Source organism: Arthrobacter sp. K4-10C, assembly GCF_059090085.1.
Window position 1 is genome coordinate 57672 of sequence record NZ_JBNHFI010000012.1, and the last position, 91125, is coordinate 148796.

Sequence of the window (91125 nt, forward strand, 5' to 3'; positions counted from 1 at the left end):
AAGAGCGCTACGACATGGCCGATGAGTACATGGATGTGGTCTACAAGCTCTGGGAGAGCTCCTTCGAAGAAGACGCTGTCATCCACGACGCCAAGGCAGGGGCCTACGTCGACCCCGCCAAGGTCCACCCGATCAACCATGTTGGTACGCACTTCAACGTTCCGGGGTTCCACCTGTGCGAGCCCTCCCCGCAGCGCACGCCCGTGCTGTTCCAGGCCGGCTCATCTTCCCGGGGTATGGCTTTCGGCGGGAAGCACGCCGAAGCAATCTTCATCCAGAGCACCTCGGTGGAAGGTGCCAAGCGCACGGTCGCGAAGGTCCGCCAATCCGTAGCAGACGCAGGCCGGGATCCCCGCGACATCAAGGTCGTTGTCCTGCTGACCGTCGTTGTGGCCCCCACCGACGAAGAAGCCCAGGCCAAATACGACCAGGCCGTAGCCAACGCACCCATTGAAGGATGCCTGGCGCGGTTCAGTGGTTGGACCGGCATCGACATGTCCACCTACGACCTGGACGCTCCGCTGAAATCCGTGGGGACAAAGGCTGCCCAGTCAATGGTGGACATGTTCTCCAAGGCCGACCCTGACCGTGACTGGACCCCGCGCCAGATCGCTGAGTTCCTCGCTGTCGGCGGCAGCGGCTGCACCATTATCGGCTCACCGCAGACGGTGGCCGCTGAACTGCGCCGGTGGCGCGACGAGGCTGACGTCGACGGAATCAACCTCAGCTACACCACCAAGCCCGGGAGCTGGGAAGACTTTATCGAACTGGCCCTGCCTGAACTCCGTAACCAGGGCATTGTTTCCCCGGCACGCGCACAGGACCAGGAACCCACCACCCTCCGCGAAAAGCTCTTCCCGGGCCATCGGTACACCTTGGATGGTCACCCCGCTACCAAGCTCCGCACGGAGCGGCTGACCGGCGCCAAGCACTGATTGTTCCCCGCTGCACCACTGCACGAAAAGAGGAGAGTTGCACATGGCTGAACACGCTGACGTGGTCGTCATTGGGGCCGGTCTGGCCGGCCTTATCACTGCCCGGGAGCTGAGCAACCGCGGACACGGCGTGGTTGTCCTGGAAGCCAGGGACCGTCTTGGTGGCCGCGTGTACACCGAGCAGCGCCTCGGCAGGACACTGGAGCTCGGCGGGAACTGGCTGCACTGGACCCAGCCCCACGTCTGGGCCGAGGTTACCCGCTACGGTCTGGAGGTCTCCCGCGGTCCGCGCTCGGAGGAAACGTACTGGCTGGCCGGAAACGAGGTGCGCCGCGGCAACCTGGATGACTTCATGAAGCTGATCGACCCGGGCATGACCCGGCTGCTCGAAGACACCATGAAGTGGTTGCCCCGCCCCGACGCACCGCTGACGGTGGAGAACCTGGCCGAGGTGGACCAGTACAACCTGCAGGAGATGCTGGACAAGCTTGACCTCTCCGAAGACGAGCGGAACGCGAACGAGGCTGCCTGGGTGGGCCACTTCAACGCTCCGCTGGATCAGTGCGCCTACGTCAATGCCCTGCGCTGGACCGCCGGGTCATCCGGGCACTGGCACCTGATGCACGAGGCCTCGGCGATTTACCGCCTGAAAAACGGCAACGACTCCTTGGTGAATGCGATCGCCGGGGACGCGAATGCGGACATCCGCCTCGACGCCCCTGTCACCGCCATCCGCCACGACAGCGACGGCGCCACCATCACTTATGGCAACGGCCAGGAAGTCCGTGCCAGGAAGGTGGTCATTACGCTGCCGCAGAACGTGCTGCACAAGCTGGACGTCCAGCCCGCCTTGTCCGAGGGCAAGCTCGCCCCCAGCCGGGAAAAGACGGCGTCCCAGGGTGTCAAGGCCTGGATCCGGGTCAAGGGCCCGATCAAGCCGTTCTTTGCCTACTCGGCCCAGGACAAGCCGCTCTCGGTGATCCGCACCGAGTTCGTCGGGGAGACCGACGCTGTCCTGGTGGGCTTCGGCGCCGACGCGAACCGCATCGACGTCGCCGATCCCGTGCAGGTCCAGGAGGCCATCAAGGTATGGCGCGACGACCTGGAAGTCCTCGAGGTCACCGGGCACAAGTGGGGTGAAGACCCGTACGCCGAGGAAACCTGGCAGATCCAGCGCCCCGGCCAGCTCACCAAGTATCACGCGGCCCAGCAGGCCAGCGAAGGCGTCCTGCACTTTGCCAGCAGCGACACCGCCAACATCTGGGCCGGCTTCTTCGACGGCGCCATCGAGTCCGGCCTGCGTGCCGGCCGGAACGTCCATGCAGAACTCAAGGAACAGCCATGACCGCGCCCTTACTGGAAGCCCGCCGGATCGATTCCGACACGTACCGTTCTGTCATGCGTCACCTGCCTACCGGGGTCGCAGCGATCTGTGCCACGAACCCCGTCACGGGCGCAGAGAACGGGATGATTGTTGGCACCTTCGCCTCGTTGTCGATGGACCCGCCCCTGGTGACCTTCAGCGTTACGCATACTTCTACGAGCTGGCCGAAGATCTCCGAGGCGGACATATTCGGTGTGAGTCTGCTTGCCGAGGACCAGCAGCAGGTCTGCCGTGCGCTGTCCGCCAAGGGGGACAACAAGTTCAGCAGCATCTCGTGGTCCGAGTCCCTGTGGGGAACGCCGCATATCCGCGGCTCGCTTGCCTGGTTTGACTGCCGCATCGAACAGCAGTTCACCGCCGGGGACCATATCGTCGTCATTGCCAGCGTTCTGGAAATGACCTCAGGTGAGGGCGCACCCCTCATCTTCCACGGCGGCACCTTCGGGACCTTCTCCGAAAGCCGCCCCACCCCCCACTCATAGACGGGCAAAGCCGCCCACACCAGAGCCAATGAAAGAACCCTGATATGGATATCACGCCAGCAACAGAAAAAACCCCGGACACGGACATTACACCCGCCTACTACCGGCAGGTTCTCGGCAAGCTGCCCACCGGCGTCACAGCCATCACCGGAGTCAACGACGACAAAGAGAAACTCGGCCTCGTGGTCGGAACCTTCCAGTCGCTGTCACTGGAGCCCCCTCTGGTCATGTTCTGCGTGGACAAGTCCTCCTCGAGCTGGCCGAAGCTTCGCAAGCTCAAAAACTTCACGGCCAACATCCTTGCCGACGATCAAATCCCCATCTGCCGTTCTCTTTCGCGCAAGGGGCCCGAAAAGTTTGAAGGCCTGCCCTGCACGGACGGCCCGCTTGGAACTCCTCATCTTGACGGCGCCATTGCTTACATCGACTGCGTCGTCACAGCTGAAATCGTCGTCGGCGACCACTACATGGTGGTCGGCGCCGTCACCCACATGTCCGAAGGCAGCGGCGATGCCCTGCTGTTCAGGGGCGGCAAGTTCGGCCAATACCAGCCCATTCAGATCCCCACAGAAGCAACAAGGAGCGCATCATGAGCACCAGGCAGGAAACCATCCTCAAGGCCTGGAACGGCGCATGGGGGACCGGTGATCTGTCCTCCTTCGAGCGGATCCTTGCCCCCAACTACATCCGCCGGTCCAAGTCAGGAACCGAGGATTTCGCCAGCCTCCAGAACACCATCAAGGACATGCACACCGCATTTCCGGACTCCACCGTCGAGATCCTGCAGATGGTCGAAGACGGCGATCGGGTAGCGATCCACTGGCAGACAAAAGGCACGCACAAGGGCCCGTTCATGGACGTTCCCGCCACCGGCAGGGACGTTACCGTATCGGGCGCGTCATTCCTCCGCTTTGAAAACGACAAGCTCGCCGAAGAGTGGGTCGTCTGGGATCCCCGCGAACTTCTGTCAGCCCTCGGCATATGGCACTTGGGCAACTGAGCAAGAAGCCCTCACAACTTTTGACACTTCAACACGCGCTGGCCGGGAACATTGCCGTACCGGCCAGCAACGGGAACTGACCCGAAAGGAACTCCATGTCCACTATTTCACTTGAGGACATCGCGGGCACTCTCCGCGCAGCCAGACTCCAAGGCGAATCCATCGCTGCCCCCACCGAATCCTGGCCAGCACTGGACGTGAATGCTGCATTCGAGGTCCAGAAGATCAACGTTGAGCACGCCATTGCGAACGGCGACCGCCTGGTCGGCTACAAGCTCGGTAACATCGCCAAAGTCATGCAGGACGCGTTTGGCCTCGACCAGCCGGACTACGGGCACCTGCTTGCCAGCACCTTCGCCTACGAAGGTACCGCGCTCGAACTGAACAAATTCATCGAGCCCTTTGTCGAACTCGAGCCGGCGTTCCTGCTGCGTAAGCCCCTCCGCGGGCCGAACACCACCGTTGCAGATGTCATCGATGCCATCGAATACGTCTTGCCGGCCATCGAAATCATTGACTCCCGCGTCAAGGACTGGGCAATCAGCCTTCCGGACACCCTGGCCGACAACGGCTCAACCGGTGCCATCCTCCTGGGAGGCACACCAAGGCGCGTGAACGAAGTGAACCTCAGCAACACCCGCGGTGTCCTGAACTTCAACGACCGGGAGATCATCTCCGGAAACACCCGCAACATCCTGGGTAATCCGTTTGCCGCTACAGCCTGGCTCGTAAACCGCCTGGCCGAGTACGACGTTGAGTTCCAACCCGGACAGATCATCCTGCCCGGCAGCTGCCTCAAGGCAGTGCCGATGCGGGAAGCCGGCCACTGGTCCGGCACCTTCGAAGGCTGGGGCACCATCGAATTCGATGTAACCCCCTGACTTTTGACACCAATAGCCGTGGCCGGTCCGAAAGGACTGGCCACGGCCATTTCATTTCGGTGCCGCTGCAGCCGACACCTACCACCAATCAAGGGACAGCCATGCGCCTTGCCAACATCACCAACCGGTTGATGCTCATCACCCCGGATGACCGGGTCATAGACGTCTCAGCCGCCACGGAGGGAACATTCAGCCCGGCCATCCAGGAATCATACGAACGCTGGGACGAACTCAGGGAAGCCGCCAGCAACCTGGAGGGCGTCACCGGAAGGCCTCTGGCCGAGTTCACACCAAAAGATTTCTTCAGTCCGGCACCCCAGCCGCGCCAGGTCTTTGCCATCGGCCTGAACTACGCCGCCCACGCCGCAGAAGCATCTTTGGCTGTGCCGGAAGACATCACGGTATTCACCAAATTCCCCGGTTCCCTGGCTGGCCCCTACGGGACCATCACACTGCCACCAGGAACCGTGGACTGGGAAGTCGAACTCGTCGTGGTCATCGGCCGCGGCGGCCAGGAGATTCCTACTGGCAGCGCATGGGACCACGTCGCCGGGCTGACTGGCGGACAGGACCTGTCCGAACGCACACTGCAGGCTTCCGGGCCAGCACCCCAGTACAGTCTTGCCAAATCTTTTCCTGGATTCGGCCCGCTGGGCCCCATGCTTGTCACCCCTGACGAATTCGATAACCCTGACGCTATCGATTTGGGGTGCACGATCAACGGCGAACAGGTCCAGGCCGGCAACACCTCCGACATGGTCTTTTCCGTTCCCGAAATCATCGAGCGGCTGTCCAAAGTCACCCGGCTCTTTCCGGGGGACATCATTTTCACCGGCACCCCACCGGGAGTGGGTGTAGGACGCGTCCCCCAGCGGTTCCTGCAGGCGGGCGACGAACTGGTCACCTACGTGCAGGGGGTCGGTGAAATGCGCCACCTACTGGCGGCCCGGGGCTAGGCACCCGGCACCTGTGCCCGAACTGGCAAAGGGAGCAGCGGATGTATCCGCTGCTCCCTTTGCTTCCCGGAAAGACGTCGTCAATCCGTTACCCGTTAGGCGTTAGACGCTGGCTTCTGCCTTCTCAATCAGCCCGTCGATCAGCCGGTTCAGGTGCCAGGGGTTTTCGTCCTGCAGGGGTGCGGGGAGGAGTTCCTGGGGGATGTTCTGGTAGGCGACGGGGCGCAGGAAGCGGTTGATGGCGAGGGTGCCGACGGAGGTGGTGCGGGAGTCGGAGGTGGCGGGGAAGGGGCCGCCGTGGACCATGGCGTGGCCTACTTCGACGCCGGTGGGCCAGCCGTTGATGATGATGCGGCCTACTTTCTGTTCGAGGGCCGGGATCAGGGGCGCCGCGGTGGGGTAGTCCTCTTCGGTGAGCTGCAGTGATGCGGTGAGCTGGCCTTCGAGCCTGTTGATGGCCTCGATCAGGTCCTCAGAGCTGGTGTAGCGGATGACCAGGGACGCAGCGCCGAAGATCTCCTCGTGCAGGACGTGGTTGGTGACGAAGTCCCTGACCTGGGTCCCGAAGATCGTAGGTGCCGGGGCGTTCTTGGTCGCACCTTCCAGTCCCTTCCCAATAAGGTCTACGCCTTCAGCGCTGCCGAGGGCTTCGGTACCGGCGTTCCAGGAGCCGGCGATGCCTTCGGTGAGCATGGTCTGGCCGGAGCAGGCGGAAACAGCGCGGCCGACGGCGGCAGCGAGTTTGTCCCCTGCCTCACCTTCAGGGGCAAAGAGCAGGCCGGGGGAGGTGCAGAGCTGGCCGGAGCTTCCGGTGACGGCGGTGACGTACTGCTGCGCCAGGGCATCGATTTCGCCTTTGAGGGCGCCTTCGAACACGAAGACCGGGTTCAGGGAGGACATTTCGGCGTAGACCGGGATGGGCTCGCGGCGGGCGGCCGCGGTCTTCATCAGGGCGATGCCGGCGGCCTGGGAACCGGTGAAGCCGACCGCCTTGATGGCGGGGTCGGCGACGAGAGCCTGGCCGATGCTGGCGCCGGGCCCGTAGACCAGGGAGAACACGCCGGGGTGCAGGCCGAAGTCCTTGACAGCCTTGACCACTGCCTGACCGACGAGTTCACCGGTACCGGGGTGGGCATTGTGGGCTTTGAAAACCACGGGGCAGCCTGCGGCGAGGGCTGAAGCTGTGTCACCGCCCGCCGTCGAGAAGGCGAACGGAAAGTTGCTGGCGCCGAACACGGCGACGGGGCCCAGCGGGATCTGGCGCTGCCGGATGTCCGCCCGGGGAAGCGGGGTGCGGTCCGGGATGGCAGGGTCGATGCGGACGCCGCGGAAGTCGCCCTGGCGCACCACCCTTGCGAAGAGGCGCAACTGGCCGGTGGTCCGGGCACGTTCGCCCTGCAGGCGGGCGGAGGGAAGCCCGGTTTCCTGGCCGGCCCGGGCGATGAGTTCCTCGCCGATGGCCTCGATGTTGTCCGCAATGGCTTCGAGGAATCCGGCGTGGATTTCCGGATCCAGCGTGCTGAAAGACGGATAAGCCTCAGCAGCCGCGGCGGTAGCCAGCTTGAGCTGGTCCCCGGTGATCAGCGAATACGCGGGATCGAGAGCCTGATTCGTGGCGGGGTTGAAACCGGATGCGGTCCCGTTGTCGCCGACGACCTGCTCTCCAGCAATCAGTGAATGTCCATTAAGTGGCATTGTGGTTCTTTCTTACGATAGCGGTTGATTTTCTGCGAGCCGGTGGCAACCAGTCGTCAGACTGTTGATCCGCGCCGGTGTTGGAGCTCTTTGGCTTGGGATGTGCGGCGGTAGACGGCAATATTGTCTGTTTTGTGGATCATCGCTCGGCCGCCGCCGTCTCTGTGGATCCAGAAGACACTTCCGTTGTGGCTCCGAATATCGACGTTTCCGGAGGCCGTCACTGTGCCTGCGCGGTAGAGGAGCACTTTGTCTCCTGGTTCAAGGACCGTCCAGTTGCCGACCAACTCAAGGGCGGGCGTGGGCTGGTGGCTTACCTTGTGGCTGACTGGCCGTCGCATTCCTGTCCTTTACTGGTGGGTATCGTCGCTGCCGCTGTCGGCATCTGAGGGCCTCTTCCGCCTGCGCAGTGGCAGGGGGCGGGGCTGAGGCAGGCGTAGTTTTCTAGGTTCGGCGGGCGGCCGGAAGAATGCGGTGACAGCTTTGTCAGCAGTCCGTGCAACTGGCCGAACGGGAGAGGCAGTATTCATTTATTGAACATCGTATTCAATTTTACGTGTTACCCCTGTCACTGTCAAAGGTTGAGTCGACCTATCATCTGGCCGGATGACGGTGTCCGTTACCGCTTGGGCCCCGTTTCCGCAGACCCCGTTTCCATCGCACGGCGTTGGGAGATGCGGTTGGTTGTGCAGTGGCAAAAGGCCCGTAACACGCGGCCGATGCGTATTACGGGCCTTTCATTGAGCCGTCAGCCAGTAGGGGATGGCTTGAGACGGGTTACTTCAGCCATTCGTCGGCTGCTTCCCGGTTTTCCGGGGTTTCGAGCCACTTTTTTGCCCCCTCGACAGGGTCCTTGGCTTCGCTGACGGCCAGCATCAGTGAGGCGTACTGCTCGTCAGTGAGCTTGGATTTCTCCATCCAGCCGCGAACTTCTCCGTGCTTTTCAGCGAATTCCTTGGAGAGGACTACGTGCGAGCCATCGGCGGCCGGCCAGCCCTGGCGGTCGTCCTCGAGAGCTTTGACCTTCATGGCTGCGAAGGCCCAGTGCGGCTTCCAAAGAGCTACGACTACCGGCTTGTTCTCATCTACTCCGCTCTTGAGCGCGGCGAGGGCGGCCGGGGTGCTGCCTTCGACGATGGCGAGCTTATCGGTGGCTTCGTATTTCGCCAGGACGTCCGGGAGAATCTTCATTTCGCCGGATCCTGCTTCGATCCCGATGATTTTGGATTCATACTTTGCCGCGTTTTGAGCGACCTCGCTAATGGTGTTTTCCTCGACGAATTCCGGCACAGCCAGTACGAGTTCGTCATTGTCGAAGTAGGGCTTGTCGAGGATGACAAGGTCGTCCTTGTACTTGTCGATGTAAGCCTGGTGCGTTGATGGCAGCCAGGCGTTGAGGTAACCGTCCAGGTCTCCCCGCGCGATGCCTGAGAATCCGGCGGCGAGATCCACGCTCGTGGTCTTGACGGAATACCCCTTTTCTTCCAGGAGTACGGACCACAGGCCAGTCACGGACACGGTGTCGTCAAATCCGGGAACGGTGGCGAAGTTGACGGTCTTGTCGCCGTCGCCGCCTTGCCCTGCGGGGGCTACTCCGGAGCAGGCACTGACGCTGACGGCGATGGCTGCAACAGCAAGGGTGGTTTTGAGCAGGTTTTTCAAAGTTGGCTCCTCTTGGGTTGTGATGGTTGTTTACTGAACCGCTGGGGTTGCATCAGCGCTGATGCGTGGGGTGGCAGCTTTGGCGGCGGCGCGTTCCTTCCGAAGCCGGCTGCTCTTGCGCAGCACGCCGGCCAGCGAGCTGGCGCCGCCTGTGACGCGGTCCAGGTACACGGCGAGGATGACGACGGCGAGGCCGCCTTCGAAGCCGCGGGCTGTGTCGAGCTGGGCGACGCCCTGTACGACGACGCCGCCCAGTCCGCCTGCTCCGACTAGTCCGGCGACGACAACCATGGACAGGGCCAGCATGATGACCTGGTTGACGCCGACCATGATGGACGGGAAAGCCAAGGGGAGCTGGACGTCACGGAGGATCAGGCTCTTCTTTGCGCCGAAGGCCTGTGCCGCTTCCAGCAGTTCGGAGTCGAGCTGGCGGATACCAAGCTCGGTGAGGCGCACGGCGGGTGGGATGGAGAAAACGATGGTGGCCGCGATGCCGGGTACCGTTCCCACGCCGAAGAAGAACACAGCCGGTATGAGGTAGACGAAAACGGGCATGGCCTGCATGAGGTCCAGCACCGGTCGCATGACGGCGCTGACGGAATTGCTCAGCGCCGCCCAGATCCCAAGCGGGATTCCGATGAGCAGGGCAACGGCCACCGAAACAAGGACGATGGAAAGGCTGGCCATGGTTTCCAGCCACAACCCCATGGAGAGGATGAGCAGGAAGGCGACTGCGGAAAAGATCGTGATACCGAGGCTGCGGGTCATGAAAGCGGCCAGGGCGGTCAGCAGGGCGATAATGACCAGCGGATGCAGGGCTACCAGTCCGAACTCGACTCCGCCGACGATTTGGCTGGTCAGCCACGCGACGCCGTCGAAGAACCAACCAAGGTTCGCGAGGAACCAATCGATGAGGGATTCAAACCACCCTCCGACATCAAGATTCATTTGACGGACTCCTTCGGGGAGAGTGCGGCGAAGACTTTGTTCGCGGTGAGTTGGCCGATGACCAGGCCTTGTTGATCGGTGACGTGGAGGCGATCGCATCCGGCAGCGAAGATTGGGAGCAGATCGGCGACGACGGTGTTTTCGGTGACGTGTTCCACCCGTGATGAATTGTTGGTGGTGACGGGCCGGGCGCCGGTGCTGCAGTTGTCTTCGTGGTCGGTTCCGGCGAACGGCTCGGTGAGCATACCGGCGTGCAGGACTTTGCTGCGGTTCACCTCCGCGACGAATTTTTCGATGTAGGGATCAGCGGGGGTTTCCAGAAGATCCAGGGCGGTTCCGCGCTGGATCTGCCGGCCTTCCTTCATCACCATGATCTGGTCCCCGAGGTACATTGCCTCGTCCAGATCGTGGGTGACGAACACGATGGTCTTTTTGAAGTTGCGCTGCAGTTCGATCAGGAGCTGCTGCATGTCTTGGCGGATCAGGGGGTCGAGGGCACTGAAGGGCTCGTCCATGAGCAGGATTTCCGCGTCGGTGGCCAGCGCGCGGGCCAGCCCGACGCGCTGCCGCATGCCGCCGCTGAGCTGGTCGGGCATGGCGTGTGTCCGGTCACCGAGACCCACGAGCTTCAGGGCTTCGGTGGCTTTTGCTTCACGCGACTGTTTGTTGACGCCGCGCACTTTCAGCCCGAACGCCACATTGTCCAGCAACGATTGGTGGGGGAACAATCCGAAGTGCTGGAAGACCATATTGATGGTCTCGTTCCTGAAGGACCGGAGTTTCGCGGGATCCAGCGCTCCGACGTCTTTTCCATCGATGACGATGGAACCTTCGGTGGTGTCGATGAGCCGGTTCAGCATCCGGATGATTGTGGATTTTCCGGAACCCGACAGCCCCATGATGACGAAGATCTCGCCTCGCTTGACCTCAAAGGAGACGTCGTTGACGGCCTTGAAGCCGGCGTGCTGCGGGGGCTTCCTGCGCAGCCAGGACGTGCTCTTGGCTGGATAAAAGATCTTGGTGAGGTGCTCCACCTTGATGAAGGGGACTTCGGAATTCATAGCTTCCTTGCGATGATCGTGTGTCGGTGCCTCGAGGTGCATGGCGTTCACGGATTGCTCCTGACTTCGTTGTCTGGGCTGGAGATGTTCATGGCTTAGGTATGTGCGGCCGGGGGTGTGGGCCACTGGTTGTAGTCTCCGAACTTTCCACCCCGGAACAGAAGGGCGTCGCCTGCGGCCGGCCTCCATGACCTTTACGGCTCCGACGATCATGAAGTGGTCACCGGCGACCACCTCGGAGAGCACTTCGCAATCGATCCAGGCCGTCGAGCCCTGGATCCGGGGGGTACCAAGGACGCTCCCCTCGTAGTCAATGCCCTGGAACTTGTCCTCGCCCTTGCGGGACAGTGCCTTGCAGACACCGAGCTGTTCCGTGGAGAGGATGTTGGCCGTGAATCGTCCCAGGGACCGAAGGGCAGGCCAGGTGCTGGAGGACTTATCCACGCAGAAGGTGACAAGTGGGGGCTCCAGGGACAGCGACTGGAAGGTTCCGACGACGAAGCCCAGGGGTTTGCCGTCGCCGGTTAGGCCGGTGATCGCGACGACCCCTGTGGGGAGGAGGCCGAAGACCTGGCGGTAGTCGCCCGGGGTGATGGTCGCCGGCAGGGTTGTTGAAGTCATGATTGGTCTCCGGGGAGGGATTTGGCGGTGAAGGAATCGCGGTAGACAGCTCCCGGGTGGTCGGCAGCAAGACGCGCCTGGCCCGAACCGAAAAGGTTTTCGCGCAACGTGGACCCCTCGTAAGCGGTGCGCATGACACCCCGTCGCTGAAGTTCGGGGACGACGTACTCGGTGAAGTCCTTGATGTCCTGGTACTTGACCGCGTGGGCTACGTTGAAACCATCGATTCCAGTTCCTTCCATCCAGGACATCAGCTCCTCGGCCACCGTTTCTGGTCCGCCGACAATCACCGGCGCTGTTCCTCCGATGCCGATGTACTCTGCGATGTCCCGGGGCGTCCATTCCTTCTCCGGATCCATCTTTGAGAAGATGTCCACCATCGTCTGGCCGGCGTTGGTTTTGACGTGGCGCAGGGGGACGTCCGGGTCAACGGTGGACATGTCCAAGCCGCTCCAGCCGCTGTAACGGGCCATGGCGCCTTCGTAGGAGACCAGTTTGCGGTACTCCTCGTACTTCTGCTGCGCTTCGGCATCTGTGGGGGCGCTGATGACAGTGATCATCTGCAGTACTGCAATGTGGGCTGGGTTTCGTCCTGCTTCAACGGCCTGCCGGCGCAAGGCGTCGACCTGTTTCTTGAGCCCCGGCTTTGAGGTGGCGTTCATGAAAACCGCTTCCGCAGTGGCAGCGGCCAGGGCGACACCGCGGCTGGAGCCGCCCGCCTGGAAGATCACCGGGGTGCGCTGGGGTGACGGTTCGCAGAGAAATATGCCGGGTACCGTGAAGTGCTTGCCGGAGTGCTCGATGGGGTGGACCTTCTCAGGGTCGATATAGGTGGAGGAATCCGGGTCCACCACTGCTGAGCGCTCTTCCCATGATGCTTCCCAAAGTTTCAGGGCGACGTCGATGAATTCCTCGGCCACCTCGTACCGGTCGTCATGGGCGCGCTGGGCGCCCGTGCCGAGGTTCCTCGCGGCACTGTCCGCGTAGGAGGTTACGACGTTCCATCCAATACGCCCCTCGGTGAGGTGGTCCAGGGTCGCGAACTTCCGGGCCAGCGAGTAGGGGTGGTCGTAGGCAGTGGTGGACGTGACGCCGAACCCCAGGTGTTTGGTGGCTGCGGCCATGGCGGGAATAGCGAAGGCGGGATCGTTGGCCGGGATCTGGGCCGCATCTTTCAGCGCAGCGTCCACGTTGCCGCGGTAGACATCGTGGTAACCAACGTTGTCGGCAAAGAATATGCCGTCGAAGCAGGCCTGTTCCAACATGCGCGCATAGTCAATCCAGTACTGCACCGACTTGTACTGGCTGCCACGATCCTGGGGGTGCCTCCACAGCCCGGCTGAAAGGTGCGCCGGTCCGGCGAAGTCGAAAGCGAAGAGTCTCATTTGGGTCATAAGGTGACTTTCTATATGTTCACAAACTGAACAGATTGATTAAGGACTGAACAAAAGAATAGAGTGGTCGAGGTCACATCGTCAATAGGCGCTTACCGGCTGTGAAACAAGGTCAAAATCAGGAGACAAAGAGATGGCACAGCAACGGTGCACGGGAGAGCTGGCATATGGGGCTGTGGGCTGAACTGGCCGGATGGTGCGGGGCCGTGGTTGTCCTCGCGGGCTATGCCGCCTTTTCCCTCGGATGGATAGGCAATGGACGGATCTTTCAGTTGTGCAACCTTGGCGGCTCGGCGGCCCTTTTGGTGAACGGCAGCTATCACGGTGCGTGGCCTTCAGTGGCCTTGAACCTCGCGTGGGGAGGCATTGCTGCCGTAGCGTTTATTCGCCTTCAGAGAACGTCCGGAAGAAGCGCACACGGCCGGCGCAGCGAAGGGGCACCGGGCCCTGTCGAGTCAGCGGTGTCCCCCGAACGCCTCCATCAATGGAAGGAAACGATGTGACCCTGGCGAAGACCATGGCCGCGGCCGTGCTCACCGGCCACGGCGGGTTGGAAAGATTGAGTATCGGACCGACGTAGCGGTACCCAGGCCCCGCCCCGGCGAGGTGCTCATTAGAGTGGCCGCCGCCGCCCTCAACAACACAGATATCAACACACGGATTGGTTGGTATTCCAAGACCGTGGCATCGGCTACCAGCGCCGGAGGCAGGGCCGGCTTTCCTGGCATCAGCGCTTCCGACGCAGCATGGTCGGGCGAACCGCTGACATTTCCACGGATCCAGGGCGCTGACGTCTGCGGGATTGTCGTTGCTGTTGGTGAGACTGTGCCGGAGAAACGGATCGGTGAACGCGTCATCGTTCGGAACATGTTGCGCAGCTACGTGGGCTACCGCCCCTTCGAATGCTGGACTCTTGGCAGTGAATGCGACGGAGGCTTCGCCCAGTTCACAGTGGCACCGGCGAGGGAAACCCATGCCGTGAACTGTGACTGGACCGACGCGGAGTTGGCCGCCATTCCCTGCGCCTATTCCACCGCCGAAAACATGCTGCACCGCGCCGGCGTCGGTGCAGAGCGCGTGCTCATCACCGGCGCCTCCGGAGGAGTTGGCCTTGCCGCCGTCCAGCTGGCCAAGCGCCGGGGAGCCACCGTCATCGCCGTCTGCTCCCCGGCAAAAGCTGACCTTATCCTTGCCCAGGGGGCCAACCGTACCCTCAACCGTGGAGGCGACCTGGTCGGCGCGCTTGGCAAGGGCTCTGTTGATGTCGTGCTCGACGTGGTGGGAGGGTCGCAGACGGCGGACCTTTTGGAACTGCTCCGCCCCGGGGGTCGTTACGCAATTGCCGGCGCCATCGGTGGCCCTCGCGCCGAAATCGATCTAAGAACCGTGTATTTGAAAGACCTTCGCCTTCTGGGATGCACCCTTTCAGGATGACGAGGTATTCGAACACCTCGTGCGCTACATCGAACGCAATGAGATCCGCCCCGTAGTCTCAGGCATCTATCCGCTGGTCGACATTGCCCGGGCGCAGACAGAGTTTCTCGCCAAACAGCATGTCGGCAAGCTGGTCCTTATCCCTCCGCCTGTCCCCGGAAGGTAACCAAGTTGAAAGGAAGCATGATGCAACTCGAAGGCAAAATCGCCATTGTCACCGGCGGAGGACAGGGGATCGGCCGCGGCATCGTAGACCGCTACCTTGAAGAAGGTGCGAAGGTTGCGATCGTTCAGCGGCGCCCCTTGGAGCCCGCGCTGCAGGGCCACCCACGGGTTTTCGGCGTTCAGGCTGACCTGAGCGCAGCTTCTGCATTGGCGGGAGCAGTGGAGAGCAGCGTCGCCCACTTCGGAGGCATCGACATCCTCGTCAACAATGCGGGCATCATGTTTGAACGCAGTGTCCCCGCAATCCGCCCCGAGGAGTGGGATCTGATGATGGCGCTCAACCTCAGGGCACCGCTTTTTCTGGCTCAGGCAGCAGTGCCACACATGCGTCGACGCGGAGGAGGAAGCATCATTAATATCGGCTCCATCGAGGGGCTGGCGGCTAACCCGGGCCACACCGCCTACTGCGCGACAAAAGCCGGGATTCACGGGATGACCCGTGCCATGGCGGTGGACCTTGGAGAAGACAACATCCGCTGCAATGCGATTGCTCCGGGATGGATCGACTCCGAACTCAGTGAAACCTATCTGAAGACCCTTCCGGATCCTGCTGCCGCACGCGACGCCCTGGATCGGTTACACCCAGTGGGGCGGACGGGGCGCCCGGAAGATGTCGGGGACCTGGCAGTTTATTTGGCAGGTGACAGGTCCAGCTTTCTGACAGGTGAAGTAATTGTGGTGGATGGAGGCCGCACAGCTAAGCTGCCCCTGCCTTCCTGACGGTGCTGGGCGCCTGGCGTCGGACTGTGCTGCCAAGTTGGTCCCCACAAAACGCCTGGAGGTTTCAGGGCGGACTGGCGCGTGACCAGCCACTGCTGTTGGTACCGGAGCCCTCCGCGTTGCGAAACGGAGGGCCCGGGGTCTCATTGGGCGTCAGTCGGTTTCAGGACCTGGCAAAAGAAGCAATCGCTGGTCTCATCGCCGACCTGACAGCTGCGGTCGCTCACACTGGGCCCTCCTTGCGGACGCTATCCACCGCGCCTGAGGTTGACCAGGAGATGCTCCGTTCACTTATGGGGAACCGGAGCATCCTTCAACAACTCAACTTCCGGCTCGTGGACGTACAGACCCTCCCAAGGCTCACAGGTCATGCCGGAAGAAACCGCGCGCTGCAGCGGTTTATAGGCAGGGCGGATCCATGTCTCCGCCAAACGCCGCTGGCTGTGGCGGCCGAATGACAGCGACAAAACGCTTTGGGCGATAGTAGCCATGGTGGCTTCCTCTCTGAAGCAATCCACTAGTCAAGGACTGGCCGCTCAACGAAGCAAGTCGGAAAAATTTGAACGTTGCGTTCAGGTAGTGAACGTATGACGATTATGCCATCCGTCACAGGTGCATGCAAGACCCGCTCTGCGGAATCGCTGGGGCACGCACCGTTGCCCCAGGGCAGGGGCGGGCCCATGGAGTGCGCCGCGCTTGCGGCGAGCAACCTCTTCCCACACCCGAATCGACGGAGGGCAGGCCTACTAAAAAGTTCGCCCCCTTGTAGCGAAGCCATAGAACGGCATGGCTCGGCAAGGTCTTCACACTCTCAGCAGGGCTTGACCTCGGGTGTGATTGCTGTCATATTTTTGATCATGACGTTCGTACTATGAACGTACGAGGTCCGTTGCTTTAGCTGGCGGATGTACTCAAGCGAAGCCGCAAGAGAATAGTCCGGCAGGCGGAGCGCGACAAAGAGACCGATGTGTGCCCGTTGTGATTGAGGCACCGAGGTAACCGAATAGACAACTTACGAGTCGCATTGAGCGGTTATATGAGCCGGGGACGCGGTATGTCCGTGGATGTGCACACGCGCCGCTGTGTTCATGGCCCGCCCAGTGCCTTCATTGACCAGGGATTCAGAGCATGCTCCAGCGACAACCTCTCGGTACCGCGAAAAAGGCGGAACCCATGTCATGCACGGCAATTGAGGGAATGACCAATGTCAGCGATTAATAATTCAACTACCCATCGTGGCGATGCCTCGGCTGCAGGCAAACGACGCTTCATGATCAGAATGGTCACCGTCCTGATTGGCGGCATGTTCCTCGACGGCTATGTCCTAGGCATACTCGGACCGGTAACCGGGGTTATGGCCGAGGACTTGCAGCTCACGGTGCTGTGGCAGGGACTGATAGCGGCGGCCGCACTGATCGGCATTCTGGTCGGCTCACCCCTGGGTGGCTGGGCCGCCGACAAGTGGGGCCGAAAGTCAATATTCATGTTCGATATTGGTCTTTTCGCGGTTGCGTCGGGCATGCAGTTCTTCATTGACTCACCAGTGTGGCTGGTCGTAGTGCGGCTGCTGATGGGGATTGCGATCGGCGCTGAGTACGCGGTGGGATGGCCTCTGATGAGCGAGTTCTCTCCCACCCATTTGCGGGGCCGCCTGATGGCCTCAATGCAGATCGCCTGGTACGCCGGCTTCATGCTCGCCTTCCTGATCGGCCACCTGCTCAACGAGTACACCGACCTGAGCTGGCACTTCATCCTGGGTACGAGCACGTTCATCGCGGTTGCCCTGTTCCTCGGCCGCCTCGGCATGCCGGAGTCCCCACGCTGGCTGTGGAGTGTAGGCCGCAAGGATGAGGCCCGGGCCCTGGCGAGCAAATACCTGCCGGACGACGCGCTCGACGACGTCCAGCACGAGGACGTCCGCAAGGGCAGCTTCGGAATGCTCTTCTCCAAGCAGTACTGGCGCTCCACCCTGTTCATCTCCGGGTTCTGGTTCTGCGCAGTGACACCGTACTTTGCAATCGCCACCTTCGCGGACAGCGTGCTCAACCAGTACGGACTCGCCGGCGGTCTCGCCGGTGGAGTCGGACTCTCCGCCGTCGCTTTGGCAGGAGTCGTCGTCGCCTTCCTGCTGATCGACAAGTCCGGTCGACGCGTACTTACGGTCCCGCCGCAGTGGCTGTGCGCCGTCGTCCTCGGAATTATCGGTCTATGGGCCGGCGCGCCCGCCGTCATTATCCTGATCCTGTTCCTGATCTTCTCGTTCTTCAACGCCATGTACACGTCCTTGACGGGCGTCTACCCGAGTGAAGTCCTCCCCACCGAAATCCGGGGACTCGGAACAGGTTTCGCCGCAGCTGTCAGCCGTGTCGGAGCCGGCATCGGCATCTTCCTGCTGCCACTGTCGATGGAGAGCCTGGGATCCGGCCCCACCATGCTGATTGCCGCCGCCGTCGCCCTCGCCGGCGCCGGACTATCCCAGTGGCTTGCTCCCGAAACCAAGGGCAAGACCCTGACCGAGGCAGCAGCAGGCTACACCCACTAGGGCACCGAATTATTAGCCACGCGTGGCCCCTGCTGGACCGCTTTTCGCCCAGCAGGGGCCATTACCCTCCTGCCCTTTGCCGACCCGTCTTTGTGCCATTTCGCTGATTCGAGTTCAGTCGAAGCAGACCTGACCGCGGAACGCTCCGAGGATCGGCGCCCTGCACTTTTCAGCTTTGTTTCGGCGATATTTCCGGGACGTACCAGTTTGCAGCGGACGTCTACTTATTCGAAAAAACCCTTGCCTGCCCCCTCTTGCTGAGCAATACTTGATCAACACGTTCAGTAAATGAACGCTTCGTGAATCTCTTCGGTAGGCGCGCTCAGCGTCCGCCCACACCAAGAATCACCCGCAGCACTCTTTATCGACCCAGTCCGTCCCATCATCAGCAGACAGGAAGCGTCATGTCTTCACAGCTTCACGGTGTACTTACCGCCCTTGCCACCCCTTTCACAGCCGACGGCGAAATAGACGCAGCACGGCTTCGGCTCCTTGTCGATCGATCCATTGATGGGGGAGTGGATGGGGTGGTGGCTTGTGGATCCACCGGTGAGTTCGCCGCACTGAGCATCGAGGAACGGCGGCTGGTTGTGGAGACGGTGGTAGAGCACACTGCCGGACGGGTTCCGGTGGTGGCGCAGACCGGGGCGACCAGCACGGCGGAGGCCATCCGCCTCTCCAACCACGCGCAGGACTGCGGGGCCGACGTCCTCATGCTGGTCGCTCCGTACTATGAGCAGCTCACCCTGGGGGAGACCGCCGGGTATTTCAGGACCGTGGCTGAATCGGTGGAACTGCCGGTGATGCTCTACAACTACCCGGCGGCCACAGGAGTTAATCTCGACCCGGAAACGGTGGGCACGCTGGCCCGCGACGTTGAGAACATCCGATACATCAAGGACTCCAGCGGCAACATGGATCAAGCTGTGCAGCTGATCCACGAGCTTGGAGAAGACATCACCGCCATCATCGGAGCGGACACCCTGGTTTTGGCCGCGCTGAGCGAAGGGGCAACTGCTGTGATGGCCGGCACCGCCAACCTTGTGCCGCGCGAGATCGTTGCAGTCCACCGGGCCGTCGCAGCCGGCGATTTCGCTGCAGCCCGAGCCGAGTGGAACCGCATCTACCCGTTGATCAACGCCATCTCCTCCGCACCCTACGTGCCCGCGGTTAAGGCCGCTCTGGGAGTACTCGGTCTTCCTATCGGTTCTCCGCGACGGCCCACCGCAGATCTCCACCCTGCGCTTCTGGCCCGAATTGAGAAACTCACAGCCGAACTGCAGCTCGAGACGGCCTACGCCTAAACGGCGGATGCGCCATGCAACCCATACTCATCGACTCATCAAACGCCCTTTCCCGTCCCAACAACAATCAGGAGTGACAATGACAACTACGGCAATAACCGCCTCCGGCACCGTTCGACGCAGCACGGACCCCGCCCCCATTTTCGCCACCGATGGGCTGCCTCCGGGCCAGCATTTCATTGGCGGTGAATTCCGGCCTGGAATCACCGACGAAAAACAGGCCGTGATCGACCCCTGCACCGAAACCACTATCTGTGAGGTTGCCCAGGGCACCGCCGCCGACGCCGACGCCGCCGTCCTCGCAGCCCTGCAGGCGAAGGACGCCTGGGGCCGGACCTTGCCCAAGAAGCGGGCAGAGATCCTGCTTGCGATTGCCAACCGCCTGGAGGAGAACGCAGATCTGCTGGCGCGGCTGGAGTCGCTGAACACCGGAAAGCCCTTGATGGTTTCGGAGGATGATGTTGCCTCCTCCATTGACTCATTCCGCTTCATGGCCGGCGCAGCCCGGGCCACAACCTCACTTGCCGCCGGCGAATACGCCGAGGACCACCTTTCCGTGATTCTCCGGGAACCGCTTGGAGTCGTTGGAGTCGTCACGCCGTGGAACTACCCCTTGCTGATGGCTGTCTGGAAAATCGCCCCCATTCTGGCCGCGGGCAACACGATTGTCCTCAAACCCTCCGAGCAGACCCCGCTCACCACTTTGAAGTTCGCCGAGTTGACTGCAGATCTGCTGCCGGCAGGCGTGCTCAACATCGTCACCGGACTGGGTCCGGTCATTGGTGAACGCTTGGCCGGACACCCCAATGTCGACATGATCGCACTGACGGGCTCTGTCAACAGCGGACGTGCCGTCGCCCGGACCGCCGCGGAAACCGTGAAACGCGTCCACCTGGAGCTCGGCGGCAAGGCGCCGGTGGTCGTTTTCGCAGACGCAGACCTGGCCGCGGCCGCCGAATCCCTTCGTGCGGCAGGCTACTGGAACTCCGGGCAGGAGTGCGGCGCCGGATGCCGCGTACTCGTCCACGAATCGGTCGCAGAACAGTTCGCCCAGCTTTTGGTTGAACAGGTGCGAACCCTCGTCGTCGGTGAGCCCACGGCCGGTGCGGACGTCGAAATCGGCCCGATGATCTCGAAAGCCCACTTTGACCGCGTCCTCGGCCACCTCGAACGGGCGAAGGCAGCCGGGGCGAAGGCAGTCCTCGGCGGAGGCGCCCTGGAAGGAAAAGGCTACTTCGTAGCACCCACTGTCCTAGTCGACGTACCCGAAGGTGCTGCTTGCACCCTAGAAGAAATTTTCGGACCCGTCGTTACCATCGAGACGTTCTCCACCGAGGACGAGGCAGTCAGCCGTGCCAACCAGGTGCCCTACGGGCTCGCAGCCTCGGTATGGACACTCAACCCCCAGCTGGGCCACGACATGGCCTCCAAGCTCGAGGCCGGCACCGTGTGGGTCAACTCACACCTGGTTCTCGCCAACGAGATGCCGTGGAGCGGATTCAAAAGTTCCGGATACGGACGGGACCTGTCAGCCTACGCATTGGACGACTACTCCCGCACCAAACACGTCATGCACAACAAGACCCGATAGGCGCTCTTCCAACGGCTGCCGCTGATGCGCTCAAACGTGCCTCACAAGCCAACCCCCGGGCGGCGCGCCACCCATATTAGCGTCAGGGCCTTGAGGGCAGGTTGGGGCGCTTCGCGCAGCGACAAACTGTCTCGCCGGCTAAACCCGGTGACCAGTATGAACGGGAACGCCGGCGGCACCCGCCTGCTCTTTGCGGGCTTGTGCCGCCGGCATTTCAGTATTCAGGGCGCAGGAACGACATATTTCGTTTGCAATGCGCAGGGAGGAACCACGGGGAAGAAGTTTCCTGTACCGTGCCACGGCTTTCCCACTGACATGCCCTGCGAAGCAGGCGCGCCGCCTTAACTGACTGCTCCTAAGCGGCATGTCCTTCGGGCAAAAAGGCGGAGAAGCGGTGTCCGACGCAGCCCCTCTTCGGGCCACTCCCCCTCCCATTGGCCAACGCCGATAATGGATATTCCGTCAAGTTGGCCAGGTTTCCCGTGACGCGTAACTCCGTGAATAGGCTTCGAGCAGCTAGTTCCAGAGTGTCAACGCGGACCATTGGGACGGGGCCCCAATATGCGAGATGGGCAGTAGCTGTACATCCGGGTATGAGCGAAGAACCGCCGGAAGAAGTTGGTGCCGCCCGACATCGAGGGTCCTGAGCATGTGCTGGATGAGAGTCAGTTGCCCGAAAGTTCGGTTCATCTCCTGGCGGGCTTGGTCGAGCTCAGGAAGTTGGCCAACATCTGGAAGTTTGGGCTTTATCGCGTGGACCTTGTTAAAGAGCCTTCCGTGGTGGGCGCAGATGTTTCTCACGACGTTGAGCGATTTCATCCAGGACTCCAGCTGTGGGGCGGTCAGGCCGAACTTGTCAGCGATGCCGTTTTGAGTCTGCCGCGGCGAGAACCCGTATAGGTACGTGAGCGCACCCCAGTCGAGGATTTCTACCGCTGCCCAAACGGGAAGAGTTCCGCCGTACTTTGCATGGTGGTGCTTGACGAAGTCTTCCTTCGAATCGGCGAGGCCCTTTTGGTAGCGCTGCAGCCATGTGGCATAGGAGGCACCTTGGACCGCCCGCGGACCCAGAAGCGCTGGCTTCAGGTGGGCACATTCGTCGATCGTGCCGAGGGCATGCCCGAGAAGGGCTCGCAATGCTAGCTCGATCGGCGTCAGAGAGGCGAAAGTTGCTGTTCGGAGACTCGCATCAAAGCTGTAAAGCCTGATGACATCGTTGAAGGTAGTTCCGGCGTAAAAGCTATCTTCACGGTCTGAGGGTCCCTGGCGCCTAAATGAATACCAGTAGCCGCTTAGACGGTAGTAGTTGATGTGCTGCAGCTGTTTGATGGCAGCATCCCGGTCCCCGATGTCCATCCCTCGGGAGGCTAGGAGGTCGACCTGCTCGTCGTAGGTCTTATAGGCCTTGACGGATGCAGGCAACTGAGCCTCCTGCCCAGAGAAAGTGAAGACCGGCCCTGGACCTACCGAAGTAGGCGGAACCGGTCGTAGTGCCTCAACTCTACCGGATTTTCGAATGCAGCTCCAGCCGACGCGGAGCCTGAGCTTCCGGTGCGCTCACGAGAGCTTGCAGAGAAATCTACGCCACAACGTCAGGTTGGGGTGTAACCCAAGCTGCCTTCGCGTCCCTGGTTACGTTAGCTAGAGCAAGGATCGAAGTCGTTCCGGTTTGTTAAGACGTCGGGCCGAGGCTCGTTGGACGACTGACGCAGCCGCTAATGAATTCGATGAGTTCCATTCCGGTTCCGAGGACCCCGTCCTCATGCAGAATCTGCACACGTTCCGCTCAGTCGTCACTCCCGGCACGCGCGGTCGATCACGGCATCAACGGGCGCCCGGATTCACCAGCAGGCCGGTGACCGTTGTTTTGGCACCGGCAGCGACAGGTCCAGCAGCAGTTCCGCCGCCAGGCTTTCTTAGCCCATGGCGTCGACAGCACGTTCACCGTGTACCCGTCTTTTAGCCATCTCGGGAAGCCGCGCGGCGGTTCCACGTGCAGATGTAGTTCCCGCTACCGTCCAGATGTAGGGCTGGAGGGTGCGGGGACGGTCACTGTTACACTCTGCTCATGGTCGGGCTTCCGTTCGCGGGAGACGGGCTAGTGCACGCCGGCCTGTCAGGGCTGGGAATCGTCGCAGCCTTACTGTTTTACGCTTATGAGACGCGCCGGCGCGGCCTGTCCGACCCACGGCTATGGCCCATTGCGGGTTTCGCTATCGCCTTCGGGGCCATCGGCTCCAGGGTCTTTACATGGGATGTTTCCCGGCAGGTCTCCTTGGCGGACTGGTGGGGCAACGGGGACCGCAGCATCCTGGCGGGCCTTGTGGGCGCGTGGCTCGGTGTCCATCTGGGTAAACGGTTGACAGGATACCGGGAGTCCACGGGCGATTTGCTTGCGCCCGCGGTGGCCCTGGCGCTGGTCATCGGTCGGGTGGGCTGCCTCCTCACAGAACTGCCCGGCACCCCGACCGGCGGAGGGTGGGGAATATCGCTCACGCCCGGGCAGGCTGCGATGCTGGGCGGACCGACCGGGGTAGGACTGCACCCGTCCTTTGCCTATGAAATCGTGTTCCATGTTGCAGCATTAGCGCTCATGTGGCGCTATCGCGACCGCCTGCCCCATCCTGGCGACCTCTTCGTCTGCTACGTGACCGCTTACGCGTTGTTCCGGTTCGGCGTCGAATTCGTCCGCGGCAACGAGGTGCTCTGGCTGGGGCTGAGCCGTCCCCAATGGTTCCTCCTGGTGATTCTCCCCCTGCTGTTCTGGCGGATGCTGCGGGTATTCGGGGAAACCACTCCGCCGAAGCTGGAGGAAGGAGCAGCATGAGCGAGGACAACCTGTCGTCTCAGGAAGAGGAGGAGCGACCTGGACCAGGGTTCGGCTCCATGGTGCTCGGAATCCTGCTCGGAGCTGCTGCCCTTTATGCCCTTTATTTCGGGACCACAGCTGGTATCGCTCCAGATGAAGGCTACAAGACCGACCTCGCCGGGCCTGCAGCCTTTATACCGATTGGCGTGTACCTGGCGGTAGCCGGTGCCCTGGCAATCTGGACACGCACGTCCCGGTTGGGTGCGGGGCTGTTGATTGGCCTGGGGGTCTTCATCCTGGTGGGCGGCGGGGTCTGCGTCATGGCCCTCTCCCAGATGAGTAGCCGGATATGAATCCGACACCGTTCTCTTCCGGGCAGGCGCTGCCCGGGCCCGGCCAGCCGCTGCGCGGAGACCGCATCCACCGGTACGTCACAGCCTTCTGTCCCCACTGCCATGAGACGAACCCCCCGCTCGCGCAGGTCCGGCGCCTCTCCGGCGCGCTGCTGATCCGCGATGACAGGGTCTGGCTCGAGCGCGGCTGCCCGGACCACGGCCTCGTCAGCACCTTGTACGACGAGTCACCGGAAATCCTGCGCTACCTGGAGAAGTGGCAGGCACCCACCAAGCAACACATCCCGGACCAGGCCGGCAACTACCGCCAGGTCCCGGAGGCCTACGCGTTCGGGCTGCCGGCCATGCAGACGCAGCACACGTGCATTCTCCTGCAGGACATCATCGAGCACTGTAACCTGCGCTGCCCCACTTGCTTCACGGCCTCCGGCCCTCAACTGCAGGGAGTGGCACCGCTCAGCGAGGTACTCGCGAACATCGACACGCGGCTTGCCCGCGAAAACGGGCGGCTGGACGTGCTGATGCTCTCCGGCGGCGAGCCGACGCTTTATCCCCATCTGGGGGAACTTCTGGATGAGCTCGTCGCCCGGCCGATCGTCCGGATCATGGTGAACAGCAACGGCATGCTCATAGCCAGCGACGATGAACTCCTCGGTCTGCTGGCCAGGCACCGGGACCGCGTGGAGGTGTACCTCCAATACGACGGCCCGTCCAAGGAGGCATCCATTCACCACCGCGGGGGAGACCTGACCCGGTTCAAGGACATCGCCATCGCGCGCCTGTCCGAGGCAGGTGTTTTCACCACCCTGACGATGACAGCGACACTCGGCGTCAACGACGGTGAGGTCGGCGCCGTCGTCATGAGGGCTTTGGAAACCCCGTTCGTCGGTGGGGTTGCGCTTCAGCCGGTGTTCGGTTCAGGGCGCGGCCACGGCGTCGACCCCACGGACAGGCTCACCCACACAGGCGTGCTGGAACGGCTCGCGGAGCAAACCGGAGGAGTGGTCTCATGGCACGACCTGACAGCCCTGCCGTGCTCACATCCGCACTGCGCATCCGTGGGCTACATGCTGAAGGACGACTCCGGAGTCTGGCGCTCGCTGACAGCCCTCATCGGGCACGATCAGCTGCTCGCCTGGCTGGAACTCAATCCCGACAGCGTCGCCAGCCGCATCGCCGACAGCGCGATCCCGCTTGAGCTGCGGAACCTCATGAAGTCCTCCCTGCTGGACCTGCTCAGCGAGCAGTCCTCGCTGTCCCATCCGCGGACAATGGATCTTTGGAAGAACATCTGCACCCAGTGCGACCTCGGCATCGGCACCCTCACTACTCTGGCTGCCGGCAAGCTTCCCGGGCAGCAACAGCGGTTGCGCCAGCTCCTGGGCGAACGGATTACGCGCATCATGGTCAAGCCCTTCATGGACATCTCCACCATGATCGAAGAACGGCTCACGCAATGCTGCATCCACGTGGGCACAAAGAGCGACGCCGGAGATCACCAGTGCGCCCCCTTCTGTGCCGTCCAGGCATGGCCAGCCCTGGCCAGGCAACGAATAAGCACAGCAACGGGCCGGGAGCTCCTCCCGGTCCGCCAGGTCTAAGACAGCCATATAGGGAGGAATGATGAGTTCCGATTTTGATGCCCGGCGTATTGCAGCCGGACCACCGCCCTCGCAGCTGGTGCGCGCCAAGCACGCAGGCCGGCACGGGCACAGCCCTGACCCTGAAACAAATCCGCAGTCCCTGCCGCCCTTCGACCCCCTGCGGCTCTGCATCTTCGCAACTGTTGCTTTATTGGGTTGGCTGGCGGGCCCGGTGGCGCTGGCCGTGTTCGCTGCCGTCGGATTCGCAGGCTATTGGAAAGCACGACGCAGCGGACTGACAAGGGCGAACTGCTACCTCCGTGACACCAGGCTGATCCTCGCTTACCTTGGCATCCTGCTAGCGGCAGGATTGTGGGGGATATACGCGATGGCAGCGCGACTGGTCGGCGCCTAAGCGCCTCAGACTATGGGCAAAGCCAGAACTGGTTGATCCTCCTGCCACGCAAACGTTTTGGCGTCAGGGCACCCACCTCGTCGTCGAGAAAGCCGAGCCGGATCTCGTAGGCCACTAAAAATTCGGCCGGCATTTGGGATGCTCGCGGGTGGACAGTAGATAGATCCTTGCCGTCGCTGGCATCTGTCTTCAGCAGTCCTTCCCTCGATCCCTTCGGACCCCGTGTGGTCACCGACTAACCAGCCGGCCACCATAGCGCCTTCCGGTCCGCACTCGGCCAGGACGTCTTCCGTCCTGCCCAACGCCTCGGTGCTTAGGGAAGGCTGCCGACAAAGTGCGCGGAAAACAGCAATTTGGTGTTAGTTTCCATTGACACGAAGTCCTATTTTGGCGTTAATTGTAGTTACCATGAAAAGCACCAGACCATACGTACTGAAGGCCAGGGCTCAGGGCGTGCACGAGACTAGGGAACGCATTATGGAAGCAGTCCTCGCATTGGCAAATGAAGCGCCCCTGTCAGCGCTTGTATTGCCGGAGGTAGCTGCCCGCTCGGGTGTTTCGGTGCAGACCGTGCTGCGTCAGTTTGGGACCCGGGAAGGTTTGCTCGACGCAACCCAGGAACTTGCCTCGGCCCGGGTTCGCGCAGAGCGGGAGGTTGTCCCCGGTGACGTCCCAGCAGCCATCACGAATTTGTTCGACCACTACGAGTTGCGCGGTGACGGGGTCCTCCTGCTGCTGGGTCAGGAAAGCTGGGAACCCCGCGCGGCCAAAATCACCTCCGAAGGCCGCAACATCCACCGGAACTGGGTGGAACGCGCCTTCGCACCCTTGCTTGCCGACACAGCTGAGCCCGGCAGAGGAGAAATTCTCGACCTGCTCGTAGTCGCCTGCGATGTCTATACCTGGAAGCTGTTGCGCCGGGACCGGAAATTGGACCGGACGGACGCGGAGTCGCGCGTGCTCCGGCTAGTCACCTCAATTCTGCAAGGAGCTTGAAATGTCCACCTTTCTGTTCGTGACCATCGACGCCGGCGGAAACGTTCCTCCAGCAATAGAAGTTGGCCGGGATCTGCTCGCCCGCGGCCATAGGGTCCGGTTCCTCGGTCACGAACGGCAGCGTGCCGCGCTGACTGCGGCCGGCTTCGAATTCAGCGCATTCGCGAGGATGCCCCACTGGGACCCGGCCGAGGTCCGGCCGGTGCACCGGGACCTCCCCGGCTTCCTGACCATGTGCACCCACGCGGGACCCGGCCAGGACCTTGTTGATCTGCTCAACGCTGACCCGGCCGACCTGGTCATTATCGATTGCATGCTGCTGTCCGTCCTGCAGGCGGCGCACAGAAACGCACAGGTCTACGCCGTCCTGTTCCACAGCTTCTATCGGTTCTGGGACGGCAACTTCGCGAACGGACCGATAGGAATGCTCGCCCGGGTCAAAGGCCTCAATGCCCGCACCCTATGGGCGGAGGCTTCACTGGAATTGGTAGTGAGCGATCCGGAACTGGACCCGGCCGGGAACCGCGCAAGCCAGACCCGCGTCTGGTGCGGGGTCACCGAACAGGCCGCACAAGAGATTCGTAGGACCGCCGAAAAACCGACGGTTCTGGTCAGCTTAAGCACCCTCGGGGTCCCTGGACAGGAGGACGCCTACCGGAGGATCCTCCAGGCATTAAAAGACCTGCCCCTCAATGCAATCGTGACGACGGGTCCGGCAGTAGATCCATCACGGCTGCCCATCCCGCCCAACGCTGAGGTATTCGCGTACACACCGCATGCCCAGATCATGCCGCGTGTCACCGCAGTCGTTGGTCACGGAGGCCACTCGACAACCATGAACGCACTCATCCACGGACTCCCGATGCTGCTGATGCCCATGCATCCGTTTATTGACCAGTCCATGGTTTCGCAAGCCGTTGTCGATGCTGGAGCCGGAATCAAACTCAGCAAGAAGGCATCGCCCGCAACAATCCGGCGAGCGATCCAGGACATCACCGGCACCGAAGGCTTCACCACGTCCGCCCGCACCCTCGGTACCCGGCTCCGGCAAACGCCCGGAGCATCAGTAGCCGCCGACCGGCTGCTCGCCGTACTGGAGCACCCCCGCGCCCTCAACTAGGACGACGACGACCCACAAAAGCGCCGTACTTCGGCCGTCAGCTTCCCCTCCAGGCCCAACCGCGAACTGCGCGCAGACCTGTTCCACCGTTACCCCGACCCCCGCACCCCTGCGCGCGGGACGTAACCGTGGGGAACAGAAATGCAATTGAACTTTTCGGCAGCAGTACCCATTCGTCGTGGACTTCCCCGAAAGACCAGACGTACCCGATCCCAGAACGCACTGGTCTTGGTCATGGCGTCCATCCTGGCCGGCGGTACCGCAACCTTCGTCCTGATCAATCAAGCGGAGACATCCCGTTGGGTCTTGGATTACAGCTCCTCACCGGGTTCCTCGCTCTGGACGGATCGCCTCCCCGAGCCCAGCCCCCGGCCAGGACCAAGCCCGGTACCCGACTCAGGCAAAAAACACTGAAGTGCGGTGGTAACAACCATGTGGAGCATTTGGAGTGCAGGGCTGATAACCGGCCTCGCCTTGATTGTGGCAATCGGTGCACAGAACGCTTTCGTGCTGCGCCAAGGAATTCGGCGCGAGCACATGGGCGTGGTGGTGACGCTCTGTGTCGCCAGCGACGCAGTACTGATTTTCGGGGGTACTTTAGGAGTCGGTGCGGCGGTGGCGGGGTTCCCCACAGGATTGATCGTGCTGAAGTGGACCGGCGCGGCTTACCTTGCCTGGTGGGCTGCGCGGTCTTTCGCGGCCGCTCTGAAGCCTTCGTCCCTAATGACCGAGGCACCGCGATCCCTGGGATCAGTGGTAACCACCACTCTGGCCGTGACCTACCTGAACCCGCACGTCTACCTCGACACAGTGGTGCTGCTCGGCGCACTGGCTAACCAGCACGGCTCCGACTACCGGTGGGCCTTTGCGGCCGGGGCACTAGCGGGCAGCGTGCTGTGGTTCCCCGCTCTCGGCTACGGGGCCCGGGCAATGTCCAATCTGCTGGCCAGGCCTACCGTCTGGCGAATCATCGACCTGACTACCGGCGTTGTCATGATCCTCCTCACAGTAAATCTGATGCTGCACCAATCTGCCGCGTGACGAGGGCCAGCCAGTGACACGGATGAGCCATTCCCAAAAAGCGACAACAGCCGCACCCACAAGGCGCAGGCTCGCAAGGCGGGACAGGTCTTGAGTCGCTCCGGGTACAGTGGAGCGTCCAGGAGGGAGGCGGGTACCTGTTGGTTGACCGAAGACGGGTGAAGCGTGCGACAGTCCCGCAAGCGGCTGAGCAGACACCGAAGACAGTGGCACGCGATGAGCGGCGACTGCAGCTTCTGCAGGCAGCCCAGGAAGTTTTTGTAGCCAGTGGTTACCAGGGTGCCAACATGGAGGATATTGCCCAAGCGGCCTATGTGAGCAAACCGGTTCTGTACGAGTACTTCCCATCCAAGCGTGAGCTGTACCTCGAGCTGCTGGACATTAACCTCAGGGCACTCGGCGATGTATTGCAGGAGTCCGTCCGTTCCACGAAGCTCGATAAAGAACGGGTGCATGATACCATCCGGGCTTATTTTGGCTACATTGCCCGGGACGATGGTGCATATCGCCTCGCGTTCGAATCCGGTTTGAGCAACGATCCTGACGTCCGCGTGCGGCGGGAGGCATTCAGAAGGGGATTCGCCGGCGCTATCGCCCGAATCATCAGCGAGGACGCTCAATTGCCGCTTGTCGAAGCGGAACTGCTGGGCAGGGCTTTGATGGGCTTGGCTCAAGCAAGCGCACGTTATTCGGTAGAGGACACTGCTGAACAAGGCAGCGCTGCCCTTAGCCTGGACGCGGCCTGCGAGCTTGTTTACCGCCTGGCGTGGCGGGGTATTTCACGCTTTCCCAAGGAGACCTAGAAATGACTGAGGTGTCACCCGGGGCTCTGCCAGGGATAGCTCTTGACCCCGCTGCTATCTCTCCCACTGTACTGTCGCGGTTCAACACGCGCCGCCCACGCACCTTCCTGGTTCTTCAGTCTTTGCTCGCCCGCTTAGAATGCTCCTGTGAAGAGGACCAACGACTCGGGTTCCACGGGAAAGCCTGCTGGCCTGCAGCGCAACAACGATCCAAACCAGCGACCCAGTAACAAAAGCCTCCGCTTCTGGTCTGGATACTGGACCGTCTTTTGGACGCTCTTCTGTGGGGCTGGGTTTACGGTTGGATACGTTTTCCTGAGCAACCTGATCATCGGGCGCCCATACGGCATCCTGTCGATTCTATTTTTCGTGCTCGGATGCGCCATTGGACTGGGTTTGTACCTGCCCCAGCATTTCAAAGCCGCCCGTAAGAAGCGTGCCGAGTTTCTGAGGGCTGGCGGTGATCCTACCGGCATCACTCCCTGGATGTTCGGTGCCATGAGAGGACGTATCAACGAGGACGGCGTGTGGGCCTGGTACACCTCCTCAGGCTCCAGCGGAGAGTCAAGCGCGATATAGCAGCCTCCCATATCTGGCCTGGCGTCGAGGCCCGGATTCCCGGACGTGGATAATGGCCGGCATAACCGGTTCCGATCCGCCTTTTGACCCGCCCTTCCTGGACACCCCCGCCGTAAACCGGGCGCTGGCTGAGCAGTTCTGACCCCCGGTACTCCGGGGGAAAAACGCCAAGAACTACGGGCGGAAACAGCCCTTTTGCAGGCACTCCCCCCACCCGTTTTCAAACGCCGATAACGGATCTTCTGTCAAGCTATGGCCGCAACAGGCTAATGCACGCCGACGGCGTAGGCAGGGGAGCGGCTTACCCCAGCTTGGCCTGGCGCAGGTACTGGTAGACGGTTTCCCGGCTGATCCCGTAGTCACGGGCAAGGAGGGCTTTTGGAACACCGGTGCCGGCGCGCTGAACGAGTTCGGCGGCCCGTTCCGGGGTGAGCGTCTTTTTCCGTCCTTTGTAGGCGCCGCGCTGCTTGGCCAGGGCGATCCCTTCCCTTTGGCGTTCCCGGATGAGGGAGCGTTCGAATTCGGCAAAGGCACCCATGACGGAGAGCATGAGGTTGGCCAAGGGGGAGTCCTCGCCGGTGAAGACCAGGCTTTCTTTGACGAACTCCACCCGCACACCTTTGCGGGTGCGACCCTGGACCAGAGCACGCAGGTCATCAAGGTTCCGGGCGAGCCTGTCCATGCTATGCACAACAACGGTGTCCCCATCTCGGGCAAACCGCAGGAGCTCGGTGAGCTGCGGTCTCGTGATGTCCCTTCCGGAGGCCTTCTCCGTGAAGACCCGGTCCAGAACCTGGCCTTCGAGCTGGCGCTTCTCGTTCTGGTCCAGCGTGCTCACGCGCACATACCCAATCCGCTGACCAGCCACGCCTGCCTCCAACCCTCACGTCAGATTGAGTTCTAGGGCCTTCCCGTGAGTGAGTCAAGACTTTGGAGGGCAGGACAATCCTCGCCCCTGCTTTCCGGCCTCATCTAGCAGCGATCCGGCCAACCCCGAAGCTAAATACGCCTCCGCCATCGCCCTCTAATCAGGGCGATGAAATTTTGCCGCTCGGCATCACTCTTGGCTCTGCTGAACGGCTCCGGTAGGGGGACATCGCGGTCACGCTTTGTTGGTCGTGCTTTCCAGGCGGTTGTCATTTGTGGGCCGGCTTCCGAACGTGCAGCCTTAACCAGATTGTCGTAGGCCGAGCTCACTTTCTTCGGTGCATGAATCTGCATGAGGGCTGAATAGTAGGCGATCCGCGATTGAATGCTGCTGATGTGCATCGTCAGCGCAGTGCGGGTAGTAGTTGAGCCGTCGCGCCGGCGAAGAAGATAGGGGGCCTCGAGGTAGTCCTCCACAGCTCGGAGCGCCTCGCTGTAAATGCCGGCGATGCGTTCGCGCCGCGCCAGCCTCTGTTGAATGCTGTACCCCAAAATGGCTATGCCTGCGGCGAGTACGCCGGCGATCAGGGTGGCTGTTCCATCCCAGGTAATGGACTCCATGGCCCATCCAGCAGCAGTTCCTTGGGTGGACGGCGGTGGAGAACTGGATACCTCCCTCATGCAGACCTTCTAGTGAACCCGTGGGCGGCCTCCGGGCCGAGCCATTGACCGCCAGCGGCTCCGCCGGTGTGGCGCCAGTAGGTTTCAAAGTACAAGTGGTCCGAAGACAGATCCAAGAGTGCCAGAAGTCCTCGATCGGCTGTCCAGCGTCGTTCCTTGGGATCACCGGGGTAGAAAAGGCACAGGCTTCCGTCGGGCATTCGGTGTGGAGAATCTTTGCCAGGGTCTGCAAAGACCCTCGGGTAGTCCTCGGGCTCCAGTCCATAGGTGTTGTACCTTGGTTGCGCCTCGAACCTGATGAGCACCGGCACGGACGAAGATCTTCCTCGTATTTCTATACCTTCATGACGGAACGTCAGCGCACCTTTCACAAGTTCCGCCCTTAAGGCATTGCCGTACCGACGTTTGGCGTCCCGCTGAAACGGTACTCTCCAGGCCGCTGACGTGCCGTACCAAGCTGGGACGTGTCCGTCTTGATGCAGATCCCGTTGGTACTCCGCGCTGCAGATGTCTGTGCGGCTCTTCTGAAGGGAGTCTAGGGACGCCATGATCGGGCATTGATGCGGTCGCGGTTGGCTGCGGACCCGGTTCCAGTCATCAAAGCGGGCGCCCCATAGGCTTTGCTGTCCTTGGCTTTGATGGCCGCTACCCGGCGGGCCTCCTCCTCAAGTACTAGCGTTGGGTTGGGGCGTGGGAGCATCTCTTTGTCCTTAAAGAGCTTTGCGAGTTCGTCCCGTGCAAGTATCAGATAGCCGTCTCGTTCAAGTGCAAGGGCCAGCTCAAGGGTTTCGAGCGCTCCCCGCAGAGAACGGACCACCTCGGATCGCGGCTTATTTGTCCGGATTGGGTGGGACGAGACTCCTGCCGGGTCTGGAGTTTCTTCTTGGGCGAGTTGCTCAACTGCATACTGCAGGCACGCGTGGATTCCCACCATCAGCCCGAGTGGATCGCGTATGGAGGCAAGTGCCAAAGCCTTGATGTTCCAGGAGCAGAGCGGCTTATCGTGTGTTCGGTTCCAATGCTTGATGAGTCGGACGACTCGCGCGTAAGAAGCTTTGGAGCTTTCATTGGCATCCTGAATCAGCTGCGTGTGACGTTCGGGGTGGGACCTGTCCCAGCCATCATGGCGGGGAATATAGAGCCCGCCTGCCCGCTTGTTGTCCACCGCGACGATGACATCAGCAGTGAAGTCGGGCAGGCCCGCCGCGACCGGATCTCGGAATCTGACCAGTATGGACCGCTTTCGGCCCTCAACTTCGACGGCCAAGTCGCCGTAGGCCTCCTTCAACCCCGAGCGGATGGCGTCAGCTGCTCGTGCCTTCAAGTCCTTCGGGCCCTTTAGCCCAGGCCCGTACAAGTTGTCTGGGTCTGGCACAACTACGCCTAGATCGACGTCCGTCAGTGGAGTTAAGGCATCTCCGTGGGCGATGCTGCCGTTGACGTAGGTCCTCGAACCAGGAAACTCGGCGCGAAGGACGGATGCTAGCGCGGCCCGACGCTTCCTCGCCTCCGCCAGTTCCTCGTCGGAGACCTGAATCCGGATTCTGGCCGCATTTAGGGTGTTTTCGAGTGTTTGCGTTGCTTCGGCTGTCAGCACTGGAAGAACCCTTCTCGCCGTGGGGGTCAAAGAACTCCCTCCGGCGACGAGAGCTCGCGAGCGATGGTTACGCTCGTTGGGGCATCGAACCCCGTTCCGCCTCGTCACTGTGGCTACTGCTACTACATAGTGTAGGTAATCGTGCATCGCGGCACAATATGTTGTGTTACATCACTGTGATTCAATACATTTAGTATTGCAACCCATTCTCAACGACACCGCAGAATTGGCTCAAGAATGTGCCAAAAAGGGTCAATCGTGAACCCAAGGAAAGGTATCTGCCCGAAGCGGGCGTCAGGAGCCGGAGGCTATTCGGCTTGGCGCAATGCAATTGCCTGCCCGAGTGTCAGCAATGCCAGGCTGCAACAGCGGAGTAGTTGGGCTCCCAGCCTCGGTATTCACGTGACGTCAGCTTAGCCCCGACCCGGTGCGGCCTCACAGGGAATCCTCAGGTTGGCCGGCACATAATGGACCGAAGCTCCGGTCAACCGCTATTTGACTGGAGCTTCGCCAATTTCAAGCGCCGGGGCATGGTTGAAGCCGCACCCGGACACGCGTGAATCACCACTGTACGTGCTCCTGAAGGGCCATCCGAGGGTGTGGCCAGAAGCCTTCGGGGAGCCCCTCTCAGGCGTAGCTTTACATAACGCCGGCTATCAGTGAACGATGTCGGGACTGGGGGACTGGGGGAGTGTCAGAGCGCCAGATCTTCGACTGCGTGATCAGCTCCGTCGGCGGGCCTTCATCGCGGTCGTGCTGGGCATGTCTATGGCAAGGGGCATTTGTGGCAACAAAAAAGCTGACCGGCTTCTGCCGGTCAGCTTTTTGATAACCGCTTTAGAGAGGCTGGATGTTCTCCGCCTGCGGACCCTTAGGACCCTGGGTGACGTCGAACTGAACCTTCTGGTTCTCGTCGAGGGAGCGGTAACCGCTGGATGCGATTGCCGAAAAGTGTGCGAACACGTCAGCGCTTCCGTCGTCGGGGGCGATGAAACCGAAGCCCTTTTCGGCGTTGAACCACTTGACTGTACCTGTTGCCATGCTTGTTTCCTTCACGGGTTGCGGGCCGGATCCGCTTTTCGGACTGCCGTCCCCGCCACTCACACCATGAGCCTATGTGGCAGCAGTGGGGGCGGGCAAGAGATTGGCCGAAGGCTGGACTCCCGGAGGACTGCCACGCGAGGTTGCGGCAGCCTGACTTCGAGTACCTAACCGGCGCGCAGTGTGCCCTCCGCGAGGCGACACGACGGGCCTCTCGCCCCGTTGCGATACCACCGGTGTGAGTGCGTCGTTGCCTCACCGGAGTGGCGGTCGTGGGCCTGGGGTTGCCAGCCTCCCAGCGGTTGCTCAGGTTGCGTAGTCATAATGGATCGAAGCTCCGGTCAACCGCTATTTGACCGGAGCTTCGCCAGGCTGAGCGCCAGCGTGCTTCTGAGGCGTGTAGCACCTGATTCGTCTTGACGAATTTATTGATCGGGCGGCGCGAAGCGTTGCCACGCGCTTACTAGACGCCTCGATATCGCTGGCATGCGTTCTGAGGAACAACCGCGCAACCGCGTACGTTAGAGTCTCGTCCGACAAAAGCATCAGACAGACGGTAGAAGGAAGAAGGACCTAAGTGGCAGCCCGACTATGACGAAGTCCGTTCCGACGTCAAGGAATCTCAGGACCGTTCTTTGGAGGATTTGCAGTCCGCGAACGCCCCTGATGCCCGCAGCGTAGTCACTGAGCTGGACGAGGCTGATGCCCTCGATGAAGGACTGACACCAGGCGGCGAAATCATCTCCGATGAGCTCATCGTGCAGGTGATTCCCCAGGCTGCCGACGAGTTCACCTGCTATTCCTGTTTCCTCGTCCGGCACCGGTCCCAGCTGGCACGTGAGAGCAGCGGCCATTCCTACTGCGTCGAGTGCGAAGGCTAGAAACTCCTTTGTTGCGCCCGCCAATTCCGTATTGAAGACCCCTTGCGGCCCGGCCCCGCCTTAGCTTGACATAACGTCGGCCTGGTCACGGCCTTCCTCGGAATGTCATCAAATCGGCTCACGCCCTTGTGCCGCCCCGCCTGCAGGCCTGTCGAAGGTCCTGGGTAGGAGCATTCGAGGGCCTGCACCGAAGGCTCCGTCAGGGTCTGCGGGTTCTCAGTCAGGCTGCCCGCAATGACGGCGAATGATAAGCTGAAAAGCGGTTTACTTGAAGCTTCAACTGACTAGCTTTACATAATCTTCATTATCGGCGATCCTCCAAGGCCGGCCACGTAAGACTGTCTTCGAGCGCATCGTTGTGGGGGAGCGTCACGTGACCGCCTGCGTCGTAGCACACTGACATACGAAGCAATGTTTCGGCGTGTCGCCCGTAACCTGTTTAGATGCCTCGTTTTGCGCTTGATATTGAGTCCGTGCCCCGTCCTGCCCGTTCGCAGGAGCTTCTGGACGCCGTGAACCACCGCGTCGTCATTGCCGACGGCGCGATGGGCACCATGCTGCAGGGCCGGGACCTGTCACTCGAAACAGACTTCCAGAACCTCGAAGGCTGCAACGAGATCCTCAACGACACCCGCCCGGACGTCATCGCGGACATCCACGACGCCTACTTCGCCACGGGCATCGACGCCGTGGAAACCAACACCTTCGGCGCCAACTGGTCCAACCTCTCCGACTACGGCATCGACGACCGGATCGCCGAACTCGCCCTCAAGGGCGCCAAGATCGCCCGCGAGCGAGCTGAAGCGGCAGAAGAAACAGACGGCCGCATGCGCTGGGTCCTCGGCTCAATGGGGCCGGGCACCAAGCTCCCCAGCCTCGGCCACACCAGCTACGACTACCTCAAGCAGACCTTCGCCCTCCAGGCAGAGGGCCTCATCGACGGGGGAGCGGACGCCTTCCTCATCGAAACCAGCCAGGACCTCCTGCAGACCAAGGCCGCGGTCAACGGCTGCAAGCAGGCCATCATGTCCCGCGGCATTCGGCTCCCCATCTTCGTCGAGGTGACCGTCGAGACCACCGGAACCATGCTGATGGGCTCCGAAATCGGCGCCGCACTCACCGCCCTCGAACCGCTCGGCGTCGACGCCATCGGCCTGAACTGCGCCACCGGCCCGGACGAGATGAGCGAGCACCTGCGCCACCTCTCCAAGCAGTCCTCCGTGGCCATCGCCTGCATGCCCAACGCCGGCCTGCCCATCCTCGGCGCCAACGGCGCGCACTACCCGCTCACCCCCACCGAACTCGCCACCGCGCACGAGCAGTTCGTGCGCGAATTCGGCCTGGGCCTGGTGGGCGGCTGCTGCGGTACGACGCCGGAACACATGGCCGCCGTCGTCGAACGCCTTGCGCCTTTCCGCAACGCAGCCAAAGGCGCCAACACGGTCGCCACCGGGGACGGCAAGACACAGCCCGCCCGCGTCCCCACCGAACGCGAAGCCGGCGTCGCCTCCCTCTACCAGCACGTGAATTTCGACCAGGACGCCTCCTACCTCGCCATCGGTGAGCGCACCAACGCGAACGGCTCGAAGGCGTTCCGCCAGGCGATGCTCGAAGAGCGCTGGGACGACTGCGTGGACATCGCCCGCGAGCAGATCCGCGTCGGCGCCCACCTGCTGGACGTCTGCATTGACTACGTGGGCCGCGACGGCGTCGCCGACATCAAGGAAGTCGTCTCCCGCTTCGCGTCGGCCTCCACCCTTCCGCTGGTCATCGACTCCACCGAGCCTCCCGTGCTGCAGGCCGGCCTGGAACTCATCGGCGGCCGCCCGGTGGTCAACTCCGTCAACTACGAGGACGGCGACGGCCCGGACAGCCGCTTCGCGCGCATCATGCCGCTCGTGAAGGAACACGGCACCGCCGTGATCGCCCTGACCATCGACGAACAGGGCCAGGCCCGCACCACCGAGGGCAAGGTGGCTATCGCCTCGCGCCTCGTCGACGCCCTGGTGGGCGAATGGGGGATGCGCGTCGAGGACATCATCGTGGACGCCCTGACTTTCCCGGTCGCCACCGGCCAGGAGGAGACCCGCCGGGACGGCATCGAAACCATCGAAGCCATCCGCCAGATCACCGCGAAGTACCCCGGCATCAACACCACCCTCGGCGTCTCCAACGTGTCCTTCGGTCTGAACCCGGCAGCGCGCATCGTCCTGAATTCCGTGTTCCTGCACGAGGCCGTGCAGGCTGGCCTGACCAGCGGCATCATCGACGCCGCCAAGATCGTGCCGCTCGCCTCCCTGCCGGACGAGCAGCGCAAGGTGGCCCTGGATCTCGTCTGGGACCGCCGCGAATACGACGCTGACGGCAACACCACCTACGACCCCCTGGCCATCATGCTGGACATGTTCGCCGGCGTCGACACCGCTGCACTGAAGGACCAGCGCGCGGCGGAACTCGCCGCGCTGCCTACCGGCGCACGCCTGGAGCGCCGCATCATCGACGGCGAAGGCAAGGGCCTCGAAGAGGACTTGGACCTGGCCCGCAGCGAGGGCATGACCCCGCTCGGCATCATCAACGACCACCTGCTCGAGGGCATGAAGGTGGTGGGTGAGCGCTTCGGCGCCGGCGAGATGCAGCTGCCGTTCGTGCTCCAGTCCGCCGAGGTGATGAAGAACGCCGTCGCGCTGCTCGAGCCGCACATGGAGAAGTCGGATTCCTCCGGCAAGGGCACCATGGTGATCGCCACCGTGCGCGGCGACGTGCACGATATCGGCAAGAACCTGGTGGACATCATCCTCACAAACAACGGCTACAAAGTGGTCAACATCGGCATCAAGCAGGGCATAGCCGAGATCATCGCCGCCGCGGAGGAACACGACGCCGACGTCATCGGCATGTCCGGGCTGCTCGTGAAATCCACCGTGGTGATGAAGGAAAACCTCGCCGAGCTGCAGTCCCGCGGCCTGGCCAAGAAGTGGCCGGTAATCCTGGGCGGGGCAGCCCTGACCCGCGCCTACGTGGAGCAGGACCTGGCGGAGCAGTTTGACGGAACGGTCCGCTACGCCAAGGACGCCTTCGAGGGCCTTTCCCTCATGGAACCGCTGGTTCGCGTGGCCCGCGGCGAATCGCCGGACGACGTCGGCCTGCCGCCGCTGAAGAAGCGCATCCACAAGGGCGGCGCGAAGTTCACGGTGACTGAGCCGGAGGCCATGCCCGGCCGGTCCGACGTCGCCGCCGACAACCCCGTGCCCGCGCCGCCGTTCTGGGGTACCCGCATTGTGCGCGGTGTGGCACTCCACGACTTCGCCGCGTTCCTCGACGAGCGCGCCACCTTCATGGGCCAGTGGGGCCTCAAGCCCGGCCGCGGCGAGGACGGCGCCTCCTACGAGGAACTGGTGGAACGCGAGGGCCGGCCGCGGCTGCGCTACTGGCTGGACCGCATCCTCGCCGAGGGCATGCTCGACGCGTCCGTCGCCTACGGCTACTTCCCCGTCGTTTCCGAGGGGGAACAGGTGGTGGTGCTGCACCACGGCGAAGACCGCGACGGCGTCCTCGGCACCGCGGGCCTGCTCGCCCCCGACGGCGGTTCAGGCGGCCCCATCGGCACCGACCGGCTGCGCTTCGACTTCCCGCGCCAGCGCCGCGACCGGCACCTGTGCCTGGCCGACTTCGTGAAGTCCCGTGAATCGGGGCAGATCGACGTGCTGCCCGTGCAGCTGGTCACCGCCGGCTCGAAGATCGATGAGTTCACCGCCGAAATGTTCGCCGGCAACCACTACCGCGACTACTACGAGCTCAACGGCCTGGTCATGCAGCTCACCGAGGCGCTGGCCGAGTTCTGGCACGCCCGCATCCGCAAGGAACTCGGTTTCGCCGCCGAGGAGCCCAAGGACACGGCAGGCTACTTCAAGCTGGACTACCGTGGTGCCCGGTTCTCGCTCGGCTACCCCGCGTGCCCGGACATGGAGGACCGCCGCAAGGTGACGGAGCTCTTGAAGCCGGAGCGCATGGGCGTGATCCTCAGCGACGAGCTGATGCTGCACCCCGAACAGTCCACGGACGCGTTCGTGTTCCACCACCCGGAGGCGAAGTACTTCAAGGTGTGAGGTGTGGCGGAACAATCAGCTTTAGCCTATTCGTCCCCGATTAGGTCCGCTCAGCAATCTCTTTTAGTCGCTGCAAGCCAACCTGCCACATTTTTTCAAACTCAGCCGCCTGTTCTTCATCGGTATCGCTGTCAACGACGAGCTCAGTCATGCCATCTTTTTCTGTAAACGTGTAATTTTCATACGCTGGCGCCCATTTTCGGGCTTCGTCGCTCGTTGTATCTTCGACTCCATCGTTGATGATTCCCAGGTGTTCAATGGAGACAAATTCAAGGGGTCGACATTTGGCGATCCTGCTAACCATGCCACCAGTTTCACCAGTTTCAGGATCAGGTCCAAGGAAAAGCATCTTCGAGCCCTCTTCCCAGGCGCCTTCAAAGTAGGAACCTTCGCTGAAGGCCGATGTCCACTCGCGGTACGTCTTATCGTCAAGCATCGAATGCCAAACTTTTTCCTTTGGCGCATTGATCATTATTGAGAAGTGTTGGGTCTGCATCGTCATACCTCCGGTGTTTACAGCTTGTCCTTGGACCATTCCCCCAGCAACGAATTCATATTGATGTGGGCCGACGGGGCTTCAAGAGCAACCACATCCTCCGTGTACTTCTCCTGAACGGAGGCGGGGGCGGGCGCTGTCGCGGCTTGTTCTGCGGGGGACTGCCGGTCAGGCGGATCCGGTGCGGCCGTGCAACCCCGATCGAGGACAGGAAGATTACTCCAGTGGCGACGACAGCAGAACGGATCGAGATCAGACTGGTGGAAGCTGTCCGCATTTCATGGCCCTTCGGCAGGTCGGTCCCATCTCGACTTGTAAGAGACAGCCAGCTGCACCGGCACATCCGATGTTCCTCGGAGCCTCAGCCCGCGTCAAGACCACCCGGAGGCAAAGTACTTCAAGGTGTGAGTTGGAACCGGTCCCTGGCCTGGCTGGATTCCGCCTGCGCGGCGTGTCCGCCGGCGCTTCCGCCCGCGCTGGAGACCGGCTTCACCCGCCGAAGTGCGGCAAGAATGGCCCGCCCCACCACCGCGATGCCGATCACCGTGGTGACGGCGCGCAGGGTGTCCCAGCCCGCCGTCGACGTCACCAGCGAGTAGAGCAGGAAGCTGCTCAAGTTGGTGCCCAGCGGCGCGCCGGGCACGTAGGAGATGCCGGTGCCGGTGCCCACCGCGAAGGGCCAGAACCACAGGTTGGTCAGCAGGCCGAACAGGTAGGACGCCACGATGCCGTAGGCGCACAACATCCACAGTTCGGCTCTGCCCCGCACCCGGTGGGGGAGCAGGCCGGCGCCCGCGCCTACCCATGCGCAGGCGAAGATCTGGAACGGGGTCCACGGCCCGATGCCGCCCCACAGGGCGCTTGAGAGGGCGATGGTGGCGGCGCCGAGGAGCATGCCGAAGCGGGCACCGAAAGCCCGGCCGGCCAGGATCAGCAGGATGAAGACTGCTTCAACGCCCCCGACGCCGGTGCTCGCCACCCGCACCGCAGAACCTACCGCGGCCAGGACGCCGAGCAGTGCCACCGTGTGTGCGGAGCGGACTGAGCCGTCAAGGGACACGAAGATGGCAGCGACGGCGAGCGGCGCGACGGCCAGCGCCGCGTAGGGGAGAGCGGCGGCGGCATCCTGCGGGAGGGCCGCCGCGAGCAGCGGCCAGCAGAAGGCACCGAGGGCGAGGAGGTTTGCCGCTGCGAGAACCGCGAGCTCGACCCCCCGCGGCATCCGGATGCGGCGGGCTCTTGCCGCAGCTGGAAGGTCTGCTGGTGCGTCGGTGACCCTGGGTCTTGGATCGGCACTCGCCGGCATGGGAAACAGAGGGGCCGGTTCCGGTGCATCGGCCGTCACGGTTGAGGGCGCGACGCCGTCACGCATCTGCAGGATTCGGGCGCCGAGGCCGTGGGCAAAGTCGTGGTCATGGGTGGCGATCAGGACCGCCGTGCCGGCGTCCGCTGCCGCCCGCAGCGCCGCCGAGACCGCGGTGCGCGCTGCCGGATCGAGTCCCCGCGTGGGCTCATCAATCAGGAGTACCTGGGGATCGTCCATGGTCTGCAGCGCGATGGCAAGGATCCTGCGCTCCCCTGCAGAGAGGTCCCGGGGATGCTCGTGTCCAATGGGAATCCTGACGTCTCCCCGCAGGCGGGCCAGGCGGGCCGCTGCGGAGCCAGGCTCGGGCTTTTCGCCGTTCTTTCGGCGGGCCTGCCGCCGCTCTGCTGCGCGGAGCTCTGCCGCGACGGTATCCCTGGTGAAGAGGTCGTCCGAGGCGTCCGGCACGAGGGCGACGCGGCCGCCGTCGACCGTGCCGCCGTCGGCCGTTCCTTCACCAACAGTTCCTTCACCGAGGGCAAGCGCCACCAGGAGGGACGACTTCCCGGCGCCGTTCGGCCCCACGAGGGCGACCACTTCACCGCGGTGCAGGGACAGGGACGCTTCGCGCACGAGCGGCGTGCCCTTTCGGTGCACAGCCAGCTTTGCCGCGGTCAGCACGGGCGCGTGCTCCGCTGGCTCCACCGGCGCTGGGCGGACTTCGGCAGGGTGCGCGGACGCGGACGGCGCTACACCTGGAATCAGGGCGCCGTCGTCGATGGTCCACCACGAGTCGGCAACGGGTACCAGCGCTTCCGCCCGGTGCTCCGCCACGATGACACAGACACCGGCGTCGCGGGCGAGGGCACTGAGCACCGCTATGACGCGTCCGCGGGCCGCGGTGTCCAGGTCGGCCAGGGGCTCATCCACCAGCAGCATGGCAGGCTGTTCCACCACCGCTGCGGCGATGGCTACGAGTGTTGCCTCACCCGCCGACAGGGTGCTGATATTCCGGTCCAGCAGCGCCGACACTCCGACACGTTCTGCGACTTCCAGCACCCGGGCCTTGGTGGAAGCGGATGCCACACCGCGCAGCTCAAGGGCGAGCGAGATTTCGTCGCGGACCCGGGTGGTGGCGAAGGCGGCGCGGGGATTTTGCAACACGACGCCGATGAGGGGGGCGGTATCGCGCGGCGGCGTGGTGGCACGGTCCATTCCGGCGACGCGCACGTTGCCGGAGATTTCGCCACCGTCAACATGTGAGAGGAGGCCGGCGATGCCCCGCAGGATGGTGGACTTGCCGGAACCCGTCGGCCCGGTAATCACCGATATGGACCTGCTTGGCGGTGCGAAGGCGGGGACGCGCACCCGCGCGTCACCGATGCTGAATTGTGCGTCCCGGACGAGGACCGGCGCTTCGGTACCGCGGCCTGGTTCGCGTGCTGCCCGGCTCCCGAAGCCGCGCAACTCCAGGGCCGCGGCAACCCGGGCAGCGTGCTCGAGGGTGCGCTCGAGCACGGGTACGAGGGCGCGCGCACCGAAGCGCTCGCCCCGCAACCGGAACGCCAGGCTGACGGAGGTCACGGCGTCGGAAAGCGCCGGGAGCGCCGCCCACGCCACCACAAGCATCCGGGCTACGCCCTGTGTGGGGCCCCGGCGGGCCAGGTGCACAAAGCCGCGGGCCACGTCCACCCAGGCGTTGAGCAGGCCGAAGCCGAGGAACATCGCGGCGATCGGCAGGGCGGACAGGACTGCAGCCCACAGACCTTGTCCCGTGACCGGACCGAGGAGGACCACATGCGCGTACGGGGCAGGCAGCCGCATCGCCGGCAGGTCGAGCAGAACCGGCCCGCCCATGCCCGCGCCGTTGAAAAGGACGCGGTAGATGACCCGCGCCGCAATGAACACGACGGCGAGGGCGGCGCCGGCGCGCAACGGCGCGGGTCGGAAGGTCATGCCGCGGGGGCGGCCGGTTCGCCGTCGACCGTGAAGAGCAGTTCCAGGCTCTGTCCCGGGCTCACCTGCAGGGTGGCGAGGCCTTCCTGCGCGTACTCCCACGCACCGGACGCCGGCTTTACCCAGAGGGACCAGTAGGCGAAGGCGGCGGGCATGCCCTTGCATTCTTCCCGGTACGTGCCGCCCTTGTGGGTGATGTCGAAGTCCGCGGCGGGCACACCGTTCACCCGGCATACGAGTTCCGTGGGGTACTGCGTGGTGCCCTCGGTCTTCACATCGGCTTCTTCGAGCACCTCGGACGCGGGAGTGGGCGCATCCACGGGCACGCACACGTTCTTGTCAGCGGCGGACTGCTTCACGGCGCCCGAATCGACGATGACCTTCACACCGTCGCAGGGCCCGTCTGCGGCGCTGGCTGCAGCGGTGGCGGTGGAGGAGGCCGTTGCCGTGGAAGCCGGCTCAGAGGCAACGGGCTGGGTGGCGGCCGGCGTGGAACAGGCGGCGAGGGTAAACAGGAGACCAGCGGCGGCGAGGGAGCTCGCGGCGGCGGTGCGCATCTTAGTCAAAGTCACCTGTTAAGAGTAGGGCGTTGCCTATCTGGATCCGGATGCCGTCGCTTTGTGTGACGCCAGGGTTCAAACCAGCTTCAAACCCAGGCGGCAGGCCCGCCCTTAAAGCCAAGCGGACGACGGCGGGAGGTCCCGCCGTCGTCCGCTTGGTACCCTTCCGGTGGCGTGGAACAGCGTTATAACGTGATGGCGTGATCGTCCCCAATATTTCCCAGAACGCCGTGGCGGTCGCGGATCACTACGACGAGCTCGATCCGATCTATCGCCAGGTGTGGGGTGAGCATGTCCATCACGGGCTATGGGCCACGGGCCGCGAGACGCCTACCGAGGCCGTCGAAGCGCTGGTCGACACCGTGGGCGACAGGCTGCGCCTTATGCCCGGCGAGGCGTGCGTTGATATCGGCTGCGGCTACGGCTCCACCGCAAGGCAGCTCGCGGTGACACGCAGGGTCCGCGTTACCGGCTTCACGATTTCCGCTGAGCAGGCCGACTATGCCGCCGCGCATCCCGTACCCGACGTGGACATCCATCTCCGCGACTGGCTGGTCAACGGGCTGGCCGATGCCTCGGTCAGTGCCGCATGGGCGATCGAGTCGAGCGAGCACATGATCGATAAGGCCAAGTTCTTCGCGGAGGCGCATCGCGTGCTGTCGCCCGGCGGCCGCTTGGTTGTCTGCGCTTGGCTCGCCGAGACTGGTGCCAGCGGATGGAAGGTTCGCCACCTGCTCGAGCCGATCTGCCGAGAAGGGCGCCTGCCTTCGATGGGCACGCGCGAGGAGTATGAAGCGATGGCAAGGGCGGCGGGCTTTGCGATCGATGGCTATGAGGATGTCAGTAGCCGCGTCGCGCGCACATGGACGGTTTGCGCCCGTCGACTTGTGAAGGCCTTGCTCGTCGATCGCGATACCCGTCGCCTCGCCCTTGGCGCACGCAATCGCATTTTCGTTTTGAGCTTCCCCCGCCTGATCCTGGCCTACCGTACCAGGGCGATGCGCTACGGGATTTTCACGCTGTCGAAGGCGAGGGAGGACGGGGCTCTACGCGAACCCGGCACAACAACGTAGGAGGAGCCAGCCTGACCGCCAGCACCACCCAGCCACACCATGTAGGCCGCTCCGGCGAGTGTAAGCACACGGTAGGCCAACTGGCCGCACCACTCAGCACAAACAGGAACTTCCTGAAATGTCAGACCCCCCTGCCATGCTTTGGCTATGGAAAGCGGTGTGCTTGTCGATGCGGGAGGCAGGGCCGCGGTGGCGGCTGCCATCACGTCGGTGGCCGGGCTGGTTGATGAGCTTGCCGGTGTTGTTGCCTGCCCGCCGGCCGCCTCAGACGGGTATAACCGTGTTCCCGATGCTGGTACTGATGCTGATCCGTTGCAGGCGTTTTCCGAGGCATGCCTGGAGGGGCTAGGGGTGCTGGCACGGGTTGAGGCCGCGACGGCGGCGGTGAAGGTCCGGCTGGTGGACGCCTACGCGGAGGCTGCAGCCCGGATGGAGAGCCCGCCGGCCAGCGCCTATGAGGCGTCAGCGCAGGAGACGAGCCTGGTGGCAGAAGTCGCGTGTGTGCTCACAATCGGCGAGCGAGCCGCATCCGCCCTGCTCGGAGAAGCCCATGCGCTGACCACGTCGTTGCCGGCGGCACTCGATGCGCTGCAGGCTGGCACCATTGCCTGGCAGCATGCCCGCATTATGGTCGAGGAAACCACCGGCCTCACCCCCGCAGCAGCCACTGCACTGGAGGCGCACTTCTTCGACCCGGACGCACCGAACCCGGCCCGCGGTGCGGCGCCCGGAGAGCTTGTCCCCTCCCGGTTCCGGCGGAAGGTCCGGGCATGGCGGGAACGCCACCACCCCGAGTCCCTTGAGAATCGTCACGCGAAGAGCCTGACGGACCGGCGGATGGAGTGCACCCCGGACCGGGACGGCATGGCCTGGATCTCGCTGTACCTTCCCGGGGACACTGCCTGCGCCATCTGGAACAGGACTACCGCTCTCGCCCGCGGCTTGCAAGGCCCGCATGAACCCCGCAACCTTACGCAGCTGCGCGCCGATATCGGCGCAGGCATGCTGCTGGGCAATGCGAACCAGGAGTGCGGAGAAGTGCCCTCTCCTAAAGCTGATGTGCTCGTCACCGTCCCGGTCTTCTCCCTCCTCGGCCTTACCGATGAACCCGCTGAGATCGATGGGCTGGGGCCGGTCCCGCCATCGATGGCACGCAGGCTCGTTTCCAACGGCGCCAGTTCGTTCTACCGCGTCCTCGTGGACCCCCGCGACGGGGCACCGCTCGAGATCAGCCGCACTAGCTACCGGCTTCCGGAAACGCTGAAGCGGTGGCTCAAGATGCGGGACGGCAGATGCACCTTCCCGGGCTGCAGCAACCACACCCTGGACAATGAGGCGGACCATCTCACCGCCTGGCAACACGGCGGGCCCACCGGGATAAGCAACCTCGGCCAAGCGTGCCCGAAACACCACCGTCTCAAACACGGATCGGCCTGGACGCCAACGCCAGCTACGAAGAATGAGCCACCAGGCTGGGTTTCAGCGAGCGGACGATACTATCCAGCCGAACATCCGGACCGGGAACCACCTCACTGGCCGCCGGGCTGCCTGCCAGTGGCCGTTAGCCCCCTCGAACAGGCCATCCTGGCGCGCCTAGCCGCCTGACGCCTCCGGGGGCGAACGCCTCGCCGCCTGACGCCTCGCCGCCTGACGCCCCGGCCTGGGTTTGCTGAGTCGGTGAACCGGCTCCGTGACTGCAGGCGGAGCTCCATGCCAGGCGCTGTTGGGATCGAGGGTGTAGTAGCCGGCGAATGGAGGGCATTCGCTGAAGCCGTTTGTCCGCCAGTGTTCGTTGGGGAGCTGATGGTCATCGCCGCGTGCGGGGTCGTTCCGGTTAGTGGAAATCATCGGTTCAGATCTACCGGCTGGCGACGCCAACCCGTCCACTCCGACCTGCGATTGTGGAGGTCTGGACACTAGTAGCTGCCGGACTTATCGTGCAGATATGGCGGCTGCCTGACTGGCAGGATTGCCAGTGCTGCCGGTTCGCTGTTGCGGCCGTCCGTCACGAGGAGGAAGCAGATGGAACACGTTGAAGAGACTGTTGAAGTCGCAGTCCCGGTGCGGACCGCATACAACCAGTGGACCCAGTTCGAATCCTTTCCGCAGTTTATGTCCGGTGTGGAATCTGTAACCCAGCTGACCGAGACCACCAACCACTGGGTTACCAAGGTGGGCGGTGTGCAGCGGGAATTCGATACCGAAATAGTGGACCAGGAGCCTGACGACCGGATCGCCTGGCGTAGCACCGACGGCAAGTCCCATGCCGGCATCATCAGGTTCACGCCAGTTGATGCCAACCACACGAAGGTCAGAGTCCACTTCGAATGGGCGCCGGAAACCGTCACTGAAAAGGCAGGGGCGGCATTGCAGATTGACGAGATACAGGTCAAGGCTGACATGCGTAAGTTCAAGGACTTCATCGAATCGCGCGGTACCGAAACCGGCGGCTGGCGTGGCGAAGTCAAGGACAGCGGCCCCACAGGGCAGCTCTGAAAGCGCCCAGGATCAGCTGAGGGATCAACGCCAGCAAACAGAAAGCGGACGACGGCGGGAGGTCCCGTCGTCGTCCGCGTTCCTGGAGGTGAATCACTGAAGGGCAGGCATGCCCTTCAGGCCTGTGGTGCGGGCGTAATTCCATCCTGGAGCAGCTACCAATTCACGCCGGTGCCTATCCCTTGTTTGACCGACTGGGAAGGTTCAGCATTAGAGCACCCTGACGGCGGACGTTACCGGCCGGAATGTCGGCCGGCAAAGTCAGCGTCAACCATGAACTCACGGGCGGAGGACAGCAAAGATGAGCAAGTCACGAATAGCCGAGGCCATTACATCCGCCAAGGCGTACCTGGTTGCCCACCCCGACGAAGCCCGGTACCGCGACGCTGTGGCCACCGCCGTCATGGAGGAGGGCCTCCGTGTTCGCGTAACGGGCACCGATGGTTCGTCCCTTGTCACGGACATGGTGGCAGGGGTCGGCGGTACGGCATCTGCACCTTCGCCGGGGTGGCACTTCCGCGCTGCCTATGCCTCCTGTGCAGCCACGCTGATAGTGATGCGCGCGGCGGAACAAGACGTGGAATTGTCCGGTCTGGAAGTCAACGTGGACAGCGAATCCGATGACCGGGGCATTCTCGGTATTGCGGACGAAATCCCAGCGGGTCCCTTGAGCATGAAAATCACCGTCAGGGCAGAATCGCCGCAGAATGAAGGAACGGTCCGGGAAGTTATCACATGGGGGCTGAAACATTGCCCTGTTGATGACGCAGTCCGGCGGCCCGTCCCCGTGGAGCTCGATATACGCATAACCGGAGCGCAAGAGTAGGTAGCCCGGAACAAAGTTCCCCTTCAGCCAATAGGGAAGGACCAGGCGGAAGCGGACGACGGCGGGCACCCTCCCGCCGTCGTCCGCTTGCTGTGCCTCAGGACTTAAGCGGCAGCCCCTGCCGGCACTGCGCTGCTGTCCGCCGTCGTGCCGGCGAGTTGTGGTGCCCAGCCATCCGTACCCTGCAGGTACGTCCGGACCGTGTAGTTGTCCGCCTCGCCCCCGGGCAGCTGCGGGCGGTCTGCGGTCACCTGGGCTCCGGGGCCGCGGTTGTTGTACTCGTGGAACCGCGCCTCGCGCCACGAGAAGCCGCTCATATCCGTCCACGGCGTGCCCGAAATGTGGGCGCCAAGCCAGGAGTCCCTGACCAGGACTTGGGCAACCGCGCGGGGATCGCCGCTGGGATGCCACGGCCTGCCGAGGTGCACGCTGTTTTTCGCAGCGTCGGAGACCAGCCGGCACTGGTCAAAGAGGTAGCCGTGCTTGATGGACAGGTCCAGGCTTCCAGCGGTGACGTAACCATTGTTCGTCGCCGAGCCACGGTCCAGGGACTTGATCTCGCAGCCGCTGAAAACAGCGGTGCCGCGGCCGAAGATGAAGTCAACATCCCCTTCCACGTAGCACCCATCGAAGTAGAAGCGCGCCTGCACGCCCGTGCCCGGTGAGTTCACCAGCAGCGTGTCCTGGTTGCCGAGCATCCTGACGTTGGAGAGCACTGACCGGTCGGCTGTGATGTGCAGGGCCACGGCCTGGCGGTCCTTCATCCCCATGTTGGCGGCCTCGTCAAAATCGTTGCTGATGCTCAGGTTCCGCGCCACGAAGTCCGGGCCGTCGATCCGGACCGAGGCGCTGCCTGAGGTGCCGAAGTTTCCGGTACCGTCCGGTTTGGGTGTGCCGGACGCGTTGTTGAAGACCAGCACCACGTCCTCCGGCCTGCTGCCCTGCCCGATGAAGGAGATCCGGGGCTTGTTGCCCGGCACCCGGACCGCTTCCCGGTAGGTCCCGGGCTGGATCCGGATCACGGTCCGTTGGGCACTGTTTGACGGAACCGAATCGACGGCGGACTGTACGGTTGCGAACGTCCGGCCCGGTCCGACGTCGAGCGTCACCGGAAGATCGATGGGGCGCTCGGAGGGCCAGTACATGGCCAGCAGAGGGTCGGTGCTGGCGTCGATGTTCTGGAAGTAGCCCGGCGGCACGATCTCCTTGGACTGCAGTTCGCGGGCGACCAGTCGGGCCACGGCCAGGGCGCCGGCGGCCTGGAAGTGTGTGTTGTCCTGGGAACCTTGCGGATACTGGGGGTGCTCGCCGGGAGCCAGGAAAAGGAACTGCGATTTGGTTCCTTCCGGACCCAGTTGCTGCCACAGTTCCTTCGAGGAAGCCGCCAGGTCCACCAGCGGGGTGCCGGTCGCGGCGGCAAGTTCCCGCACAGCCTGCGGATACGCCCCGTGGGAGTCCTGGGCGTTCCCAAAGGAATCGAAGCGGCGGCGTTCCACGGAAGTGACCAGGACGGGTTTACCTCCGCGTGCCCGGGCGCCGTCGATGTAGCGGCTCAGGTACTCCTTGTACGTGGAGCCTGGAAGCGTACCCCGGGCCGGGTCCGTCACTTTCTCGTCGTTGTGGCCGAAGGAGATCAGCAGGTAGTCGCCCGGCTGCATCAACGCCAGCACCCGGTCCAGCAGGCCGGCGTCGGCGAAGCTCTTGGAGGAGGCGCCGGACCAGGCGTAATCGAACACTGTAGCCTGCGGTCCCAGCAGGAGCGGCAGCGCCTGTCCCCAACCGGCACGGGGGCGTTCGGACTGCTGGTACGCCGACGACGTCGAGTCCCCGACGACGAAGATCACCGGCTTGGTGCGGGGTTTGGCAGGGTGGGGGTCCGCTTGCGGGAACGCGCTGGCTACGCCCGTTCCCGAGAGAGCCAGGGTTCCCGCGGTCAGCGCAAGGGAGGTGAGGACAGTGCGCCGGGTGGGCAGAATGGCAGCCATTAGAGTCCCCCTCCTGCCGTGAAGATTGGGCCGGTGGAGCCCTGCAGCAGTGCCGGGACGGCCTGGGCCGGGTGGACCTGCGTCCGGAGCGTGGGGGTCCAGGACGTGTCCTCGGCCAGTTGCTCGCCGGGCGCAGCAGCGGCGTTGTACACGGCTCGAAGATCCGTGACCTTGCCGTTGACGGCGTTCCCGACGGTGGTGATCACCGTTCCTTTGTAGCGCCCGATGATGTTCGCGGCGTTGATTCCGGCAGGCAGCGTGAAGGCGTTCGCCTCGGCGTGGAGGTGGGAGTCGAATCCGGCGCCCAGCGTGTAGCCATAGGGGATGGTGCTGTCCTCGTTCACCTTGAAGTGGTTGTTGTACACGTCCACCTGGCCGAAGCGGACCCGCGGGGCGCGCTGGCCGACGTTTTCGAAGACGTTGTGGTGGATGGTGACGCGCAGCTTTCCCGGGTCGCCGCGTCCGGGCGAATCGGTGGAGCCGATCAGGAGCAGCTTGTCATGGTCCGCGAAGCGGTTGAAGGACATGGTCACCAGGTCCGAGCCGTTGGTGACGTCCACCGCGCCGTCGTGTACCTGGTAGGGGCGGCCGAAGTAGAGCGGCTGGGAACTGTCCAGGTTGGGGGCGTCCGTGAATTCGGAGTGGTCGATCCAAACGTTGGTGGCCCCATTGATGACCTGGAGCATGTCGTATTCGCTGTTCCAGTTGCCCTCGGCGCCGTCGGTCGGATCCCAGGCCGGGAAGCAGTCGTGGGTATCCCGTACCGTGAGGTTGCGGAAGATCACGTTGCTGGCCCCGTTGATGCGGAGCGCTGCGCCGGTGATGGTGCTGTCCGGGGTGGCGCCGACGATGGTGGTGTTGCTGGGGATATCCAGGCGGATGTTCCTTGCCTGCTTAGTGGCGGCCGCCCGCCTGGCTGTCTCCTGCGCGCCCGCGGGGGCCTGGCTGCGGCCATAGGTGGACGGGTCATAATCCTGTAGGTATTGCGCCAGGCTGTAGCCGGTGCCTTCGGCATAGTTTTCGCACGTCAACGAAGAACCGTCCGCTGCTGTGTTCGCGTCGATGGTTCCGTGGACGCGGACAATCTTGGGCTGGGTGCCTGCTGCTGCAAAGGCGGCCTGCAGTTCTCCCTTGGTGGAGATGTCATAGACGTGGGCGTCCGCTGCCGCTGAACCTCCGGTGGTCCCCGCTCCGGCCGATGCCCAGCCGTTCCCCTCCGCAAGAACCTGGCGTTCCAGCGGGATCTGGGCCGTCTGGGCGGAGGGGTCGGCCACCGGGTTGGGAGCTGCGCCTGCCGGAGCCGACACCATCAGCGCTCCTGCCACTGCCATGGCTGCGGACATGGATAAGGTGCTGCGTTTTCGCATGTTCTCTCTTCCGTCATTGGAACGAACCGTGCCCCGGCCGGCGGCTGCTATGACGCCGGTCACGTCCGGGCACTGAGAAGGACATTACCGAGAAAACGGTTTCTCAGCAATGGTACGTTTCGGTTCTGCCGATCCAGCCTCAGAAACTGTGGGCGGTCACAACCGGGGGACGCACTTGCCCCGTCCCAGCAAGGCCAGTCCTGCACGGTCGCCTGTACCGAAGTCCAGTTGTCCGGAGTTCTCCCCGTACATCAACTGGGTGGGGTCGCTGACGTGGCCCAGCCCCACCACGTGGCCCAACTCGTGCATGATGACGGCCCTCACCAAACCAGGGCCATCGGGATATGCCAGGGTTTCCGCCAGGCCCGGGGCATCAAGGTGCACCTGGCCGGTGACGTAGACGTAGGGTTCACCCTGGACCTGGATTGAGGTGCTGCCGCCCGTCCCTGCAATTTTCCCCGCCAGCTCGGGTGCTTCTTCCGGTGTGGCCCACGCAATCAGGATCGGAGCCCATTTCTTGCCGTAACGGTCAGGCTGGTACGCCTCCCGCTTATTGGACGGTGCTTCATCCGTGGGACCGTCGTACACGAACTGCAGCCCGGTGGCAGCGGACACCGCGGCCACGGACTCCCGGATGAGCTGGTCCGTTCCCGGCGGCGCATAGTCTTGCCGGACCACGTAATGGACAGGGCGGCAAGGGTCGTAGGCGACGAACGGCTGGCCAGGGTCCGGCGACTCCTGCAGGACGTAAGCGGTGGATCCCGTGGTGGCAGGAGGGACGCCGAGAGGAGACGACGCGGCTTCGTGCCCCGGGGGAGGGACCTCGGAACCGGGCAGATGAGGCAGCGCCGCCGACAAGGCAAACCGGTTGAACAGTGTGGGAGTGAAGGAGAGGCCGACGACGAGCGCCAGGCTCAGGACGACCACTGACCTCGAGCTCCACTTGCGGGTGCGCGCGGTCTCGATCCCGCGGTAGCCGCGCCGTTTCCCGGCACGAGGCACGGGAGCCGCGCGCCAGGGCTCGGGCGTTTCAAGCTTGCCGAGGGCCTCGTCGATGGCCCACTGTGGGATACGCCCGCTGGGCGAACGCCGAACTCCCGGGATATCCCGCGGCTCGCCGTCCCCTCCCGACGAGCCGTTCCTGCCAAAACCTGCTTCCACCGCAGTCCCCTTGTTCCCCCAACCCATCTCCGTTGATGGTCCGCTCAGCATAGTGGCAGTTCGTCGCCGGGTGGAGCCCTTCGCTTAGAGGCGGAGCTCCATGAAAACGCTGTTCGGGTCCAGGGTGTAGTCCGCGAAAGGCGGGCACTCGGTGAAGCCGTTACGGGCATAGAGGCGCCGCGCCGCAGCGAAGTAGTCCTCGGTTCCGGTCTCAAGATATAGGCGCTGGAGGTTTCGGCCCCGGGCGTCGTCGAGAATATGCCTGAGCATTTGGGTGGCTACGCCCCGTCCCCGTGCCCTGGCTGTGGTGCGCATGGACTTGAGCTCGCCGCACCGGGCGGAGCCGGGCGGTGAAACCAGGAGCTTGAGTGCGCCGCATCCCAGCAGGTGGCCGTCCTCGCGGGCCGTCCAGAACGTGATGGACGGTGCGGACAGCGCGGAGTGGTCCAGCGCGTGAACGCTGTCGGCCGGCGATGTGGCGAACATGTCCGCAAGGTGCTCGCCCAGGAGTTGGTGGACATCCGCGCGTGACGGGTCGTCCCGGTCAATGTGAATCATCGCCTCAAATCTACCGGCTGGAAGCGTGCGCGCGTCACAACAAGGCCAGTAGGCCTTGCCGGTAAGGCCTACTGCCAAAGGAGTCAGTTGCTTTTTTGCTTTTTCGGTGACATTGGCAAAAGCCGCAAAAAATCCGCTGGCGTCAGGATATAGAAAAGGCGGACAACTAAATCGGCCAGTCATGATCCCCGTTCTGGCGCGGAGAAGCGGCGCGAGAAGCATGCGCCGGCAGGACTGGCATAAAAAATAAAAGTAGGTATGGTATCGGGTAACGCAAGGCATGGAAAGGCGTGATTCGGATGTCCGGAAAATCCCCCAAAAGCACCAGCGCAAAAAAGGTTGGCAAGACAATTCTCGAAAAGCGGGCCGATAAAAAGGCAAAAAACGAAAACAGCGAACTGCATTTTGTGAAGCCACGCAAAAACCAGCGCTGATCAAGCCCGCGGGCGGCCGGTGACGGGACTCCTAGCCCGGCCGGCCGCCCGCGCCATCACACTGGCGTAACCCCATCTTCAGCCGCAAGGACACAACTGATGAACGCAACCCTCAACGCCCTGGTAGTCCCGGCCCGCCTCGCCTATCCCGTGCACATCCGCCGCGTGGACATCGACGCGGCGGCGCAGCAGCGCGTGGCTGCCGGGGCCATCGGGTCCATAAAAGGCACCGACTGGCTCGCCTACCTGGACAGTAACGGCAGCGGAGAAGGCCCCAACGTCCGGGCGGAGGTGCTCATCCGCGAGGCAGGCATCACTGTGGACGGAACCATCCACGGCACGGCCATTTTCCTTGGCCACGCGCCCGCCGGTGGGGAGACAGACCCTCCCCGCCACCTCATCAGGCTCGCCGAACAACTCTTCGACATGCCTCTGGCCGCCTAGCAGCAACTGGGGGCGGTGTTACCCCGCGCTCTTGTCGATCACGCAGAACCGGTTCCCGTCCGGATCCTCAAGGACAATGAAGTCCGGGTCCTCCGGGTACAGGTCCCAGTCCACGCGCCGGGCCCCGAGCGAGACCAGCCGTTCCACCTCCGCAGCCTGATGGTCGGCGTACAGGTCCAGGTGGACGCGAGGGTACTCCTGGACTGGCGTCTCGCTGAGCATGAGCGAGAGTTGCGTTCCCGCGCCCGACGCCGGCACGAGGGTTACCCAGCTGTCGTCACCAGGTTCCCGGGGGACGTAGCCGAGGGCGGCATGCCAGAAGTCGGTGGCGCGGGCGACGTCGTTGACGCCGAGGACGATGGTGCCGATGGTCAACATCCGCCCAGCCTAAACCCGGCGCTGCCGCATGTCTCTGCTTGCAGCAGGTGATGCGCTCATGCGGCTGCCGGCGGGGTTTCACGCAGCCCCCAAGCGAGCGATGCATGCGCCCGCCACCTCGCCATTGTGGGAGCCGCCGGGCGGGCGCACCATGGTGGTATGGACGCTCAAACACCGAAAACTGTGGAGCTGAACCTTCCCCAGGCCTTCCTCCTGCTGGCCACGAATGACAAAGACGGCAAACTCGAACTGCCGGTGTTCGCGCTGCGGACCACACTGGCCGGGGCGATACTGGCCGAACTGGACATGATCGGCGCCATCCGGTTGCAAGGAAAGTACGTCAAGGCCACCGGCGCCACCCCCACCACCGACTTCCAGCACGAACTGGACCTCATCCGCCATAAGTCACGCCCGCACACGCCCAAGGGGTGGGTGTCCATGCTGGAGGGCCGCGCCGAAGTGCAGCGCGTGTACGAAGGAATGGTGTCTTTGGGCATCGTGGAGCATGTCGGCCAAAGGCACCTTGGTGTCTTTCAGACGGTGCGGTACCCGGAGAAGGACCATGCTCCGGAGGCTGCCCTGCTGAAAAAGCTTGAGGCGGCCCTGGGCAACGAGTCGGTGCCTCCCCAGGTGCCGGAACCCTCGGGGACAGCTGAAGGGGCCTCCGGCGCCGGGACAGATCGTGGGAAGCCCGCCGCCAAGGCGCCCGAAGCCAGGACCCTGGCGCTGATCGCGCTGCTTGAGGCGGCCGGACTGCTGGCCAAGCTCTTCCCGGAAGCGGACCGGGTATGGGCGGATGAGCTGGCCAAGGACTACTGGCCCGCCCGTGCGGTGGAGGACGAACTGCGCATGATCAGGCTGGCGGAGGAAGAAGCGGCAACCCTGTGACGCCGCAATCCTGTGTGCCACCAGAAGCCTAAGCCGTACGCAAGAAGCAACACTGTTGCCGCTCCAGCAACTAGTCCCCCGCCCCCGCTGCCGAAGGTACTCGACCTTCAGTCCGCGCTATGTACTGCAATGCCGCGCGAAGTATTCCACCCCAGCCTATTGACTGTGCTGCGGATCACGCCTACCTTGAAACAACAGTGTTGCAAACAATGCAACTCCGAATTTCATTGGTGGACACATGAGCAACGAATCGAACTCACCCGGGCCAGGAGTCATTGCCGATGGCGCCAACGGTCCTGCCTCGGGTGCAGCTGCCGTACGTGCCTCTGGCCGCGGCATGACTGATACAACTGGGGGCGTCAATGTCGACGCACCAAGCAAGGACGTCCGACGCCGGGTGGTTGCGGCCAGCTTTATCGGAAACTTCGTCGAGTGGTTTGACTACGCCGTCTACGGCTACCTGGCCGTCACCATCGCGACCGTCTTTTTCCCCGAATCGGACCCCCAGACCGGCCTCCTGCTGACATTCGCCCTTTTCGCGATTTCGTTCCTGGTCCGCCCACTGGGCGGATTTGTGTGGGGCCACATCGGCGACAAGGTGGGCCGGCGGACAGCCCTCTCCCTTTCCATCCTGATCATGTCCGGAGCAACGTTCTGCATAGCGCTGATTCCGGGCTACGACACGATCGGTATCTGGGCGCCCATCCTGCTCCTGATGATCAGGGTTGTCCAAGGCTTTTCCGCATCCGGTGAATACGCCGGAGCGTCGGCCTTCCTGGTGGAATACGCCCCTGCCAACAGGCGTGGCCTGTACGCCGCCGTTGTTCCGGCCAGCACCGCCGCCGGCCTGCTCCTCGGTTCCCTGATCGCCGGCCTGCTGACAACCCTGCTGTCCGCCGAAGCGATGCACAGCTGGGGCTGGCGGCTGCCGTTCCTGCTGGCAGCCCCGATGGGCCTCATCGGACGGTATATCCGGACCAAGCTAGAAGACACCCCTGTGTTCCGCGAACTGGCCGCCGAGGACCATGCGGACAAGGCACCCGTATCCAGCCTGTTCCGGAACCACTGGCGGCAACTGCTGCAGGCCGTCGGGGCCGTGCTGCTCAACGCCGTCGGCTTCTACGTGATCCTCAGCTACATGCCCACGTACTTGTCCTCGGAACTGGGCCTGGGCGAAACCGAATCATTCCTGGCCACAACCATCGCGCTGATCACCTACATCGGCTTCATCTTCCTCACGGGCATGCTCTCGGACCGGTACGGGCGCAAGAAGGTGCTCATCAGCGCCTCGGTCGCCTTCATCGTCCTGACCGTCCCCGCCTTCGCGCTGCTGGGAACGGGGAATTTCCTGGTCATCGTCCTGGTCCAGATCCTCCTGGGCGCCATGCTCACCCTGAACGACGGCACCCTGCCCAGCTTCCTGGCGGAAATGTTCCCAACCCGTGTCCGCTACAGCGGCTTCGCCGTGAGCTTCAACTTGTCCAACGCCCTCTTCGGCGGCACCGCCCCGTTCATGGCAACGCTCCTCATCGCGGCCACCGCCAGCGACCTGGCCCCGGCCTGGTACCTCGTCGCTGCCGCCGTCGTGTCCCTGGTCGCCGTGGCCCTCTCCAGGGAAACCTGCAAAGAGCCCCTGCGTCACGAATAGCTTTCCTCCCGAACCAACACGCACCGCAAGAAGCGCATTATAGAAAGGCAACACCCCATGACCACCACCGTCGAAAACGCCTCCTCCGTCGCCGAACTCGAGCGCACCAAAGTCCTGCACAACGGGAAAAAGGAGAAGCTGACCTTCTCAGATGCGGAGTTCGAGCGCCGCCTCGCGGGCCTCCGCCGGATCATGGCCGAAAAGGAACTGGACGCCGTCGTCCTCACCAGCTACCACTCCATCAAGTACTACTCCGACTTCCTGTTCACCTACTTCGGCCGCTCCTACGCCATGGTGGTCACGAAGGACGACACCGTCACCATCACCGCCAACATCGACGCCGGCATGCCCTGGCGCCGCAGCTTCGGCGACAACCTGGTCTACACCGACTGGCGCCGGGACAACTTCATCTTCGCCATCCAGGAATCCCTGCGCACCCGCGGCATCAGCGTCCGCCGGCTCGGCGTCGAAGACGACTCCCTGCCGCTGGACAACCGCAACAAGATCCAGGCTGCCTTCGAATCCGCCACCCTGGTGGATGTGGCCCAGGCCGCCATGCGCCAGCGCATGATCAAATCCGCCGAGGAAATCGACGTCATCAAGCACGGCGCGCGCATCGGCGACCTGGGCGGCGAAGCCATCCGCAACGCCATCACCGCCGGCATCACGGAGTACGAGGTGGCGCTGATCGGCACCGAGGCCATGGTCCACGAGATCGCCAGGACCTTCCCGGACTCCGAAATCCGCGACACCTGGGTCTGGTTCCAGTCCGGCATCAACACGGACGGCGCACACAACTGGGCCACCACCCGCAAAATCCAGGATCACGACATCCTGTCCCTGAACTGCTTCCCCATGACCTCCGGCTACTACACCGCCCTGGAGCGCACCCTGTTCTACGGCGAACCGGACGCCCGCTCCCTGGAACTGTGGAACATCAACGTCGAGGTGCACAAGCGCGGCCTGGAACTCATCAAGCCCGGCGCCGTCTGCAAGGACATCGCAGCCGAGCTCAACGAGATCTACGTCAGCCACGGCCTCCTGGCGAACCGCACGTTCGGCTACGGCCACTCCTTCGGCGTCCTGAGCCACTACTACGGCCGCGAAGCCGGACTCGAGCTCCGCGAGGACATCGAGACCGTCCTCGAGCCCGGCATGGTGGTGTCCATGGAACCGATGATCACGGTCCTGGACGGCCAGCCCGGCGCCGGCGGCTACCGCGAGCACGACATCCTGGTGGTGGGTGAGGACGGTGCCGAGAACATCACCAAGTTCCCGTTCGGCCCCGAGTACAACATCATCGGCGCGTAGGCGCCACAACCCGAAGCGGCGCCGCGGCCAACGCGGCGCCGCTTTCGGCGTCTCCGCCGAAGATAAGGAAAGATGATGGCTACCATGACTCCAGCAGCAGCCAAAGAAACCAACGGAAACGGCACCAACGGCGCCGCGGACGCCAAAGGCGCCTCCGTCGTCGTCAACGCCATCGCAGTGCTGCGCACCTTCACCGCCGACGAACCGCTGTTGGGCGTCACGGAAATCGCCAACCGGGTAGGCATGCATAAGAGCTCCGTTTCCCGGATCCTCGCCACCTTCGAGCAGGAAAACCTGGTGGAACGGGACCCGGAAACCCGCCGCTTCCGCCTGGGCCTGGGGCTGATCGCCGTCGCCGGCCCGCTGCTGGCCGAAATGGAGGAACGCCGCGTGGCCTATCCGGTGCTCCGCCGGCTCAGCGAGCAGACCGGCGAAACGAGCGCCCTCATGCTGTGGAACGGCGACGAAGCCATCTGCGTGGAACAGATCGCCAGCCACCACCAGATCAAGCACACCACACCGCTCGGTGCGCGCTATCGGGACGCGATGAGCGCCTCGGTGCAGGTTTTCCTCTCCACACTGCCCGCCGAACGCGTCCGCGAACTGATCCGCAGCGGAACCATCGCCTACCCCGGAGTGGACGACGCCGGCCTCGCGGCGTATGAGGCCCGGCTGCAGGATGTTGCGGGCCGGGGATGGGCAGAGAACTACGGCGAGTCATCCATGGATGAAGTGGGCGTGGCTGCCCCCGTCCTGGACCACCGCGGCGACGTCGTGGCCGTCGTGCTGATTCCTGCGCCCCGGTTCCGCGTCTCGCGCGAGCGGTTGGAGAGCCTGGCCGAGGCATGCGTCGCGGCAGCAGCGCAGGTGACCACCCGGCTCGGCGGCCGCGCCGCCAACTAGGGCGGCGGGCTAAGGCAGGCCCGCCATCCGCGCCGCCAGGTGCAGGGCCGCCAGCCGGCCGGTGCCGCGCGGATCGCCACCGCACAGTTCGAAGATCCGCTGCAGCCGGTGGTGCATCGACTGCCGCTCCAGGTGCAGTTCCCGGGCGGACTGCGCCGTGTTGCACCCGGAGTCCAGCCATACCTGCAGGGTCTCCAGCAGCTGGGACTGGCGCTGCGCATCATGGTCCAGAACCGCCCGGAGCTGCCGGTTCACGAACGCTGCCCGGGCAGACGCCTCAATCCCCTTCAAAGCAAGACTCTCCACGGCAGTGTCCTCCGCATCAACCACCACCAGGCCGTGCGATGGATGCCGCCTTCGCGGTGACGCATTGCGGCGCCGGATCTGGCGCACATCCAAGGCACGGCGCGCTTCAGCCAGCGACCAGGCAGCTTCCGCCACCCCGCTTGTCGGCGGCCCCACGGCTATCGCCGCGTCGTGGTCACCCTCCAGCCGCTGCAGCGCCTCTAGGAGCTTCCGGCGCCCACCGGCGCTATCAGTGCCGGGCAGGGCGATCATCACCACCAGTTCCGCATCATCCTGGTAGGCGGCACTGGGGATCCGGCTGGAACTCAGGAAGGACTCGATCGCGCGGCGGAGCTTTTGTGGCGACGCCGCATGGATGGCCGCCACCACCGCCGGGGAATCCGGTGGAAACCCGGCGCCGGGAGTCAGCTGCTCCAGGCGCCATGCGGGGGCGGCGGTAAGGACGGCGCGCATCAGTTCCGCCCCGGCCTGGGCATGCAGCCCCGGCGGCATGTGCTGCAGCAGGGCCAGGCCAAGGATGTCCACCGCGCGGTCGCCGGCCACCCGCGCCAGGCCGGGGTCCACGCCGTCGGGAATCTCCACCTCAAGCCTGCCCATCAGCACGCCGCGCACGGGAATGTCCACGCTGAGCACCGTCCCCCGGGCCACCTCCGGAAGGCCATCCTGCCCGCCCGGCCCGCTGCCGCCGTCGTCCTTTCCCTGCCCTTCAGCGGGCACCGCGCTGCCCAGGGCAACGCCCCAGGGTGAGACGAGTTTCACGGCCGAACTGATGATGCCGGCCAGCACGCCGAGGATCTGGTCCAGCGACGCACCGTGCGCCAGCTCCGCGGCCATGGCGCGGGTGGCGGCGTCGGCCTGCTGCAGGTGCCCCGCGGACTCGCTGACCAGGATGGAGTTAATGGCCTGCATGACGCCGACGAACGGCACAACCTTGCGCAGTTCCACCACCGCCAGGCCATGATTTTCCGCCGCCTCCAGCATGGCCGGCGGGATTTCCGGCAGCACGCCGCCGGTTTCCACGGCCAGGGCGGCGATGCCGCGCTGGGCAAGTTCCCGGACATAATCGGCACGCTTTTCCGGGGTTGCCGATGCCAGCGTGATGCCGCCGCACAGCAGCAGCTCGCCGCCGCGCAGCAGGGGAGCGATGTCTAGCACCTCGCTGGAGTGGACCCACCGGACCGGCCGCTCCTCCGAGTTGCCGGGGGAGTGCACCACAGGATCGGCGGCGGCGAGGACGGGATGGGCAATGATAGCGCCGAGAGAAATAGACATGACGTTCCGTACGGTATTAGGGGCATCTATTAGACATATCGTATCTTGTTGCTTGTGATGGGGGCCACATAGCCTTGAAGTACTCATTCACCTCATGGAGGCTCCCATGCAAGAAAAGCTTTCTCCAGCAGCGCAAGGGCGCACTGCTGCCGCAGGAACCCAGGGCGCACAAGGCCACAACACGGAAAACCATGGCACGGAAGACCACGAAGCCTGGCTCCAGCCCATCCCCGAGTCAGCGCGGACCCACAAGGTATCCGGCCAGTTCTGGATCTGGGCGGGCGCCAACCTGGCACCCATCAACTGGGTGCTGGGGGCACTCGGAATCCACCTCGGACTCGGATTCGCGGACACTGTGACCGTCCTGGTGCTCGGCAACCTGATCGGCATGCTCCTGTTCGGCTGCTTCGTCCTCCTCGGCCAGAAGACCGGCGCCACCGGCATGGTCCTGGCCCGCGCTGCCTTCGGCCGCCGCGGCAACTACCTCCCGGCCAGCATCCAGGCACTCCTGGTCATCGGGTGGTGCGCCGTGAACACCTGGATCATCCTGGACCTGGTGATGGCCCTGTTCGGAACCCTTGGCTGGGTGGACCCGGAGGCACACAACTACGGCTGGAAGATCGCCGTTGCCACGGGCATCATGGCGGCCCAGGTGGCCATCGCCTGGTTCGGCTACAAGGCCATCGCCGCATTCGAGAAGTGGACAGTGCCGCCCACCATCATCATCCTGGCCGTCATGTCCGCCGTCGCCTGGTTCGGCATGAAGATCGACTGGGGCTATGCCGGGCCTGCCAGCAACATCCTGGAAGGCTCAGAGCGCATTGCCGCCATGAGCGCCGTGATGACGGCCATCGGCATCGGCTGGGGCATCACCTGGTTCACCTACGCCGCCGACTACTCCCGCTTCGTCAGCACCCAGGTGCCCAAGCGCAAGGTCTACCTGGCCTCCGTCCTGGGCCAGTTCATCCCGGTGGTCTGGCTCGGAGTCCTGGGCGCCAGCCTGGCCACGAACAGCGGCGAGGTTGATCCCGGCAAGCTCATCGTGCAGAACTTTGGCGTCCTGGCGCTGCCGGTGCTGCTCATGGTGCTCCACGGCCCCATCGCCACGAACATCCTGAACATCTACACCTTCTCGGTTGCCACGCAGGCGCTGGACATTTCCATCAGCCGCCGCAAGCTGAACCTCTTCGTCGGCGTCTTCTCGCTCGCCGCCGTCGTGTTCTTCATCTTCCAGGAGGACTTTGCAGCGGTCCTGGACGCCTGGCTGATCGGCCTGGTGGCCTGGGTTGCCGCTTGGGGCGGGGTCATGCTGGTGCACTACTTCTGGCTGGAGAAGCGCTGGCCGGGCGATCCCGAGCGGCTGTTCGACGGCGTGGGCACCCACCGCCTCCCCGGCATCAACTGGGCGGGCGTCACCTCCCTCCTGGCCGGCATCTTCGCCACCTGGCTGTTCATGTACGGCCTCATCCCCGTCATGCAGGGCCCCATCGCCGTGGCCCTGGGTGGCTGGGACCTGTCCTGGTTGGCAGGCGGGCTCACCAGCGCCGCCGTCTACGCAGTCCTCGGCCCCCGCTCCCACGTCCGGTACCTCGGAGTCAAGAACGTTGTTTCCAAGCCTGCGGGGACCGGCACCACAGCCGTCATCCCGGTCCTCTAACTTCCTCCGCTTCTCCCGGGCGGGCGCGCCTGCCGCGCCCGCCGAAAGGATCTATCGTGAACCAGCCCGCCATCGCGGACCTCCTGCACCCCATCACCTGGCCTGAAGGATTCAAGGCCGCAGCGTCCTTCACCTTCGACGTGGACGCCGAGTCCTGCACCATCGCCCACGACCCCGCCAGCACCCGGCGGATGTCACTGATGACCCACCAGTCCTACGGGCCCAAGGTGGCGGTGCCGCGGCTCCTGAAGATCCTGGAGCGGCAGGATATCAAGGCCACCTTCTTCATCCCCGGCTTTACCGCCGAGTCCTACCCGGACGTGGTCCGCCGGATCGTGGACGGCGGACACGAGGTGGCGCACCACGGCTACCTGCATGAGCCGATGCAGGGAATCGACGCGACGACGGAGGCCAGTTACCTGGACCGCGGCCTGGAGGCGCTGGCGGAGGTGGCGGGAATCCGTCCTGTCGGGTATCGCGCGCCGTGGTGGGAGCTGAACTGGCACTCGCCCGGCCTGCTGGCGGACCGCGGCTTCCTCTACGATTCAAGCCTGCTCGACGGCGATGCCCCCTACCGCATGGCGGTCGCCGCGGACGATCCCCGGGACATCGTGGAGATCCCGGTGGACTGGGCCCTGGACGACTGGGAGCAGTACGCCTTCTACCCCGGCGTGACCGGCAGCGGCGTGATCGAAAGCCCGGCCAAAGTGCTGGAGATGTGGACGCTGGAGGCTGAGGCGCACCACTCCCAGGGCAGCTGCTTCGTCCTCACCAACCATCCGTTCATCTCCGGCCGCCCGTCCAAGGCGGTGGCGCTGGAACAGCTGATCGAGCGCGTGAAGGGGATGGACGGTATGTGGGTGACCACCATGGAGAACATCGCCCGGCACGCCAAGGAGACCGTCGCCGAGATCCGCACGCATGCGCGGATCGAGGTGCCGATGTTCCCCGGTGCAGGTGCGAAGTTTGAGCCCGCGGCGGTGCGGGCGGGCGCACTGAGGTAGGACGGCCGGCGGTCTTCCCGCGGCACCTTCCCGCCGCCGATGCCCGGTGGGACGATGGCCTTATGCAAGAGAAAAAGAGTGACGCCCCGCATGATCCGGGCCCGCATCTGCATGCCCACACGGCGCCAACAACCCAGCAGATACGTACCGTAGGCCAGCGCCGCCGCGAGGCGGAGGAAAAGCTGGAACAGCATCTCCAGGAGGCCCGCCACAAGGACCATCCCCATGAGGACGAGCCGGAGGAAGAAGGCAATTAGGCAGGGATTCCAGGGGACTTATTGACCGTCCGACGATGCTTGGCGACCATGAATTATGACTGACTCCGAGACCCCAGACGCCCCTTTGCCCGATGATGGCGGCATGCCGGACAGCTCCCACGTTGAGACTCCGGAAACCATCGCCGAGGAGATCCGCGACGAGATCCGGCTGGGCCATGTCCAGGACGATGTGAGCCACGTCCTCGAGGAACGCTTCGAGGAAGAAGGCATCGACATGCGCCCCGAAGATGTGGACGAGCTTGCCGAGGAAATCGAACGGGACGCCTCCACCTGATGGCCTGCCCGGTTTTGAGAGCCCTGCCTGCTATTTCCTGCCTAGTATTTAAGGGCGGGCACGAAACGGCAGGCAACAACCTGGACCAGTGCGCTGGCCGTGTTGGGCGCATGGCTCCCCGGGAGTAATCGCATGGCTCCCCAGGAGCAATACCGATGGTCCAGGTGGCCCGCACCTCCGGGTTAAGGCGATGCGGACGACGGCGGGAGGTCCCGCCGTCGTCCGCATCCTGAAGCGAAACCCCTGCTTGGGGCGGCCGCGCCTTAGTCGTCGTAAGTGTTGGCGATGTAAACGTCGCAGGGGGCGTTGTGCGCCACGCTGTTGGCCACGCTGCCCAAAAGCCGGCCGATCCCGCGCATCCTCCGGTTGCCCACCACGATGAGCCGGGCGTCCAGGCGAATGGCTTCCTTGATCAGGGCGTCAGCAGGTTTGCCGCGGGCGGCAAAGTGGGTGATCTCCAGGCCCGGCCGGGACGCGGACAGCTCCTTCGCGACAATTTCGGCGCTGTCGGCGTTAGAGATCCTGACCTGGTCCGATCCGGCGCCGAACGTCTCGGTACGGTCGATGTCGAAAGCGGTAACCACGTGAAGCGAAGCTCCCAGCGATTCGGCCAGGTCCAGCGCCATTTCCGCTGCTTTCCTTGCGGATGCGCTCGCATCCACTCCTACAACGACTACTCCGCCCATACTGTTGTTCCTTTGCTCGTGGCTGTTTTCCAGTGTTTGCCTTTTGATGACCTTACTAGAGGACTGGGCTCCGGGTAGCGCTTGCCGGTGCTAGGCTGCACGCGCCCGCCGTGGTGCCGCAGCGGGAGGCGTGCGGTGGGTGAGCGTTTCGACGTCGTACCTCTTCAGCAGCCAGACTGCGAGGACCCAGGGCAGGACCCCGTAAACGACCTGTGCGGTAAAGCTGCCGGACGAAAGCACCACATAGGACTGCCATGCGTTGGCGTAGCCGTGCAGGAGGACGATCCAGACAAGGCTGCCGGTGTTGTTATAGAGCCATGTCAGAACGATGGTGTACCCGACGACGCCGAGGGTCAGGCCAACCAGGGAGAACGCTGCTTGAAGGAGGTTCGACGCACCGGTCATCAGGGGCAGCAGCACCACCGCGGGAAGATGCCATAGACCCCAGGCCAAGCCGAGTATCCAGCTTGCACGTTCTGCCGTTCGCGTCCGTTGCAGATAGGGCAGTGCGAACCCCCGCCATCCGAGTTCTTCAGCCAGGCCGGTGCAGACAACAAGGAACAGCAGGAATGGAACGGCTAGCGCCACGGGGACCAGGAACCTGTAGTCCAATGGGGTCATTCCGCCCATGACCCAGCCCAGTGCCAGCGCGGACAAGCTGAGAACGACAGGAAACAGCAGCACAAACAGGATCCACTTCCCCCGGACCCGAATTTTCACCAGGCGGGCGAAAAGATCCCGCAGTCCGGGGCGTCCTGATTCCAACGCAGTTACAATCACGCCAGCTACTGATGGCCCGAAAGAGAAGCACAGAAGGATGACTGCGAGGGTGGTTCCGGGGTCGGCTCCGCCGGTGCCCAGCTGGAGGAAGTTCGCTTCGTTCGTTGGAGCGAGGCCCCTCGGGACCAAGTAGAGGTAGGCGGGGATTTGCACCCCCCAAGTAATTCCGTAGGCAAGAACCAGAAAGAGCGGCCAAGCCAAGCGGCCGCCAACCGAGCTGCTCATGATGATAATTTTGCGGCGGATGCAAGCGCAGCGGAACCCCGGCATCGGAAGATCAGGTGAACAGCCCTGACCGGATGGGACACCAGTCGGCGGAGTGTGTTTTCCTTCCTGCCGTCCTGGCTGCCGCTGGCTCGATCCGGACCCGGAGGTGCGGGTCCCGGGGCTTCCTTGTGGATGCTCATCCCACGTGGATGCGCGGGCGGCGGCCGGGGACCGGTTCGTTTTCGCGGATGATTTCCCGGACCACTGGGGCCGTATCGCCGCGCCCCAAGAGCAGGTAGCGCATGAGGTGGGCCAGCGGATTGCCCTCTGACCACTCGAAGTAGGCGTGCGGGCGGACACCGGTACAGTCGCGCAGGGCCAGCAGGATCGCGGCCATAGCGTTGGGAGCAGCCGGGCTCTGGGCCCTGAGGATGCGGTGGCCGTCCACCTCGACACCCTTGACGTGCAGGGTGCCGCTGAACTCGGAGGGGTCGGTGATGTCGATTTCCAGGAAGATGACGTCCGCGCTGCCGGGGACCGGGTTGTTCTGCCGCTGCGCTGCTTCCTTCGTCGCGTATTCAACCGCGTCGCGCGCATGCGGGCGGTTGGCGATCAAGTTGATCCCGCCGTCGTACTCAAGGGTGTCTTGGATGAAGCGACGTGCGTTGTCGTCGAACTCGATGCGGTCCACGCGCAGCTCCGTGGTGCGGCTGACCCGGGACACGAGGGAGACAGCGATGATGCCGAGGATGAAGAAAGCGGAGATGGTGATGCCGTCCGGCTTTTCGATGACGTTGGCGGCCAGGGCGTAGAGCATCACCATAGTCAGGACCGTGAATCCTATGGAGGCGCGGCGCTGTTTCTTGCGGATGGCCGAGATGGTGACGGCGATGGCGCCGGAGACCATCATCGCCAGGATGCCGGTGGCGTACGCACCGGCTTGGGCATTGACGTCGGCGTTGAAACCAATGGTGATCAGGATGCTGGTGGCGGTGTAGACGAGGACCACCGGCCGGATGGCGCGGGACCAGTCCGGAGCCATGCCGTAGGAGGGCAGGTAGCGGGGAACGATGTTGATCAGGCCGGCCATGGCCGAGGCGCCGGCGAACCATAGAATCAGGATGCTGCTGACGTCGTAGACCGAGCCGAAGCCGTCGCCGAGGTGTTCGTGGGCCAGGTACGCCAGTGCCCGGCCGTTGGCTTCGCCCCCGGCCTCGAATTCCTCGGCCGGGATCAGCACGGTGGTGACGAAACTGCTGCCCAACAGGTAGACGCTCATGATGAGTGCCGCCGTCGTGAGAAGCTTGCGCGTGTTTTTGACCCGGTTGGCCAGCTTTTCCTCCGGCGTGGTGCCCTTGGCTGCGACCAGGGGCATCATGCTGACCCCGGTTTCGAAGCCGGACAGGCCCAGGACCAACAAGGGGAAGGCGATCAGGGCGGGGCCGATCATTCCGCTGAAGCCGCCGCCGGAGGAGGTCAGCGCGTCGGCCCAGGAAGCGAGCGCGCCGGGGGACGTTGAGACCTCGACGATTCCTGTTCCGATGATGATGGCATTCATCAGCAGGAACACAGCCACGAGGGGGATGGCGACGGCGACCGCCTCCGAGAAGCCCAGGAGGAACACCCCGCCCAGGATCAGGAGCAGGACCACGGTGATGGCGACGGCCTGGCCTTCAAGGAAGGGCGGCAGGTAGGGGTTTTCGAGCAGGTGCACAGAGGCGTCTGCCGCCGACAGCGTGATGGTGATGATCCAGGAGGTGGCGACGAACCCTAACAGGACCAGCACGAAGATCTTTCCCCGCCAGAACGGCAGGAGCCGTTCGAGCATCGCCACGGAGCCCTGCCCGTGCGGGCTTTCCTTAGCCACCCGCCGGTACATGGGCAGCATCCCGAGCAGTGTCAGCGCCACGATCAGCAGCGTCGCCAGGGGAGACAGTGCGCCCGCGGCCAGAGCAGCGATACCCGGCAGGTAGGACAGGGTGGAAAAGTAGTCCACGCCGGTCAGGCACATCACCTTCCACCAGCTTTGCTGGGTTGCGCCGTTGTCCGCCGTTTCCGGCCCGACCGGCTGGTGCACCCGATGTTCCAGCAACCACCGGACCAGAACGTTGGTGGGGACGCTGTGACGTTCCGGGTTGGGAACTGTTGCCGGGAGGAAATGCTGGGCGGGAGCCGTCAAGGGGAGTGTCTTTCTGTACTGTCCGAACCGGGCACAACACGCCCGTTCCAGGCGCATCGTTGTGCTGATAACCACCGGAGCGTAGCACCGGGAAAACCGTTCCCATCCGGCTTTTCGCGGGATTTTAATGCTTTCTTAACGCCCCCGGCGGGGTTGGCGCGAAGCGCCGCCCATCGACGCCTCAGCCCCCGGCCGGCTAGTCCTTGAAGCGGTACCCGAGCCCGGTTTCAGTCAGCAGGTGCCGGGGGTTGCGGGGATCAGTTTCGAGTTTCCGCCGCAACTGCGCCAGATAGACCCGCAGGTAGGAGGTTTCTCCGGCGTAGGCCGGGCCCCATACCGACGTGAGCAGCTCGTCGTGGGTTACCAGGGCGCCCCTGTTCCTTGCGAGCAGTTCCAGGATGTTCCATTCCGTGGGGGTGAGACCAACGGTCATCCCGCGGCGCGTAACCTGCTTGGTGGCCAGATTGATCGTGAAGTCATCCGTGGCCACCACCGGAAGGTCCGGCGACGTGCCACGGCGCAGCGCTGCACGGAGCCTGGCAAGAAGTTCTTCCATCCCGAACGGCTTTGTCACATAGTCGTCCGCGCCGGCGTCCAGTGCCCCGATCTTGTCATCTGACCCGTGGCGCGCGGAGAGGACCACAATGGGCACCTGGCTCCAGCGGCGGATCCTGCCGATCACCTCAACCCCGTCCAGGTCCGGCAAGCCAAGGTCCAGGATGATGGCGTCAACCTGATGTTCGGCCGCCTGATTCAGGGCGCTCTGTCCGGTGAACGCAGTCAAGGTGGAATACCCTCTGGCATTGAGGTTGATCTGCAGGGCACGGAGGATCTGTACTTCGTCATCAACGATCAGCACGGCTGCCATAGCGTCCTCTCATCCCCGGGTCGGGCGGTACCCCGGTGGAGAGCGGAAGCCTGACCACCATCGTCAGGCCCCCGCCCGGGGTGGGCTCGGCCAGCAGGACACCGCCCATCGCTTCAGTGAACCCTTTGGCCACTGCCAGTCCCAAACCAATCCCGGTTCCCGGCGTTGTGTCGTCAGCCCGCTGGAAGGGCCGGAACATCGCCAGGACCTTCTCGGCCGGGATGCCGGAGCCGTGATCGACCACTGTCAGTTCGCTGGCCGGGACGTTCCCGATAGTTGCACTGCCTGCACCTCCAACCGCGCCGGCTATCACCACATCGGAGTCGGGGGCGTACTTCAGGGCATTCTCGACCAAATTTGCAATCACCCGTTCCAGCATGCCCGGGTCGGCATCGACCGGAGGCATGTTGTCGGGTAGCAACACGCGGAGCCTCTCGGAGGTGGTGCCGCGTAAAGCCTCGCTAACAACGTCGGCGAAATAGACGGGCTGGATCAGGGGCGAGACGGCATCAGCGGTAATCCGTGACATGTCCAGGAGATTGCTGACCAGCCGGTCCAGCCTGTCCGCACCGGATTCTATAGTGGCCAGAAGCTCTTCCTGCTCCTCGGGCCCGAGGGTGATGGACTTGTCACGCAGACTGCTGGACGCGAGCTTGATCCCTGCCAGCGGGGTGCGCAAATCATGTGAGACCGCGCGGAGGATAGACGTCCGCATGATGTTCCCCTCGGCAAGACGGAGGTTTTCACGCTGACTCGCGGAGAGCTCCTCGCGCTGAAGCATGGCCAGCAGGTGCGCGCCAAAAGCGGCCAGCAACCGCCGCTCGTCCTGGGAAAGTTCCCTTCCGGTCAGCGTGAGCATCCGTTCCCTGTCCAGCTGCTCTACGGCATCCGCCTCCGAAACATCCGCCGGGCGCGGCCCGCCGGAAAACTCCTGAAGCACCCACGATGCTGTCCCGGCGGAGACTGGTTCCTCCCGGATCCACAGTCCGGCACCGTCCACATGGAAGTGCTCCCGAACCTGATCCAAGAAAGCAGCGACGCTGTTCCCCTCGGCGACGGCCCTGCGGCTCAACTCGACAAGGACGGCCGCCTCGGTCCCTGCGATGCGCGCCTCCTTGCGCAGCCTCGCTGCCCGGTCCACCACCAGTGACACGGCCACCGCCACCAGGACAAAGACCACCAACGCCAGGACATTTTCCGGATCGATAACCGACAGCGAGCCAAGGGGCCGGATGCTGAAGTAATTCACAATCAGCCCCGCAACGACAGCTGCCACCACGGCGGGCCAAAGGCCACCGAGCAACGCCACGCCAACGACCCCGGTCAGATGGACCAGCATGTCCGTTGACAACTGATCATGGGGCAGACGTTCCAGTCCGAACTGCAGCGCCGGGGGCAATCCCGCAGCGAGCACAAACGCCAGCAATTGGCGCCGACGCCCCAAAGTCGGAGAAATGCCCTCCCTTCGCCCGGCTCCGCCCGGAACGCGCATCACGGGAGGCATACCGCGCCTAACCTCAAGAACACATTCCCCTCCTGCCCGGCAGGGCCTGGACCTGCTCCGCCCCGCCGGTGAGACCGGCTAACCCATTCAATGGGGCGGCGTTTTCATGTAGCTTCGCCAGTCTAGTGCCGGAAGGTTGGCACATCCGGTGCGGGCAAGTGCCAGGTGTTACGGACGGCACCGTCGTCATGAGTCTTCCGCCGCTCACGGCCGTGGTTTCCCACAAGCCCGCCGTCCGGCGTCGTCCGTTACCGCTCCCTCCGGTACCCTGTTGAGATGGCTCGAGGAATGGCCGACTTCGGCGCAGAAACCATCCTGCTCGCCGGGGCGGGACGGGCGCTCCTGCTGCAGCTCGCCGAACCTGCGGTGGGACGCGGCGTGGATGAGCACAGCACGTTCGTCGGCCGTCCGGTCAACAGGCTCAAGGGCACCCTGACCTACGTCTACGCCATTGTTTACGGCTCGGACGAGCAGGTGAAGGAAGTCCGCCGCCGGGTGAACCGCGCCCACGTGCCGGTCCGCAGGGCTGACAACGAGGCCTCCCCGGGCTACAACGCCTTCGACCCGGAGCTTCAACTGTGGGTGGTTGCAACACTTTATGACACCGCGCTGACCATCATCGAGAAGATCTACGGCCCGCTCGACGACGAGTCCGCTGACGCCATGTACCGGGACTACGCACGGATCGGCACCGCCCTGCAGCTGCCCCCGGACATGTGGCCGGAAGACCGGGCCGCCTTCCGCCGCTACTGGGATGAGCGCATCTCCACCCTGCGGGCGGAAGCCGGCGGCGTGCGGGTGGGCCGCGGGCTTCTCTATCCCAAGCACACCGCAGTCTGGTACCGCGCCATTATGCCGGCCGCCAGGTTCCTCACTGCCGGGCTCCTGCCCGCCCAGCTCCGCGAGGATTTCGGCCTGCCGTGGAGCGACCGCCAGCAGCGACGCTTCGACCGCATCATGCGCGTGTTGGCTGTGGTTTACCCCAAGCTCCCGCGCTGGATCCGGCACTGGTTCAAGGACTACTGCCTGGGCGAGCTGGATAAAGACCTCCGCAAGAACCGCCAGCCCACACAGCGTCAGGGAGCAAGTGCATAGTTCCACCCCAGTAGAACAACGGATCGACGAACGGGCCCGCCGTTTCCTGGCTTCGTCCCCGGCCGGCGGCGCCAGGGCAAGACTCACCGAGTTCGTTGTCTTCGGCCTCAAGCAGGGCTGGGCCTGCATCTTCGGGGCCACCCTTCTTGTAGTCCTCATGGCCGCACGCCTCTGGTACCCGGATACCGCGGCACTGGCACGGAACGACTTCCTCACGCTCGCCGCCGTCGCCATCCAGGTCCTCATGCTCGTGTTCAAGCTGGAAACCCTCCGCGAGCTGCGGGTGATCATCCTGTTCCATCTGGTGGGCACAGTCATGGAGCTGTTCAAGACCGACGCCGGATCCTGGTCCTACGAGGCAGACGGCTTCCTGCGCATCGGCGCCGTGCCCCTCTTCAGCGGTTTCATGTATGCGGCTGTCGGCTCGTACATGGTGCGCGTCTACCGGCTCTTCGACCTTAGGTTCGCCGCCTATCCTCGACGCTGGATCACGGCGATCCTGGGCGGGGCCATCTACGCCAACTTCTTCACCCACCACTACATTTGGGACCTGCGCTGGGTGCTGCTCGCCGCCGTCGTCATCATCTATGGGCGGTGCATCATGCACTTCCGCGTGTTCCGGAAGCAGTTCCGCATGCCGCTGGTGGTCGCGTTCCTGCTGGTGGCGCTGTTCATCTGGATTGCCGAGAACATCGCCACCTGGTCCGGCGCCTGGCTGTACCCGAGCCAGATGGCGGGCTGGCATCCCGTGGGGCTGGAAAAACTGGTGGCCTGGTTCCTGCTGATGATCATCTCGGTGGTGCTGGTTGCCTGGGTCTACAAGCCCCAGCCGCCGGAGGCAGCAATGGACGCAGACGGCGACGGCGGCACCAGCCGGAGTGCCGCCGTCGAACTTTCCGCCGCAGATTCTTCCCCCGCCGAACCTTCCCCCCAGGCCTAACGGCTGCGGCGGCGCAGCAACGGGTCCGTCAACGACGGCGGCCGGTAGCCGGCGTCGGCCTGGTTCAGCGTGGTGCCGGGCGGGACGATCTCGTCGATCCGGTCCAGCACGTCCTTGGACAGGCTGACCTTGTCCGCGCCGAGCGCCCCCTCCAGGTGCTCCAGCGTCCGCGGCCCGATGATCGCGGACGTGACGGCCGGGTGCTCCAGCACGAAGCCGAGGGCCAGATGGATGAGTGACAGTCCGGCCTGGTCCGCCAGTTCGGTCAGCTCCAGCACGGCCTGCGTCTTGCGGGCATTGTCGGCCGACGACGGGTCGTGCCGTTCCGGCTGCCGGGCGGCCCTGCTGGAGGTGCTGTGCGCGCCGTCGGCCTTGATCCGGCCGCTCAGCCAGCCGCCGGCCAACGGGCTCCACGGCAGAACCCCGAGCCGGTGGCGCTGGGCAAGCGGCAGCACTTCACGTTCCACCCCGCGCGCCAGGATCGAGTACGGCGGCTGCTCCGTCACAGGCCGCTCACGGAGGCGCTCGCGGGCCACGTACTGGGCCTCCACGATCTGGCCCGGGTCGAAGGTGGAGGTACCGATGTAGCGGATCTTGCCCTGCCGCACCAGGTCGGTGAGCGCCCCCAGCGTCTCGTCGATGTCAGTGTCCGGCTCGGGCCGGTGCACTTGGTAGAGGTCGATCCAGTCGGTCTGCAGCCGGCGCAGGCTGTCCTCCACCTCGCGGATGATCCAGCGGCGTGAGTTGCCCGCCTGGTTCACGTCCTCGCCGAGGCGGCCGTGGACCTTGGTGGCCAGCACCACGTCGTCCCGGCGGCCCTTGAGGGCCTTGCCCACGATGACCTCGGACTCGCCTTTGGAGTAGACGTCCGCGGTGTCCACCAGGTTGATGCCGGAATCGAGGGCCCGGTGGATGATCCGGATGGAATCCTCGTGGTCCGGGTTGCCGAGGGCCCCGAACATCATGGTGCCCAGCGTCAACGGGCTGACCTTGATGCCGGTGGACCCCAGGCTGCGGTAATCGGTCATGCGGATGCTCCTAATAGTTGTTGGTGCTGCTGGCTTTCGGTGCTGCATGTGCTTGCGGCGCTGTACTGGCTCTCGGGACGGTCGAGGCCGAAATGGTCGCGCAGCGTCCGGCCGGTGTACTCGGTGCGGAAGAGGCCGCGCGACTGCAGGATGGGGACCACCTCGTCGGCGAAGGCCTCGAAACCGCCCGGCAGCCACGGCGGCATGATGTTGAACCCGTCCGCGGCGCCGTCCTGGAACCAGCGCTGGATCTCATCTGCCACCTGCACCGGGGTACCGGCGTACACGTAGTGGCCGCGGGCGCCGGCGAAGCGGTGCAGCACCTGCCGGACGGTGAGGCCTTCCCGCCGGATCACGTCCAAAAGCAGCTGGCTGCGGCTGCCCGCCCGGCCCGCTGCCGTCAGCAGGTCCGGAGGGAAGGGCTCATCCAACTTCACACCGTGGAGGTCCACACCCAGCAGTTTCCGCAGGATCCCCAGCCCGTACTCCGGCTGGGTCAGCTCGTCGAACTCCTGCTTCAGTGCCCGTGCCTCGGCCTCCGTGGAGCCAAGGTAGGGGCTGATGCCCGGCAGGACCAGAAGATGCTCCGGGTCGCGGCCGTTCGCCACGGCCTGCGCCTTGATGTCCGCATAGAACCCCTGCGCGCTTTGGATGGTCTGGTGCGCAGTGAAAACCGCCTCCGCATGCTGGGCGGCGAAGGCCTTGCCGTCAGCGGAGGACCCTGCCTGCACGAACACCGGCCGGCCCTGCGGAGACCGCGGGGTGTTCAGCGGCCCCTCAACCCGGAAGTGTTCGCCCTCGTGCCCGATCGCGTGGATCCGCGAGGTGTCTGCGAAAACTCCCGTGCCGGCGTCGGCCAGCACTGACCCGTCCTCCCAGCTGTCCCAGAGCTTGCCCGCCACGCGGACAAACTCGTCCGCCCGCGAGTAGCGTGCGGCGTGCGGCGGATGCTGGTCCAGCCCGAAGTTCCGGGCCGCCCGCTCCGCGCCGGTAGTGACGATGTTCCAGCCCGCGCGGCCGCCGCTGAGGTGGTCCAGCGACGCAAACAGGCGGGCGGCGTTGTACGGCTCAAGGTACGTGGTGCTGGCGGTGCCGATCAGGCCGATCCGTTCCGTGGCTACCGCGATGGCGGACAGCCATGTGAACGGCTCCAGCCGGAATCGGGTGGCGTACTGCACATTGCTCTCCAGTGCCGGCCCGTCCGCGAAGAACACGGCATCCAGCTTGGCGGCCTCGGCGCGCTGCGCGAGCTCCTGGTAGAACCGGATGTCCAGCACCCGGTCGGTCCGGGACTTCGGGTGCCGCCAGGCGGCCTCGTGGTGCCCGCCGGGGTAGACGAACAGGTTGAGTTTCAGCTGCCGGCCCATCAGAACGCCGATCCGATGGATGCCAGTTCCCCGGCACCTGCGCCAGCGTAACGGTTGGCCGGGCGCTCCAGCCCGTAGTGTTCCCGCAGCGTCCTGCCGGTGTACTCCGCACGGAACAGGCCGCGCGCCTGGAGGATCGGCACCACCTGGTCAACGAAGGCGTCCAGCCCCGAAGGCAGCACCGGCGGCATGATGTTGAAGCCGTCCGCCGCGCCGCCGTCAAACCACTCCTGGATGGAGTCCGCCACCTGGACCGGGGTACCCGTGAAGGTCCGGTGGCCGCGGCCGCCGCCCAAGCGCCCGATCAGCTGGCGGACCGTCAGCTTCTCCCGCCGGGCCAGCTGGACGATCAGGGTGTAGCGGCTCTTGGCACCCTCAATCTCGTCCTCGCTGGGCAGGTTGTCCGGCAGCTGACGGTCCAGCGGCAGGTCCTCGGGGGCCACTCGCAGGGTCTTGGCCAGCTGGATCCGGGCGTATTCCGGCTTGATCAGCCGGTCCAGTTCCCGCTCCAGCTCCAACGCTTCCTCCTCGGTGGCACCAATGACCGGCACGATGCCGGGCAGGACCTTGATGGTCTCCGGGTCGCGGCCGGCGGCGGCGGTGCGTGCCTTCAGGTCCCGGTAGAAGTCCTGCGCGTCGGTAAGGGTCTGGTGGGCGGTGAAGACCGCGTCGGCGTACCGGGCGGCGAGGTCCTTGCCGTCCTCGGACGAGCCGGCCTGGACAATCAGCGGGTGCCCCTGCGGGGAGCGGGGGACGTTGAGCGGGCCGCGGACCTTGAAGTGCTTGCCCTCGTGGTCGATCACGCGGATCTTCCCGGAGTCGCCCCAGACGCCTCCGGCCTTGTCCGCCAGCACGGCGTCGTCCTGCCAGCTGTCCCACAGCTTCCGGGCCACCTCGATGAACTCGGCGGCGCGTTCGTACCGGACCGCGTGGGCCGGCTGGTCGTCCACGCCGAAGTTGCGCGCGGCGTCCGGCCCTGCGGTGGTCACCACGTTCCAGCCCGCGCGCCCGCCGCTGACCCAATCCACCGAGGAAAAGCGGCGGGCCAGGTTGAACGGCTCGTTGTAGGTGGTGGACGCGGTGGCGATCAGCCCGATCCGCTCGGTGGCGCCGGCGATAGCGGTCAGCAGCACCGTGGGCTCCAGCTTGCCGGCCGGGCGGCGGCCCACCTCGCCGAACAGTACGGGGGAGTCGGCGAAGAAGATCGAGTCGAGCTTGCCGCGTTCGGCGGTTCGGGCCAGCTGCTTGTAGTGCTCCACGTCCGTGCTGGCCTGCGGGTCGCTTTCCGGCAGCCGCCAGGACGCCTCGTGGTGCCCGGTGCTCATGAGGAAGGCGTTGAGGTGAAGTTGCCGGGCGGATCCACTGTTCGGGGACGGGTTCTGGGAGGTCACGCAATGCTCCTTTTTGAAAGTGGGAAGAATGGTCAGTGGGTGGTGCCGACGACGCCGAGGTCGGCCAGGAGATCGCGGCGCAGGGCTTCGTGGCCGGCAGCGTCTGCGGCGGATCGGATCTCCGGCGCCACGCTGCGGACAGTGGCGACGCGGCCGTGGTCCAGGACCACGATCCGGTCCGCCAGCGCGATGCCCTCGTCTACGTCGTGGGTCACCAGCAGGACGGCGGGGCGGTGCGCGGCGACCAGGTCCTGGAGCAGTCCGTGCATCTTGATCCGGGTCAGGGCATCCAACGCGCCGAAGGGCTCGTCGGCCAGCAGCAGCTGGGGTTCGCGGACCAGGGACCGGGCCAGCGCCACGCGCTGCTGCTCACCGCCGGACAGCTCGTGCGGCCAGGATTTTTCCCGGCCGGCAAGCCCCACTTCGGCGAGGGCCTTGCGTCCCCGCGTCCCGGCGTCGTGCTCCTGCAGGCCGAGGGTGACGTTGCCCAGGACGGTGTCCCAAGGCAGCAGCCGCGAGTCCTGGAACACCACTGACACACGCTCGGGAACGTTGATCACGCCGCTGCCCTTCACGTCGTGGTCCAGCCCGGCGAGGGCGCGCAGGAGGGTGCTCTTGCCGCAGCCGCTGGGACCCAGGAGTGCCACGAATTCGCCCGGGGCGATGTCCAGGTCCACGCCGTTCAGCACGCCTTTCGGCCCGAAGCTGCGGATGAGGTCCCGCACCGAGACGGCAGCGGAAGGTTCGACGGCAAAGGGAGCTGTACTGGAAGGTTCGACGGCGGTCAGCCCGCCAGGGTGCGCTGCCATGAGAGGGCCTTTCGTTCGATGAAGCGGACAGTGCCGTCGGACAGCAGGCCGAGGATTCCGTAGACGGCGAGTCCGAGCACGATGATGTTGGTTTGGCCGTACGTGCGCGCGAGCTCCATCATGTAGCCGATGCCGCTGGTGGCGTTGATTTGCTCCACCACCACCAGGGACACCCATGCGCCGGTCACTGCGAAGCGCAGGCCCAGGAAGAACCCGGGGAGGGCGCCGGGCAGGACCACCCGCCGGATGAACGCCGCCCGGGACAGGCCAACGGTCTGGGCGAGCTCGACGTACCTCAGGTCGATTCCGCGCAGCCCGGCATGGGTTTGCAGGTACACCGGAACAAAAACGCCGAGCGTAATGGTGAGGACCTTCATGGTCTCGTCAATCCCGAACCACAGGATGAGCAGCGGGATCAGGGCCAGGCCGGGGATGGCGCGCTTGATCTGCACCGGCCCGTCGATCAGCGCCTCACCCGCCCGGCTGAGCCCGGACAGCAGGGCCAGGACGGCGCCGACGAGCGTGCCGAAGAACAGTCCCAGCCCTGCCCGCTGGGCGGAGATGGCAAGGTTTTCCTGGAGCCGGCCGTGGGCGATCAGTTCGCCGGCGGTAGCTACAACGGTCCACGGCTCGGAGAGGATCCGGGGGTCCAGCAGCCCGGTGGCGGAAGAGGCTGTCCAGACTGCCAGCAAGGCGGACGGGCCCAGCAGCCAGGCGAGCCGCCGCCGTCGTCCGGGCCCAAGCCTCTTCGCGGTGGGACGGACGTCCTCGCGGGTGGCCAGGGCCGGGTCAAGGTGGGGTTCGACGGCGGGGCGTTCCAGGACGGGGGCCGCGCTCACGCGGTGCCTCCCCGGGCCGCAGCGGCGAAGGCGGTGCCGGCGATGGACTCGTAGCGGGTGTCGTACAGGTCCGCGGCCAACAGCTGCGGCTTTTTCTGCTCGCGGGCCAGCAGGTCGATGGTCTGCTGGTGCCGTTGGATCGCCTCTGTCCAGGACGTGGGGACATCCCGCTTGCCCGCGGCGTCGATCAAGTACTGGCCGTCCTCGCGGGACAGGCCCTGGTCCTTGACGTAGTATCCCTCCAGCCATTCCTCCGGGTGGTCCTCCACCCAGCGCTGCGCCTTGCCCCAAACCTCCACGTACTTCGCCAGTGCGGCCGCCTTGGCGGGATCGGCCAGGACACTGGCGGGGGAGTAGAGGTGGCCTGGATCATCGCGGAGGCCGTGCCGGAGGGTGGTGGCGCCATCGGCCTTGTACTTGGCGAGGTAGCGCTTGATCTGCACGCCGCCCAGCGGCGCGGCGTCCACCTGCTTGCTGGACAGCGCCGAGGAGTAGGCGTCACCGGTGCTGGGCAGCTCCACCAGCTTGACGTCCTCCTGCTTGAGGCCGGCTTTCTCCAGGATCCGCAGGACCAGGGCGCCCTGCGCCTGGCCGGGACTGTACGCCACCTTCTTGCCGCGCAGGTCATCCAGCCTGCTGATGCCGGCGCCGGGGGCGACGCCGAGCTCGTACAGCGGGTGGTTCACGGCGTCCTGCCGGTAGGCGCTCGCGATGATCCGGACGTCCAGGCCGGTCCACGTTGCGTGGATGGGCGGGATGTCCGCCACGTACCCCACATCCAGGGCGTTGGCGCGGAAGGCCTCAGTGGTCTGGGGGCCGCCGGAGATGTTGGCGAATTCCACGTTAATGCCGTCCAGGTCCTTGACCAGGCCGGACAGTTCCAGTGCGACCCGGATGCTGGGATCGCCCACTTTGATGGTGGTGCCTGCGGGCGCACTGGTTGCGAGCGGCGCGAACGACGCCTGGCTGGTCGGGTTGCCGGCTGTGGCGGCGCCGCCGCAGGCTGTCAACAGTCCGACGGCGGGAATCGCCAGGAGTGCGCCCAGGGCCTGGCGCCGGGTGAACGGCCGGCCGGAAGGTGGCCGGGCTGGGGAAAATGCAGGGAAGGACATGCCGTGCCTTTCGAAAGGGAGGAGTAGTGGGGAGGCCCGGGCGCGACGGATCGCCCGGGGACCCGGGAAGCGGGATAGGGGATGGAGGAAAGTGCCGGCGTCGGACGATTGCGCCAGACGCGCCGGAACTTAACGCTTGGGAACCTGCGGAACCGCTGCCGAAGCTAGGGCCGGTCTGCTGCCATTCGGCGGTGTGGCGACATTCGGAAGCTGCAACAGAACAGACCCCACAGTGCGGTGCTTTGGTCGCTGCTGGAGATGTCAGGCATCGGGTCCTCCTGTTCGTTGCTTGTGCTGTTTCGGGCGGCCTGGCCGGTGCCGTTGAAACACCTAAGCACGCCTGTCGAGGCCTTGGCCAGCACAACGAAATGGAAGCTCAACGGGACGAAACCGCGCTACTTATTGCGCCATTCACGGGTCAAAACGGGCAATGCGGCGCCATGATCCGCAATGCGGGTTAATGTGACTGGAAGGGTTGGAAATGTGGTTGATAGGGGAAAGCGCATGCGTCACGGGGTCCTCACTGCGGCAGCCATTGGAACGGGCATTCTGCTGGCGGGCTGCACTGCCGCCCCGGCTCCCACGCCAACCACCACGTCCCCCACACCGGCCACCTCCGCTGCGTCATCGTCCGCTCCGGCTTCCTCCGAACCCGCAACTGGACCCGCCCCAACAGCAGCAGCCACCATCTCCGGCACCCCGCAGCCGGTAGCCACGGACCTCGACGCTCCGTGGTCAGTGGTCTTCCGCGACGGCACGCCGCTGGTCAGTGAGCGGAACAGCGGGCAGATCCTCGAGCTCGCCCCCAACGGCTCGGCACGGTCCATCGGGACGGTCGAGGGAGTGGCGGCCCGCGGCGAGTCGGGTCTGCTGGGCCTCGCTGTGGGCAGCCAGGGTGACCTCTACGTGTATTCGACGGCGGCGGACGGCAACCGGGTCCAGCGCTTCCCGGTCAGCGGCGGGCCGGGTTCGCTGTCGCTGGGCCAGCCGGACACGCTCCTTGAGCGCATCCCGTCCGCGAGCATCCACGACGGCGGCCGCATCGCCTTCGGTCCCGATGGCATGCTGTACGTGACGGCCGGGGATGCGAGCCAGCGCAACAGTGCCCAGGACCGGGACTCCCTTGCCGGCAAGGTCCTGCGGATGACGCCCAACGGTGACGTCCCGGCGGACAACCCCTTTCCGGGTTCGCTCGTCTACAGCTACGGGCACCGCAACCCGCAGGGCCTGGCTTGGGCGGACGACGGGACCATGTTTGCCACCGAGTTCGGCCAGAACACCTGGGACGAGCTGAACATCATCACCGCGGGCGCCAACTACGGCTGGCCAACGGTTGAGGGGATCGCCGGACGGGAGGGCTTCGTGGACCCGGTGCAGCAGTGGCAGCCCGGAGCCGCAAGCCCCAGCGGCATGGCGCATGCGGGCGGGACGCTGTTTCTCGCCAACCTGCGCGGACAGGTCCTGCGCTCGGTCCCCGTCGCCGACCCCGCCACGTCTACGGAGCATTTCAGCCGGGAGTACGGCAGGATCCGGGACGTCACGGTGGCACCCGACGGCCGGCTGTGGTTCCTCACCAACAACACCGACGGCCGCGGCGACCCCGAGCCTGGCGATGACCGGATCCTCGCCGTGCCATTGGCAAGGGGGTGATGTGGCCCTGGTACTGACTGACGGCGTTGTACTGCCGGATTCAAAGGGGGTGGTCAGCTTCGCGCGCCGGCCCGGGCCAACTCCACGATGTTCTCGGTGGCGGCCCAGGAGGCGAGGAGTTTGAGGGATTCGTCGGAGGGGCTGCCGGGAGTGGCCGGGTAAACGGTCAGGGAATGCCCGGGATCCTCCTCCAGGCCAAGCACCTGGTAGTTCAGTTCCAGGAGCCCCACCACGGGGTGCTGGAAGAATTTCGTTCCGGCGTAGTGGCTGCGGACGTTGTGTGCTGCCCAGCGTGTACGGAACTCGTCGCTGCGCATGGACAGCTCCCCGATGAGCTCGGCGATTCCCTTGTCATGCGGGTTCCGGCCCGCCTCCCGCCGAAGGATGGCAACGTTGGTGTTCGCTGCCCTTTCCCAGTCCGTGTAGAAGTTGTGGGCCCGTGGATCCAGGAAGATGAACCGGGAGTGGTTCGCGGGCCTTGCGGTGCTGCGGTACATGTCGGAGTACAGCGCGTAGCCCAGGGTATTGGCGGCCACGATGTCCATCCGGTTGTTCCCGATGAAGGCCGGCGCGCCGGTGATGGTGTCCAGGAGATACTGCAGCTCCGGCCGCACCCCTGACGGGACAGGGGCCGCCGCCCGCTTGCGTCCAGAGGTGTTGGCAGCCCGGGCGAGGTCGTAAAGGTGGTCGTGCTCCGCGCGGTCCAGTTCAAGGGCCCGCGCAATCGCATCCAGCACGCTATCGGAGACGCCCGAGAGGTTTCCGCGTTCCAGGCGCGTGTAGTAGTCCACGCTGACCCCGGCCAGCCGGGCAACTTCTTCACGCCGCAAGCCCGGTACCCGCCGCCGGCCGCCATAGGGCTCAAGCCCTGCCTGCTCGGGTGTGATGCGTCCACGGCGCGTCGAAAGGAACTGCCGTACCTCGGCTCGGTTATCCATACGGACACGTTACGACGAATCCGAAACGCCAAGGGTAGGTCTGCCAGAACCAGTTACAGCAGGGCCCTCGCTACGGCCGCCAAGTGCCGGTTTGATGTAGGTGAAGCCCTGTAGCATTTCGTTATCCCCCCAAAAACCACAGGAGACCCATGACCACCGTCAAGGCCTATGCATCCCCGTCCTCCTCCGAGGACCTCATCCCCACCACCATCGAACGCCGCACCGTTGGACCGCACGACGTCCTGATTGAGATCAAGTACGCCGGCATCTGCCACTCGGACATCCACACCGTCCGCGGCGACTGGGGCCCGCAGCAGTACCCGCTGGTGCCTGGCCACGAGATTGCCGGCATTGTCACTGAGGTCGGCTCTGCCGTCACCAGGCACAAGGTGGGCGACCGGGTGGGTGTCGGCTGCATGGTCAACTCCTGCCGTGAATGCGCCAACTGCCTGAACGGCGACGAGCAGTACTGCCTCAACGGAATGGTGGGCACGTACGGCGCCGAAGACCGTGACGGCACCATCACCCAGGGCGGCTACTCCACCCACGTCGTAGTCACCGAGCACTTCGTGGTGAGCATCCCGGACGGCCTGGAGCTGGACGTTGCAGCCCCGCTGCTGTGCGCCGGCATCACCACCTACTCACCGCTGCACCGCTGGGGCGCAGGCCCCGGCAAGAAGGTGGCCGTGGTGGGCCTCGGCGGGCTGGGCCACATGGCCGTCAAGCTCGCCGCCGCCATGGGCGCCGAGGTCACCGTCCTTTCCCAGTCGCTGAAGAAGCAGGAGGACGGCCTGCGCCTGGGTGCATCCAGCTACTACGCCACCAGCGACCCCGGAACCTTCGAACAGCTGGCCGGCAGCTTTGACCTGATCATCAACACGGTCAGTGCGTCGATCGACATCAGCGCCTACCTGCAGCTGCTGACGCTGGACGGCGCGCTGGTCAATGTGGGTGCCCCTGCCGAGCCGCTCCCGGTCAACGCCTTCGCGCTGATCGGCGGCCGCCGGTCCTTCGCCGGTTCAATGATCGGCGGCATCCCCGAGACCCAGGAGATGCTTGACTTCTGTGCCTCCCACGGCATTGGCGCGGAGATCGAGGTCATCCCGGCGGGGAAGATCAACGATGCATACGAACGTGTCCTTGCCTCGGACGTCCGCTACCGCTTCGTGATCGACACCGCCACTCTTTAGCGAAGAAGCGCGTAACGGCGGGCCGGCTCTGGAAGATGCCGGCCCGCCGTCGTGTGTGGAGCGCAAAGTCCTTTTGTTATGCCCTGCAACGGTTGGGCGGCAATCAGCCGGCTCCCGGTCCGGAAGGCGCCGTCAGTTCCACAATTGAGGGACAGGTTTTCCTACTCCGGGAGGGTGTGATGAGAAGGTTTGGCGGGTTGGTTCCCGCGTTAATCGTGGTCGGTGTCGCAGTGGCCGGATGCGGCCCGCAGGCAGGACCCCCGGCGGCGACGCCCACCCCAGCGGCGACGTCCGCCTCTCCCACTCCTTCGGTGACATCATCGGCGCCAGTCCCGCCTACCGAAACTGCCAAGGCCACGACTCCTGCGGCCACCGCCACCGCCACGAAGGCCTTGAAGACTTTCACGACGGCGGACGGGCAGCTGGCATTCGACCTTCCCGCCACCTGGAGCGTGCGGGACCCCGCAGGCGAACTGCCCGAGGGCGGCGGCGCCTTCGCCGAAGTGACCAACGAGGCCGGCAGGCCGCTGGCAACCCTGAGGACCAACATGGCCACAGGCTCCACCTGCACCGAAAAATACCCGTTCTCCGAGTTTGAGTCGCAGGAACTGCCGGCCCTGGCCCAGGGTGGCGCGGCGCCACGGTTCGTCTTTGAAACCCGCGGGGACGCAACCGCACCCGGCCCGGCTGACACCCCTGCCGCTGCCTATGGCATCACGTCCTCTCCGGCACCCACCGGTGATTCGGCCTGCCCCATTTTCCACTTCTTCACCTGGCCGCCCACCGCCGCCATGTTCGGCGCGTTCTACAACCCGGAGAACAACAGGACCCCAGGCGCCGAGACCCTGCCCTACCTGGAACAGGCACGGAAGTACATGGACACCGCCGAGTACCAGAACATCCGGCGGATGATCACGTCGCTACGGCCGGCCGGGTAGGAATCACGCAGGCCGTGCATGACTCGAACGTTTCCCGGCCCAGGAACACCAGCTGCGCTTCCTTTTCGGCGAGCTGGACCCTGGGCCCGGTTTCGAACCCGAAGCTGAGGAACCGGCCGATGGCCTTGGCGTTCCGGGCATCAGGTTCCGCCACCACCCGGTCCTTGTCCGGGTCGGACAGCACGAACCGCATCAGGCCCGACAGCAGGGTTCCGGTGAAATTGGGCACCGGGCGCGCGGCCGGGGCCAGCAGCAGGTGTATGCCCGCATCTTCGGCACGCGCCGGGTACGCCTCACCCACCGGGTCGTGGAGCGGGTCATAGGTCTGGAACACTCCTGCCGGCTGTCCAGCCACTGTCATCAGGAACCCGTGGTGGGTGTCCAGGCTGTCCAGGAACAGGTAAACATCACGGACCTCATCCCGGCTCCAGCCGTTCATGCCCCAAAACCGGGCCCGCTCTTCCCGCACCCAGCTGTGGACCAGGTCAGCGTCTTCCTCAGGTGCCAGGCGGAGCAGCCGCAGCCGGCCCAAACCTTCAAGATCCTCTTCGTAGACGGCCTCCCGGGTTTCGTGCGAAAGTCCGGCGTCAGTGCTGGTCATGGATCTCCTTGGTGAGCTGGTCCCAGTCGGTGATGACAGGGAGGAGTTCGCCCGCGGCCCAAAGGGGCAGTTGGCTGAGGAAGTCCGCGTCGTCCGATCGCCCGGATGCGCCGAACGGCACAATCCACCGGCTCTTCGCACGGTCCGACAAGTCCCAGATATAGCGGGCCACCGGGCCGCGGAAGGACGCGTCGGTGACGCCCGGCAGGCTTTCCGTGCACAGCACGCAGCCGGTGTCTCCGGACAAGGAGGTGTCCGGGACGGCGGGTGCTTCAGCGCCCGTTCCGGGGAAATCCGACAGGGCGTGCAGCGGCAGGACCGTGTGGCTTTCGCCCCAGGAAGCGGACGACGGCGACGCTGCCGCGGCTTCCAGCGCCTGGCACGCCGCGGCTGCCGCATCGACGCCGAATCCCGCGCCTTTGCCCACGAGGGTTTCCAGGGCGAAGCCAACCCGGGAGACCGGGTTCAGCCAGGGCGCGAACACGGGAGAGTGCCCGGCAGGTGACGAAAGCTGTGCCAGCAGCGGAGTCCCGGCCAGCGCCACCACCAAGGCTGAACGCCAAGCCGCGAAGGCGCCGGCTTCGGTGCTTCCGGCGTGCATGTGGCCATCCCAGCCCAGCAGCCGCTCGCGCAGTTCCAGCGCAGCGGCGGACAACCGGGACGCGTTCCCCTCACCCAGTCCCGCCAGCAGGTTGCGCAGCGCGGGCCATGATCCCAGCCTGTTGTCCAGATGGATGTTCTGCATGTCATCCGCGTCCAGGCCGTCCCCGGTCTCTTCGAGCAGCTGCCGGATCCGGCGTGCCCGGTGGGCGGGGGCGAACTCCAGTCCGGTCAGGTCCCCGCCACCGGAAGCACGGTCGTTGGCGTTCACCGCCAGCGTGTCCACGCGGGACTTCGGCAGCTCCACCCACTTGCCCGTCCACCGGTGGTGGGAAGATTCCGCGGGAACGGGCCGGACCCGGTTTTCCGGGTTCCGCACCGGAACCCTCCCCGCCACCAGCTGCCGGACGTCGCCGCCGGCATCGGCGGCCAGCACGCAGTTCACCGGCTCCACCCAGGCTTCCAGCGCAGCCTCAACATCTGCCGCGGAGTTGCTCCGCAGGAGCGGCAGGAGGGTCTCGAAACCCAGGCGGCCCCCGGCCCGGGACGGTGCCCGCAGGCTCAGCGCGCCGCCGTCGGGCCCTCCCGAAATGACGGGCCCGCGGGCCGTCTCAAGGACGTCCACCGTGTCCGCGCCGGCACCGCGCACCAGGATCTTCTCCTGATGGTCCGCGATCACCGGCTCCCACCCGTCCGGGCCGAGCGCCAGCAGGCCGCTTCCGTCCCGCCGCAGCTGCTCGCTGTAGAGGTCCTGGTAGTCGGCCATCGCGTTGGTGACGGCCCACGCCGCGGTTCCGGTGTGCCCGAAGTGCGGCAAACCGGGGACACCCGGGAAAGCCAGCCCGACGACGTCGAACTCGGGGCACGCGAGCCGCACCTGCTGGTAAACGCCGGGGAGCTCCATGAGCCGGTGCGGGTCCCCGGCGACCAGCGGTGAACCGGAGCTGGTCAGGCCGCCGGCGGCCGCCCACGCGTTGCTCCCGGCCCAGACTGGGGCCTCGATACTGAAGAGCTCCACGGCCTCCGCGCCGAGGGTCCGGGCCACGTGCTCGCGCCAAAGCTTGTTGGGGAAGGTGCTGAACAGGATGTGGTGGACCAGGAAAACGCCCAGCGGAGTCCACGGCTCCCAGGCAGCAGGCGCCGTTGCTGTATCCCGGAACTCCTGCGCGTCCCGGCGGCCGGCCTCGAGGGCCTGGTTCACGCCGTCCACGTAGGCGGAACACCACTGCCGCGTGGCCTGGTCCAGGTTGTCGTAGCAGCGGCGGGCGGTGTGGTCGATGCGGGCCTGCCGCGCGAACCGGTCCCACGGAACGCCGTCTGGTCCCAGCTGTTCGGCGGTCCTGCCCTCGGAACGCCAGCGTTCCATCTCGATCTGCCAGGAGCGGTCAGTGGCGGCGTTCTTCCCCTGCAGGAAAGCCAGCTCGTTGGCCGAGCCGGCGCGCAGGTGGGGGATGCCCCAAGGGTCGCGGAAGGTCTCAGCGGGCATGGTGCAGACTCGCCGGGGAGGGGGTGGGCACAGGTCGATTCCTTTGTTAGGTAAGCCTAAGTAAGGGTACGGGGAGGGCTCCGGCATTCCCAAACCCCGGCTCGAAACAATCGGTTCTCCCGGCCATCCTGCCTGGCGGCCTTTCGGCCGGCTTGCCTAGGGCAGGAGGCTCGACAGGATCGCGGTGGCGGGCCCGTCCACGGCGTGCCGGAACCCGGTGCCCGCCCAGAGGTTGAGCCAGTCCGGGTCCCCCGCCGCCGCCGCCGCTGCGCGCAGGGGAGTGGTGAGGTGGTGGATCTCGGGGTAGCCGTAGGGGGCGTCCGGGTCGTGCCGGCGCATGAATTCGTTGGAGAGGCCGCGGGCGTTCCGCCCGGAGAAGGACCGGGTTACGGCCGTGGTGGTGAAACTTCCGGAGGCCAGCGCCCGCCGGTGGGCTGCCTTGGTGCCGGCCTCGTCTGTGAGCAGGAAAGCGGTGCCGGCCTGGACTGCTGCAGCGCCCAGGGCCAGGGCGGTGCGGGTGTCCGCCGCGGTGGTGATTCCCCCGGCCGCGATCAGCGGCACTGGAAGGTCCGCGAGTTCCCCGAAAAGGCTGTGCAGCGGCTGCGTTTCGTTGTGGGCAGGATCGAAAGTGCCGCGGTGGCCGCCGGCTTCCGGCCCCTGGACGCAGAGCGCGTCGACTCCGGCGTCGAGCGCCTGCAGGGCTTCCGCACGTGAGGTGACGGTGGCGACGACGGAGCTTCCCCGCCGCTGGAGGGCGTCGATGACAGCACTCTCCGGCACGTCGAAGGTGAAGGACACGACGGCGGGCGCCAGCTCGAGCAGGACCGCCACTTTATTGTCCCAGTCATCGTCGTCGTGCCTCGGGTGCCCCAGCGCGACGCCGAATCGTTCCGCGTCAGGCTCAAGGGAACTTGCATAGGCCCGCAAGGCATCCGGGCTGGCGAACGAGGGCTGGGGAACGAACACGTTGACGCCGAAAGGCCTCCCGGTGAGGCCGCGGATGGCCTCGATTTCTGCCCGCACGGCAGCCGCCGTCTTGTAGCCCGCGGCCAGGAAGCCAAGGCCGCCCGCCCCGCTCACGGCTGCCGCGAGTTGCGGCGTGGACGGCCCGCCGGCCATGGGCGCCTGGATGACGGGCAGCGGCAGGGACGCAAGATCAAGCCGTGGGCCGGCGGTATGTGGGGTAGCCATGGGTCCTTCTGTGTCGGTCATCGTCGTCCCTGCGAATGCTACGCCTGCCCGCAATATATGTCGGGCAGGAGCATGGCGTTCAGATTTGCCTGCGGGGTGCCACCTTGTAGGAGCCGCTGATGGCAACGCGGTTGAAGGTGTTGATGGACATGGCCACCCACGTGATAGCCGACACCTGCCCCGGCGTCAGGACCCCGGCGGCGCTTTCATACTGGCTGGCGTTGGAGTGGGACTCGTTGATTCGCGTGATGTATTCGGCAAGGGCGAGGGCGGCCTGGTCCTGTTCGTCGAAGTACCGTGTTTCCCGCCAGGCTGGCAGGACGCTTAGGCGCTCCGGGCTCTCACCCTTGGCCAGGGCATCGGCGGTGTGTATCCGAAGGCAGTAGGCGCAGCCGTTAATCTGGGACACCCGGATCTTGACCAGTTCGAGGAGCAGCGGGGAAATGCCCTCGCTGAGCGCGGCCTGGTCGGAGTCCTGTGCCATCGTGGCCAGGGTGCTGTAGAGCTGCGGGTGCCTGTTACCGACGTTTGTCCGTGTCGGCGTGGTGGTGATGGTCATGGTCTTCGGTCCTCCTGCTAAGCCTGAACGCCTGTTCCAGCGCTGGTTCAACTATGGTTCGGCCCGGACACCCGGTGCCAAGGAATGGAACGAAACGGCACCCATCGTTCCATCCCTTGCTTCATCGGGATGCGCTCCGCAGCTGCAGGTAGGCCGCTGTGGCGCAGCTGCGGACCGCCAAGCCTGTCAGCTGGCGAAGGAAGGGTGCGTCGATCGCCTCGCCGGTCGCCACCAGCCGGTGGTGGATCGCGCCGTACAAAGCGTCCACCACCATGCCCAGGTCCACGTCACGGCGGACCTGCCCCCGGTCCAGCCCAAGCTGAAGAACGGACAGGAAACCCTCGCGGCGGTCCCGGAGCAGTGTCTCGCGGTACAGGACGGCGAACTCATTGCTCCGGATGGATTCGGCGAGCAGGTTGGCAACTGTTGAGGCCGTTTCTCCGCCGTCGAGGCACCTGGTCAGTGCCACCAGGTAGGAGTGAAGGTCCTGCCCGACATCACCAGTGTCCTCAACGTGGGTGAGCAGGTTCGTCTTGTAGGTAAAAGCCTCCAGCACCAAAACCTGGCGCGAGGGCCAGTGGCGGTACAGGGTGGATTTGCTGACACCGGAGGCTCTTGCCGCCGCGTCAATGGTGACGGCGTCGTAGCTGAGCCGGTCGATGAGGCCACTGACCGCCGTCAAAACGCGGAGGCGCATTTCGGACCCGGACGAGCCGGCCGGCGGACGTGCCGGATCAGCGGCGCGGCGTGCCGCGGCAGAAACCCCGCGGCGCCCAGGCTGGGGTTCGCCAGCTCTTCCTTGTGTCGCACCCATGGCACCTCCCGCCGTCGTAGTCCATCTGCCGCTCAAGGGTGCTGCGTGCCGGGGCCGTCAGTATAGGAAGATGTTGATCCACTCACGGTTGTGGGCGTGGATCAGCACCAGGAACAGCACGAAGTCGAACAAGAGGTGCACGCTGACGATGTAGGAGAGGGACCGGGTCACCGTGAACAGCCGCGCCTGGAGCAGGGCAAACGGGAAGATAAAGAACGGTGCCCAGGCGTGGAAACCGAGCTCCCAGAGGAATGACGTGAAGAGGACGGCCTGCAGCAGGTTGGCCTGCCAGTCGGGGAGGTGCCGGCGCAGCAGGGTGAAGGCGGTGCAGATGAAGAACAGTTCATCCCAGATGCCCAGCACATTGGTTCCCAGGAACAGCCGGGTGATGCCGTCCACGTCGCTGACGGCGGGCCAGTTGTTGTAGACCCCGGTGCGGATCATGTACACCGGCATCAGGGCATACCCGATCACCAGGACGGCGGGCAAATACCATTTTTCCGCGCGGGTCCAGGGCTTTCCGGTCCTAACCGGGAAACGGATGGCATGGTCCTTGGTGATGAACCGGGACACCGTGTAGGGGATGCCCACGGCCAGGATCATTGCCGTCCCCATCACCGCCATGTGCTCGGTGCTGATGTCCGTGGTGATGGGGACCAGGCTCATGGCGGTCAGCCCCACCGCGATCAGCGCCAGGTCAACCAGGAGCCGCCGCCCAATGAAACCCGCGAGGACCAGCGCGGCGGCCAGGAGGAGGAACCCGGAGAGCCGGTCCTCCCGGGCAAAAAGCAGGAAGCCCGACGCCGATACAAGGGCTGCGGGGACTGCCGCCAGTGTTGTCCGGGCGGGGTTTGCTGTTTCCGCCTTCTGGAGATCGGCTTGCGCCTGTGATTGCTGCCTCATCACGTCCCTATGCTTCAGTGGCGCTTCCGGTGGATGCTCAAAAGTTTACTTGCCAACCGGAGGCGGGACGACGTGCGGCGGCTCACCACAGCAGCGTCAGGTCAAGGTCCACCGCAGGCCGGGAATTCAGCCAAACCTCCACGAGCGCGTCGAGTTCGGCTTCGGAGCCGGCCAGTCCCAGCCTCGTAGCGTCCGACGACGCGGGCTCGTGGTGATGCCCGCCGTGGGGATTGCCATGGGAGCACTCTGAGCACAGCAGGCGCATTCCGGACCAGTCATCGGCACCCAGGCCATGCCGTTCCAGGAGGTCCGACAGTTCCTGGAGGTCGTCCGGGGTAGCTCCGATAACCTGGGCCTGCCACGTGGGCAGGCCCGAGTCTTCCAGCCGTTCCAGCTGGTCGAACACGGCAACGTCCTGGTCGCCCAGCCTGCGGAACCCTTTCGGCTCGCCGTCGTGCAGGATGACGTCCCGGAAGCGGTGGCCGGATTCGGGCAGCGGGACGCTCGCGATGACGGCATGGGCCGGGCTCCTTCGCCAGCACCAGACCACCTCGGTTGTTCCAGCCGACGGCAGCACCTGGTGGGGAAGGCTGGGCTGGTCCGGATTCAGCCGGACAGGTGCCAGCCCGAAATTGGCGTCTATGGGCTCGTATCCGCTCCCCATTCCGCCTAGCCCGTACGCTTCCCATGCCCGCCGGGCGGTTGCCCAGTCGCCGAGCGCCGTTGAAGCGATGCCCAGGTTCCACGCGGCAGGATTCACGCCGTCGAAATCCTCGGCTTCCGCGGGCGTGAACAGTTCGACGGCCCGGGCGTTGCGTTCCAGGCTTTCGGCCCAGTTGCCCAGCGCCTTGGACAGCAGTCCGGCGTGGAACCATGCATGGAAGGACTGCGGCGCTACTTGCAGCATCTCGGCGGCCAGGACCGACGCCCTGCCCGTTTCTCCTGCCTCGTCGGCGGCTGTCCAGTCGGACCACACCTCCCGCGGTCCGCGTTGCTTGCCAGGGCCCTGCCATCTGGGAACCGTCACCTGTCCAGTATGCAGCCGCCTCCGGGCGGGCACCATGGCTTTTCGGCGGCTTGCCAGCGGTATAACGGAAGCGGGGGGGGGGGGGGGGGGCCCCCCCCGACCCCCGCCCGGTATTTGGGGGGTTAGCGTGAAGGAGCC

At 64.6% G+C, this 91125-nt stretch carries 82 protein-coding genes and 1 pseudogene (1 of these 83 cut by a window edge); 44 read left to right on the forward strand and 39 right to left on the reverse strand.

Annotated features, from left to right (window positions below; translation table 11 throughout):
- The 7 genes from AC5RUU_RS16785 to AC5RUU_RS16815 all read left to right on the forward strand — a co-directional run.
- Positions 1–935 carry the 3' portion of an LLM class flavin-dependent oxidoreductase gene (locus tag AC5RUU_RS16785; protein WP_493976342.1) on the forward strand. Its footprint begins 466 nt before the window's first position, so 935 of the gene's 1401 nt are visible here — the last part of the coding sequence; its start codon lies off the left edge, out of view; the stop codon is at positions 933–935.
- Positions 936–978: 43 nt separating this feature from the next.
- Positions 979–2280 (forward strand): flavin monoamine oxidase family protein, encoded by a 1302-nt coding sequence (locus tag AC5RUU_RS16790; RefSeq protein WP_493976343.1) that lies wholly within the window; start codon positions 979–981, stop codon positions 2278–2280.
- Positions 2277–2801, forward strand: a complete 525-nt coding sequence (locus tag AC5RUU_RS16795) for a flavin reductase family protein (protein WP_493976344.1) — start codon at positions 2277–2279, stop codon at positions 2799–2801. Before AC5RUU_RS16790 ends, AC5RUU_RS16795 begins: the two co-directional genes overlap by 4 nt.
- A gap of 44 nt (positions 2802–2845) precedes the next feature.
- Entirely contained in the window at positions 2846–3394 is a 549-nt protein-coding gene (locus tag AC5RUU_RS16800; RefSeq protein WP_493976345.1) for a flavin reductase family protein, read from the forward strand.
- Complete coding sequence (locus AC5RUU_RS16805; protein ID WP_493976346.1) at positions 3391–3801, forward strand: ester cyclase; 411 nt, start codon at positions 3391–3393, stop codon at positions 3799–3801. Before AC5RUU_RS16800 ends, AC5RUU_RS16805 begins: the two co-directional genes overlap by 4 nt.
- Before the next feature lie 95 nt (positions 3802–3896).
- Positions 3897–4682, forward strand: coding sequence for a 2-keto-4-pentenoate hydratase (locus AC5RUU_RS16810; RefSeq protein ID WP_493976347.1), 786 nt, complete (start codon positions 3897–3899; stop codon positions 4680–4682).
- Between the two features lie 101 nt (positions 4683–4783).
- Entirely contained in the window at positions 4784–5638 is an 855-nt protein-coding gene (locus AC5RUU_RS16815) for a fumarylacetoacetate hydrolase family protein (protein WP_493976348.1), read from the forward strand.
- Between the two features lie 102 nt (positions 5639–5740).
- Here the strand turns inward: AC5RUU_RS16815 and AC5RUU_RS16820 are convergent, their stop codons facing one another.
- The 5 genes from AC5RUU_RS16820 to AC5RUU_RS16840 all read right to left on the reverse strand — a co-directional run bounded on the left by AC5RUU_RS16820 (position 5741) and on the right by AC5RUU_RS16840 (position 13019).
- On the reverse strand, positions 5741–7333 hold the full coding sequence (locus tag AC5RUU_RS16820) for an aldehyde dehydrogenase (NADP(+)) (protein ID WP_493976349.1): 1593 nt from the start codon (positions 7331–7333) through the stop codon (positions 5741–5743).
- A 777-nt stretch (positions 7334–8110) separates the two neighbouring features.
- Complete coding sequence (locus AC5RUU_RS16825; protein WP_493976350.1) at positions 8111–8995, reverse strand: glycine betaine ABC transporter substrate-binding protein; 885 nt, start codon at positions 8993–8995, stop codon at positions 8111–8113.
- A 30-nt stretch (positions 8996–9025) separates the two neighbouring features.
- Positions 9026–9943, reverse strand: coding sequence for an ABC transporter permease (locus AC5RUU_RS16830; protein WP_493976351.1), 918 nt, complete (start codon positions 9941–9943; stop codon positions 9026–9028).
- Positions 9940–11625, reverse strand: a complete 1686-nt coding sequence (locus tag AC5RUU_RS16835; protein WP_493976352.1) for a betaine/proline/choline family ABC transporter ATP-binding protein — start codon at positions 11623–11625, stop codon at positions 9940–9942. Before AC5RUU_RS16835 ends, AC5RUU_RS16830 begins: the two co-directional genes overlap by 4 nt.
- Entirely contained in the window at positions 11622–13019 is a 1398-nt protein-coding gene (locus AC5RUU_RS16840) for an LLM class flavin-dependent oxidoreductase (RefSeq protein ID WP_493976353.1), read from the reverse strand. Before AC5RUU_RS16840 ends, AC5RUU_RS16835 begins: the two co-directional genes overlap by 4 nt.
- Before the next feature lie 167 nt (positions 13020–13186).
- Between AC5RUU_RS16840 and AC5RUU_RS16845 the strand changes: the two genes are divergently transcribed.
- From AC5RUU_RS16845 to AC5RUU_RS16860, 4 genes are all read left to right on the forward strand, one after another.
- Entirely contained in the window at positions 13187–13522 is a 336-nt protein-coding gene (locus AC5RUU_RS16845) for a CBU_0592 family membrane protein (protein ID WP_493976423.1), read from the forward strand.
- Positions 13523–13637: 115 nt separating this feature from the next.
- Positions 13638–14453: a zinc-binding dehydrogenase gene (locus AC5RUU_RS16850; protein WP_493976354.1), complete on the forward strand. Its 816-nt coding sequence runs from the start codon at positions 13638–13640 to the stop codon at positions 14451–14453.
- A 19-nt stretch (positions 14454–14472) separates the two neighbouring features.
- Complete coding sequence (locus AC5RUU_RS16855; RefSeq protein ID WP_493976355.1) at positions 14473–14619, forward strand: hypothetical protein; 147 nt, start codon at positions 14473–14475, stop codon at positions 14617–14619.
- Between the two features lie 17 nt (positions 14620–14636).
- On the forward strand, positions 14637–15398 hold the full coding sequence (locus AC5RUU_RS16860; protein WP_493976356.1) for an SDR family NAD(P)-dependent oxidoreductase: 762 nt from the start codon (positions 14637–14639) through the stop codon (positions 15396–15398).
- Positions 15399–15685: 287 nt separating this feature from the next.
- Here the strand turns inward: AC5RUU_RS16860 and AC5RUU_RS16865 are convergent, their stop codons facing one another.
- Complete coding sequence (locus AC5RUU_RS16865; RefSeq protein WP_493976357.1) at positions 15686–15889, reverse strand: hypothetical protein; 204 nt, start codon at positions 15887–15889, stop codon at positions 15686–15688.
- Between the two features lie 779 nt (positions 15890–16668).
- On the opposite strand from AC5RUU_RS16865, the gene AC5RUU_RS16870 reads away from it, so the two are divergent.
- From AC5RUU_RS16870 to AC5RUU_RS16880, 3 genes are all read left to right on the forward strand, one after another.
- A complete protein-coding gene (locus tag AC5RUU_RS16870) occupies positions 16669–17940 on the forward strand; it encodes an MFS transporter (RefSeq protein WP_493976358.1) in 1272 nt (423 codons plus the stop codon).
- A gap of 404 nt (positions 17941–18344) precedes the next feature.
- Positions 18345–19244, forward strand: coding sequence for a 4-hydroxy-tetrahydrodipicolinate synthase (dapA, locus tag AC5RUU_RS16875; protein WP_493976359.1), 900 nt, complete (start codon positions 18345–18347; stop codon positions 19242–19244).
- A gap of 79 nt (positions 19245–19323) precedes the next feature.
- The gene (locus tag AC5RUU_RS16880) at positions 19324–20835 is read left to right on the forward strand and encodes an aldehyde dehydrogenase family protein (RefSeq protein WP_493976360.1); all 1512 of its coding nucleotides are present in this window, start codon (positions 19324–19326) and stop codon (positions 20833–20835) included.
- A 516-nt stretch (positions 20836–21351) separates the two neighbouring features.
- Here AC5RUU_RS16880 and AC5RUU_RS16885 read toward each other — a convergent pair.
- Positions 21352–22257, reverse strand: a complete 906-nt coding sequence (locus AC5RUU_RS16885) for an Abi family protein (RefSeq protein ID WP_493976361.1) — start codon at positions 22255–22257, stop codon at positions 21352–21354.
- 646 nt (positions 22258–22903) lie between these two features.
- On the opposite strand from AC5RUU_RS16885, the gene AC5RUU_RS16890 reads away from it, so the two are divergent.
- The 9 genes from AC5RUU_RS16890 (at position 22904) to AC5RUU_RS16930 (ending at position 30534) form a co-directional block, all read left to right on the forward strand.
- On the forward strand, positions 22904–23662 hold the full coding sequence (locus AC5RUU_RS16890; RefSeq protein WP_493976362.1) for a prolipoprotein diacylglyceryl transferase family protein: 759 nt from the start codon (positions 22904–22906) through the stop codon (positions 23660–23662).
- Positions 23659–23997 (forward strand): hypothetical protein, encoded by a 339-nt coding sequence (locus tag AC5RUU_RS16895; protein ID WP_493976363.1) that lies wholly within the window; start codon positions 23659–23661, stop codon positions 23995–23997. Before AC5RUU_RS16890 ends, AC5RUU_RS16895 begins: the two co-directional genes overlap by 4 nt.
- A complete protein-coding gene (locus AC5RUU_RS16900) occupies positions 23994–25598 on the forward strand; it encodes a radical SAM protein (protein WP_493976364.1) in 1605 nt (534 codons plus the stop codon). The genes AC5RUU_RS16895 and AC5RUU_RS16900 overlap by 4 nt, the downstream gene beginning before the upstream one ends.
- A gap of 19 nt (positions 25599–25617) precedes the next feature.
- Positions 25618–25995, forward strand: coding sequence for a hypothetical protein (locus AC5RUU_RS16905; RefSeq protein WP_493976365.1), 378 nt, complete (start codon positions 25618–25620; stop codon positions 25993–25995).
- Between the two features lie 477 nt (positions 25996–26472).
- Entirely contained in the window at positions 26473–26991 is a 519-nt protein-coding gene (locus AC5RUU_RS16910) for a TetR/AcrR family transcriptional regulator (protein WP_493976366.1), read from the forward strand.
- 1 nt (position 26992) lies between these two features.
- The gene (locus tag AC5RUU_RS16915; protein ID WP_493976367.1) at positions 26993–28111 is read left to right on the forward strand and encodes a glycosyltransferase; all 1119 of its coding nucleotides are present in this window, start codon (positions 26993–26995) and stop codon (positions 28109–28111) included.
- A 432-nt stretch (positions 28112–28543) separates the two neighbouring features.
- Complete coding sequence (locus tag AC5RUU_RS16920) at positions 28544–29152, forward strand: LysE/ArgO family amino acid transporter (RefSeq protein WP_493976368.1); 609 nt, start codon at positions 28544–28546, stop codon at positions 29150–29152.
- A gap of 206 nt (positions 29153–29358) precedes the next feature.
- Complete coding sequence (locus tag AC5RUU_RS16925; RefSeq protein WP_493976369.1) at positions 29359–29955, forward strand: TetR/AcrR family transcriptional regulator; 597 nt, start codon at positions 29359–29361, stop codon at positions 29953–29955.
- A 147-nt stretch (positions 29956–30102) separates the two neighbouring features.
- Entirely contained in the window at positions 30103–30534 is a 432-nt protein-coding gene (locus AC5RUU_RS16930; protein WP_493976370.1) for a hypothetical protein, read from the forward strand.
- Between the two features lie 301 nt (positions 30535–30835).
- On the opposite strand, the gene AC5RUU_RS16935 is transcribed toward AC5RUU_RS16930, so the two are convergent.
- The 4 genes from AC5RUU_RS16935 to cspE all read right to left on the reverse strand — a co-directional run bounded on the left by AC5RUU_RS16935 (position 30836) and on the right by cspE (position 34720).
- Positions 30836–31402 (reverse strand): recombinase family protein, encoded by a 567-nt coding sequence (locus AC5RUU_RS16935; RefSeq protein ID WP_493976371.1) that lies wholly within the window; start codon positions 31400–31402, stop codon positions 30836–30838.
- 131 nt (positions 31403–31533) lie between these two features.
- A complete protein-coding gene (locus tag AC5RUU_RS16940) occupies positions 31534–32022 on the reverse strand; it encodes a hypothetical protein (RefSeq protein WP_493976372.1) in 489 nt (162 codons plus the stop codon).
- 595 nt (positions 32023–32617) lie between these two features.
- A complete protein-coding gene (locus AC5RUU_RS16945) occupies positions 32618–33679 on the reverse strand; it encodes a nucleotidyltransferase family protein (protein ID WP_493976373.1) in 1062 nt (353 codons plus the stop codon).
- A gap of 837 nt (positions 33680–34516) precedes the next feature.
- Positions 34517–34720, reverse strand: coding sequence for a transcription antiterminator/RNA stability regulator CspE (cspE, locus tag AC5RUU_RS16950; protein ID WP_104046164.1), 204 nt, complete (start codon positions 34718–34720; stop codon positions 34517–34519).
- Between the two features lie 587 nt (positions 34721–35307).
- Between cspE and AC5RUU_RS16955 the strand changes: the two are divergent.
- Together AC5RUU_RS16955 and metH are read left to right on the forward strand one after the other, a co-directional pair.
- Positions 35308–35601, forward strand: a pseudogene (locus AC5RUU_RS16955) (DUF4193 family protein); the annotation flags it as partial.
- Between the two features lie 443 nt (positions 35602–36044).
- Positions 36045–39707 (forward strand): methionine synthase, encoded by a 3663-nt coding sequence (metH, locus tag AC5RUU_RS16960; RefSeq protein WP_493976374.1) that lies wholly within the window; start codon positions 36045–36047, stop codon positions 39705–39707.
- A gap of 40 nt (positions 39708–39747) precedes the next feature.
- Here metH and AC5RUU_RS16965 read toward each other — a convergent pair whose 3' ends face one another.
- The 3 genes from AC5RUU_RS16965 to AC5RUU_RS16975 all read right to left on the reverse strand — a co-directional run bounded on the left by AC5RUU_RS16965 (position 39748) and on the right by AC5RUU_RS16975 (position 44034).
- Positions 39748–40209 (reverse strand): SRPBCC domain-containing protein, encoded by a 462-nt coding sequence (locus AC5RUU_RS16965; protein ID WP_493976375.1) that lies wholly within the window; start codon positions 40207–40209, stop codon positions 39748–39750.
- Positions 40210–40600: 391 nt separating this feature from the next.
- Positions 40601–43462, reverse strand: a complete 2862-nt coding sequence (locus tag AC5RUU_RS16970; RefSeq protein ID WP_493976376.1) for an ATP-binding cassette domain-containing protein — start codon at positions 43460–43462, stop codon at positions 40601–40603.
- Entirely contained in the window at positions 43459–44034 is a 576-nt protein-coding gene (locus AC5RUU_RS16975) for a hypothetical protein (protein ID WP_493976377.1), read from the reverse strand. Before AC5RUU_RS16975 ends, AC5RUU_RS16970 begins: the two co-directional genes overlap by 4 nt.
- A 188-nt stretch (positions 44035–44222) precedes the next feature.
- Between AC5RUU_RS16975 and AC5RUU_RS16980 the strand changes: the two genes are divergently transcribed.
- The 4 genes from AC5RUU_RS16980 to AC5RUU_RS16995 all read left to right on the forward strand — a co-directional run bounded on the left by AC5RUU_RS16980 (position 44223) and on the right by AC5RUU_RS16995 (position 48417).
- The gene (locus tag AC5RUU_RS16980) at positions 44223–45095 is read left to right on the forward strand and encodes an SAM-dependent methyltransferase (protein ID WP_493976378.1); all 873 of its coding nucleotides are present in this window, start codon (positions 44223–44225) and stop codon (positions 45093–45095) included.
- Positions 45096–45242: 147 nt separating this feature from the next.
- The gene (locus AC5RUU_RS16985) at positions 45243–46700 is read left to right on the forward strand and encodes an HNH endonuclease signature motif containing protein (RefSeq protein WP_493976379.1); all 1458 of its coding nucleotides are present in this window, start codon (positions 45243–45245) and stop codon (positions 46698–46700) included.
- A 417-nt stretch (positions 46701–47117) separates the two neighbouring features.
- Positions 47118–47591: an SRPBCC family protein gene (locus tag AC5RUU_RS16990; RefSeq protein WP_493976380.1), complete on the forward strand. Its 474-nt coding sequence runs from the start codon at positions 47118–47120 to the stop codon at positions 47589–47591.
- A gap of 301 nt (positions 47592–47892) precedes the next feature.
- Positions 47893–48417: an OsmC family protein gene (locus tag AC5RUU_RS16995; RefSeq protein ID WP_493976381.1), complete on the forward strand. Its 525-nt coding sequence runs from the start codon at positions 47893–47895 to the stop codon at positions 48415–48417.
- Between the two features lie 104 nt (positions 48418–48521).
- Here the strand turns inward: AC5RUU_RS16995 and AC5RUU_RS17000 are convergent, their stop codons facing one another.
- The 4 genes from AC5RUU_RS17000 to AC5RUU_RS17015 all read right to left on the reverse strand — a co-directional run bounded on the left by AC5RUU_RS17000 (position 48522) and on the right by AC5RUU_RS17015 (position 53488).
- Positions 48522–50402: a pectinesterase family protein gene (locus tag AC5RUU_RS17000; RefSeq protein WP_493976382.1), complete on the reverse strand. Its 1881-nt coding sequence runs from the start codon at positions 50400–50402 to the stop codon at positions 48522–48524.
- A complete protein-coding gene (locus AC5RUU_RS17005; RefSeq protein ID WP_493976383.1) occupies positions 50402–51769 on the reverse strand; it encodes a pectate lyase family protein in 1368 nt (455 codons plus the stop codon). The genes AC5RUU_RS17000 and AC5RUU_RS17005 overlap by 1 nt, the downstream gene beginning before the upstream one ends.
- A gap of 156 nt (positions 51770–51925) precedes the next feature.
- Positions 51926–52930 carry a matrixin family metalloprotease gene (locus AC5RUU_RS17010; RefSeq protein ID WP_493976384.1) on the reverse strand — a complete coding sequence of 335 codons (1005 nt, stop codon included), beginning with the start codon at positions 52928–52930 and terminating at the stop codon, positions 51926–51928.
- 84 nt (positions 52931–53014) lie between these two features.
- Positions 53015–53488, reverse strand: coding sequence for a GNAT family N-acetyltransferase (locus AC5RUU_RS17015; protein WP_493976385.1), 474 nt, complete (start codon positions 53486–53488; stop codon positions 53015–53017).
- Positions 53489–53787: 299 nt separating this feature from the next.
- Between AC5RUU_RS17015 and AC5RUU_RS17020 the strand changes: the two genes are divergently transcribed.
- Both AC5RUU_RS17020 and AC5RUU_RS17025 read left to right on the forward strand, forming a co-directional pair.
- On the forward strand, positions 53788–53922 hold the full coding sequence (locus AC5RUU_RS17020; RefSeq protein ID WP_493976386.1) for a hypothetical protein: 135 nt from the start codon (positions 53788–53790) through the stop codon (positions 53920–53922).
- 99 nt (positions 53923–54021) lie between these two features.
- The gene (locus AC5RUU_RS17025) at positions 54022–54366 is read left to right on the forward strand and encodes a DUF3846 domain-containing protein (protein ID WP_493976387.1); all 345 of its coding nucleotides are present in this window, start codon (positions 54022–54024) and stop codon (positions 54364–54366) included.
- Between the two features lie 18 nt (positions 54367–54384).
- On the opposite strand, the gene AC5RUU_RS17030 is transcribed toward AC5RUU_RS17025, so the two are convergent.
- Positions 54385–54744 carry a VOC family protein gene (locus AC5RUU_RS17030; protein ID WP_493976388.1) on the reverse strand — a complete coding sequence of 120 codons (360 nt, stop codon included), beginning with the start codon at positions 54742–54744 and terminating at the stop codon, positions 54385–54387.
- Between the two features lie 159 nt (positions 54745–54903).
- On the opposite strand from AC5RUU_RS17030, the gene AC5RUU_RS17035 reads away from it, so the two are divergent.
- The 4 genes from AC5RUU_RS17035 (at position 54904) to AC5RUU_RS17050 (ending at position 59494) form a co-directional block, all read left to right on the forward strand.
- Positions 54904–55632, forward strand: a complete 729-nt coding sequence (locus AC5RUU_RS17035) for a GOLPH3/VPS74 family protein (protein WP_493976389.1) — start codon at positions 54904–54906, stop codon at positions 55630–55632.
- 238 nt (positions 55633–55870) lie between these two features.
- On the forward strand, positions 55871–57280 hold the full coding sequence (locus tag AC5RUU_RS17040) for an MFS transporter (RefSeq protein ID WP_493976390.1): 1410 nt from the start codon (positions 55871–55873) through the stop codon (positions 57278–57280).
- Positions 57281–57337: 57 nt separating this feature from the next.
- Complete coding sequence (locus AC5RUU_RS17045) at positions 57338–58591, forward strand: aminopeptidase P family protein (RefSeq protein ID WP_493976391.1); 1254 nt, start codon at positions 57338–57340, stop codon at positions 58589–58591.
- 84 nt (positions 58592–58675) lie between these two features.
- Positions 58676–59494: an IclR family transcriptional regulator gene (locus tag AC5RUU_RS17050; protein WP_493976392.1), complete on the forward strand. Its 819-nt coding sequence runs from the start codon at positions 58676–58678 to the stop codon at positions 59492–59494.
- 9 nt (positions 59495–59503) lie between these two features.
- Here the strand turns inward: AC5RUU_RS17050 and AC5RUU_RS17055 are convergent, their stop codons facing one another.
- Entirely contained in the window at positions 59504–61072 is a 1569-nt protein-coding gene (locus AC5RUU_RS17055) for a PucR family transcriptional regulator (RefSeq protein ID WP_493976393.1), read from the reverse strand.
- Between the two features lie 106 nt (positions 61073–61178).
- On the opposite strand from AC5RUU_RS17055, the gene AC5RUU_RS17060 reads away from it, so the two are divergent.
- From AC5RUU_RS17060 to AC5RUU_RS17075, 4 genes are all read left to right on the forward strand, one after another.
- Positions 61179–62729 (forward strand): purine-cytosine permease family protein, encoded by a 1551-nt coding sequence (locus AC5RUU_RS17060; protein ID WP_493976394.1) that lies wholly within the window; start codon positions 61179–61181, stop codon positions 62727–62729.
- Positions 62730–62785: 56 nt separating this feature from the next.
- Positions 62786–63733: a polysaccharide deacetylase family protein gene (locus AC5RUU_RS17065; protein WP_493976395.1), complete on the forward strand. Its 948-nt coding sequence runs from the start codon at positions 62786–62788 to the stop codon at positions 63731–63733.
- A 62-nt stretch (positions 63734–63795) separates the two neighbouring features.
- Positions 63796–63990 carry a hypothetical protein gene (locus tag AC5RUU_RS17070; protein WP_493976396.1) on the forward strand — a complete coding sequence of 65 codons (195 nt, stop codon included), beginning with the start codon at positions 63796–63798 and terminating at the stop codon, positions 63988–63990.
- Positions 63991–64045: 55 nt separating this feature from the next.
- Positions 64046–64285: a hypothetical protein gene (locus AC5RUU_RS17075; protein WP_493976397.1), complete on the forward strand. Its 240-nt coding sequence runs from the start codon at positions 64046–64048 to the stop codon at positions 64283–64285.
- Between the two features lie 263 nt (positions 64286–64548).
- Here AC5RUU_RS17075 and AC5RUU_RS17080 read toward each other — a convergent pair whose 3' ends face one another.
- The 5 genes from AC5RUU_RS17080 to AC5RUU_RS17100 form a co-directional block, all read right to left on the reverse strand.
- A complete protein-coding gene (locus tag AC5RUU_RS17080) occupies positions 64549–64971 on the reverse strand; it encodes a universal stress protein (protein ID WP_493976398.1) in 423 nt (140 codons plus the stop codon).
- Between the two features lie 90 nt (positions 64972–65061).
- Positions 65062–65976 (reverse strand): CPBP family intramembrane glutamic endopeptidase, encoded by a 915-nt coding sequence (locus tag AC5RUU_RS17085; protein WP_493976399.1) that lies wholly within the window; start codon positions 65974–65976, stop codon positions 65062–65064.
- 178 nt (positions 65977–66154) lie between these two features.
- Positions 66155–68137, reverse strand: a complete 1983-nt coding sequence (locus AC5RUU_RS17090; RefSeq protein WP_493976400.1) for an APC family permease — start codon at positions 68135–68137, stop codon at positions 66155–66157.
- A gap of 196 nt (positions 68138–68333) precedes the next feature.
- Positions 68334–69005, reverse strand: a complete 672-nt coding sequence (locus AC5RUU_RS17095) for a response regulator (RefSeq protein ID WP_493976401.1) — start codon at positions 69003–69005, stop codon at positions 68334–68336.
- Positions 68983–70509: a sensor histidine kinase gene (locus tag AC5RUU_RS17100; protein WP_493976402.1), complete on the reverse strand. Its 1527-nt coding sequence runs from the start codon at positions 70507–70509 to the stop codon at positions 68983–68985. The genes AC5RUU_RS17095 and AC5RUU_RS17100 overlap by 23 nt, the downstream gene beginning before the upstream one ends.
- A 276-nt stretch (positions 70510–70785) precedes the next feature.
- Between AC5RUU_RS17100 and AC5RUU_RS17105 the strand changes: the two genes are divergently transcribed.
- The gene (locus AC5RUU_RS17105) at positions 70786–71604 is read left to right on the forward strand and encodes an oxygenase MpaB family protein (protein WP_493976403.1); all 819 of its coding nucleotides are present in this window, start codon (positions 70786–70788) and stop codon (positions 71602–71604) included.
- A complete protein-coding gene (locus AC5RUU_RS17110) occupies positions 71597–72544 on the forward strand; it encodes a DUF817 domain-containing protein (protein WP_493976404.1) in 948 nt (315 codons plus the stop codon). The genes AC5RUU_RS17105 and AC5RUU_RS17110 overlap by 8 nt, the downstream gene beginning before the upstream one ends.
- Here AC5RUU_RS17110 and AC5RUU_RS17115 read toward each other — a convergent pair.
- Genes AC5RUU_RS17115 through AC5RUU_RS17140 form a run of 6 tightly spaced genes read right to left on the reverse strand, consistent with a single transcriptional unit; the run spans position 72541 to position 79090 of the window.
- Complete coding sequence (locus AC5RUU_RS17115; RefSeq protein ID WP_493976405.1) at positions 72541–73572, reverse strand: aldo/keto reductase; 1032 nt, start codon at positions 73570–73572, stop codon at positions 72541–72543. The two genes, AC5RUU_RS17110 and AC5RUU_RS17115, sit on opposite strands and share 4 nt — an antisense overlap.
- Positions 73569–74939: an LLM class flavin-dependent oxidoreductase gene (locus AC5RUU_RS17120; RefSeq protein ID WP_493976406.1), complete on the reverse strand. Its 1371-nt coding sequence runs from the start codon at positions 74937–74939 to the stop codon at positions 73569–73571. Before AC5RUU_RS17120 ends, AC5RUU_RS17115 begins: the two co-directional genes overlap by 4 nt.
- Entirely contained in the window at positions 74939–76330 is a 1392-nt protein-coding gene (locus tag AC5RUU_RS17125) for an LLM class flavin-dependent oxidoreductase (protein ID WP_493976407.1), read from the reverse strand. The genes AC5RUU_RS17120 and AC5RUU_RS17125 overlap by 1 nt, the downstream gene beginning before the upstream one ends.
- A gap of 32 nt (positions 76331–76362) precedes the next feature.
- Positions 76363–77139: an ABC transporter ATP-binding protein gene (locus AC5RUU_RS17130; RefSeq protein ID WP_493976408.1), complete on the reverse strand. Its 777-nt coding sequence runs from the start codon at positions 77137–77139 to the stop codon at positions 76363–76365.
- Complete coding sequence (locus AC5RUU_RS17135; protein WP_493976409.1) at positions 77115–77978, reverse strand: ABC transporter permease; 864 nt, start codon at positions 77976–77978, stop codon at positions 77115–77117. The genes AC5RUU_RS17130 and AC5RUU_RS17135 overlap by 25 nt, the downstream gene beginning before the upstream one ends.
- Positions 77975–79090 carry an ABC transporter substrate-binding protein gene (locus tag AC5RUU_RS17140; protein WP_493976410.1) on the reverse strand — a complete coding sequence of 372 codons (1116 nt, stop codon included), beginning with the start codon at positions 79088–79090 and terminating at the stop codon, positions 77975–77977. The genes AC5RUU_RS17135 and AC5RUU_RS17140 overlap by 4 nt, the downstream gene beginning before the upstream one ends.
- A gap of 504 nt (positions 79091–79594) precedes the next feature.
- On the opposite strand from AC5RUU_RS17140, the gene AC5RUU_RS17145 reads away from it, so the two are divergent.
- The gene (locus AC5RUU_RS17145; protein WP_493976411.1) at positions 79595–80740 is read left to right on the forward strand and encodes a PQQ-dependent sugar dehydrogenase; all 1146 of its coding nucleotides are present in this window, start codon (positions 79595–79597) and stop codon (positions 80738–80740) included.
- Between the two features lie 53 nt (positions 80741–80793).
- Here AC5RUU_RS17145 and AC5RUU_RS17150 read toward each other — a convergent pair whose 3' ends face one another.
- On the reverse strand, positions 80794–81678 hold the full coding sequence (locus AC5RUU_RS17150; protein ID WP_493976412.1) for a helix-turn-helix transcriptional regulator: 885 nt from the start codon (positions 81676–81678) through the stop codon (positions 80794–80796).
- A 149-nt stretch (positions 81679–81827) separates the two neighbouring features.
- Here AC5RUU_RS17150 and AC5RUU_RS17155 point away from each other — a divergent pair, with 149 nt between their 5' ends.
- Positions 81828–82868 carry an NAD(P)-dependent alcohol dehydrogenase gene (locus AC5RUU_RS17155; RefSeq protein WP_493976413.1) on the forward strand — a complete coding sequence of 347 codons (1041 nt, stop codon included), beginning with the start codon at positions 81828–81830 and terminating at the stop codon, positions 82866–82868.
- A gap of 311 nt (positions 82869–83179) precedes the next feature.
- The gene (locus tag AC5RUU_RS17160) at positions 83180–83806 is read left to right on the forward strand and encodes a hypothetical protein (protein WP_493976414.1); all 627 of its coding nucleotides are present in this window, start codon (positions 83180–83182) and stop codon (positions 83804–83806) included.
- Here the strand turns inward: AC5RUU_RS17160 and AC5RUU_RS17165 are convergent.
- The 7 genes from AC5RUU_RS17165 to AC5RUU_RS17195 all read right to left on the reverse strand — a co-directional run bounded on the left by AC5RUU_RS17165 (position 83781) and on the right by AC5RUU_RS17195 (position 90987).
- Positions 83781–84407, reverse strand: a complete 627-nt coding sequence (locus tag AC5RUU_RS17165) for a GNAT family N-acetyltransferase (RefSeq protein WP_493976415.1) — start codon at positions 84405–84407, stop codon at positions 83781–83783. The genes AC5RUU_RS17160 and AC5RUU_RS17165 overlap by 26 nt on opposite strands.
- Positions 84394–86493 (reverse strand): penicillin acylase family protein, encoded by a 2100-nt coding sequence (locus AC5RUU_RS17170; protein WP_493976416.1) that lies wholly within the window; start codon positions 86491–86493, stop codon positions 84394–84396. Before AC5RUU_RS17170 ends, AC5RUU_RS17165 begins: the two co-directional genes overlap by 14 nt.
- A gap of 156 nt (positions 86494–86649) precedes the next feature.
- The gene (locus AC5RUU_RS17175) at positions 86650–87684 is read right to left on the reverse strand and encodes an NAD(P)H-dependent flavin oxidoreductase (protein ID WP_493976417.1); all 1035 of its coding nucleotides are present in this window, start codon (positions 87682–87684) and stop codon (positions 86650–86652) included.
- A gap of 79 nt (positions 87685–87763) precedes the next feature.
- The gene (locus tag AC5RUU_RS17180) at positions 87764–88243 is read right to left on the reverse strand and encodes a carboxymuconolactone decarboxylase family protein (protein ID WP_493976418.1); all 480 of its coding nucleotides are present in this window, start codon (positions 88241–88243) and stop codon (positions 87764–87766) included.
- Positions 88244–88364: 121 nt separating this feature from the next.
- Entirely contained in the window at positions 88365–89057 is a 693-nt protein-coding gene (locus AC5RUU_RS17185; RefSeq protein WP_493976419.1) for a TetR/AcrR family transcriptional regulator, read from the reverse strand.
- 57 nt (positions 89058–89114) lie between these two features.
- Positions 89115–89960, reverse strand: coding sequence for a CPBP family intramembrane glutamic endopeptidase (locus AC5RUU_RS17190; protein ID WP_493976420.1), 846 nt, complete (start codon positions 89958–89960; stop codon positions 89115–89117).
- A gap of 82 nt (positions 89961–90042) precedes the next feature.
- Positions 90043–90987 (reverse strand): tetratricopeptide repeat protein, encoded by a 945-nt coding sequence (locus AC5RUU_RS17195; protein WP_493976421.1) that lies wholly within the window; start codon positions 90985–90987, stop codon positions 90043–90045.
- Positions 90988–91125: the final 138 nt, after the last annotated feature.

What these genes read in the sequence shown, in the direction of transcription:
- AC5RUU_RS17170 (WP_493976416.1), bottom strand. Translation starts at nt 86,493, where the DNA reads ATGCCCGCTGAGACCTTCCGCGACCCTTGGGGCATCCCCCACCTGCGC.
- metH (WP_493976374.1), top strand. Translation starts at nt 36,045, where the DNA reads ATGCCTCGTTTTGCGCTTGATATTGAGTCCGTGCCCCGTCCTGCCCGT.
- AC5RUU_RS16835 (WP_493976352.1), bottom strand. Translation starts at nt 11,625, where the DNA reads ATGACTTCAACAACCCTGCCGGCGACCATCACCCCGGGCGACTACCGC.
- AC5RUU_RS16970 (WP_493976376.1), bottom strand. Translation starts at nt 43,462, where the DNA reads ATGACCTTCCGACCCGCGCCGTTGCGCGCCGGCGCCGCCCTCGCCGTC.
- AC5RUU_RS17025 (WP_493976387.1), top strand. Translation starts at nt 54,022, where the DNA reads ATGAACGCAACCCTCAACGCCCTGGTAGTCCCGGCCCGCCTCGCCTAT.
- AC5RUU_RS16995 (WP_493976381.1), top strand. Translation starts at nt 47,893, where the DNA reads ATGAGCAAGTCACGAATAGCCGAGGCCATTACATCCGCCAAGGCGTAC.
- AC5RUU_RS17175 (WP_493976417.1), bottom strand. Translation starts at nt 87,684, where the DNA reads ATGGCTACCCCACATACCGCCGGCCCACGGCTTGATCTTGCGTCCCTG.
- AC5RUU_RS16830 (WP_493976351.1), bottom strand. Translation starts at nt 9,943, where the DNA reads ATGAATCTTGATGTCGGAGGGTGGTTTGAATCCCTCATCGATTGGTTC.
- AC5RUU_RS17080 (WP_493976398.1), bottom strand. Translation starts at nt 64,971, where the DNA reads ATGGGCGGAGTAGTCGTTGTAGGAGTGGATGCGAGCGCATCCGCAAGG.
- AC5RUU_RS16795 (WP_493976344.1), top strand. Translation starts at nt 2,277, where the DNA reads ATGACCGCGCCCTTACTGGAAGCCCGCCGGATCGATTCCGACACGTAC.
- AC5RUU_RS16815 (WP_493976348.1), top strand. Translation starts at nt 4,784, where the DNA reads ATGCGCCTTGCCAACATCACCAACCGGTTGATGCTCATCACCCCGGAT.
- AC5RUU_RS17035 (WP_493976389.1), top strand. Translation starts at nt 54,904, where the DNA reads ATGGACGCTCAAACACCGAAAACTGTGGAGCTGAACCTTCCCCAGGCC.
- AC5RUU_RS16990 (WP_493976380.1), top strand. Translation starts at nt 47,118, where the DNA reads ATGGAACACGTTGAAGAGACTGTTGAAGTCGCAGTCCCGGTGCGGACC.
- AC5RUU_RS17020 (WP_493976386.1), top strand. Translation starts at nt 53,788, where the DNA reads ATGTCCGGAAAATCCCCCAAAAGCACCAGCGCAAAAAAGGTTGGCAAG.
- AC5RUU_RS17145 (WP_493976411.1), top strand. Translation starts at nt 79,595, where the DNA reads ATGCGTCACGGGGTCCTCACTGCGGCAGCCATTGGAACGGGCATTCTG.
- AC5RUU_RS16910 (WP_493976366.1), top strand. Translation starts at nt 26,473, where the DNA reads ATGGAAGCAGTCCTCGCATTGGCAAATGAAGCGCCCCTGTCAGCGCTT.
- AC5RUU_RS17120 (WP_493976406.1), bottom strand. Translation starts at nt 74,939, where the DNA reads ATGGGCCGGCAGCTGAAACTCAACCTGTTCGTCTACCCCGGCGGGCAC.
- AC5RUU_RS17015 (WP_493976385.1), bottom strand. Translation starts at nt 53,488, where the DNA reads ATGATTCACATTGACCGGGACGACCCGTCACGCGCGGATGTCCACCAA.
- AC5RUU_RS17095 (WP_493976401.1), bottom strand. Translation starts at nt 69,005, where the DNA reads ATGGCAGCCGTGCTGATCGTTGATGACGAAGTACAGATCCTCCGTGCC.
- AC5RUU_RS17040 (WP_493976390.1), top strand. Translation starts at nt 55,871, where the DNA reads ATGAGCAACGAATCGAACTCACCCGGGCCAGGAGTCATTGCCGATGGC.
- cspE (WP_104046164.1), bottom strand. Translation starts at nt 34,720, where the DNA reads ATGGCAACAGGTACAGTCAAGTGGTTCAACGCCGAAAAGGGCTTCGGT.
- AC5RUU_RS17045 (WP_493976391.1), top strand. Translation starts at nt 57,338, where the DNA reads ATGACCACCACCGTCGAAAACGCCTCCTCCGTCGCCGAACTCGAGCGC.
- AC5RUU_RS16820 (WP_493976349.1), bottom strand. Translation starts at nt 7,333, where the DNA reads ATGCCACTTAATGGACATTCACTGATTGCTGGAGAGCAGGTCGTCGGC.
- AC5RUU_RS17000 (WP_493976382.1), bottom strand. Translation starts at nt 50,402, where the DNA reads ATGGCTGCCATTCTGCCCACCCGGCGCACTGTCCTCACCTCCCTTGCG.
- AC5RUU_RS17100 (WP_493976402.1), bottom strand. Translation starts at nt 70,509, where the DNA reads ATGCCTCCCGTGATGCGCGTTCCGGGCGGAGCCGGGCGAAGGGAGGGC.
- AC5RUU_RS17105 (WP_493976403.1), top strand. Translation starts at nt 70,786, where the DNA reads ATGGCTCGAGGAATGGCCGACTTCGGCGCAGAAACCATCCTGCTCGCC.
- AC5RUU_RS17185 (WP_493976419.1), bottom strand. Translation starts at nt 89,057, where the DNA reads ATGGGTGCGACACAAGGAAGAGCTGGCGAACCCCAGCCTGGGCGCCGC.
- AC5RUU_RS17155 (WP_493976413.1), top strand. Translation starts at nt 81,828, where the DNA reads ATGACCACCGTCAAGGCCTATGCATCCCCGTCCTCCTCCGAGGACCTC.
- AC5RUU_RS17130 (WP_493976408.1), bottom strand. Translation starts at nt 77,139, where the DNA reads ATGGCAGCGCACCCTGGCGGGCTGACCGCCGTCGAACCTTCCAGTACA.
- dapA (WP_493976359.1), top strand. Translation starts at nt 18,345, where the DNA reads ATGTCTTCACAGCTTCACGGTGTACTTACCGCCCTTGCCACCCCTTTC.
- AC5RUU_RS17030 (WP_493976388.1), bottom strand. Translation starts at nt 54,744, where the DNA reads ATGTTGACCATCGGCACCATCGTCCTCGGCGTCAACGACGTCGCCCGC.
- AC5RUU_RS16900 (WP_493976364.1), top strand. Translation starts at nt 23,994, where the DNA reads ATGAATCCGACACCGTTCTCTTCCGGGCAGGCGCTGCCCGGGCCCGGC.
- AC5RUU_RS17085 (WP_493976399.1), bottom strand. Translation starts at nt 65,976, where the DNA reads ATGAGCAGCTCGGTTGGCGGCCGCTTGGCTTGGCCGCTCTTTCTGGTT.
- AC5RUU_RS16905 (WP_493976365.1), top strand. Translation starts at nt 25,618, where the DNA reads ATGATGAGTTCCGATTTTGATGCCCGGCGTATTGCAGCCGGACCACCG.
- AC5RUU_RS16805 (WP_493976346.1), top strand. Translation starts at nt 3,391, where the DNA reads ATGAGCACCAGGCAGGAAACCATCCTCAAGGCCTGGAACGGCGCATGG.
- AC5RUU_RS17055 (WP_493976393.1), bottom strand. Translation starts at nt 61,072, where the DNA reads ATGTCTATTTCTCTCGGCGCTATCATTGCCCATCCCGTCCTCGCCGCC.
- AC5RUU_RS17150 (WP_493976412.1), bottom strand. Translation starts at nt 81,678, where the DNA reads ATGGATAACCGAGCCGAGGTACGGCAGTTCCTTTCGACGCGCCGTGGA.
- AC5RUU_RS17050 (WP_493976392.1), top strand. Translation starts at nt 58,676, where the DNA reads ATGACTCCAGCAGCAGCCAAAGAAACCAACGGAAACGGCACCAACGGC.
- AC5RUU_RS17005 (WP_493976383.1), bottom strand. Translation starts at nt 51,769, where the DNA reads ATGCGAAAACGCAGCACCTTATCCATGTCCGCAGCCATGGCAGTGGCA.
- AC5RUU_RS16810 (WP_493976347.1), top strand. Translation starts at nt 3,897, where the DNA reads ATGTCCACTATTTCACTTGAGGACATCGCGGGCACTCTCCGCGCAGCC.
- AC5RUU_RS17115 (WP_493976405.1), bottom strand. Translation starts at nt 73,572, where the DNA reads ATGACCGATTACCGCAGCCTGGGGTCCACCGGCATCAAGGTCAGCCCG.
- AC5RUU_RS16870 (WP_493976358.1), top strand. Translation starts at nt 16,669, where the DNA reads ATGATCAGAATGGTCACCGTCCTGATTGGCGGCATGTTCCTCGACGGC.
- AC5RUU_RS16895 (WP_493976363.1), top strand. Translation starts at nt 23,659, where the DNA reads ATGAGCGAGGACAACCTGTCGTCTCAGGAAGAGGAGGAGCGACCTGGA.
- AC5RUU_RS16920 (WP_493976368.1), top strand. Translation starts at nt 28,544, where the DNA reads ATGTGGAGCATTTGGAGTGCAGGGCTGATAACCGGCCTCGCCTTGATT.
- AC5RUU_RS16880 (WP_493976360.1), top strand. Translation starts at nt 19,324, where the DNA reads ATGACAACTACGGCAATAACCGCCTCCGGCACCGTTCGACGCAGCACG.
- AC5RUU_RS16845 (WP_493976423.1), top strand. Translation starts at nt 13,187, where the DNA reads ATGGGGCTGTGGGCTGAACTGGCCGGATGGTGCGGGGCCGTGGTTGTC.
- AC5RUU_RS17070 (WP_493976396.1), top strand. Translation starts at nt 63,796, where the DNA reads ATGCAAGAGAAAAAGAGTGACGCCCCGCATGATCCGGGCCCGCATCTG.
- AC5RUU_RS16915 (WP_493976367.1), top strand. Translation starts at nt 26,993, where the DNA reads ATGTCCACCTTTCTGTTCGTGACCATCGACGCCGGCGGAAACGTTCCT.
- AC5RUU_RS16860 (WP_493976356.1), top strand. Translation starts at nt 14,637, where the DNA reads ATGATGCAACTCGAAGGCAAAATCGCCATTGTCACCGGCGGAGGACAG.
- AC5RUU_RS17180 (WP_493976418.1), bottom strand. Translation starts at nt 88,243, where the DNA reads ATGACCATCACCACCACGCCGACACGGACAAACGTCGGTAACAGGCAC.
- AC5RUU_RS16965 (WP_493976375.1), bottom strand. Translation starts at nt 40,209, where the DNA reads ATGACGATGCAGACCCAACACTTCTCAATAATGATCAATGCGCCAAAG.
- AC5RUU_RS16985 (WP_493976379.1), top strand. Translation starts at nt 45,243, where the DNA reads ATGGAAAGCGGTGTGCTTGTCGATGCGGGAGGCAGGGCCGCGGTGGCG.
- AC5RUU_RS17075 (WP_493976397.1), top strand. Translation starts at nt 64,046, where the DNA reads ATGACTGACTCCGAGACCCCAGACGCCCCTTTGCCCGATGATGGCGGC.
- AC5RUU_RS16840 (WP_493976353.1), bottom strand. Translation starts at nt 13,019, where the DNA reads ATGACCCAAATGAGACTCTTCGCTTTCGACTTCGCCGGACCGGCGCAC.
- AC5RUU_RS16790 (WP_493976343.1), top strand. Translation starts at nt 979, where the DNA reads ATGGCTGAACACGCTGACGTGGTCGTCATTGGGGCCGGTCTGGCCGGC.
- AC5RUU_RS16865 (WP_493976357.1), bottom strand. Translation starts at nt 15,889, where the DNA reads ATGGCTACTATCGCCCAAAGCGTTTTGTCGCTGTCATTCGGCCGCCAC.
- AC5RUU_RS16800 (WP_493976345.1), top strand. Translation starts at nt 2,846, where the DNA reads ATGGATATCACGCCAGCAACAGAAAAAACCCCGGACACGGACATTACA.
- AC5RUU_RS16940 (WP_493976372.1), bottom strand. Translation starts at nt 32,022, where the DNA reads ATGGAGTCCATTACCTGGGATGGAACAGCCACCCTGATCGCCGGCGTA.
- AC5RUU_RS17060 (WP_493976394.1), top strand. Translation starts at nt 61,179, where the DNA reads ATGCAAGAAAAGCTTTCTCCAGCAGCGCAAGGGCGCACTGCTGCCGCA.
- AC5RUU_RS16890 (WP_493976362.1), top strand. Translation starts at nt 22,904, where the DNA reads ATGGTCGGGCTTCCGTTCGCGGGAGACGGGCTAGTGCACGCCGGCCTG.
- AC5RUU_RS17140 (WP_493976410.1), bottom strand. Translation starts at nt 79,090, where the DNA reads ATGTCCTTCCCTGCATTTTCCCCAGCCCGGCCACCTTCCGGCCGGCCG.
- AC5RUU_RS17165 (WP_493976415.1), bottom strand. Translation starts at nt 84,407, where the DNA reads ATGACCAGCACTGACGCCGGACTTTCGCACGAAACCCGGGAGGCCGTC.
- AC5RUU_RS17190 (WP_493976420.1), bottom strand. Translation starts at nt 89,960, where the DNA reads ATGAGGCAGCAATCACAGGCGCAAGCCGATCTCCAGAAGGCGGAAACA.